This window comes from Streptomyces sp. NPDC058274 (assembly GCF_042881375.1).
Lineage (GTDB): Bacteria > Actinomycetota > Actinomycetes > Streptomycetales > Streptomycetaceae > Streptomyces.
Genome location: NZ_JBHVXW010000002.1, coordinates 232,404 through 347,398 on the forward strand (window position 1 = coordinate 232,404; position 114,995 = coordinate 347,398).

Annotated in this window: 98 protein-coding genes, 3 tRNA genes and 3 pseudogenes (1 of these 104 only partly in view); 58 read left to right on the plus strand and 46 right to left on the minus strand. The window is 69.4% G+C overall.

Annotation, left to right across the window (positions count from 1 at the left end; all coding sequences use genetic code 11):
* Positions 1-95: 95 nt before the first annotated feature.
* Complete coding sequence (locus ACFVYF_RS05520) at positions 96-1,481, minus strand: serine hydrolase domain-containing protein (protein ID WP_389451177.1); 1,386 nt, start codon at positions 1,479-1,481, stop codon at positions 96-98.
* Positions 1,482-1,765: 284 nt separating this feature from the next.
* Entirely contained in the window at positions 1,766-2,362 is a 597-nt protein-coding gene (locus ACFVYF_RS05525; RefSeq protein ID WP_389451180.1) for a hypothetical protein, read from the minus strand.
* A gap of 284 nt (positions 2,363-2,646) precedes the next feature.
* On the opposite strand from ACFVYF_RS05525, the gene ACFVYF_RS05530 reads away from it, so the two are divergent.
* Together ACFVYF_RS05530 and ACFVYF_RS05535 are read left to right on the plus strand one after the other, a co-directional pair.
* Complete coding sequence (locus ACFVYF_RS05530; RefSeq protein WP_389451183.1) at positions 2,647-3,897, plus strand: hypothetical protein; 1,251 nt, start codon at positions 2,647-2,649, stop codon at positions 3,895-3,897.
* Between the two features lie 325 nt (positions 3,898-4,222).
* Complete coding sequence (locus ACFVYF_RS05535; protein ID WP_389451186.1) at positions 4,223-4,621, plus strand: hypothetical protein; 399 nt, start codon at positions 4,223-4,225, stop codon at positions 4,619-4,621.
* Positions 4,622-4,846: 225 nt separating this feature from the next.
* On the opposite strand, the pseudogene ACFVYF_RS05540 reads toward ACFVYF_RS05535, so the two are convergent.
* Together ACFVYF_RS05540 and dnaB are read right to left on the minus strand one after the other, a co-directional pair.
* Positions 4,847-5,035 (minus strand): annotated as a pseudogene (locus tag ACFVYF_RS05540) (hypothetical protein); the annotation flags it as partial.
* 386 nt (positions 5,036-5,421) lie between these two features.
* On the minus strand, positions 5,422-6,900 hold the full coding sequence (dnaB, locus tag ACFVYF_RS05545) for a replicative DNA helicase (RefSeq protein ID WP_389451189.1): 1,479 nt from the start codon (positions 6,898-6,900) through the stop codon (positions 5,422-5,424).
* Positions 6,901-7,359: 459 nt separating this feature from the next.
* On the opposite strand from dnaB, the gene ACFVYF_RS05550 reads away from it, so the two are divergent.
* Positions 7,360-8,697 (plus strand): MATE family efflux transporter, encoded by a 1,338-nt coding sequence (locus ACFVYF_RS05550; protein WP_389451192.1) that lies wholly within the window; start codon positions 7,360-7,362, stop codon positions 8,695-8,697.
* Between the two features lie 247 nt (positions 8,698-8,944).
* Here the strand turns inward: ACFVYF_RS05550 and rplI are convergent, their stop codons facing one another.
* From rplI to rpsF, 4 genes are all read right to left on the minus strand, one after another.
* Positions 8,945-9,391, minus strand: coding sequence for a 50S ribosomal protein L9 (gene rplI, locus ACFVYF_RS05555; RefSeq protein WP_383290606.1), 447 nt, complete (start codon positions 9,389-9,391; stop codon positions 8,945-8,947).
* A gap of 18 nt (positions 9,392-9,409) precedes the next feature.
* Positions 9,410-9,646, minus strand: a complete 237-nt coding sequence (gene rpsR, locus ACFVYF_RS05560; protein ID WP_003949403.1) for a 30S ribosomal protein S18 — start codon at positions 9,644-9,646, stop codon at positions 9,410-9,412.
* Between the two features lie 46 nt (positions 9,647-9,692).
* Entirely contained in the window at positions 9,693-10,298 is a 606-nt protein-coding gene (locus ACFVYF_RS05565; RefSeq protein ID WP_389451195.1) for a single-stranded DNA-binding protein, read from the minus strand.
* Between the two features lie 80 nt (positions 10,299-10,378).
* A complete protein-coding gene (rpsF, locus tag ACFVYF_RS05570) occupies positions 10,379-10,669 on the minus strand; it encodes a 30S ribosomal protein S6 (protein WP_016644628.1) in 291 nt (96 codons plus the stop codon).
* Positions 10,670-10,979: 310 nt separating this feature from the next.
* Here rpsF and ACFVYF_RS05575 point away from each other — a divergent pair, with 310 nt between their 5' ends.
* The 3 genes from ACFVYF_RS05575 to ACFVYF_RS05585 all read left to right on the plus strand — a co-directional run bounded on the left by ACFVYF_RS05575 (position 10,980) and on the right by ACFVYF_RS05585 (position 13,755).
* Complete coding sequence (locus ACFVYF_RS05575) at positions 10,980-11,294, plus strand: hypothetical protein (RefSeq protein WP_389451198.1); 315 nt, start codon at positions 10,980-10,982, stop codon at positions 11,292-11,294.
* Positions 11,295-11,473: 179 nt separating this feature from the next.
* Positions 11,474-12,595: a peptidoglycan bridge formation glycyltransferase FemX gene (femX, locus tag ACFVYF_RS05580; RefSeq protein ID WP_389451201.1), complete on the plus strand. Its 1,122-nt coding sequence runs from the start codon at positions 11,474-11,476 to the stop codon at positions 12,593-12,595.
* A 128-nt stretch (positions 12,596-12,723) separates the two neighbouring features.
* The gene (locus ACFVYF_RS05585) at positions 12,724-13,755 is read left to right on the plus strand and encodes an alanine racemase (protein WP_383290593.1); all 1,032 of its coding nucleotides are present in this window, start codon (positions 12,724-12,726) and stop codon (positions 13,753-13,755) included.
* 101 nt (positions 13,756-13,856) lie between these two features.
* On the opposite strand, the gene ACFVYF_RS05590 is transcribed toward ACFVYF_RS05585, so the two are convergent.
* Positions 13,857-15,365 carry a glycosyltransferase family 87 protein gene (locus ACFVYF_RS05590; RefSeq protein WP_389451204.1) on the minus strand — a complete coding sequence of 503 codons (1,509 nt, stop codon included), beginning with the start codon at positions 15,363-15,365 and terminating at the stop codon, positions 13,857-13,859.
* A 108-nt stretch (positions 15,366-15,473) separates the two neighbouring features.
* Positions 15,474-18,161, minus strand: a complete 2,688-nt coding sequence (locus ACFVYF_RS05595; RefSeq protein ID WP_389451207.1) for a transglycosylase domain-containing protein — start codon at positions 18,159-18,161, stop codon at positions 15,474-15,476.
* Positions 18,162-18,535: 374 nt separating this feature from the next.
* Between ACFVYF_RS05595 and ACFVYF_RS05600 the strand changes: the two genes are divergently transcribed.
* The 4 genes from ACFVYF_RS05600 to ACFVYF_RS05615 all read left to right on the plus strand — a co-directional run bounded on the left by ACFVYF_RS05600 (position 18,536) and on the right by ACFVYF_RS05615 (position 22,303).
* Positions 18,536-19,219, plus strand: coding sequence for a PadR family transcriptional regulator (locus ACFVYF_RS05600; protein WP_389451210.1), 684 nt, complete (start codon positions 18,536-18,538; stop codon positions 19,217-19,219).
* A 43-nt stretch (positions 19,220-19,262) separates the two neighbouring features.
* Positions 19,263-20,345, plus strand: coding sequence for an inositol-3-phosphate synthase (locus ACFVYF_RS05605; RefSeq protein ID WP_389451213.1), 1,083 nt, complete (start codon positions 19,263-19,265; stop codon positions 20,343-20,345).
* A gap of 101 nt (positions 20,346-20,446) precedes the next feature.
* Positions 20,447-21,709 carry an MFS transporter gene (locus ACFVYF_RS05610; RefSeq protein WP_389451215.1) on the plus strand — a complete coding sequence of 421 codons (1,263 nt, stop codon included), beginning with the start codon at positions 20,447-20,449 and terminating at the stop codon, positions 21,707-21,709.
* A gap of 114 nt (positions 21,710-21,823) precedes the next feature.
* Positions 21,824-22,303 (plus strand): hypothetical protein, encoded by a 480-nt coding sequence (locus ACFVYF_RS05615; protein WP_389451218.1) that lies wholly within the window; start codon positions 21,824-21,826, stop codon positions 22,301-22,303.
* A gap of 130 nt (positions 22,304-22,433) precedes the next feature.
* Here ACFVYF_RS05615 and ACFVYF_RS05620 read toward each other — a convergent pair whose 3' ends face one another.
* Positions 22,434-23,900 carry a CCA tRNA nucleotidyltransferase gene (locus ACFVYF_RS05620; protein WP_389451221.1) on the minus strand — a complete coding sequence of 489 codons (1,467 nt, stop codon included), beginning with the start codon at positions 23,898-23,900 and terminating at the stop codon, positions 22,434-22,436.
* A 233-nt stretch (positions 23,901-24,133) separates the two neighbouring features.
* Between ACFVYF_RS05620 and ACFVYF_RS05625 the strand changes: the two genes are divergently transcribed.
* The 7 genes from ACFVYF_RS05625 to trxA all read left to right on the plus strand — a co-directional run bounded on the left by ACFVYF_RS05625 (position 24,134) and on the right by trxA (position 34,056).
* Positions 24,134-26,557, plus strand: coding sequence for a DUF6049 family protein (locus ACFVYF_RS05625; RefSeq protein WP_389451224.1), 2,424 nt, complete (start codon positions 24,134-24,136; stop codon positions 26,555-26,557).
* Between the two features lie 46 nt (positions 26,558-26,603).
* Positions 26,604-28,820 carry a murein biosynthesis integral membrane protein MurJ gene (gene murJ, locus ACFVYF_RS05630; RefSeq protein ID WP_389451227.1) on the plus strand — a complete coding sequence of 739 codons (2,217 nt, stop codon included), beginning with the start codon at positions 26,604-26,606 and terminating at the stop codon, positions 28,818-28,820.
* Between the two features lie 118 nt (positions 28,821-28,938).
* Positions 28,939-30,627: a protein kinase family protein gene (locus tag ACFVYF_RS05635; RefSeq protein WP_389451230.1), complete on the plus strand. Its 1,689-nt coding sequence runs from the start codon at positions 28,939-28,941 to the stop codon at positions 30,625-30,627.
* Positions 30,628-30,748: 121 nt separating this feature from the next.
* Positions 30,749-31,474 (plus strand): RNA polymerase sigma factor SigM, encoded by a 726-nt coding sequence (gene sigM, locus ACFVYF_RS05640; RefSeq protein WP_389451232.1) that lies wholly within the window; start codon positions 30,749-30,751, stop codon positions 31,472-31,474.
* Complete coding sequence (locus ACFVYF_RS05645; protein WP_389451235.1) at positions 31,471-32,454, plus strand: anti-sigma factor family protein; 984 nt, start codon at positions 31,471-31,473, stop codon at positions 32,452-32,454. The genes sigM and ACFVYF_RS05645 overlap by 4 nt, the downstream gene beginning before the upstream one ends.
* Before the next feature lie 255 nt (positions 32,455-32,709).
* On the plus strand, positions 32,710-33,681 hold the full coding sequence (gene trxB / locus ACFVYF_RS05650) for a thioredoxin-disulfide reductase (protein WP_389451238.1): 972 nt from the start codon (positions 32,710-32,712) through the stop codon (positions 33,679-33,681).
* Positions 33,682-33,723: 42 nt separating this feature from the next.
* Entirely contained in the window at positions 33,724-34,056 is a 333-nt protein-coding gene (trxA, locus tag ACFVYF_RS05655; protein ID WP_389451241.1) for a thioredoxin, read from the plus strand.
* A 145-nt stretch (positions 34,057-34,201) separates the two neighbouring features.
* Here the strand turns inward: trxA and ACFVYF_RS05660 are convergent, their stop codons facing one another.
* The 9 genes from ACFVYF_RS05660 to rpmH form a co-directional block, all read right to left on the minus strand.
* Positions 34,202-34,819, minus strand: coding sequence for a GNAT family N-acetyltransferase (locus ACFVYF_RS05660; RefSeq protein WP_389451244.1), 618 nt, complete (start codon positions 34,817-34,819; stop codon positions 34,202-34,204).
* 327 nt (positions 34,820-35,146) lie between these two features.
* On the minus strand, positions 35,147-36,238 hold the full coding sequence (locus tag ACFVYF_RS05665) for a ParB/RepB/Spo0J family partition protein (protein ID WP_389451247.1): 1,092 nt from the start codon (positions 36,236-36,238) through the stop codon (positions 35,147-35,149).
* Positions 36,235-37,308: a ParA family protein gene (locus tag ACFVYF_RS05670; protein WP_389452088.1), complete on the minus strand. Its 1,074-nt coding sequence runs from the start codon at positions 37,306-37,308 to the stop codon at positions 36,235-36,237. The genes ACFVYF_RS05665 and ACFVYF_RS05670 overlap by 4 nt, the downstream gene beginning before the upstream one ends.
* A gap of 342 nt (positions 37,309-37,650) precedes the next feature.
* Positions 37,651-38,367 (minus strand): 16S rRNA (guanine(527)-N(7))-methyltransferase RsmG, encoded by a 717-nt coding sequence (gene rsmG, locus ACFVYF_RS05675; protein ID WP_383290541.1) that lies wholly within the window; start codon positions 38,365-38,367, stop codon positions 37,651-37,653.
* A 158-nt stretch (positions 38,368-38,525) separates the two neighbouring features.
* Positions 38,526-39,035, minus strand: coding sequence for a protein jag (locus tag ACFVYF_RS05680; RefSeq protein ID WP_389451250.1), 510 nt, complete (start codon positions 39,033-39,035; stop codon positions 38,526-38,528).
* Between the two features lie 15 nt (positions 39,036-39,050).
* Entirely contained in the window at positions 39,051-40,334 is a 1,284-nt protein-coding gene (gene yidC / locus ACFVYF_RS05685; RefSeq protein WP_389451253.1) for a membrane protein insertase YidC, read from the minus strand.
* A 3-nt stretch (positions 40,335-40,337) separates the two neighbouring features.
* Entirely contained in the window at positions 40,338-40,703 is a 366-nt protein-coding gene (gene yidD, locus ACFVYF_RS05690) for a membrane protein insertion efficiency factor YidD (protein WP_389451256.1), read from the minus strand.
* On the minus strand, positions 40,700-41,071 hold the full coding sequence (rnpA, locus tag ACFVYF_RS05695; RefSeq protein ID WP_389451259.1) for a ribonuclease P protein component: 372 nt from the start codon (positions 41,069-41,071) through the stop codon (positions 40,700-40,702). The genes yidD and rnpA overlap by 4 nt, the downstream gene beginning before the upstream one ends.
* 21 nt (positions 41,072-41,092) lie before the next feature.
* On the minus strand, positions 41,093-41,230 hold the full coding sequence (rpmH, locus tag ACFVYF_RS05700) for a 50S ribosomal protein L34 (RefSeq protein WP_006381191.1): 138 nt from the start codon (positions 41,228-41,230) through the stop codon (positions 41,093-41,095).
* Between the two features lie 397 nt (positions 41,231-41,627).
* On the opposite strand from rpmH, the gene dnaA reads away from it, so the two are divergent.
* From dnaA to ACFVYF_RS05745, 9 genes are all read left to right on the plus strand, one after another.
* A complete protein-coding gene (dnaA, locus tag ACFVYF_RS05705; RefSeq protein WP_389451262.1) occupies positions 41,628-43,724 on the plus strand; it encodes a chromosomal replication initiator protein DnaA in 2,097 nt (698 codons plus the stop codon).
* Positions 43,725-44,827: 1,103 nt separating this feature from the next.
* Entirely contained in the window at positions 44,828-45,958 is a 1,131-nt protein-coding gene (gene dnaN / locus ACFVYF_RS05710; protein ID WP_389451265.1) for a DNA polymerase III subunit beta, read from the plus strand.
* A 125-nt stretch (positions 45,959-46,083) separates the two neighbouring features.
* Complete coding sequence (gnd, locus tag ACFVYF_RS05715; protein WP_389451268.1) at positions 46,084-46,959, plus strand: phosphogluconate dehydrogenase (NAD(+)-dependent, decarboxylating); 876 nt, start codon at positions 46,084-46,086, stop codon at positions 46,957-46,959.
* Between the two features lie 128 nt (positions 46,960-47,087).
* The gene (gene recF / locus ACFVYF_RS05720; RefSeq protein ID WP_389451270.1) at positions 47,088-48,212 is read left to right on the plus strand and encodes a DNA replication/repair protein RecF; all 1,125 of its coding nucleotides are present in this window, start codon (positions 47,088-47,090) and stop codon (positions 48,210-48,212) included.
* Positions 48,209-48,784: a DUF721 domain-containing protein gene (locus ACFVYF_RS05725; protein ID WP_389451273.1), complete on the plus strand. Its 576-nt coding sequence runs from the start codon at positions 48,209-48,211 to the stop codon at positions 48,782-48,784. The genes recF and ACFVYF_RS05725 overlap by 4 nt, the downstream gene beginning before the upstream one ends.
* Positions 48,785-49,091: 307 nt before the next feature.
* On the plus strand, positions 49,092-51,155 hold the full coding sequence (gene gyrB, locus ACFVYF_RS05730; protein ID WP_389451276.1) for a DNA topoisomerase (ATP-hydrolyzing) subunit B: 2,064 nt from the start codon (positions 49,092-49,094) through the stop codon (positions 51,153-51,155).
* A 42-nt stretch (positions 51,156-51,197) separates the two neighbouring features.
* Positions 51,198-53,792 carry a DNA gyrase subunit A gene (gene gyrA / locus ACFVYF_RS05735; RefSeq protein WP_389451279.1) on the plus strand — a complete coding sequence of 865 codons (2,595 nt, stop codon included), beginning with the start codon at positions 51,198-51,200 and terminating at the stop codon, positions 53,790-53,792.
* Between the two features lie 18 nt (positions 53,793-53,810).
* Positions 53,811-54,536: a DUF3566 domain-containing protein gene (locus ACFVYF_RS05740; RefSeq protein ID WP_389451281.1), complete on the plus strand. Its 726-nt coding sequence runs from the start codon at positions 53,811-53,813 to the stop codon at positions 54,534-54,536.
* Between the two features lie 112 nt (positions 54,537-54,648).
* A tRNA-Ile gene (locus ACFVYF_RS05745) sits at positions 54,649-54,722 on the plus strand.
* Positions 54,723-55,119: 397 nt separating this feature from the next.
* Here the strand turns inward: ACFVYF_RS05745 and ACFVYF_RS05750 are convergent.
* Positions 55,120-55,494, minus strand: coding sequence for a DUF6344 domain-containing protein (locus tag ACFVYF_RS05750; RefSeq protein ID WP_389451284.1), 375 nt, complete (start codon positions 55,492-55,494; stop codon positions 55,120-55,122).
* A gap of 327 nt (positions 55,495-55,821) precedes the next feature.
* Here ACFVYF_RS05750 and ACFVYF_RS05755 point away from each other — a divergent pair, with 327 nt between their 5' ends.
* The gene (locus tag ACFVYF_RS05755; RefSeq protein WP_003999697.1) at positions 55,822-55,950 is read left to right on the plus strand and encodes a DLW-39 family protein; all 129 of its coding nucleotides are present in this window, start codon (positions 55,822-55,824) and stop codon (positions 55,948-55,950) included.
* Between the two features lie 322 nt (positions 55,951-56,272).
* The gene (locus ACFVYF_RS05760) at positions 56,273-57,760 is read left to right on the plus strand and encodes a hypothetical protein (protein WP_389451287.1); all 1,488 of its coding nucleotides are present in this window, start codon (positions 56,273-56,275) and stop codon (positions 57,758-57,760) included.
* A 218-nt stretch (positions 57,761-57,978) separates the two neighbouring features.
* Here ACFVYF_RS05760 and ACFVYF_RS05765 read toward each other — a convergent pair whose 3' ends face one another.
* Both ACFVYF_RS05765 and ACFVYF_RS05770 read right to left on the minus strand, forming a co-directional pair.
* Positions 57,979-59,766 carry a protein kinase gene (locus tag ACFVYF_RS05765; protein WP_389451290.1) on the minus strand — a complete coding sequence of 596 codons (1,788 nt, stop codon included), beginning with the start codon at positions 59,764-59,766 and terminating at the stop codon, positions 57,979-57,981.
* Between the two features lie 131 nt (positions 59,767-59,897).
* Positions 59,898-60,446, minus strand: a complete 549-nt coding sequence (locus ACFVYF_RS05770) for a helix-turn-helix domain-containing protein (RefSeq protein ID WP_389451293.1) — start codon at positions 60,444-60,446, stop codon at positions 59,898-59,900.
* 181 nt (positions 60,447-60,627) lie between these two features.
* Between ACFVYF_RS05770 and ACFVYF_RS05775 the strand changes: the two genes are divergently transcribed.
* Positions 60,628-60,700: transfer RNA gene (locus ACFVYF_RS05775), tRNA-Ala, on the plus strand.
* A 460-nt stretch (positions 60,701-61,160) separates the two neighbouring features.
* Here the strand turns inward: ACFVYF_RS05775 and ACFVYF_RS05780 are convergent.
* Positions 61,161-61,853, minus strand: a complete 693-nt coding sequence (locus ACFVYF_RS05780) for a DUF5324 family protein (protein ID WP_389451296.1) — start codon at positions 61,851-61,853, stop codon at positions 61,161-61,163.
* 438 nt (positions 61,854-62,291) lie between these two features.
* On the opposite strand from ACFVYF_RS05780, the gene ACFVYF_RS05785 reads away from it, so the two are divergent.
* On the plus strand, positions 62,292-62,825 hold the full coding sequence (locus tag ACFVYF_RS05785) for a peptidylprolyl isomerase (RefSeq protein ID WP_389451298.1): 534 nt from the start codon (positions 62,292-62,294) through the stop codon (positions 62,823-62,825).
* A 151-nt stretch (positions 62,826-62,976) separates the two neighbouring features.
* Positions 62,977-63,888: a rhomboid family intramembrane serine protease gene (locus tag ACFVYF_RS05790; RefSeq protein ID WP_389451300.1), complete on the plus strand. Its 912-nt coding sequence runs from the start codon at positions 62,977-62,979 to the stop codon at positions 63,886-63,888.
* Between the two features lie 282 nt (positions 63,889-64,170).
* Here the strand turns inward: ACFVYF_RS05790 and crgA are convergent, their stop codons facing one another.
* Positions 64,171-64,425, minus strand: a complete 255-nt coding sequence (crgA, locus tag ACFVYF_RS05795) for a cell division protein CrgA (protein ID WP_383290484.1) — start codon at positions 64,423-64,425, stop codon at positions 64,171-64,173.
* 142 nt (positions 64,426-64,567) lie between these two features.
* Here crgA and ACFVYF_RS05800 point away from each other — a divergent pair, with 142 nt between their 5' ends.
* From ACFVYF_RS05800 to ACFVYF_RS05825, 6 genes are all read left to right on the plus strand, one after another.
* The gene (locus ACFVYF_RS05800; protein ID WP_389451303.1) at positions 64,568-65,347 is read left to right on the plus strand and encodes a DUF881 domain-containing protein; all 780 of its coding nucleotides are present in this window, start codon (positions 64,568-64,570) and stop codon (positions 65,345-65,347) included.
* A 32-nt stretch (positions 65,348-65,379) separates the two neighbouring features.
* Positions 65,380-66,117 carry a class E sortase gene (locus ACFVYF_RS05805; RefSeq protein WP_389451306.1) on the plus strand — a complete coding sequence of 246 codons (738 nt, stop codon included), beginning with the start codon at positions 65,380-65,382 and terminating at the stop codon, positions 66,115-66,117.
* A gap of 37 nt (positions 66,118-66,154) precedes the next feature.
* A complete protein-coding gene (locus ACFVYF_RS05810) occupies positions 66,155-66,352 on the plus strand; it encodes a hypothetical protein (protein ID WP_383290475.1) in 198 nt (65 codons plus the stop codon).
* Positions 66,349-66,987, plus strand: coding sequence for an aminodeoxychorismate/anthranilate synthase component II (locus ACFVYF_RS05815; RefSeq protein WP_389451309.1), 639 nt, complete (start codon positions 66,349-66,351; stop codon positions 66,985-66,987). The genes ACFVYF_RS05810 and ACFVYF_RS05815 overlap by 4 nt, the downstream gene beginning before the upstream one ends.
* Positions 66,984-68,381 carry a class E sortase gene (locus ACFVYF_RS05820; RefSeq protein WP_389451312.1) on the plus strand — a complete coding sequence of 466 codons (1,398 nt, stop codon included), beginning with the start codon at positions 66,984-66,986 and terminating at the stop codon, positions 68,379-68,381. The genes ACFVYF_RS05815 and ACFVYF_RS05820 overlap by 4 nt, the downstream gene beginning before the upstream one ends.
* Before the next feature lie 69 nt (positions 68,382-68,450).
* Positions 68,451-69,194 carry a class E sortase gene (locus ACFVYF_RS05825; protein ID WP_389451315.1) on the plus strand — a complete coding sequence of 248 codons (744 nt, stop codon included), beginning with the start codon at positions 68,451-68,453 and terminating at the stop codon, positions 69,192-69,194.
* A gap of 91 nt (positions 69,195-69,285) precedes the next feature.
* Here ACFVYF_RS05825 and ACFVYF_RS05830 read toward each other — a convergent pair whose 3' ends face one another.
* The 7 genes from ACFVYF_RS05830 to ACFVYF_RS05860 all read right to left on the minus strand — a co-directional run bounded on the left by ACFVYF_RS05830 (position 69,286) and on the right by ACFVYF_RS05860 (position 78,772).
* A complete protein-coding gene (locus tag ACFVYF_RS05830; protein WP_389451318.1) occupies positions 69,286-70,356 on the minus strand; it encodes a restriction endonuclease in 1,071 nt (356 codons plus the stop codon).
* Between the two features lie 239 nt (positions 70,357-70,595).
* On the minus strand, positions 70,596-72,602 hold the full coding sequence (pknB, locus tag ACFVYF_RS05835; RefSeq protein WP_389451321.1) for a Stk1 family PASTA domain-containing Ser/Thr kinase: 2,007 nt from the start codon (positions 72,600-72,602) through the stop codon (positions 70,596-70,598).
* Between the two features lie 170 nt (positions 72,603-72,772).
* On the minus strand, positions 72,773-74,248 hold the full coding sequence (locus ACFVYF_RS05840; protein ID WP_389451324.1) for a peptidoglycan D,D-transpeptidase FtsI family protein: 1,476 nt from the start codon (positions 74,246-74,248) through the stop codon (positions 72,773-72,775).
* Complete coding sequence (locus ACFVYF_RS05845) at positions 74,245-75,681, minus strand: FtsW/RodA/SpoVE family cell cycle protein (RefSeq protein WP_389451327.1); 1,437 nt, start codon at positions 75,679-75,681, stop codon at positions 74,245-74,247. Before ACFVYF_RS05845 ends, ACFVYF_RS05840 begins: the two co-directional genes overlap by 4 nt.
* Before the next feature lie 26 nt (positions 75,682-75,707).
* Positions 75,708-77,282 carry a Stp1/IreP family PP2C-type Ser/Thr phosphatase gene (locus ACFVYF_RS05850; protein ID WP_389452091.1) on the minus strand — a complete coding sequence of 525 codons (1,575 nt, stop codon included), beginning with the start codon at positions 77,280-77,282 and terminating at the stop codon, positions 75,708-75,710.
* A 97-nt stretch (positions 77,283-77,379) separates the two neighbouring features.
* The gene (locus tag ACFVYF_RS05855; RefSeq protein ID WP_389451330.1) at positions 77,380-77,910 is read right to left on the minus strand and encodes an FHA domain-containing protein; all 531 of its coding nucleotides are present in this window, start codon (positions 77,908-77,910) and stop codon (positions 77,380-77,382) included.
* A 10-nt stretch (positions 77,911-77,920) separates the two neighbouring features.
* Complete coding sequence (locus ACFVYF_RS05860) at positions 77,921-78,772, minus strand: FhaA domain-containing protein (protein ID WP_389451333.1); 852 nt, start codon at positions 78,770-78,772, stop codon at positions 77,921-77,923.
* Positions 78,773-79,261: 489 nt separating this feature from the next.
* Between ACFVYF_RS05860 and ACFVYF_RS05865 the strand changes: the two genes are divergently transcribed.
* The 3 genes from ACFVYF_RS05865 to ACFVYF_RS05875 all read left to right on the plus strand — a co-directional run bounded on the left by ACFVYF_RS05865 (position 79,262) and on the right by ACFVYF_RS05875 (position 82,601).
* A tRNA-Leu gene (locus ACFVYF_RS05865) sits at positions 79,262-79,345 on the plus strand.
* A gap of 374 nt (positions 79,346-79,719) precedes the next feature.
* The gene (pknB, locus tag ACFVYF_RS05870) at positions 79,720-81,864 is read left to right on the plus strand and encodes a Stk1 family PASTA domain-containing Ser/Thr kinase (protein WP_389451336.1); all 2,145 of its coding nucleotides are present in this window, start codon (positions 79,720-79,722) and stop codon (positions 81,862-81,864) included.
* Entirely contained in the window at positions 81,861-82,601 is a 741-nt protein-coding gene (locus ACFVYF_RS05875; RefSeq protein WP_389451338.1) for a DUF2993 domain-containing protein, read from the plus strand. Before pknB (ACFVYF_RS05870) ends, ACFVYF_RS05875 begins: the two co-directional genes overlap by 4 nt.
* A 223-nt stretch (positions 82,602-82,824) precedes the next feature.
* Here the strand turns inward: ACFVYF_RS05875 and ACFVYF_RS05880 are convergent, their stop codons facing one another.
* Together ACFVYF_RS05880 and ACFVYF_RS05885 are read right to left on the minus strand one after the other, a co-directional pair.
* Complete coding sequence (locus tag ACFVYF_RS05880) at positions 82,825-83,463, minus strand: TetR/AcrR family transcriptional regulator (RefSeq protein WP_389451341.1); 639 nt, start codon at positions 83,461-83,463, stop codon at positions 82,825-82,827.
* A gap of 379 nt (positions 83,464-83,842) precedes the next feature.
* On the minus strand, positions 83,843-84,496 hold the full coding sequence (locus ACFVYF_RS05885) for an FMN-dependent NADH-azoreductase (protein ID WP_389451344.1): 654 nt from the start codon (positions 84,494-84,496) through the stop codon (positions 83,843-83,845).
* A gap of 133 nt (positions 84,497-84,629) precedes the next feature.
* Here ACFVYF_RS05885 and ACFVYF_RS05890 point away from each other — a divergent pair, with 133 nt between their 5' ends.
* The 4 genes from ACFVYF_RS05890 (at position 84,630) to ACFVYF_RS05905 (ending at position 88,635) form a co-directional block, all read left to right on the plus strand.
* A complete protein-coding gene (locus ACFVYF_RS05890) occupies positions 84,630-85,001 on the plus strand; it encodes a winged helix-turn-helix transcriptional regulator (RefSeq protein WP_389451347.1) in 372 nt (123 codons plus the stop codon).
* Positions 85,002-85,134: 133 nt separating this feature from the next.
* Positions 85,135-86,625: a DUF2252 domain-containing protein gene (locus tag ACFVYF_RS05895; protein WP_389451349.1), complete on the plus strand. Its 1,491-nt coding sequence runs from the start codon at positions 85,135-85,137 to the stop codon at positions 86,623-86,625.
* A gap of 677 nt (positions 86,626-87,302) precedes the next feature.
* Entirely contained in the window at positions 87,303-88,058 is a 756-nt protein-coding gene (locus ACFVYF_RS05900; RefSeq protein WP_389452094.1) for a hypothetical protein, read from the plus strand.
* Between the two features lie 247 nt (positions 88,059-88,305).
* The gene (locus ACFVYF_RS05905) at positions 88,306-88,635 is read left to right on the plus strand and encodes a rhodanese-like domain-containing protein (RefSeq protein WP_389452097.1); all 330 of its coding nucleotides are present in this window, start codon (positions 88,306-88,308) and stop codon (positions 88,633-88,635) included.
* A 233-nt stretch (positions 88,636-88,868) separates the two neighbouring features.
* Here the strand turns inward: ACFVYF_RS05905 and ACFVYF_RS05910 are convergent, their stop codons facing one another.
* From ACFVYF_RS05910 to paaA, 6 genes are all read right to left on the minus strand, one after another.
* The gene (locus tag ACFVYF_RS05910; protein ID WP_389451352.1) at positions 88,869-90,002 is read right to left on the minus strand and encodes an acyl-CoA dehydrogenase family protein; all 1,134 of its coding nucleotides are present in this window, start codon (positions 90,000-90,002) and stop codon (positions 88,869-88,871) included.
* A gap of 226 nt (positions 90,003-90,228) precedes the next feature.
* Complete coding sequence (locus ACFVYF_RS05915; RefSeq protein ID WP_389451355.1) at positions 90,229-91,293, minus strand: 2Fe-2S iron-sulfur cluster-binding protein; 1,065 nt, start codon at positions 91,291-91,293, stop codon at positions 90,229-90,231.
* Complete coding sequence (paaD, locus tag ACFVYF_RS05920; RefSeq protein WP_389451359.1) at positions 91,293-91,982, minus strand: 1,2-phenylacetyl-CoA epoxidase subunit PaaD; 690 nt, start codon at positions 91,980-91,982, stop codon at positions 91,293-91,295. Before paaD ends, ACFVYF_RS05915 begins: the two co-directional genes overlap by 1 nt.
* Positions 91,976-92,710 carry a 1,2-phenylacetyl-CoA epoxidase subunit PaaC gene (gene paaC, locus ACFVYF_RS05925; RefSeq protein WP_389451362.1) on the minus strand — a complete coding sequence of 245 codons (735 nt, stop codon included), beginning with the start codon at positions 92,708-92,710 and terminating at the stop codon, positions 91,976-91,978. The genes paaD and paaC overlap by 7 nt, the downstream gene beginning before the upstream one ends.
* The gene (paaB, locus tag ACFVYF_RS05930) at positions 92,707-92,994 is read right to left on the minus strand and encodes a 1,2-phenylacetyl-CoA epoxidase subunit PaaB (protein ID WP_389451365.1); all 288 of its coding nucleotides are present in this window, start codon (positions 92,992-92,994) and stop codon (positions 92,707-92,709) included. Before paaB ends, paaC begins: the two co-directional genes overlap by 4 nt.
* Complete coding sequence (paaA, locus tag ACFVYF_RS05935) at positions 92,991-94,031, minus strand: 1,2-phenylacetyl-CoA epoxidase subunit PaaA (RefSeq protein ID WP_389451368.1); 1,041 nt, start codon at positions 94,029-94,031, stop codon at positions 92,991-92,993. The genes paaB and paaA overlap by 4 nt, the downstream gene beginning before the upstream one ends.
* Positions 94,032-94,324: 293 nt before the next feature.
* On the opposite strand from paaA, the gene ACFVYF_RS05940 reads away from it, so the two are divergent.
* The 3 genes from ACFVYF_RS05940 to ACFVYF_RS05950 are packed head-to-tail and all read left to right on the plus strand — an operon-like array spanning position 94,325 to position 97,388.
* Positions 94,325-95,359 carry a DUF5819 family protein gene (locus tag ACFVYF_RS05940; protein ID WP_389451371.1) on the plus strand — a complete coding sequence of 345 codons (1,035 nt, stop codon included), beginning with the start codon at positions 94,325-94,327 and terminating at the stop codon, positions 95,357-95,359.
* Positions 95,359-96,591, plus strand: coding sequence for an HTTM domain-containing protein (locus ACFVYF_RS05945; RefSeq protein WP_389451374.1), 1,233 nt, complete (start codon positions 95,359-95,361; stop codon positions 96,589-96,591). The genes ACFVYF_RS05940 and ACFVYF_RS05945 overlap by 1 nt, the downstream gene beginning before the upstream one ends.
* Positions 96,588-97,388 carry a TrmH family RNA methyltransferase gene (locus tag ACFVYF_RS05950; RefSeq protein ID WP_389451376.1) on the plus strand — a complete coding sequence of 267 codons (801 nt, stop codon included), beginning with the start codon at positions 96,588-96,590 and terminating at the stop codon, positions 97,386-97,388. Before ACFVYF_RS05945 ends, ACFVYF_RS05950 begins: the two co-directional genes overlap by 4 nt.
* 28 nt (positions 97,389-97,416) lie before the next feature.
* Here the strand turns inward: ACFVYF_RS05950 and paaN are convergent, their stop codons facing one another.
* Entirely contained in the window at positions 97,417-99,123 is a 1,707-nt protein-coding gene (gene paaN / locus ACFVYF_RS05955) for a phenylacetic acid degradation protein PaaN (protein ID WP_389451379.1), read from the minus strand.
* A gap of 148 nt (positions 99,124-99,271) precedes the next feature.
* Here paaN and ACFVYF_RS05960 point away from each other — a divergent pair, with 148 nt between their 5' ends.
* Both ACFVYF_RS05960 and ACFVYF_RS05965 read left to right on the plus strand, forming a co-directional pair.
* Positions 99,272-100,786: a 3-hydroxyacyl-CoA dehydrogenase gene (locus tag ACFVYF_RS05960; RefSeq protein ID WP_389451382.1), complete on the plus strand. Its 1,515-nt coding sequence runs from the start codon at positions 99,272-99,274 to the stop codon at positions 100,784-100,786.
* A complete protein-coding gene (locus tag ACFVYF_RS05965; protein ID WP_389451385.1) occupies positions 100,783-101,373 on the plus strand; it encodes a TetR/AcrR family transcriptional regulator in 591 nt (196 codons plus the stop codon). Before ACFVYF_RS05960 ends, ACFVYF_RS05965 begins: the two co-directional genes overlap by 4 nt.
* 31 nt (positions 101,374-101,404) lie before the next feature.
* Here ACFVYF_RS05965 and ACFVYF_RS05970 read toward each other — a convergent pair whose 3' ends face one another.
* On the minus strand, positions 101,405-101,905 hold the full coding sequence (locus ACFVYF_RS05970; RefSeq protein WP_389451387.1) for an Lrp/AsnC family transcriptional regulator: 501 nt from the start codon (positions 101,903-101,905) through the stop codon (positions 101,405-101,407).
* A gap of 175 nt (positions 101,906-102,080) precedes the next feature.
* Here ACFVYF_RS05970 and pdhA point away from each other — a divergent pair, with 175 nt between their 5' ends.
* The 6 genes and pseudogenes from pdhA (at position 102,081) to ACFVYF_RS06000 (ending at position 108,664) form a co-directional block, all read left to right on the plus strand.
* Entirely contained in the window at positions 102,081-103,235 is a 1,155-nt protein-coding gene (gene pdhA / locus ACFVYF_RS05975) for a pyruvate dehydrogenase (acetyl-transferring) E1 component subunit alpha (protein WP_389451390.1), read from the plus strand.
* Entirely contained in the window at positions 103,232-104,236 is a 1,005-nt protein-coding gene (locus ACFVYF_RS05980; RefSeq protein ID WP_389451393.1) for an alpha-ketoacid dehydrogenase subunit beta, read from the plus strand. Before pdhA ends, ACFVYF_RS05980 begins: the two co-directional genes overlap by 4 nt.
* Complete coding sequence (locus ACFVYF_RS05985) at positions 104,236-105,834, plus strand: dihydrolipoamide acetyltransferase family protein (protein WP_389451396.1); 1,599 nt, start codon at positions 104,236-104,238, stop codon at positions 105,832-105,834. The genes ACFVYF_RS05980 and ACFVYF_RS05985 overlap by 1 nt, the downstream gene beginning before the upstream one ends.
* Before the next feature lie 71 nt (positions 105,835-105,905).
* Positions 105,906-106,304 (plus strand): annotated as a pseudogene (locus ACFVYF_RS05990) (molybdenum cofactor guanylyltransferase); the annotation flags it as partial.
* The gene (locus ACFVYF_RS05995; protein ID WP_389452100.1) at positions 106,290-107,303 is read left to right on the plus strand and encodes a DUF6457 domain-containing protein; all 1,014 of its coding nucleotides are present in this window, start codon (positions 106,290-106,292) and stop codon (positions 107,301-107,303) included. The pseudogene ACFVYF_RS05990 and the gene ACFVYF_RS05995, both read left to right, overlap by 15 nt.
* Positions 107,300-108,664 (plus strand): molybdopterin molybdotransferase MoeA, encoded by a 1,365-nt coding sequence (locus ACFVYF_RS06000; RefSeq protein WP_389451399.1) that lies wholly within the window; start codon positions 107,300-107,302, stop codon positions 108,662-108,664. Before ACFVYF_RS05995 ends, ACFVYF_RS06000 begins: the two co-directional genes overlap by 4 nt.
* 94 nt (positions 108,665-108,758) lie before the next feature.
* Here the strand turns inward: ACFVYF_RS06000 and ACFVYF_RS06005 are convergent, their stop codons facing one another.
* The gene (locus ACFVYF_RS06005; protein WP_389452103.1) at positions 108,759-109,823 is read right to left on the minus strand and encodes a potassium channel family protein; all 1,065 of its coding nucleotides are present in this window, start codon (positions 109,821-109,823) and stop codon (positions 108,759-108,761) included.
* Positions 109,824-110,062: 239 nt separating this feature from the next.
* Between ACFVYF_RS06005 and ACFVYF_RS06010 the strand changes: the two are divergent.
* Positions 110,063-110,791: pseudogene (locus ACFVYF_RS06010) on the plus strand (potassium channel family protein); the annotation flags it as partial.
* A 38-nt stretch (positions 110,792-110,829) separates the two neighbouring features.
* Here the strand turns inward: ACFVYF_RS06010 and ACFVYF_RS06015 are convergent.
* Together ACFVYF_RS06015 and ACFVYF_RS06020 are read right to left on the minus strand one after the other, a co-directional pair.
* The gene (locus ACFVYF_RS06015) at positions 110,830-111,675 is read right to left on the minus strand and encodes an ABC transporter permease (protein ID WP_389451402.1); all 846 of its coding nucleotides are present in this window, start codon (positions 111,673-111,675) and stop codon (positions 110,830-110,832) included.
* The gene (locus ACFVYF_RS06020; RefSeq protein ID WP_389451405.1) at positions 111,672-112,676 is read right to left on the minus strand and encodes an ATP-binding cassette domain-containing protein; all 1,005 of its coding nucleotides are present in this window, start codon (positions 112,674-112,676) and stop codon (positions 111,672-111,674) included. Before ACFVYF_RS06020 ends, ACFVYF_RS06015 begins: the two co-directional genes overlap by 4 nt.
* Positions 112,677-112,809: 133 nt before the next feature.
* Between ACFVYF_RS06020 and ACFVYF_RS06025 the strand changes: the two genes are divergently transcribed.
* Positions 112,810-113,790, plus strand: a complete 981-nt coding sequence (locus ACFVYF_RS06025; RefSeq protein WP_389451408.1) for an NAD(P)H-quinone oxidoreductase — start codon at positions 112,810-112,812, stop codon at positions 113,788-113,790.
* Between the two features lie 200 nt (positions 113,791-113,990).
* Here ACFVYF_RS06025 and ACFVYF_RS06030 read toward each other — a convergent pair whose 3' ends face one another.
* On the minus strand, positions 113,991-114,638 hold the full coding sequence (locus tag ACFVYF_RS06030) for a hypothetical protein (protein ID WP_389451411.1): 648 nt from the start codon (positions 114,636-114,638) through the stop codon (positions 113,991-113,993).
* A 243-nt stretch (positions 114,639-114,881) separates the two neighbouring features.
* Here ACFVYF_RS06030 and ACFVYF_RS06035 point away from each other — a divergent pair, with 243 nt between their 5' ends.
* A protein-coding gene (locus tag ACFVYF_RS06035) for a bacterial proteasome activator family protein (RefSeq protein WP_389451414.1) crosses the window boundary here: on the plus strand, positions 114,882-114,995 show its start. It continues 429 nt past the right edge of the window; 114 of the gene's 543 nt are visible here — the first part of the coding sequence; it begins with the start codon at positions 114,882-114,884; its stop codon lies off the right edge, out of view.

The following is a 114,995-nucleotide window of genomic DNA, read 5'->3' on the forward strand; positions in this document are numbered from 1 at the left end:
TCCTCTATACCTCGGGGGTGCGGCGGCCTTTTCGGTGGGGGGCGGCGGGGCCTTTTTTCCCTCCCCACCCCCCCCCCCCGGCTCCGTGACCGCTCCTACTTGATCCCTCGCCACCCCTCGGGATCGACTCCACCCGGCACCGGAGCGCCCTGGTCGTACGGCTCACGCGTGAACACGAACGACCCGAGGTCGAGATGGCTCAGGGACCCGTCAGCCCGCCGTACGGGACGCAGCAGCTCGCCCGCGTAGTAACCCTCCAGCCCCGTCCACGTCCCGTCACCATTGGCCCGGAACCGCGAACGTCGGCCGGTGCCGGAGAGCGGCCCGAGCGACAAGCCCTCGTCAGCCGTCAGCCGCAATGCGAAGACCTGAGTCCCCCAGTACCACTGGCCCGCCAGCTCCAGTACGTCCGTATCGATCTCGCGCAGCGGCCGCCACGCCTCAGGGATCCGGGGCTCGGCCTCCGCCACCACGCGTACGAGGTCGGCGCCGACGGCCGCCACCAGGGGACCGGACGTGCAGTTGGACAGCACCACGGCCGCCAGGTCGTCCTCCACGCTGATCGTGAGGTTCGCCAGGAAGCCCGGCAGAGAGCCGGAATGGCCGACGAGGATCCGGCCGTCACGGTGCTGGATCTGCAGCCCCAGGCCATAGGCGGAGCCGGCCGCCACGTCCTCCGCCTCGGCAGGCGCAGCGGGCGTACGCATCTCCCGCACGGATTCCGCGCTCAGCACCCGGTCGTCACCCCGGGCGAGGAAGACGGCGAACCGGGCCAAGTCCTTTGCGGTGGACCAGAGTTGTCCGGCCGGAGCCATCCGGCCCAGATCCTCGGACGGTTCGGGAAGCATCACGTCCGCCCAGGGATGCACGGCCCAGCCGCCTGCATGCGGTGCCTGGGGCTGTCCGCTCGTGCGGTCCAGGCCCAGCGGTTCGAGCACCTCGCGCCGCAGCACCTGTTCCCAGGGCGCTCCCCGCAACTCCTCGACCAGTGCGCCCAGCAACGTGTATCCGGGGTTCGAGTAGTGGTGCCGCCGCCCGACCGGATGCCGGAACGGCTGATCCCCCAGTACATCCGCGAGCTCCGGCCGGAGTGAGCCCGGCGTGCGCTCCCACCAGGGAGCGGGCGACTCAGCCGCCAACCCGCCGGTGTGCGCGAGCAGTTCGGCGATCGTGACCTCCCCCGCGCCGGTCCCCGGCAGATGCTTCTCCAGTGGGTCGCCCAGGTCCAGCACACCTTCGTCCCGCAGCCGCAGGACGAGTACGGCGGTGAATGTCTTGGTGATCGAACCGATCCGGTACTGCACGTTCTCGTCCGGCCCGTGCCCCTCGACCGAGGTGCGCGACCCCGTCCACACCACCTCCCGCCCCCGGACGACCGCGGCAACCAGCGAAGGCGCCCGTCCCTCGGCCTGACCAGTGGCGATACGGTGCAGCAAGGCCCGGCGCGTAGCCGGAAGCAGCTCTTCCTGAGGTGTCGTCATGACCCCAGTCCACCCGGCCGGGCCCCACGCGTCGAGCGCATTTCGCCGGACACCTCGACCATGTCCCCCAGGCCGCCGCACACCGCGTGTAGGTGCTCACTTTCGGTGTCATGCGCCGACGCTATGACCTGGACGTTCCCCTCCAGTCTCGCGACGTGTCGGCAGGCGGCTGTCTCAGATCGGTGTCATTTCCTCAGACTGCCCAGCCGGCTGCACCGCTTGTCCGCGTCCCGTCTGAGTGCACCACCACGTACGGAGATACGTGCACCGGCAAGCAGTTCATGTCATCGCGCGGGCATGACGGTGGCAGGGAGGCAAACCTCCAGGATGACTGCGGTGCCAGCCACGGCTCGGTCCTCGTGCATGGTGATCTGCTGGCCGGGCTGGACGTGCGTCCAGTGGGAGGGAGTGAGGGGCACAAGGCGAACCGTGGCTCGCCCGCCGGGCTCCAGCATGGGCATGTTCTCAACCCAGAGCCCAGCGATGCTGACCGCACGTCCGCCGGTGGGTGAGAGGAGACCGATGTCCCACATGGGCCGCAGAACACCCGCGCCGGAGATTGGCGTCGTGCGTCGCGCCTCGGCGGCAGGGCGGAGCGTCAAATCCGCCCTGATCACGCCGTTGCGGAGCTCGGAGCATCGCCAATGGCACCAAGCCGCACTCCGCTCCAGCTGGAGCTGATCAGCCGCTTCGGCGAGCTTCTCCCAGAAAGCCAAAGGGAGCGAGTGAGCCTCCCCAAACTCCTCCAGCAGACCCAGGGCGATCTCCCACTCGTCGTGAACGAGGTAGTCCCAGACGTCTCCCACCGTGATGTCATTCTCGGTGGCGGTCTCTTCCGGAACCAACAGGAAAGCTGCTTCGAGCAACTCAGGGACGTCCATGCGCTCATTGTTGACCGCATGAACCTGCTGCCCGGTCCGGATGTCAGACCCTGCGCTTAGAGTGCGGCGAGATCGGGCCGGTCCCGAGGCCGCCAGCACCGGAAAACGGCAGCCTCCCTGGCCTGCTCGGGGGTGGTTTCGGCCCAACCAGCGTCCAGGCATCGTTGAGGGCCACGAGTGCAGCCTGTCAGCCCGGCCCCTTTGAGTACCTAATCGGAGTCAGTATCGAGCGACCCGGTGCATCGCACCTGCCCCGGGTACGTTCACCGCGATCGGAGAGCATCGTGAAGAACAGCCCGTTGTTGCGAGTGGTTGACAACCAGAGTGGTACCCAGTCCATCGTCAGCACGCCCTCCGAGGCGGTCGCGTTCGTCAACAGCCGGTTCGACACCGATGACGACGACGAGCCGTTCAGCATCACCGAGGTCGGCCCTCTCCTTCCGAAGCCGCTCGGGATCATCACCGCATGGGCCGCCAAGAAGGACGGCGAGCGAACCGACGGGCGTACTGCCCCGATCACCATCAGGCCGGTTGTGACGGACAACGCCAGCGAGTGCGATGACGTCGTGCTCTGGGGCGACGTGTACGTCTCCTGGGACCACGACATGTACACCGTCGAGGAGCCGGACAGCTCCGAGTACAGCGAGGCTTACAGCGCAGCCGAGTTGAGCGCGATCCTCGACGAGTACGCCGACGACTACGAGTACGCGCCTGAAGGGCCTGAAGGGCCCGACAGCCACAGGTGGCCGAAACCGGAAGAGTTGATCACCTACGGCGCCCAGGAGTGTGCCAAGCGGTTCGGGCACCTCGACGACGACGCCCTGCTGTGGCTCGCTGCCACCCGCATCACGCTCGCCGTGTGGCGCAACACACCCGTCGAGAACTGGCATGCCGGGAAGAGTCCGCTCCACGACGGCACAATGATGCGGATCAACACGGCAACCACCCGACTCGTGCGCTCGATGCTGTCGTTCGACCATGTCGACTGGATCGGTCTCGGTCTCGCGATCGTCAACCCGTCCCGGGTTCTACCGACAGGGCAGTCCGTACTCGAGCTCGGGCTGGCCTGCCACAACCCTGACGACCCGGCGCACGGGGTTGATCCGCGAGAAGAACTCGCAGAGATGGCACAGGTCGCGATCTCATGGGGGCGAAGGTACTGCCTTCGCGAGAAGGAGTTCGGCCTGCGAACCCTGATCGAATCCTTCTGTGCGTCCGACAACGGCTGGTTCGGAGCACCGAGTTGGGGGCGCATCGTCGATCGGTTCCTTACGGCTGTCGACGACCGGGAGAATGCGCACTGGCGCATACACCAGGACAAGCCTTGGTTCGACGAGTGGTTCACCAACCGGCCGGCCGACATTGCGGACACCACGGAATTTCGTCGGCTGCTCCTTGCCGGGCCCGACCTGCTGTCCGAGGAGGCCGCCGAATGGTGCGTGGATGGTGCCATCGGCTACGTCTGCCAGGACGACCACGCGAACGACTGCTGGCGGTGCGGTATCCCACCGGCAACGGAGTCCCCCAACGAGTGAACGTGGGCACCAGCATAGAAAGCATCAAATCCACTGACCGCGCTCTCTCCCACCTGCTCGGCGGCCTCCCCTGCTTGGGGAGCCAGTCGCGGCTCCACTGACTGGAGATGTGCGGGTGCTTCTGACGGATCCGTGGCAGCAACGCTGGCCCGGCTGCCCGCCGGTCGTTTACAAGCTTCGTGAGCCCTACAGGAATGTCTGGGTCCGCTTCCACAGTCCGTCGGGTCTTTGTCATCAGCATCACCGGCCTGCCGGTTTCTTGATAACCACGGCTTCCACGACACGGAGGTCGAGCAGGTCGCCGGACCTCCGGGCTCATGACGCCATGCAACTCCGATACTTCACTCAGACCGGATGGACCACCATCTTCAATGGCACTGAGACCGAGATCGGTCGCATGGTGCGTGTGGAGGGATGGGATCCCGCAACCGGGGCAGCCTTGGTGGTCGACCCGCAGCGAGGGGCATTGCGCCAGGTCACGGCCTACGTGGACTTCTCCCACTTGGAGCGGGCCGATCAGGTGGTTGCCGCGATACCCGGTGGGGGATGGCGGGCACACTGGACGGATGAAGGGCCGGGTGGATCACCTCTCACGGAGCAGGTGCTGGCCTGGTTGATCACTTCGCAGGGCCGGGCGACTGCCATCACGGTCGATGCTCAGGGGCATGTGGAGGACGCCGACAGCGCCGACGCCTTCATACCGCCGGGTGAGGAGCTTCAGTGACGGCGTCGATGCCGCAACAGGCGGGCCCGGCGTCTGAGGGTCGGGCTTCTGATGCCGGCTGGGAGGCCCCCTATTACCGGGTTCGGGCCGCCGGCTTCCAGGTGCTCTTCCTCGTGGAACCGGACGAGGCGATCGAGGAGGTCTGCAACGTCGATGCCGAGGTTCATCTTGCCGACGGGTCGCGCTGGAGTTCCACGATCTTCACACCAGTGCGGCGCCGAGAGGTCAGCCGGGCCGGGATGCGATCTGCTGACGGGCAGAGCCCCAGACATCCTCGAACTCCTCGAAGGTGAGTTGTTCGGGGTCGTGGCCTTCCCATTCCGAGACGGGCAGCTCGGCAGTGATCCCGAATCTGCTGTCGTAATCACCGAGGCGGCCCGCGTCGCGGGCCCGCTGCCACTCGGCGAGGGAGACGGTGCTCAGCAGTTCCTCGTTCAGTAGTTCGGCGCCGGTGCGTACGGCTTTCTGGCAGCCGCAGTTGATCAGCGTCATCAGGGAGCCGATGTGGCCGGTGCTGCGGGCGAACAGGTAGTCGGACAAGTCGTCGGCGATCATGCCGGGGTGTTTGTCAGCCAGCACCACCCGCTGTTCGATGCCCAGCAGCATGTCCCGCCAGTCGCGGCGCCCCTGCTCGGTGGTGACGGTGAACGGCTCCATGCCGGGCGGGATCACTCGCCCAGGACTTCACCCAAACGAGTGACGACATGACCTGCGAGTCTCAAGACGGTGTCGCATCCGACTCTGACCCGACATCAGCCATGAGATTCCGACATGAAATCTGAGACCCTACAAGCGGCCGATCAGGTCTGCGCCATGTCCACGAAGCGTGAGTAATGGCCCTGGAAGGCGACCGTGATGGTCGCCGTCGGACCGTTACGGTGCTTGGCCACGATCAGGTCGGCTTCGCCCGCGCGCGGCGACTCCTTCTCGTACGCGTCCTCGCGGTGCAGCAGGATGACCATGTCGGCGTCCTGCTCGATGGAACCCGATTCACGCAGGTCCGAGACCATCGGCTTCTTGTCGGTGCGCTGCTCCGGACCACGGTTCAGCTGGGAGAGCGCGATGACCGGGAGTTCCAGCTCCTTGGCCAGCAGCTTGAGGTTTCGGGACATGTCCGAGACCTCCTGCTGGCGGCTTTCCGCGCGCTTGGAGCCGCCGGACTGCATCAGCTGGAGATAGTCGATGACCACGAGCTTGAGGTCGTTGCGCTGCTTGAGGCGGCGGCACTTGGCGCGGATCTCCATCATCGACAGATTCGGGGAGTCGTCGATGTAGAGCGGGGCCGCGGAGACGTCGGGCATCCTTCGGGCCAGGCGCGTCCAGTCCTCGTCGGTCATCGTGCCGGACCGCATGTGGTGCAGGGCGACGCGGGCCTCGGCGGACAGCAGACGCATCGCGATCTCGTTGCGGCCCATTTCGAGCGAGAAGATGACGCTCGGGAGATTGTTCTTGATCGAGCAGGCCCGTGCGAAGTCCAGAGCGAGCGTCGACTTACCCATGGCGGGGCGGGCGGCGATGACGATCATCTGGCCCGGGTGCAGACCGTTCGTGAGCGAGTCGAAATCGGTGAAGCCGGTGGGCACCCCGGTCATCTCTCCGCTGCGCGAGCCGATCGCCTCGATCTCGTCGAGGGCGCCCTCCATGATGTCGCCGAGCGGCAGATAGTCCTCGCTGGTGCGCTGCTCGGTGACCGCGTAGATCTCGGCCTGGGCGCTGTTGACGATCTCGTCGACGTCGCCGTCGGCCGCGTATCCCATCTGCGTGATGCGTGTGCCGGCTTCCACCAGGCGGCGCAGGACCGCTCGCTCGTGGACGATTTCCGCGTAGTACTCGGCGTTGGCCGCCGTGGGGACCGTCTGGACGAGGGTGTGCAGATACGATGCGCCGCCGACCTTGGTGATCTCCCCGCGTTTGGTGAGCTCGGCCGCCACCGTGATCGGGTCGGCCGGCTCGCCCTTCGCGTACAGATCGAGGATCGCGGTGTAGACGGTCTCGTGCGCGGGCCGGTAGAAGTCGTGGCCCTTGATGACCTCGACGACGTCAGCGATGGCGTCCTTCGACAGGAGCATGCCGCCGAGGACGGACTGTTCGGCGTCCAGATCCTGCGGGGGGACGCGCTCGAAGGAGGACCCTCCGCCGTCCCACTCCCCGTTTTCCCGGCCGCGGTCGTGCTGTTCGTCGCGGCCCCGGCCACCGTCGCGGCGCTGACGAGAGGCGGGCAGACGATCACTGGGACCGCTGTCGGCCCACGGGTCGTCCAAGGGCTCGGAAATACTCACCGAGCCACCTCCTCCCGTCCGCCGAGCGGACCTAGCCGTGCCCCTCTGTTCTACGGCACGGCACTGACAAATGAGCGACCCAACTCCGGTTCTGACGCGTCGGTTTTGCCAGGTTCCCGAGGACGGAGGAGAGAGCGGGCGACGCCCCACGTTAGGCCTGCCGGCACCGTCAGCCAATCTGGTTATCCACAGGCCATGTGGACGACGGCCCGGATGCTGTGGAGAACCCCGCAAAACCTGTGCACGACCCGGTGGACAGGCCTGTGAACAAGCACTCAGCCTCCTGAGGCCAACGGGTCTGACCTGCTATTTTCCCGTCCACCGGCTGTGCAGAAGAAAAACTTTCCCAGTCGGGCCAAGTTCGTATCGAACGGTCTGCGACCGCCTGCGCGACCGGAGGGAAAGTAAGGGTCATTTAGGCATTGCATCTCTTACCTGTGGAAGATTAGATTGGTGCTCATGACACAGGCTCCCGCGACCCCCAAGGCCGTCCGACGCCGGCACGACCGAGAGATCGTCGCGCTCGCCGTCCCGGCCTTCGGCGCGCTGGTCGCCGAGCCCCTCTTCGTCATGGCCGACAGTGCGATCGTCGGCCATCTGGGCACCGCCCAACTCGCCGGCCTCGGCATCGCCTCGGCCCTTCTCATGACAGCCGTCGGCGTCTTCGTCTTCCTCGCGTATGCCACCACCGCAGCGGTCGCCCGCCGGGTGGGCGCGGGTGATCTGCGGGCCGCCATCCGTCAGGGCATGGACGGCATCTGGCTCGCCCTCCTGATCGGCGCGGCCGTCATCGCCGTCACCCTGCCCACCGCGCCGGCCCTGGTGGAACTCTTCGGCGCCTCGGAAACCGCCGCGCCCTATGCCACCACGTATCTCCGGATCTCCGTCCTGGGCATCCCCGCCATGCTCGTCGTGCTCGCCGCCACCGGTGTCCTGCGCGGGCTGCAGGACACAAAGACCCCTCTGTACGTCGCTGTCGCCGGCTTCGTGGCCAACGCGGCCCTCAATGTCGGCCTCGTCTACGGCGCGGATCTCGGCATCGCGGGCTCGGCATGGGGCACGGTCATCGCCCAGGTCGGCATGGCCGCCATCTATCTGTACGTCGTCATCCGAGGAGCCCGGAAGCACGGCGCCTCGCTGCGGCCGGACGCCGTCGGCATCCGGGCTTGCGCCCAGGCCGGCGCACCCCTGCTGATCCGCACCCTCTCGCTGCGGGCCATCCTCATGATCGCCACGGCAGTCGCCGCCCGGCTGGGCGACGCGGACATCGCCGCGCACCAGATCGTGCTGTCCCTGTGGAGCCTGCTCGCCTTCGCCCTCGACGCCATCGCCATCGCCGGCCAGGCCATCATCGGCCGGTACCTCGGCGCGGACGACGCGGCGGGCGCTCGTGCCGCCTGTCGACGGATGGTGCAGTGGGGCGTCGCCGTCGGAGTCGTACTCGGCCTGCTGGTGGTGGCGGCACGACCGCTGTTCCTGCCACTGTTCACCAGTGACCCCATGGTCCAGGACACCGCCCTGCCCGCTCTCCTGGTCGTGGCCATCTCCCAGCCGATCTGCGGCATCGTCTTCGTGCTGGACGGAGTACTGATGGGTGCCGGCGACGGACCGTATCTGGCGTGGGCCATGATCCTCACGCTGGCGGTCTTCACTCCGGCCGCGCTACTCGTTCCCACCTTCGGCGGTGGGCTGACCGCTCTCTGGGCGGCGATGACGCTGATGATGATCATGCGGATGCTGACCCTGTGGCTGCGCTCCCGTTCCGGACGATGGATCGTCACGGGCGCGACGCGCTGAGCGGCACGCTCGACCTGCCCAGCGGCCCGCTCGCCTCGCTCGCCCCGCCCCCACCGGCACCGGCACCGGCACCGGCACCGGCACCGGCCCCTCAACGACGTGTTTCACGTGAAACCGAGCGTTTCACGTGAAACACCGCCAGCGGAATGCCGGTCAGCCGCGCGAAGAGCAGCGAGACAGCGACCATGCAGAAGGGCCGCACCCCAGGGGATGCGGCCCTTCTTCTCAGCTATGCCGAGAGCTGCACTCAGGCAGCGACAACCTCGATGTTGACCTTGGCGGCAACCTCGGGGTGCAGACGCACGGACGTCTGGTGGGCGCCCAGGGTCTTGATCGGCGCGCCCAGCTCGATGCGGCGCTTGTCGACCTCGGGGCCACCGGAAGCCTTGATCGCCGAGGCGATGTCGGCCGGGGTGACGGAACCGAAGAGACGACCGGCGTCGCCGGAGCGAACGGCCAGACGGACCTTGACGCCCTCGAGGCGGCCCTTGATCTCGTTGGCCTGCTCGATCGTCGCGATCTCGTGGATCTTGCGAGCACGACGGATCTGCTCGACGTCCTTCTCGCCACCCTTGGTCCAGCGGATCGCAAAGTTCCGCGGGATCAGGTAGTTGCGAGCGTAACCGTCCTTGACGTCGACGACGTCGCCCGCGGCACCGAGGCCGGAGACCTCGTGGGTGAGGATGATCTTCATTTGTCGGTCACCCTTCCCTTATCGCGCGGTGGAGGTGTAGGGCAGCAGCGCCATCTCACGGCTGTTCTTCACAGCCGTGGCGACGTCACGCTGGTGCTGCGTGCAGTTGCCGGTCACGCGGCGGGCACGGATCTTGCCGCGGTCGGAAATGAACTTCCGCAGCATGTTCGTGTCCTTGTAGTCCACGTACGTGACCTTGTCCTTGCAGAATGCGCAGACCTTCTTCTTCGGCTTGCGCACAGGCGGCTTCGCCATGGTGTATCTCCTGTGTGATCAAGAAGTGGGGGTACGAACCCCTCCCCTAGAAGGGGGGCTCGTCCGAGTAGCCGCCGCCGGAACCAGCGGCGCCGCCGGAGCTTCCGCCCCAGCCGCCACCGCCGCCGCCGCTCTGGTTGCCACCGGCAGGAGCGCTGGTCGCCCAGGGGTCGTCGGCGGGAGCACCGCCGCCACCCTGCTGACCGCCGCCGGAGCTTCCGCCCCAGCTACCGCCCTGCTGGCCGCCACCGCCGCCACCGCCGCTGTAACCACCCTGGCCGCCGCGACCCGTGGTCTTGGTGACCTTGGCCGTGGCGTTCTTCAGGCTGGCGCCGACTTCCTCGACGTCCAGCTCGTAGACCGTGCGCTTGACGCCCTCACGGTCCTCGTAGGACCGCTGCTTCAGCCGGCCCTGCACGATGACGCGCATGCCTCGCTGGAGCGACTCTGCGACGTTCTCCGCCGCCTGACGCCAGACCGAGCAGGTCAGGAACAGGCTCTCGCCGTCCTTCCACTCATTGGTCTGACGGTCGAAGGTGCGGGGAGTGGACGCGACACGGAACTTCGCGACCGCCGCACCGGAAGGGGTGAAGCGCAGCTCGGGGTCGTCGACAAGATTGCCGACAACCGTGATGACGGTCTCGCCTGCCATGGGGGAACCTCTCGGCGGGTTTGCTGCTGGCTGCTAGTGCTGCTGCTACTCGATGCCCGAGATCAGCTGAGCTGGAGAGCTCAGTGCATCTCGGGACGGAGGACCTTGGTCCGGAGGACCGACTCGTTCAGGTTCATCTGTCGGTCGAGCTCCTTGACGACCGCAGGCTCAGCCTGGAGGTCGATGACCGAGTAGATGCCCTCGGGCTTCTTCTTGATCTCGTAGGACAGACGACGACGGCCCCAGGTGTCGACCTTCTCGACCTTTCCGTTGCCCTCACGGACGACGGAGAGGAAGTTCTCGATCAGCGGAGAGACAGCGCGCTCTTCGAGATCGGGGTCGAGGATGACCATCACTTCGTAGTGACGCATGTGGAACCCACCTCCTTTGGACTCAGCGGCCACGGTCGTTCCGTGGCAGGAGGGTTGTGATGCGTTCGCAACGGTATCGGCCGCCACTGACAATCGGGCTTCCCGATCGGCGAACCGAACGGGCTACCTGTCGTGATCAGGGCCGTGACCTGGGTCCAGACCCGGCCGCAACCTGGGCAGACACCGGTGCAGAGGGTACAGACTACCCGCACAGCGGCTTCGGGTTGAAATCCGACCGGGGTGACCGTCAGTCTGTACACATCGGGTGTGTATGGCGCTACGATGCGCCGCCTTCCGCAGGAGGTGCCTTATGGCACAGACATTGCGACCCAATTCCGTCGGATCCCTGCTCGCCACCGACCACAAGCCCCACCCCCTCCAGGACACGCTGCTCGCGGTGACCCTGGTCCTCGGGGCGACGGCGATCATCAGCTCGTACTTCGACAATCTCCATCTGCTCAGCTCCTGGACCGGGCTGGTGGGGATCTTCACCGGCGCGGGCGGGCAGTTCATCTCGGAGACGACCCGGGAGCGCTTCGGGCTGATCCTGGGTCTCGGTGCCTCTGCCGTGGGCTTCTTCATCGGCATGGCGCACGGCGGTCTCTTCGGCGGGGTCATCGGCTGATCCCCTCGGGAACCGCCGGCCGAGCGGCCGGACAACACCTCGGGACGACCTGACCCCGCACTGGCCGGGGTCCAGGTTGCATACGGCCAGACGAGGCGCTCGCAGGGCGCAGTAGGCTTCGGCGCGAGAGCCGGAGCCCCTGTACCCATGGGGACACACCAGCCCGAGGAGCGCCCGGAATGAGCCTGACCCTGAGGACCATCAGCCGAGAGCAGCATCTGGCATACATCCAGAGCTTGCCCGCGGCCAGCCACATGCAGGTCCCCGCCTGGGCAGACGTCAAAGCAGAGTGGCGCTCGGAGAACCTGGGCTGGTTCGACGACAAGAGCGGCGAGATGGTCGGCGCGGGCCTCGTGCTGTACCGCCAGCTGCCCAAAATCAAGCGGTACCTCGCTTATCTGCCCGAGGGTCCGGTCATCAACTGGTTCGCGCCGAACCTCGACGACTGGCTGCAGCCGATGCTCGCGCATCTCAAGCAGCAGGGCGCCTTCTCCGTGAAGATGGGCCCGCCGGTGATCATCCGGCGCTGGGAGGCCACCTCCATCAAGGGCGGCATCCAGAACCCCGACGTGAAGCGCCTGCGCGACATCGAGGCCGACTTCATCGAACCCCGGGCCTTCGAGGTCGCCGACAAGCTGCGCCGCATGGGCTGGCAGCAGGGTGAGGACGGCGGCGCCGGCTTCGGCGACGTACAGCCCCGCTACGTATTCCAGGTGCCGTTGGCCAACCGCTCCCTGGAAGAGGTCCACAAGAACTTCAACCAGCTGTGGCGCCGCAACATCAAGAAGGCCGAGAAGGCCGGCGTCGAGGTCGTCCAGGGCGGTTACCAGGACCTGGAGGAGTGGCAGCGGCTGTACGAGATCACGGCTGTCCGTGACCACTTCCGGCCCCGCCCGCTCTCGTACTTCCAGCGCATGTGGACGGCCCTCAACAGCGAGGACCCCAACCGCATGAGGCTGTACTTCGCCCAGCACAACGGCGTGAACCTGTCCGCCGCGACGATGCTGGTCGTCGGCGGTCACGTCTGGTACTCCTACGGCGCCTCGGACAACATCGGCCGGGAGGTCAGGCCCTCGAACGCGATGCAGTGGCGGATGCTGCGCGACTCGTACGCCCTGGGGGCGACGGTCTATGACCTGCGCGGCATCTCCGACTCGCTGGACGAGTCCGATCACCTCTTCGGCCTCATCCAGTTCAAGGTGGGCACGGGCGGACAGGCCGCGGAGTACCTCGGCGAGTGGGACTTCCCGCTCAACAAGCTGCTCCACAAGGCCCTCGACATCTACATGTCGCGCCGCTGACACGGCCCGATCCGGGGGCCGCACCACCGAGACCACCCGGCATCGCCCCGCCGGCCCGGCGGATCCGCCACAATTCCTTTTCATACCTCTGATACACCGCAGCCACGAGAAAGGTTCCGGGACCGGCCATGGCGCTCACGCTCTACGTCGACACCGCGCGCTGGCGGGCACACCACAAGCACGTGCAGGAGCAGTTTCCGGGGCTCGTCCCCGTCTGCAAGGGCAACGGCTACGGCTTCGGCCACGAGCGGCTCGCGGACGAGGCCACCCGCCTCGGCTCGGACGTCCTCGCCGTCGGCACCACCTACGAAGCCGCCCGGATCAAGGACTGGTTCGGCGGCGATCTGCTGGTGCTGACGCCCTTCAGGCGGGGCGAGGAGCCCGTGCCGCTGCCTGACCGCGTCATCCGCTCCGTGTCGTCCATAGACGGCGTGTACGGCCTCGTGGGGGCCCGTGTCGTGATCGAGGTCATGTCCTCGATGAAGCGGCACGGTGTCAGCGAGCAGGACCTGCCGCACTTGCACGCCGCCATCGAGAACGTGCGGCTGGAAGGCTTCGCCATCCATCTGCCGCTGGACCGCACCGACGGCTCGGATGCCGTCGAGGAGGTCATCGGCTGGATGGACCGGCTGCGCGCTGCCCGCCTGCCCCTGCACACCATGTTCGTCAGCCACCTGAAGGCCGAGGAACTCGCCCGTCTCCAGCAGCAGTTCCCGCAGACCCACTTCCGCGCCCGCATCGGTACGCGGCTGTGGCTGGGGGACCACGAGGCGACCGAGTACCGCGGGGCCGTGCTGGACGTCACCCGGGTGTCCAAGGGCGACCGCTTCGGCTACCGGCAGCAGAAGGCGGCCTCGGACGGCTATCTGGTCGTCGTGGCGGGCGGTACGTCGCACGGTGTGGGTCTGGAGGCCCCCAAGGCGCTCCACGGCGTCATGCCGCGCGCCAAGGGCGTCGCCCGGGCCGGCCTCGCGACGGTCAACCGGAACCTCTCCCCGTTCGTCTGGGGCGGCAAGCAGCGCTGGTTCGCGGAGCCCCCGCACATGCAGGTCTCGATCCTCTTCGTGCCCTCGGACGCCCCGGAGCCGAAGGTCGGCGAGGAGCTGGTGGCCCATCTGCGGCACACCACCACGCAGTTCGACCGGGTCGTCGAGCGCTGATCCGCTGACAGCCCGGGAGCCATCGCCGGGCACGCAAACCGAAAAGGCCGTACACGGACTCCGTGTACGGCCTTTTGCGTAGCTTCCCAGAGCCTGTTCGCTCAGAGCGAACTGTCGCCCGCGGCCTGGCTCCTGCTGCCCCATTCGACCTGTGGCGCGTCGAAGTGCGCCGCATGACGCGGTGGATGAGCCGCGGCGCCGAGTACGAAGACGTCCTCCGCGCCATCGAGTACGCCCCCGGACGGATCGTCGTCGCCGGCTCGGCGCACCACGTCCCGCTCCGGCATGAGGATGTCGCGCACAATCACCGCGCACAGGTACAGCGTCCCCAGCAGGTGCACGGCGATCGCCGCCTGGTACCCCTCGGTGGGAAGGCCCTTGTGGGCGTCTCCGCTCGTCGTGTACGCGAGGTACATCCAGATGCCCAGGAAGTACGCGACCTCGCACGCCTGCCAGATCAGGAAGTCCCGCCAGCGCGGCCGGGCCAGCACGGCGAGCGGGACCAGCCACAGCACGTACTGGGGCGAGTAGACCTTGTTGGTGAGGATGAAGGCCGCGACGATCAGAAAGGCCAGCTGCGCGAAGCGCGGGCGGCGGGGAGCCGTCATCGTGAGCGCCGCGATGCCCACGCACGCGAGCAGCATCAGGATCGTGGCGAACGTGTTGACGTTGTCCGTGGTGAGCAGGGAGCTCTGCCAGCGCTGGGAGAGGATCAACCACACGGAACCGAAGTCGACGCCCCGCTCCTGGCTGAACGTGTAGAACTTCGACCAGCCGTCGAAGGCGAAGACCATCACCGGCAGGTTCACGGCCAGCCAGGCCACGAGTGCGCCCCCGACGGCTGTCCAGAACTCCCGCCACTTGCCCGCGCGCCAGCACAGCATCAGCAGCGGCCCCAGCAGCAGGACGGGATAGAGCTTGGCGGCCGTAGCAAGCCCCAGGAGGACGCCGAAGGCGAGGGAGCGGCCCCGAGACCACATCAGCATCGCAACGGCCGTCAGAGCGACGGCCAGCAGGTCCCAGTTGATGGTCGCGGTCAGTGCGAAGGCGGGCGCCAGAGCGACCAGCAGGCCGTCCCACGGCCGCCGAGCGTGCGTACGCGAGACGCATACGGCGATGATCGCCGCGCACACCATCAGCATCCCGGCGTTGACCATCCAGTAGATCTGCTCCTGGTCCTGGATGCTGCCGCTGCTCGGGGTGAGCCAGGAGGCGACCTCCATGAACACACCGGTGAGCACCGGGTACTCGAGGTAGTCCATGTCGCCGGAGAGCTTGTCGAAGTACGGCACGAGCCCGTCGGCGAAGCCACGCCCCTGATAGAGGTGGGGGATGTCCGAGTAGCACGCGTGCGTGTACTGGGAGCTGGCTCCGAAGAACCAGGCACCGTCGTAGCACGGCAGCTTCTGCACCATGCCGAGCGCGAACATGCCGATCGCGATGAGGGCAACGACCCGCACAGGGGTCCACCAGGTCGTCCCGAGCAGGGCTCGTCGTCCCAGGGGGCCACCGATCAGCTCACTGCCGGTCTCGGCGACCTCGTCTTCCCTGGTCGGCTGGACCGGTTCCGGCTCGCGCACGCTTGCTCGCGTCGTCTCTGCACTGGGCATGCCGCACATCCTGCCGTACGCACCTGGGGATACGCCGAGGGCCGCCGCACCTGGTCGGTGCGACGGCCCATGTTTCACGTGAAACACACCTCGGTCGGGTAGCCGCGGCTACCCGTTGGGTCCTCCGAAGAGGCCTCCGTTGCCGGTGCCTCTGGTGTTCCCGTTACCGGTGCTCTCCGTAGGCGACGCGGTCACACCGCCGTCCGTACCACCGTTGCCGGTACCGCCCGTGTCCGTTCCACCGGTGCTGCAGTTCCAGGAGAAGTCGCCGCAGGTTTCGCTCGCCGTCGGGCTGGGCGAGGTCGCGGTCTCGCTGGGCGTCACACTCGGCGTCGGGCTCGACGTCTCGCTCTCCGTGGGCGACGGGGTCACACTCGGACTCGGAACATCGTTGACGACCGTGCCGATGTCCTCGGGCGTCGGGAAGTCGATCACCTTCGTGCCCTTGAGCGCCTGTTCCATGTAGTCGTGCCAGATCTCGGCCGGGAACGAGGCACCGTGGATCTTCTCCTCGCCACCCGTCCCGTACATCTCCAGGAACTCGCGCTTCTTGCTGCTCTCGTTGTCGTCCATCCGGTACATCGTGATCGCGGTCGAGAGCTGCGGGGTGTATCCGACGAACCAGGCGGACTTGTTGCCGTCGGTGGTACCGGTCTTACCTGCCACGTCACGGCCGGGCAGCTGGGCCTTGGTTCCGGTGCCCTTGTCGACCACGGTCTTCAGGACGTCGGTGACGTTGTCGGCCACAGGCGGGGTGAAGGCCCGCTTCGACTTGTCCTCGTGCTGAAAGACTGTGCCCGTTTCGTTGGTGACCTGGTCGACCGAGTAGGGGTCGTGCTGCTTGCCGCTGTCCGCGAACGTGCTGTACGCGCCGGCCATACGGATCGCGCTCGGGTCGGAGGTGCCGAGTGAGAACGAGGGGTAGTTGGCGCTTGCCAGGCTGCTCTTGAGGATGCCCGCGTCGAGGGCGGCCTGCTGGACCTTGTCCAGGCCGACATCCATGCCGAGCTGCACGTAGGCGGAGTTCACCGACTCCCGCATCGCCTCCCGCAGATCAATCCGATAGCTGGGCGCGTTGTACGACGCGCCGCCGTCGTTGGTCTGATTCCACTGCTTCCCGTTCTTGTCCGTCCAGATTGTCCCGTCGTAGTTCTTGATCTTGAGCTTGTTCTTACCGCTGTAGAAGCTGTCCGGGGAGACGATGGTGCGCTCGTCCTGGGCCTGGGAATCCCCGAGTTTGGGATTCTTCTTGCCCCACGACATGGCGGCCGCCAGCACGAACGGCTTGAACGTGGAACCCACCTGAGCGCCGGTCTGGTCGGCGTTGTTGGTGAAGTGCTTGGTCGCGTCCTCACCACCGTAGATGGCCTCGATCGCGCCGGTGTCCGGGTTCACGGACGCCCCACCGAACTGGACGTACTTGTCCGTCTTCGGACGCTCGTCCGGCTTGATGCTCTCCTTGCGGACCTTCTTCACAGCATTCTCGAGCTGCTTGACCTTGTTCTTGTCGAAGGTCGTGTGGATCGAGTAGCCACCCTGCTGAAGCTGGTTCGCGGTGATGCTGTCGCTGTTGTTGATGATGTACGCCTTGGCGAGATCGACGAGATAGCCGATCTGACCGCTGAGCTGCGTGTTCGAGCGCGGATTCTGAACCTCGGGAAGCTTGGTGTACTTGCTGCGCACAGAGGCACTCAGGTGGCCGTACTCGACCTCCTTGTTGAGCGTGTCCTGCATCTGAAGCTCGGCCCGCCTGCTGTTGGCCTCAGCGGTGGCAGCCGGGTCGATGGACTCGGCACCCGCGGGGTCGTAGTACGTGGCGCCCTTCAGCACCGCCGCCAGGAAGGCGCACTGTCCCGGGTTCAGCTTCTTCGCGTCCTTGTCGAAGTACGCGTGTGCCGCCGCCTGGATCCCGTAGGCGTTTCGCCCGTAGTACGCGGAGTTCAGGTAGCCGGCCATGATCTCCTTCTTGTCGACCGTGGCACCCACCTTTATCGCGACGAAGATCTCCTTGAACTTGCGAGAGATCGTCTGCGACTGGTCATCCAGCCTCGCGTTCTTGACGTACTGCTGGGTGATGGTGGAGCCACCCTGCGTCTCGCCGCCCTTGGCCATGTTGAGGAAGGCACGGGCGATGCCCTTGGGGTCGATGCCGCTGTCGGTCTCGAACGTCTTGTTCTCCTGCGAGATGACGGCGTACCGCATCGCCGCAGGGATTTCCGCGTAGCCGATGTTCTGGCGGTTCGTCTCACCACCGGTGGCCACCATCTGGCTGCCGTCGGACCAGTAGTAGACGTTGTTCTGCGCCGTGGCGGTCTTGGCCACGTCCGGGACGCCCACCAAGGCGTACGCCACGCCCGCGATCGCCACCAGGCTCCCGGCGAACCCGATGAAGAGCCCCGTCACCAGCTTCCAGGACGGCACCCAGCGCGCGGCTCCGTACTTGCCGGCGCGCGGGTAGTCGATAATGCGCTTCTTGGCCGGGCCCGAACGGCCCCTGCCTCGCCCGGGCCCGTTCGGGCCTCCGGGGCCGCCGCGGCGGCCGCCGCCACCGCCCGGCCCCGCGCCGTCGGCGGCTCTGCGCCGGCCACCGCTGTTACTCCTCTGTCCTGCCCGCCGGGCCTCGGCGCGCCCACTGTACGGGCGCTCCTCGTCTCCCGAGCCGTAGGCATCGGAAGGTGACCCGGTGGCGCTGCGCGGTGCGGCACGGCGGCCGGCGGACGGGCTGGACTGGCCGCGTCGGGCCGCGGCACGTCCGCCGCCCTGCGACTGCGGCGGTTTGCGACGGTGCTCGCTCATCGAACGATTACTCCTCGGGCAGGCGCACCGTTGCGCGCCTGGAAACGGCAGCTGGTTTCCGGTCCCCCCGAAGTACGGATGCGGGCGTTACCGCATTCACCCGTACTACACCGAGGACGATGACGTCCTCAGCCGTCACTCGGTTCCCGGTGGTGTGCATGGCGCACAGACTACGCACCGTCAAAACCCACCTAGGGCCGAAGTTCACCCCAAATCAGGCAACTTGCTTCGTATGAATCGGTGATGTGACGCCGTTCACCGTTCTCCCTCTTGTCGCATCCGTAGCGGCGTTCTATCGTGCTGATGTATCGAGTCGATACATCAGCTCGGCATAAAGACCGTGCCGACGAGACAGCGACAGGGAGGAGGCGACGATGAGCCGGCGTTCCGGGATCCTCGAGTTCGCCGTCCTCGGCCTGCTCCGCGAGTCCCCGATGCACGGCTATGAGCTGCGCAAACGTCTCAATACGTCACTGGGTGTGTTCCGTGCCTTCAGCTACGGGACGCTCTACCCCTGCCTCAAGACGCTGGTCGCCAACGGCTGGTTGATCGAGGAGCCGGGGGCCACACCCGAGGACGCCCTCGCCGCTCCACTCGCAGGGCGTCGCGCCAAGATCGTCTATCGATTGACGGCGGAAGGTAAGGAACACTTCGAGGAGCTGCTCTCCCAGACGGGTCCCGACGCATACGAGGACGAGCACTTCGCCGCTCGCTTCGCCTTCTTCGGGCAGACGTCACGTGACGTACGCATGCGCGTACTGGAGGGCCGCCGCAGCCGCCTCGAGGAGCGCCTGGAGAAGATGAGCGCCTCTCTGGCGCGGACCCGGGAGCGCCTCGACGACTACACGCTTGAGCTCCAGCGCCACGGAATGGAGTCCGTGGAGCGCGAAGTGCGCTGGCTGAACGAGCTCATCGAGAGCGAGCGGGCCGGGCGGGACCAGAAGCGTCCCGCCTCCGAAGGCTCCGCGCAGCAGGACAGCACATCTGGCGAGACGGGCGGCCTGCCCCGGCACCGGGACAGCTCCCGGCCGGATCCGTCCGACGACACCACCACGTGAGACCCGTTCGGGGTTTCACCAGTACATACAGGGAGCAATCGGAATGGGTTCGGTTCGCGTAGCCATTGTCGGCGTGGGCAACTGCGCCGCCTCGCTGGTGCAGGGCGTCGAGTACTACAAGGACGCCGACCCGGCGGCCAAGGTGCCCGGCCTGATGCACGTCCAGTTCGGCGAGTACCACGTCGGTGACGTCGAGTTCGTCGCCGCCTTCGACGTCGACGCGAAGAAGGTCGGCCTCGACCTCTCCGACGCCATCGGTGCCAGCGAGAACAACACCATCAAGATCTGCGACGTCCCGAACAAGGGCGTCACGGTCCAGCGCGGCCACACCCTGGACGGTCTCGGCAAGTACTACCGCCAGACCATCGAGGAGTCCGACGAGACCCCGGTCGACATCGTCCAGATCCTCAAGGACAAGCAGGTCGACGTCCTCGTCTGCTACCTGCCCGTCGGTTCCGAGGACGCGGCGAAGTTCTACGCCCAGTGCGCCATCGACGCCAAGGTCGCCTTCGTCAACGCTCTCCCGGTCTTCATCGCCGGCACCAAGGAGTGGGCGGACAAGTTCACCGAGGCCGGCGTCCCGATCGTCGGCGACGACATCAAGTCGCAGGTCGGTGCCACGATCACGCACCGTGTGATGGCGAAGCTGTTCGAGGACCGCGGTGTCCGTCTTGAGCGCACCATGCAGCTCAACGTCGGCGGCAACATGGACTTCAAGAACATGCTGGAGCGCGACCGCCTCGAGTCCAAGAAGATCTCGAAGACGCAGGCCGTCACCTCGCAGATCCGCGACCGCGAGCTCGGCGAGAACAACGTCCACATCGGCCCGTCGGACTACGTCGCCTGGCTGGACGACCGCAAGTGGGCGTACGTGCGCCTCGAGGGCCGCGCCTTCGGCGATGTCCCGCTGAACCTGGAGTACAAGCTCGAGGTCTGGGACTCCCCGAACTCCGCGGGTGTCATCATCGACGCGCTGCGCGCCGCGAAGATCGCCAAGGACCGCGGCATCGGCGGTCCGATCCTCTCCGCGTCGAGCTACTTCATGAAGTCCCCGCCGGTCCAGTACTTCGACGACGAGGCGTACGCGAACGTCGAGAAGTTCATCAAGGGCGAGGTCGAGCGCTGACCCGAAAGGGAGCACGCGCCGAGGCGCACCCCCTTTGAGAGCCGTCGAGGGTCCCCGGGCACACCGCCCGGGGGCCCTCCTCGTATGTGAGGCTGTGCCCCATGGCTGTCGTGCGTGATCTGCGCGTCCTGCTGCGCTTCCAAGGCTTCAGACGACTGCTCGGCGTACGACTGCTGTCCCAGGGCGCCGACGGCGTCTATCAGGTCGCGCTCGCGACGTACGTCGTCTTCTCGCCGGAGAAGCAGACCTCGGCAGCCGCGATCGCCTCGGCCATGGCGGTACTGCTGCTCCCGTACTCACTCGTGGGCCCTTTCGCGGGCGTGCTCCTGGACCGCTGGCGCCGCCGCCAGGTCCTTCTGTACGGCAACCTGCTGCGTGCCCTCCTGGCGGGCGTCACGGCCGTCCTGGTGCTCAGCCACCTCCCCGACTGGCTCTTCTACGTCTCCGCGCTCTGTGTCACAGCGGTCAACCGCTTCGTCCTCGCGGGCCTTTCCGCCGCGCTGCCACGGGTCGTCGACTCCGAGCGCCTGGTGCTGGCCAACTCCGTGTCCCCGACCGCCGGGACGCTGGGCGCGACCGCGGGCGGCGGTCTCGCCTTCGCCGTACGGCTGGTGGCCGTGGACTCCAACGCCGCGGTGGTGCTTCTGGGAGCCGCCCTGTATCTGTGCGCGGCGCTCGCCTCACTGCGCATCGCACCTGAACTCCTCGGCCCGGAGCAGACGTTGGTACGGCCGGGCCTTGCAGCGGCGCTCGCCGGCACCGCGCGCGGGCTGGCAGCGGGTGTACGTCATCTCGCCGAGCCCCGGCGCCGGGAGGCCGCCTGGGCGCTCGGGGCGATGACGCTGATGCGCTTCTGCTACGGCGCCCTGACGGTCATGGTGCTCATGCTCTGCCGGTACGCCTGGTCGTCCGACTCGGATGACGGACTGGCGCTGCTGGGGCTGGCCTTGGGGATCTCCGGCGCCGGTTTCTTCGCGGCCGCCGTCGTGACCCCGTGGGCTGCCGGGAGACTAGGCCCGGGCCGGTGGATCGCCGCCTGCGCCGCTTCCGCCGCGGTACTGGAACCCGCGCTCGGCCTGCCGTTCGCCGTGGCTCCGATGCTCGCCGCGGCCTTCGTCCTGGGACTGACCACGCAGGGCGCGAAGATCGCTACGGACACGATCGTCCAGTTCTCCGTGGAAGACGGCTACCGTGGCCGGATTTTCTCCGTTTACGACGTGTTGTTCAATGCCGCCTTCGTCGGCGCCGCCGCAGTCGCCGCGCTGATGCTGCCGCCTGACGGCCGATCGGTTCCACTAGTGATCATGGTGGCGGTGGTCTACGCAGCAATTGCTGCGACTATGACCCGCTTTGAGCGACGGTAACTGTCACATCAAGGCCACAGAGCCGCTCTGGACTACAGAGTTGTCAGTGTGGCCCGGTAGCTTACGTGCGTCTTATTTCGCGCCATGCGCTCATCGTTCGAGGGGGACCCCCAAGTGACCGTTCCGCCGCCGCCCCAGGGCCAGAATCCGTTCGCCCAGCAGCCCACCGCGCCCATGGGACAGCAGCCCGGCCAGCCGGGGGTTCCCCCGCAGCAGCCCTACGCGCCTTTCCCCAACCAGGGTGGCGCTCCCGTTCCGCCGCCGGCCCCGGCTCGCCGTGGCGGCAAGAAGGCGCTGCGCATCGTCGTCCTGATCCTGGTCGCGATAGGCCTGTACGGGGCCAAGTGGTACTTCGGCCAGAGCGACGCGGAGACCACGTCGGTGGGCGCCTGCATGCACAACGACGGTACGCAGTCAGATCCCAAGCTCAAGACGGTCGACTGCTCGTCCTCCGACTCCGAATTCAAGGTCGTCGAGAAGTTCGACAACTCCAGCGACGACACCAAGTGCGAGAGCGTCTCGGCCGCGACGATCTACTACATCCAGACCGGCGGCAGCCACGACGTGGTGCTGTGCCTCAAGGAGACCAAGTAACAGCTAGGTCGGCATAAGCCGAGGGGCGGTGTTTCACGTGAAACACCGCCCCTCGGCAGATCCGGGGTCATGTTTCACGTGAAACATGACCCCGTCCCCATGAGCCTCAGCTGTGCGTGCTCATGAACACTCAGCTCTGCGCGGCCCACCACTCCTTGAGGGCGGCCATCGCGGCGTCGTGCTCCATCGGACCGTTCTCCAGCCGCAGCTCCAGCAGGAACTTGTAGGCCTGGCCGATGACCGGCCCGGGGCCGACACCGAGGATCTCCATGATCTGGTTGCCGTCGAGATCCGGGCGGATGGAGTCCAGCTCCTCCTGCTCCTGGAGCTGCGCGATGCGCTCCTCCAGACCGTCGTACGCGCGCGAAAGGGCAGTCGCCCTGCGCTTGTTGCGCGTCGTGCAGTCGGAGCGGGTCAGCTTGTGCAGGCGGTCGAGGAGCGGCCCCGCGTCCCGCACGTACCGACGGACCGCCGAGTCGGTCCACTCCCCGGTGCCGTACCCGTGGAAGCGCAGGTGGAGTTCCACCAAGCGCGAGACGTCCTTCACAAGGTCGTTGGAGTATTTGAGCTCCAGCATCCGCTTCTTGGTCATCTTGGCCCCCACCACCTCGTGGTGGTGGAAGGAGACCCGCCCGTCCTTCTCGAAACGGCGCGTCCGCGGCTTACCGATGTCATGCAGCAGCGCGGCCAGCCGGAGCGTCAGGTCGGGACCGTCCTCCTCCAGTGCCATCGCCTGCTCCAGGACGATCAGCGTGTGCTCGTAGACGTCCTTGTGCCGGTGGTGCTCGTCACGCTCCAGACGCAGCGCCGGAAGCTCCGGCAGCACGTGGTCCGCCAGCCCCGTGTCGACGAGCAGGGTCAGCCCCTTGCGCGGCTGCGCCGCCAGGATGAGCTTGTTCAGCTCGTCCCGGACACGCTCCGCCGACACGATCTCGATGCGCTCCGCCATGTCCGTCATCGCGGCGACGACCTCGGGGGCGACCGCGAAGTCGAGCTGCGCGGCGAACCGCGCGGCCCGCATCATCCGCAGCGGGTCGTCCGAGAACGACTCCTCCGGAGTGCCAGGGGTGCGCAGAACATGCGCGGCGAGGTCGTCCAGCCCCCCGTGCGGGTCGATGAACTCCTTCTCCGGCAGTGCCACAGCCATTGCGTTCACAGTGAAGTCGCGACGGACGAGGTCTTGCTCGATCGAGTCGCCGTACGACACCTCAGGCTTGCGCGAGGTCCGGTCGTACGCCTCCGAGCGGTATGTCGTGATCTCGATCTGGAAGGACTGCTGCGCGTCTCCGACACGGGCGTCCTTCTGCGCGCCGACGGTGCCGAACGCGATCCCGACCTCCCAGACGGCATCGGCCCAGGGACGCACGATCTTCAGTACGTCCTCGGGGCGGGCGTCGGTCGTGAAGTCCAGGTCGTTGCCGAGCCGGCCAAGGAGCGCGTCCCGGACCGAGCCGCCGACCAGGGCGAGTGAGAACCCGGCCTCCTGGAAACGGCGGGCGAGGTCGTCGGCGACAGGCGACACCCGCAGCAGTTCACTCACCGCGCGGAGCTGCACCTGACTCAGGGCACTGGGGTTGTCTTCGTTGGCGTTCGGCACAACAGAAAAGGGTACGTGGCCCACGCGGCCCGGGGCGCCTCCATTAAAAGTGCGCATCGACCCGCCTTCCATACGCGGGGACGCTGTCCTTGATACGCACACATACGGGACAGCCCGGCATCGTCCGCGGATCTTGTGGGGCGGACCGCGGCACTTCCCCTCGGCGAGCATCGTTACCATGCGTGGACGCACATTGCGACGACCACTGACGACGACGAGGGACGGGCGAGCGCGTGGCCGAGGCGGCAGACTTCCAGGGGATGAGTCCCTCACCTGCCCGCCGGTGGCTGCGGCGCACCGGTGCACTGCTCGCCGGCGCGCCCCTGCTGGCCGGCCTGCTCCAGCTGCCCGGTTCCTCGGCCGCCTACGCGGCCCCCGTGACATCCCTGGCGGACGCCACTGGGTCCGGCACGGTCGGCGTCTCCCTGGACTCCCTGAGCCCCAGCGCGCCCACGGACGGCGACACGCTCACCGTGTCGGGCACGGTGACCAACAGGAGCAAGCAGACCGTCACGAACGCCCATGTGGACCTCCGCCTGGGCCCGTCCCTGAGCGGTCGCTCGACGCTGGACGCCGTGGCCAAGCGGGGCGCCTATCAGCCCGGCATCGACGGGACGCCGGTCGGCGGCAAGTACGTCACGGAGTTCTCCAAACTCACCGCCGGCGTCTCGCAGCCCTTCACCATCTCGGTACCGGTCAAGGAGCTGGACCTCGGCTCCGACGGCGTCTATCAACTCGGCGTCTCGCTCTCCGGCCAGTCCGCGGCCCAGCCGTACGAGCAGGTCCTCGGCATCCAGCGCACCTTCCTGCCCTGGCAGCCCGAGGCCGCGGACACCAAGACGAAGACGACGTACCTGTGGCCGCTCATCTCGACCACCCACCTCACGGCCGAGACCGGGTCGAACGAGGTGCAGACACCCGTCTTCCGCAATGACGACCTGGCCAAGGAGATCGCCCCCGGCGGCCGGCTCGACCAGATGCTGTCGCTGGGCAGCAAGCTCGACGTCGCCTGGGTCGTGGACCCGGACCTGCTGGCCTCCGTCGACGCGATGCGGGACAGCTACCGGGTGCAGGGCGAGGGCGATACGACCACGGCCGGAAGGAACCAGAAGGTCGCCCAGGCCTGGCTCGACAAGCTGGAGAAGACGGTCCAGGACAAGGAGATCGTCGCGCTCCCCTTCGCCGACCCCGATCTGGCGTCGCTCGCCCACAACGGCAAGAACGTCACCGGTTCTCTGAGCCACCTCAAGGCCGCCACCGATGTGGCGTCCGACACCGTCGAGAGCATCGTTCATGTGAAGCCGAGCACCGACTTCGCCTGGCCCGCTGACGGGGCGATCGATCCGTCGATCGTCAAGGTGGCCACCTCGGCGGGTGCCGACAAGGTGATCGCCCGCAGCGACAGCCTCCGGGAGAACGGTGGCCTGCCGTACACGCCCAGCGCGGCCCGGCCCATCGGCGGCGGCACGACCGCGGTGGTCGCCGACGCCGGGCTGTCGACGGCCTTCCAGGGCGACATGACCAGGGCGGGCAGCTCCACGCTCGCCGTGCAGGAGTTCCTGGCCCAGAGCCTGATGACCAACCTCCAGGAGCCGGACAACCAGCGCAGCATCGTGGTCGCTCCGCAGCGCATGCCCTCGGCGAGCCAGGCCCAGACGATGGCCCAGGCGCTGACGGCCCTCCAGGACGGGAACTGGTCCCAGTCCCAGGAGCTCGCCGCGGCCGCCAAGGCCAAGCCTGACCCGGACGCCACCACACGCGTCCCGTCGGCCTCCTCGTACCCCTCCTCGCTGCGCAGGCAGGAGCTGCCGCAGTCGGCCTTCGAGGAGATCGAGAACATCCAGCGGAAGCTCGACAGCTTCAAGGTGATCCTCACCAACTCCTCGCGCGTGGTCACCCCCTTCGGGCGGGCCATAGACCGTGGGATGTCCGTCTCCTGGCGCGGCCACGCCGCCGAGGCGTCGATCTTCCGCGACGGCGTGGAGCGGTACCTTCAGGTGCTCACCAGTCAGGTCAGGCTGATCGAGAAGTCCGAGACGAAGCTTTCGGGCCGCAGTGCCACGATCCCGGTGACCGTGCAGAACAACCTGGTACAGGGCGTCGACAACCTCGTGCTGCGCCTGACGTCGAAGCAGCCGAACCGTCTCAAGATCGGTGACGGGCCCTACGACGAGCAGCCGATCAAGGTCTCCGGCGGGCACAGCCAGTCGGTGAAGTTCATCACCAACGCCAACGCCAACGGCCCGGTCACCGTCGTCGCGCAGCTCTACACGGAGGACGGCCAGGCCTACGGCACCCCGGTCACCTTCGACGTGGACGTCAACGAGATCACGCCCACGGTGATGCTGGTCATCGCCGGCGGAGTCCTGCTCCTCGTACTCGCCGGATTCCGGATGTACACGCAGCGCAAGCGCGCGGCCGCCCGGCAGGCCGAGGAGGACCCGGGGACCGGCCCCGAAGCCGGGAACCCGGACGAGGACACCGACGGCGCCGTGGACGCTGAGGACACCGACGCCACGGACTCCCGCGACGGCCCCGCAGGGGAATCGGGTGCGGAGTCCGGGGCAGGCGACCCGGAGCACCCGAGTGACCCGACACCGGACACCGCACCGGAAAGCACCGACCCGTCCGGCACGGGTGAGAGAGTGGACCGTTGAGCGATGTCGTGGCCGGTGGGCCCGGGGACGATGAGGTGGGGTAACCATGAACGCGCCGTACGACGGTGACCGCGGTCAGGGCGCGGGCAGCTCGGGCTACCCCGAAGGCCCGCCGCCCGAGCCCGGCCAGACGCCGCCTGGGCCCCCCGCGGACATGTACTTCCAGGACGCCTACGACCAGGACCCCTACCGGGGGCAGGACCTCTCCGCCCAGGACCCGGTCACCGAGGCGCTCTACGACCGCGCCTCGCACCCTCCGCCGCCCCCAGGCACGTACCAGCCGCAGCCTCCGCTCTACGCCCAGCCGCCCACCTCGCAGTACACCCCCGACCCGCGCGTGTGGGCCCAGACACCCCCGCCGGAGCCCGCGGGCCCCACCCGGCACCTGCCGTACGGCGAGGACGCCCGTACGACCCAGTTCGTGGGAGTGGACGACCTGGTGACGCAGGCCGGCGAGGAGCGCCACGAGCCGGACGCCTTCGCGCACCTCTTCCGTGACCAGCAGCAGGGCGGCAACCCGTCACCGACGGAATCCGCGGCGGTGCCGAACCCGTCGCCCGCGCCCTCCGCGTACCGAGGTCCTGACGGGCCCGCCCCGGCGCCCGCGCCCGCCGCTGCCGCGCCGAAGAAGAACGGCCGCGCCTCGGGCCTGCTCAAGTCCAGCGCGGTGATGGCGGCGGGCACGATGGTCTCCCGCCTCACCGGCTTCATCCGCTCCGCACTGATCGTCTCCGCCCTGGGCCTCGGCTTCCTGGGCGACTCCTTCCAGGTCGCCTACCAACTGCCCACGATGATCTACATCCTGACCGTCGGCGGTGGGCTGAACTCCGTCTTCGTGCCGCAGCTCGTGCGTGCCATGAAGGACGACGAGGACGGCGGCGAGGCCTTCGCCAACCGCCTGCTCACCCTCGTCATGGTGGCGCTCGGCGTACTCACCGCCCTCGCGATGTTCGCTGCGCCGCTCCTGGTCCGCCTGCTGTCGGTATCGGTCGCCGACAACCCCGCGGCCAACGACGTCGCCGTCACCTTCACCCGTTACTTCCTGCCCTCGATCTTCTTCATGGGCATCCACGTGGTGATGGGCCAGATCCTCAACGCCCGCGGCAAGTTCGGCGCGATGATGTGGACCCCGGTCCTCAACAACATCGTCATCATCGTGACGCTCGGCGCGTTCATCTGGGTCTACGGCAGCGCGGCGAACTCCCACATGACGGTCAACAACATCCCGCCGGAGGGCCAACGGCTCCTCGGCATCGGTGTCCTGCTGGGCCTCGTCGTCCAGGCACTCGCGATGATCCCGTACCTGCGGGAGACCGGCTTCCGGCTGCGCCTTCGCTTCGACTGGAAGGGCCACGGCCTCGGCAAGGCCGCCATGCTGGCCAAGTGGACGGTGCTGTTCGTCCTCGCGAACCAGGCGGGCGCGATGGTCGTCACGCAGCTGTCCACCGCCGCCGGCGAGGACTCGCCGGTCAAGGGCACCGGCTTCGCCGCGTACGCCAATGCCCAGCTCATCTGGGGCCTGCCGCAGGCGATCATCACGGTCTCCCTGATGGCCGCCCTGCTGCCGCGTATCTCCCGCTCCGCCCACGAGGGCGACGGCGGTGCCGTCCGCGACGACATCTCCCAGGGGCTGCGGACTACGGCCGTCGCCATCGTGCCGATCGCCTTCGGGTTCCTCTCGCTCGGCATCCCGATGTGCACGCTGATCTTCGGCTCCTCCGGCACCGGCCCGGCCACCAACATGGGCTACATGCTGATGGCCTTCGGCCTGGGCCTGATCCCGTACTCCGTGCAGTACGTCGTGCTGCGCGCCTTCTACGCGTACGAGGACACCCGGACGCCCTTCTACAACACGGTCATCGTCGCCGTCGTCAACGCGGGCGCCTCGGCCGTGTGCTTCTTCGTGCTCCCGGTCCGCTGGGCGGTCGTCGGCATGGCCGCCTCGTACGGTCTCGCCTACGCGATCGGTGTCGGTGTCGCCTGGAGCCGGCTGCGCAAGCGGCTGGGCGGCGACCTGGACGGCGCCCGCGTGCTGCGCACATACGCGCGGCTCGGTATCGCCGCGGTGCCGGCCGCGCTGCTCAGCGGCGCGGCCTGCTACGGCATCGGTCACACACTCGGGCAGGGTGTCGGCGGCTCGTTCGCCGCACTGATCGGCGGCGGCGCCGTCCTGGTCGGGGTCTTCTACATCGCCGCACGCAAGATGCGTATCGAGGAGCTCAACTCCATGGTCGGCATGGTGCGTGGGCGCCTGGGGCGTTGAGGCGGGGGTAAACGCACAACCATCGTCCGCTGCCGTGTGTCGTGCATAGCGCCGGACTGTGGGCACAATTGGTTTCGGCGTCGGACAGCGCGCAACGGATGGGGAGGCAGGGACGACGGTGGCGGAACGGAGCACGGCTGCCGTCGACGTGGCAGACAACAGCGGTGACGAGCCGCTGACCGCGAAGGCGGACCAGTCCACGGCCGACGGGGAGGCCCAGAACCGGGAGCAGGACACGGAGAGCGACGAGGCACAGGGGAGCGGCGGGACCGAGAGTCCCGGGAAGGCCTCACCACCTGAACTGCACAGCGGACACAAGCTCGCCAGACGCTACCGCCTCGAGGAGTGCGTCACCCGTCTGGACGGTTTCAGCAGTTGGCGTGCGGTGGACGAGAAGCTCCGCCGCGCCGTGGGCGTGCATTTGCTGCCCGCCGACCATCCGCGAGCCCGCTCGGTGCTGGCCGCGGCCCGCTCCTCCGCGCTGCTCGGGGACCCCCGCTTCGTCCAGGTCCTGGACGCGGTCGAGGAGAACGACCTCGTCTATGTGGTCCACGAGTGGCTGCCGGACGCCACGGAGCTGACGGCACTCCTGGCCGCGGGCCCGCTGGAGGTGCACGACGCCTACCAGATGGTCACGCAGGTCTCCCAGGCCATGGCCGCCGCGCACCGCGAAGGTCTCGCGCATCTGCGGCTGACGCCGGGCGCCGTGCTGCGCGCCTCGTCGGGCCAGTGGCGCATCCGCGGTCTCGCGGTCAACGCCGCGCTGCGCGGCATCAAGTCCGACACCCCGCAACGCACCGACACGGAAGCCGTCGGCGCACTGCTGTACGCCGCGCTCACCCAGCGGTGGCCGTACGAGGAAGACGCCTACGGCCTGTCCGGGCTGCCCAAGGACGTCGGCCCCATCGCCCCCGACCAGGTGCGGGCCGGTGTCCACCGCGGCCTGTCGGAGCTCGCCATGCGCGCGCTCGTCAACGACGGTGCGACGGCCTCGCGCCAGGATCCTCCGTGCACCACGCCGGAGGAGCTGGTGAAGGCGATCAGCGAGATGCCCCGCATCCGCCCGCCGGAGCCCGCGTTCACCGCACCGCCCGACTACCAGCGCACGACCTATCAGCAGGGCACGTACGGCCGTCAGTCACCGCGTCCGGGCGTCACCCAGCCCGTGCCGACGCCGCTCCCTCCGCTGCAGAGCCGTACCGGCAAGGCACTCAAGTGGGCGGTCTCCGCACTGCTCATCGCCGCGCTGGGTCTCGGCAGCTGGCAGCTGGCGGACGCGCTGATGGACCGCGGCAAGTCCGACAGCACCGACAACACCCGGACGACAGACGGCAACGACAAGAACCCCAAGAGGACGCTGGGCACGCCGGTCGCCATCAGCAATGCCCGTGACTTCGACCCCTTCGGCGACGGGTCCGAGAAGCCATCCGACATAGGCAAGGTCTACGACACCACTCCTGGCACGTATTGGCAGACGGACTTCTACAAGAGTGCCGACTTTGGACGACTGAAGCAGGGCCTTGGAGTCATCCTCGATCTTGGCAAGGTCCAGCAGGTGGAGAAGGTGACCGTCTCCTTCGTGGGGGACACGTCCGTGGAACTTCGCGCCGCCTCGGGTGACGCAGGTTCGGAGCCGCTGTCCTTCAACAGCTACAGCAAGGTCGCCGAGGGCTCCGGTACGAGCGTGACGCTCAAGCCCGGCGGATCGCTCAAGGCCCGCTACCTCCTGGTCTGGCTGACCAAGTTGCCGCCGACGGGCGACGGTACGTACCGCGGCAGGGTGGTGGACGTGAAGGTGACCAGCTGAGGGTTCCCTGTCCGTCAATGGATGATGGAGCGGGCTTCAGCAAGGACCTTTCGATGCGCTTTGGAGAGGAGGTCCAATTTCTCGCGGCAAAATCCGTAAGGTTGCCCCGAGGGAGGGGCCGATGGCAGAAGGCGCCGTGTACGCCGAAGCAAGGGATGAAGACCTGCTCGCCCGCCATGTCGAAGGCGACCCCGAGGCCTTCGGTGAGCTCGTACGGCGCCATCGCGACCGCCTGTGGGCGGTGGCCCTGCGGACGCTGGGAGACCGCGAGGAGGCCGCTGACGCGGTCCAGGACGCTCTCGTCTCCGCCTACCGGGCCGCCCACACCTTCCGCGGCCAGTCGGCCGTCACGACGTGGCTGCACCGCATCACGGTGAACGCGTGTCTGGACCGCGCCCGCAAGGCCGCATCCAGAAAGACATCCCCCGTCGATGACACCGAACGTCTTGAGCAGCTTCTGGAGCCGCACGAGTCGGCGTCCGCGCCCGCGGAGCGCAACGATCTGCACCGGGAACTCCTGGAGGCCCTGGGCACCCTGCCTCCCGACCAGCGGGCCGCGATCGTCCTCGTGGACATGCAGGGCTACCCGGTGGCGGAGGCCGCCCGCGTCCTGGATGTGCCCACCGGGACGGTGAAGAGCCGTTGTGCCCGAGGCAGAGCCAGACTGCTGCCCCTCCTCAGCCACCTCCGACCGGAGAGCGCAAGCGGCCGGGCCGGCAAGGACGGCGAGAAGGCGGGCGGCGGAAGGAACCGGACGCAGGGGCCATCCGTCCCACCCGCAGCGGGACCACATGATGCAGGGCCAAGCGATTCAGCTGCTGTGAAGGGCGGAGGTGGGCGAGCGTGACATCCACGACCGACACGGCCGGGCACCCGGAAGTCACGGAGATCTCCGACCTCACCGAGGGTCTGCTCCCCCCTTCCCGTACCGCGGACGTGCGCCGGCATCTGGACGGCTGCCCGCTCTGCGCCGACGTGTACGCCTCTCTTGAGGAGATCCGGGGGCTTCTCGGCACACTCCCGGGCCCGTCCCGCATGCCCGCCGATGTGGCAGGGCGGATCGATGCCGCCCTGGCCGCGGAAGCCTTGCTGAGCGCGACGACAACGGATCTCCAGGACGCCGATGTGCGCGCCGCCACGTCAGCTGATGGTTCCCCCGCAGTGCCCGACGACGGCGACGCAGACACCGAACAAGGCGCGAGCGAAGACGGACATGTTTCACGTGAAACATCCACCTCTGCCGCTGGTGGCCGCCCAACCGGACATTCCCGTGCCGCCACCGGTCCGGGACGCACGCCTCGCACGCGCCGGAGCCGCCGCGGAACCATCGCACTCGGCGCCTTCTTCACCGTTGCCGCCCTGGGACTGGGCACCTTCCTCGTCCAGTCGGTGACGGAGGACAACCCCGGCGACACCCCCTCGACAGCAGAGCAGCAGCACACCGACGCGGCCCACACCTTCTCCAAGGGCAAACTGCAGCAGCAGGTCGCCGACCTCCTCGCTGCGCGCAAGGGCCCGGACAGCGGCAACAAAAGGTCCGCGGAACCTGATTTCGGCGCGACGGGATCCAGCGACGGGGGACCGCACATCCTGAAGGTGCCCGTGGTCCCGGTTCCGGACTGCATTCAGAAGGGCATCAACCGCACCGAGGAAGCGCTCGCGACGTCCAAGGGCGTCTACAACGGCACGAAGGTCTACCTGGTCGTCCTGCCCGACCCTTCCGACAGCACCCAGGTCACGGCGTACATCGTCGACGCCACGTGCGTGGGCCAAGCCAAGGGCTCCTCGGGCAAGGTTCTCCTGGAGCAGTCATACGCTTCGTCCTGACCGGGATGACCGGGAGTACGACTGCTCCCGACCGGCAAGATGCTCGGTAGGACGGCACTGAGGCCCCACTCTTGCGAGCCCAGCACGACCGGATGACGCCGACTCCAGAATTCCGTCCCCGTACGCTGTGGCGTCCCCGTGTGCCCGGACACACTGGGAATGCCGGGCCCTTAGGATCCGTTGGGTGGGGTGAGAGTTCTGAGAGAGGCTCCCACCGGCAGTACGCAGCAGTCTCCAGAGACGAGGAATCAAGCCGTGAGCGACGTCCGAAACGTGATCATTATCGGCTCCGGGCCCGCCGGCTACACGGCGGCCCTGTACACCGCGCGCGCGTCGCTGAAGCCGCTGGTGTTCGAGGGGGCCGTCACCGCGGGCGGCGCCCTGATGAACACCACCGAGGTGGAGAACTTCCCCGGCTTCCAGGACGGCGTCATGGGCCCCGAGCTCATGGACAACATGCGCGCCCAGGCCGAGCGCTTCGGCGCCGAGCTGATCCCGGACGACGTCGTGGCTGTCGACCTGACGGGAGACATCAAGACCGTCACCGACACCGCGGGCACCGTCCACCAGGCGAGGGCCGTCATCGTCACGACGGGCTCGCAGCACCGCAAGCTCGGTCTGCCCAACGAAGACGCCCTCTCCGGACGCGGCGTCTCCTGGTGCGCCACTTGTGATGGCTTCTTCTTCAAGGACCAGGACATCGCCGTCATCGGTGGCGGCGACACCGCGATGGAGGAGGCCACCTTCCTCTCCCGCTTCGCCAAGTCCGTGACGATCGTCCACCGCCGGGACACCCTGCGCGCGTCCAAGGCGATGCAGGAGCGGGCGTTCGCCGACCCCAAGATCAAGTTCATCTGGGACAGCGAAGTCGCCGAGATCGAGGGCGACCCGAAGCTCTCCGGTCTGAAGCTGCGCAACCTGCAGACGGGCGAGATCTCCGACCTGGCAGTGACGGGTCTGTTCATCGCGATCGGCCACGACCCGCGCACCGAGCTGTTCAAGGGACAGCTCGAGCTGGACGGCGAGGGCTACCTGAAGGTCGAGGCGCCTTCGACCCGCACCAACCTCACCGGCGTCTTCGGCGCCGGTGACGTCGTCGACCACACGTACCGCCAGGCGATCACCGCCGCCGGCACCGGCTGCTCCGCCGCCCTCGATGCGGAGCGCTTCCTCGCCGCCCTGGCGGACGGAGAGGCGACTGCCGAGCCCGAGAAGACCGCTGTCTGACTCCCGTCCGCCCCACCGCACCACCAAGTTAAGGAGCCCGCCGTGGCCGGCACCCTGAAGAATGTGACCGACGACTCCTTCGAGCAGGACGTCCTGAGGAGCGACAAGCCCGTCCTGGTGGACTTCTGGGCCGCATGGTGCGGACCCTGCCGCCAGATCGCGCCGTCGCTCGAGGCGATCGCCGCCGAGTACGGGGACAAGATCGAGATCGTCAAGCTCAACATCGACGAGAACCCGGGTACGGCCGCCAAGTACGGCGTCATGTCCATCCCGACCCTGAACGTCTACCAGGGTGGCGAGGTCGCCAAGACCATCGTCGGTGCGAAGCCGAAGGCCGCGATTGTGCGGGACCTCGAGGACTTCATCACCGAGTAGTCGATGACGCCGTCACACGGACGGCGATGTTTCACGTGAAACACGAATGGGCCAGCCCGAAAGGGCTGGCCCATTCGCATAGGAGGCGCGAGACGAGAGGCGAGTCGCAGCGGCAGCGGCAGCGGCAGCGGCAGGGGTCAGGGAGTTACAGCGGCCGCAGCGCCGGCTCCTTCTGCACCGCCCCCAGCAGCCGGTCCAACGCCAGCTCCACGTCTTCCTTCCAGGACAAGGTCGTCCGCAGTTCCAGCCGCAGCCGCGGGTGCGTGAGATGGTGCCGGACCGTCTTGAAGCCCACGGCCAGCAGATGATCGGCGGGCAGCACGCAAGCCGGTTCCTTCCACCGGGCATCCCCAAAGGCCTCGATCGCCTTGAAGTCCCGGCGCAGCAGATCCTTCGCGACTGTCTGTACCATCACTCTGCCGAGCCCCTGCCCTCGGTACCCCGGCAAGATGAACGCGGTCATCAACTGGACCGCGTCAGGGGAGACCGGGCTCGTGGGGAAAGCTGTGGACCGAGGGACATACGCCGGGGGCGCATACAGCACGTAGCCGACTGGTACGTCGTCCACGTAGACGACCCTGCCGCATGATCCCCAGTCCAGCAGAACAGCCGAGATCCAGGATTCCTTCTCCAGGGCGGGGGTGCCCGCTTTTACCGCAGCTTCGCCGCTGACGGGGTCCAGTTCCCAGAAGACACACGAGCGACAGCGCTGGGGAAGGTCCTGAAGGTTGTCCAGCGTGAGCGGTACGAGCCGACGCCCCATGAAGGCAGTTCCTCGCTTCCTTCGCCCGCTGCGTCACGGGCGGCTGTCAGAGCGCTTCGCTCCCGGAGCAGGCTGCCGACGAACCCGCCGACCGCCCCTAGCCCCAGGCCTGCCGTCACCATTCCGGAACGACTCACGGTTCGCACGGCCCCCGCCTCCCCAATGAAGGTGTCGCCAGGTGGATGCGCCATACCCGTACGCATCGTATCCACGAAGCGATTCCCTCGATACCGCCTGAAAGCAAAGAGCGGGCCGTGTTCCGGTACACACCGGACACAGCCCGCTCCTGGTGGCGGAACGGTCATAAACCGTCCCGCCACCTGCGCCTCAGATCTCCGTGTCGTCGACGTCGTCGTCCAGAAGGCTCTTCTGCAGGACCGGCCCCTCGCCCGGAGCGAGGCTGCCCAGGATCCGCTCGAGGTCGTCCATCGAGGCGAACTCGACGGTGATCTTGCCCTTCTTCTGACCGAGGTCGACCTTCACCCGCGTCTCGAAGCGATCCGAGAGCCGCGTCGCGAGGTCACTCAGCGCCGGAGAGAGCCGGGTGCCGGCTCGCGGCCCCTTGGCCCGTGTGGCCGTCTGCGGCCGGGACCCCATGAGGGTCACGATCTCCTCGACGGCCCGCACCGAGAGCCCCTCGGCCACGATCCGGTGAGCCAGCCGGTCCTGCTCCTCCGAGTCGTCGACGGAGAGCAGGGCCCGTGCGTGCCCCGCGGACAGCACTCCGGCGGCCACGCGGCGCTGGACCGACGGAGAGAGCTTCAGCAGACGCAGCGTGTTGGAGACCTGCGGGCGGGACCGACCGATGCGGTCCGCCAGCTGGTCGTGCGTGCAGTTGAAGTCCTTGAGCAGCTGGTCGTAGGCGGCTGCCTCTTCCAGCGGGTTCAGCTGTGCGCGGTGCAGGTTCTCCAGGAGTGCGTCCAGGAGGAGCTTCTCGTCGTCCGTGGCTCGCACGATCGACGGGATGGCCTCAAGTCCCGCCTCACGGCAGGCACGCCAGCGCCGCTCGCCCATGATGAGCTCGTAGCGCTCCGGGCCCAGCTGCCGCACGACGACAGGCTGGAGAAGCCCGACCTCCTTGATGGAGGTGACCAACTCCGCGAGGGCATCCTCGTCGAACACCTCACGAGGCTGCCGGGAGTTGGGCGTGATGAAGTCGAGCGGCAGCTCGGCGAAGTGCGCGCCGACGGGCTCCGGCGGCACCTCCACCGCTCCGTACGACAGCGAATCCTCGGTTTCATGTGAAACAGGGGGGAGTGAGGCCACCTTGGCCGCTGCCACCCCGCGCTCGGCGGTGAGTACGGGGACGGACGTCGGTGAGGTGGATCCTCCATTCACCGCCGGCCCCCTCTCGCCTGTCGGGGCAGCAGGGATCAGTGCGCCGAGACCACGGCCCAGCCCCCTTCGTCGCTCGCTCACTGAATCCCCTCCACCATGCTCTGTTCGTTCGGTGCGCCCACGTGGGCGTGTTGCGCGTCGTACGCCACACCGGCGCCGCGCAATGCGATTTCCCGTGCCGCCTCAAGATAGGAGAGGGCACCGCTCGATCCTGGATCGTAGGTCAGAACCGTCTGCCCGTAGCTCGGGGCTTCGGAGATACGGACTGAGCGCGGAATGCTCGTCCGTAGTACCTCGTCGCCGAAGTGGCTGCGCACCTCGTCCGCGACCTGGGACGCCAGTCGCGTCCGGCCGTCGTACATGGTGAGCAGGATGGTCGACACATGCAGGTTCGGGTTGAGGTGCCCCCGGACCAGATCGACGTTGCGCAACAGCTGGCCCAGGCCCTCCAGCGCGTAGTACTCGCACTGGATCGGGATCAGGACCTCGGCGCCGGCGACCAACGCGTTGACTGTCAGGAGACCGAGCGACGGCGGGCAGTCGATGAGGATGTAGTCCAGCGGCTGCTCGTATGCCTGGATCGCTCGCTCCAGCCGGCTCTCCCGTGCCACCAGGGACACCAGCTCGATCTCCGCACCGGCGAGATCGATCGTGGCAGGAGCGCAGAAGAGGCCCTCGACATCGGGGACCGCCTGAACGACTTCGGAGAGCGGCCTGCTGTCGATCAACACGTCATAGATCGAAGGAACTTCGGCGTGATGATCGATGCCCAGCGCGGTGGAGGCATTGCCCTGAGGGTCGAGGTCGACCACCAGGACGCGGCCGCCGTGCAAGGCGAGTGACGCGGCCAGGTTGACCGTGGTTGTGGTCTTGCCGACCCCACCCTTCTGGTTGGCGACCACCATGACGCGTGTCTGCTCCGGCCGTGGCAGGCCTTCGCCGGCACGGCCCAGAGCCTCCACTGCCAGTTGGGCAGCACGACCGATGGGAGTGTCGTCCATCGGGGGCGGTGTTTCACGTGAAACATCCTCCCCCATCGACTCGGTACGGGGACCGGGGACCGGATCGGTCATCGGTCCCGCGATGTTGGCGTCGGACCGCAAGGATTCACTCTCCTCGACTTCAGGCTCGCAATGAACAGAGCCTCCCATGTCTTCGGGGTCATGAACCAGCGAGGCCCGTTCTTCTGTGGAGAAATCCACCTCTGTGGACAACTCCGCACCCTCTGCGAGTGAACCGAGAGGTTTCCGGTCGCGGGGTTCGGCCGCGGCGCGGCCGCGACTGATGATGCCGTGCAGCAGTGAGCGACGTTTCACGTGAAACACGATGCATAGCGGTCGGCCTCATTTCGGCGCGACACTCCGAGATGCGTAGGTTTGGCAGCTTGTGTGGAGTACGGCTCGTCGTCAGGACGGATCAACGGGAGTGACGAAAAACTCCCGGCTCCGCCACAGCGGAGCCGGGAGTTCGAGGTTCGTTGTGAGCCTTCGGGCTCAGCGACGACGCCGTGTTCGGCTCGTCCGGGCTGCCTTGGCGCGCTTCGCAGCGAAGCGGACCCCGCCCGGACTCTCCCCGACCTCGACGCGCACCACGGTGGAAAGCGGATCCACGATCCCCTCGCCGACATGCAGGATGGATGTGTCCACCGCTCCGAGCTTGCTGAGCGCCGTGGCAGCGCTCTTCAGCTCCTCCTCCGCGGTGTCGCCCTTGAGCGCGAGCATCTCGCCGTACGGCCGCAGAAGGGGGATGCCCCACGTCGCGAGCCGGTCCAACGGCGCGACCGCGCGAGCGGTCACCACGTGGACCGGAGTCAGCTTCCCCATGACCTCCTCGGCGCGGCCGCGGACGACGGTCACATGATCGAGGCCCAGCAGCTCGACGACCTCGGTGAGGAAGGTGGTCCGGCGCAGCAACGGCTCAAGCAGCGTGATCTTGATGTCTTCACGGACCAGGGCAAGCGGAATGCCGGGCAGACCGGCGCCGGAACCCACATCGCAGACGGTCACACCCTCGGGTACGACCTCCGAGAGCACCGCGCAGTTCAGCAGATGCCGCTCCCACAGGCGGGGCACTTCACGGGGGCCGATCAGACCGCGCTGCACTCCCGCCTCGGCCAGCAGCTCCGCGTACCGGACCGCGTCCGCGAAGCGATCGCCGAATACCTCGCGCGCCTGCTCGGGCGCAGGGGGGAGCTCCGCTGCCTCCGTCACGGGGACCGTCCTTCCGTACCGCATAAGCGCACTGAGCGCTGGCTTCCAGGACTATCAGGGACTACAGCTGTCGGGTCCGCAGCTGCCGGGGACTATCAGGCTGACAAAGTTCGGCCCCGTCTGCGCAACAGACGGGGCCGGAGGAACGTACGTACCGATCAGGCAGGAAGCACGACGACGAAGCGCTGCGGCTCCTCGCCCTCGGACTCGCTGCGCAGCCCGGCGGCCTTGACCGCGTCGTGCACGACCTTGCGCTCGAAGGGCGTCATCGGCTTCATCTTCACGGGCTCGCCGGAGCTCTTGACCTCGGCCGCGGCCTTGGCGCCCAGCTCGGAGAGCTCCTCGCGCTTCTTCGCGCGATAGCCACCGATGTCCAGCATCAGCCGGCTGCGGTCGCCGGTCTCCCTGTGCACGGCCAGGCGCGTGAGCTCCTGAAGGGCCTCGAGCACCTCGCCGTCACGGCCGACCAGCTTCTGCAGGTCGCGGCCGCCGGCGTCGCTGATAATCGAGACAGCGGCTCGGTCGGCCTCGACGTCCATGTCGATGTCGCCGTCGAGATCAGCGATGTCGAGCAGACCCTCGAGGTAGTCCGCCGCGATCTCGCCCTCCTGCTCCAAGCGGGACAGGGTGTCGCCCTCGGCGGCAGCGGAGATGGTGCCTTCCGTCACGGGATGGACTCCTTCTTACTTCTTGGACGGGGACTTGGGCCGCTGAGGGCCCTTGCGCTGTCCTGACTGGGCTTTGCTGCGGGTACCGGAGCCGGGCTTGGCGCCACCGCCCGCCGGCTTGGCGGCGTCGGGCTTGGCGTCCTGCGGCTCGTCGGACTTGGTCAGCGAGGTCTTCGGCTCGGCTTCGGCTGCTGCCTTGGCCACAGCGGCCTGACGCTGGGACTTGGACTGCCGCTTCGGCTGCTGGCGCTTGGGCGGGCCGCCCGCGGTCGTCGAGGTGCCGTCCTCGGCCTCGGTGACGGCATCGCTCACGCCCTTCACCACGGTGCCGTCGGCCTGGGCCGCCAGGCCCGCCTTCGTCAGAGCGTTGATGAATTTGCGCTCGTGCTCGTTGCGTTCACGGCCCTTGGCGACGATCGCCTTGACAATCGCCTTCTGACCACGGCCGCGCGTCTTCTCGTGATGCGTGACGTGCTTCTCCAGGCGCTCCAGGTAAGCGGCCTGGGCCTTGCTGCCCGGCGTCGGGTTGTTGCGGATGACGTACATCTGCTGACCCATGGTCCACACGTTGGTGGTCAGCCAGTAGACGAGGACACCGACCGGGAAGTTGATGCCGAAGATGGCGAACATGACCGGGAAGACGTACATCAGCATCTTCTGCTGCTGCATGAAGGGCGTCTTGACGGACATGTCGACGTTCTTCGTCATCAGCTGGCGCTGCGTGTAGAACTGCGACCCCGACATCAGCACGATCATGATCGCTGTGATGACACGGACATCCATCACCGTGGCACCGAGCGAGGCGACCTTGTCGGCACCGTCGGTGAACTTCGCCGCGAGCGGGGCGCCGAAGATGTGTGCCTTACGCGCGCTGGCCAGCAGCGAATCGTCGATGACGCCGATCGTCTTGCCGGTCGCGATGCCGTTCAGCACGTGATACAGGGCGAAGAAGAACGGCGACTGGGCCAGGATGGGAAGGCACGAGGAGAGCGGGTTGGTACCCGACTCCTTGTACAGCTTCATCATCTCTTCGGACTGGCGCTGCTTGTCGGTCTTGTAGCGCTCCTGGATCTTCTTCATCTCGGGCTGCAGCGTCTGCATCGCCCGAGTGGCCTTGATCTGCTTCACGAAGAGCGGGATCAGGCAGATACGGATCAGGATCACCAGGGACACGATGGACAGGCCCCAGGCCCATCCCGAGTCGGCACCGAAAACCTTGCCGTACACGGAGTGGAACTGGACGATGACCCAAGATACGGGTGTCGTGATGAAGCTGAAGAGACTGGCAATCGTGTCCACTAATCAGGCTCCTTGAGCATGGGACGGGGTCTCGGCGGCCGGGCTCGAGGGGTGGTCGGACATACCGTGCCCCTCGGTGGCCGGTTCGGCGGCGGAGTTCCCGCCCTTGCGTGCACGCCAGGCGTTGCGCAGCGATTCGTGCCACCGCGGGCGCTTGCGCGGCGGAACATGGTCCACACCACCCAGCGACCACGGATTGCACCGGAGGATGCGCCAGGCGGTGAGTGCCGTTCCCTTGACCGCACCGTGCCGGTCGATGGCCTGGTAGCCGTAGTGGGAGCACGACGGGTAGTACTTGCACACCGGCCCGAGCAACGGGCTGATGGTCCACTGGTAGAGCTTGATGAGAGCCAGCAGCGGGTACTTCATCGCGCGCCCCCTCCCAGCAGCCGCTCCAGGGCGGCGTCCAGGTCTCGGGCCAGCTGTACATGGTCGGCGTCGCCCGCACCGGGCAGCGCTCGTACGACTACCAGGCTACCGGGGGGCAGCAGGGCCACTCGGTCGCGCATCAGATGGCGAAGCCGGCGCTTCACCTTGTTGCGTACGACAGCTCCACCCACGGCTTTGCTCACGACGAAACCCGCACGCGTCGGGGGAGCGCTCTCCCCAGGCGCGTGCGGGTCCGTTGCACCGCTACGTAGATGGACGACGAGAAGCGGGCGTCCGGCCCGGCGTCCTCGGCGTACCGCGGTCGCGAAGTCCTCGCGCCGCCTCAGCCGATGCTCGGTAGGCAGCACGACATCATGACCTGTAAGTAATCAGGCGGACAGGCTCGCGCGACCCTTGCCACGGCGGTTCGCGAGAATCGCGCGGCCGGCACGGGTACGCATCCGCAGGCGGAAGCCGTGGGTCTTCGCGCGACGACGGTTGTTCGGCTGGAAGGTGCGCTTGCTCACTCGGGGGCTCCAGAAAGAATCAGTAGTGGCGGGGTGCCGTCTTGGCTGTCACCGTGCGCCCACGAGTAGCTCGTATTACGCCCGAGTGCACCGCTTCCCGATCACTTGACGCGATCTGTGCCCATCGGAGGCAGGCGGCAGCAGCCATCGACAACTCGACCTGGTTACGGTACGCGCGGCTACGCCATCCGGTCAAACCAGTGCCCTCCGGGAGACACTATCCACAGGCTGGGGACAACAACTTGAACCGCAGCGGTCGCCCTGACTACCGTGGCTGAACTCCGATTCGTTCCCTTCTCCCCGCCCCATCTGTTTCGTTCCCCCTGCTTCACCCGAGTTACATCCCGACCTGCTCCCAGAACCACACGTTCGTGGGACCCGTGAGAGAGCGTGCCCTGTGGCTGATGTACCTGCCGATCTTGCCGCAGTGTGGCCACGAGTACTGGAACAACTCCTCGGTGAGGGCCGTGGGCAGGGCGTGGAGACCAAGGACGAGCACTGGATCAAGCGCTGCCAGCCGCTGGCCCTGGTCGCGGACACGGCTCTGCTCGCAGTACCGAACGAATTTGCGAAGGGCGTACTGGAGGGCCGTCTCGCGCCGATCGTCAGCGAATCGCTGAGCCGTGAGTGCGGCCGGCCGATCCGCATCGCGATCACCGTCGACGACTCCGCGGGGGAGCCCCAGTCCCCGGCGCCGCCCGCCCAGCCCCGGTACGAGGAGCCCGAGCTCCCCTCCGGTCCGGCACAGAGCCGGGACCCGTACGACGGCCAGACCCGCGACGAGCGTGACGCACGGGACGGACGGGATGGATACGACGGCCAGGACCGTGGTGGCCGCGACGGACGGGACGGGCGTGACAGTCGTGGCGGTCGTGACGGCTACGACGGCCAGGGCCGCGACGAGCGCAATCCCTACGACAGCCAGAACCGGGACGGATACGAGCGGTACGGCCGGCACCGCGCGGACGACCACCGGCCGGGCCGTGGCGAGCAGCTGCCCGGCGGCCCCGGCGATCACCTGCCGTCCGCCCGCTCCGACCAGCTGCCCAACGCCCGTCCCGCCTACCCGGACTACCAGCGCCCCGAGCCGGGCGCCTGGCCCCGGCCGTCGCAGGACGACTACGGCTGGCAGCAGCAGCGCCTCGGCTTCCCGGACCGCGACCCGTACGCGACGCCGTCACAGGACTACCGTCCGCAGTCGATGGACCGGCCGTCCTACGAGCAGCAGCGCCAGGACTACGACCAGGCCCGGTCCGACTACGAGCAGCAGCGGTCGGACTACGAGCAGCGCGACGGCCGGCGTGACCTGGACTCCCGCCGGGACCACCAGGCCCCCCCGTCCCCGTCCGGCAACGGCCATGTGCACCGCGGCGGCCCGGTCGGCTCCTCGCTGCCCGCATCGAGCGGCGCACCGGGCCCCCTGGCCGCGCAGCCCGCGCCGGCGGCCGGTCCCGGCGAACCCACCGCGCGACTGAACCCGAAGTACCTCTTCGACACCTTCGTCATCGGCGCCTCGAACCGATTCGCGCACGCGGCCGCGGTCGCCGTCGCCGAGGCGCCGGCGAAGGCGTACAACCCCCTCTTCATCTACGGGGAGTCGGGGCTCGGCAAGACGCACCTGCTGCACGCGATCGGGCACTACGCGCGCAGCCTCTACCCGGGCACGCGCGTGCGGTACGTGAGCTCGGAGGAGTTCACCAACGAGTTCATCAACTCCATCCGCGACGGCAAGGGCGACAGCTTCCGCAAGCGGTACCGCGAGATGGACATCCTTCTTGTCGACGACATCCAGTTCCTGGCGGACAAGGAGTCGACGCAGGAGGAGTTCTTCCACACCTTCAACACGCTCCACAACGCGAACAAGCAGATCGTGCTGTCCAGTGACCGGCCGCCCAAGCAGCTGGTGACCCTGGAGGACCGGCTGCGGAACCGTTTCGAGTGGGGTCTGATCACGGACGTCCAGCCGCCCGAGCTGGAGACCCGTATCGCCATCCTTCGTAAGAAGGCGGTGCAGGAGCAGCTCAACGCTCCGCCGGAGGTCCTGGAGTTCATCGCGTCCCGTATCTCGCGGAACATCCGCGAGCTGGAGGGCGCGCTGATCCGGGTGACGGCGTTCGCGTCGCTCAACCGGCAGCCGGTGGACCTCGGACTGACCGAGATCGTCCTCAAGGACCTGATCCCCGGCGGCGAGGACTCGTCCCCGGAGATCACCGCGCCGGCCATCATGGCGGCCACCGCCGACTACTTCGGCCTCACCGTGGACGACCTGTGCGGCTCCTCGCGCAGCCGCGTCCTGGTCACCGCGCGGCAGATCGCCATGTACCTGTGCCGTGAGCTGACCGACCTGTCGCTGCCGAAGATCGGCGCGCAGTTCGGCGGCCGCGACCACACGACCGTCATGCACGCCGACCGCAAGATCCGCGCGCTGATGGCCGAGCGCCGCTCCATCTACAACCAGGTCACGGAGCTCACGAACCGCATCAAGAACGGCTGACAGCCACGACGGTACGCCGTCGGAGGGGACAGGGCGGTACGGCGTCCGATGAGACGTCGGTACGCCGCCGAAGGCGCCCCGGGACACGCTCCCGAGGGCGCCTTTCGCTGCTCCCGAGGCTCCCCGACACGCCGTTCAAGCCGCCCCGAGGCGCCCTCCTATACGCGTCCCGCGGCGTCCTCAAACTCGTCCCGAGGCGCCCTCACAGGCGCTCCGGAGCATCCTCGCGTGCGTCCCAAGAGGCTCTCGGACGCCTCCGGAGGGCCTCCCGCGCCGTTTCGGCACCCGTTTCGGGCCCCGCGCCGTGGCCCACTCGTCATCCACTGTTCGAATAGGGGCCCGGTTACGGCCGCCCTCCACAGATTCGGGTACTTTCTCGCGTCCACACCCTGGGGACCGGGAAGTTGTCCAGATCGTGTCCACAGGGCGGACTGTTGAAAGACCATCAGACCAGGTCAGGTGCTTGTGGATTGGTGGACGAACGATCTCCACAGACTGTGGACGAAGAAAAGATCCACAGGGTGTGCAAGAAGTTGTCCACCGGCAACCCACAGGCCACAGCCGGTTGTCCCCAGCAATCCCCAGCTTCTCCACACGCCTGTCCACTGTTCGGCAACGCAACGCGCCGAATCACCGTGTCGAGTGAAAGGCGTCACACGAAGGTGCCGGGTTGGCCTGTGGGGAACGTGGGTAAAGCTGGGGACGGCGCTGGGGAGAAGTGCCCCGAGGCTGTGCATCGAGTGTGCAGAACTTTTCCCCGTCCACAGCGGGCCCCGGTTGTCCACCGGCTCCACCCACAGGCCCGGTGGACAAAATTTGCCGTCTGAGCTGCGAAAACGGGGTTATCCACGGTTTCCACAGCCCCTACTACTACTCCCAACTAGAGAGAGCTGGGAATCCGTTTCGAAGTGGGGGCTGTGCACAACTCGCGGTTCGGCGCTCCGGTGCCGCTCGGAACGACTTGACCCAGGGGGGCACCGACTGTCAGTGCGGTGCGTCAGACTGGTCCCCGGTGTCCTTCCCCTCACAGGGTCCGACGACACCGAGTCAGACAGCGAAGGCCAGCAGGGCGAGAGCGCCGGCAACAGACGGAGGCGGCAACGGTGAAGATCCGGGTGGAACGCGACGTACTCGCGGAGGCAGTGGCCTGGGCGGCACGCAGCCTCCCGGCCCGTCCGCCGGCGCCTGTCCTCGCCGGCCTCCTGCTGAAGGCCGAGGGCGGCGCGCTGAGCCTGTCGAGCTTCGACTACGAGGTCTCGGCGCGGGTCTCGGTGGACGCCGAGATCGACGAAGAGGGCACGGTGCTCGTGTCGGGCCGGCTCCTCGCCGACATCTGCCGCGCCCTGCCCAACCGGCCGGTGGAGATTTCCACAGACGGTGTACGGGCGACCGTGGTCTGCGGCTCCTCGCGGTTCACACTCCACACCCTGCCTGTGGAGGAGTACCCGGCCCTGCCGCAGATGCCGTCGGCGACCGGCACCGTCCCGGGCGAGGTCTTCGCCTCGGCTGCCGCGCAGGTGGCCATCGCGGCCGGCCGTGACGACACGCTGCCGGTGCTGACCGGTGTCCGCATCGAGATCGAGGGCGACACGGTCACCCTGGCCTCCACCGACCGCTACCGCTTCGCGGTCCGTGAGTTCCTGTGGAAGCCGGAGAACCCGGAGGCGTCCGCGGTCGCCCTGGTGCCCGCCAAGACGCTCCTGGACACCGCCAAGGCCCTCACGAGCGGCGACAGCGTGACCCTGGCGCTGTCCAGCTCCGGCGCCGGCGAGGGCCTGATCGGCTTCGAGGGCGCCGGACGGCGTACGACCACCCGTCTGCTCGAAGGCGACCTGCCGAAGTACCGCTCGCTGTTCCCGACGGAGTTCAACTCCGTGGCCGTGATCGAGACCGCCCCCTTCGTGGAGGCCGTCAAGCGCGTGGCCCTGGTGGCGGAGCGGAACACCCCGGTGCGGCTCAGCTTCGAGCAGGGCGTGCTGATCCTGGAGGCCGGCTCCAGCGACGACGCACAGGCTGTGGAGAGGGTCGACGCCCAGCTGGAGGGCGACGACGTCTCGATCGCCTTCAACCCGACCTTCCTGCTCGACGGCCTGAGCGCCATCGACTCGCCGGCCGCCCAGCTCTCCTTCACGACGTCCACGAAGCCCGCGCTGCTCAGCGGCAAGCCGGCGGTGGACGCCGAGGCGGACGAGGCCTACAAGTACCTGATCATGCCGGTCCGCCTCAGCGGCTGACGAAATCGGCAGGTGGGCGTACGCCTGAGCGCGTATGCCCACAGGTGTGCGTGGACGTCCGGGTTTAGGCTCGGTCGCAGGTACGAAAGTGCCCTCACGCCACGTCGCAACCTAAGGAACAACTGATGGAGCTCGGTCTCGTCGGCCTCGGCAAGATGGGCGGCAACATGCGCGAGCGGATCCGCCGCGCAGGCCACACCGTCCTCGGATACGACCGCAACCCGGACCTCGCCGATGTCCACAGCCTGGAAGAGCTTGTGGGCAAGCTCAAGAGCCCGCGCGTGGTGTGGGTGATGGTCCCGGCGGGTGCCGCGACCCAGTCCACGATCGACGAGCTGGCCGCGCTCCTTCAGCCCGGTGACGTCGTCGTGGACGGCGGCAATTCGCGTTGGACGGACGACGAGAAGCACGCTGTCGAGCTGGGCATCAAGGGCATCGGTTTCGTCGACTGCGGCGTCTCCGGCGGCGTCTGGGGCCTGGAGAACGGCTATGCGCTGATGTACGGCGGTGACGTCCAGAACGTCGCCAAGGTGCAGCCGGTCTTCGACGCGCTGAAGCCGGAGGGCGACTTCGGGTCGGTGCACGCGGGCAAGGTCGGCGCCGGCCACTTCGCGAAGATGGTCCACAACGGCATCGAGTACGCCATGATGCAGGCCTATGCCGAGGGCTGGGAGCTGCTGGAGAAGGTCGACTCCGTCACCGACGTGCGCGAGGTCTTCCGCTCCTGGCAGGAGGGCACGGTCATCCGCTCCTGGCTGCTCGACCTGGCGGTGAACGCCCTGGACGAGGACGAGCACCTGGAGCAGCTCAAGGGGTACGCGGAGGACTCCGGCGAGGGCCGGTGGACGGTGGAGGCGGCCATCAACCACGCGGTCCCCCTGCCCGCGATCACCGCGTCGCTCTTCGCGCGGTTCGCCTCCCGACAGGACGACTCGCCGCAGATGAAGATGGTCGCGGCGCTGCGCAACCAGTTCGGCGGCCACGCCGTCGAGAAGAACTGATCCACACCCTGGGGGTCTCGCTCCCAGGGTCTCCCCGGTTGTCCACAGCCGGGGACAACCCGAAGGCCGGGCGTCCCGGACCTCGGGGAAGCCCGAAGCACCACGTTGGGGGAGGTCGGCGAACGACCATGCACGTCACGCATCTGTCGCTGGCCGACTTCCGCTCGTACGCCCGGGTCGAGGTTCCGCTCGACCCGGGCGTCACCGCGTTCGTGGGACCCAACGGGCAGGGCAAGACGAACCTCGTCGAGGCGGTCGGCTATCTCGCCACCCTCGGCAGCCACCGCGTCTCCTCCGACGCGCCCTTGGTGCGCATGGGCGCCGACCGCGCGATCGTCCGGGCCACCGTGAAGCAGGGCGAGCGCCAGCAGCTCATCGAGCTTGAGCTGAACCCCGGCCGGGCCAACCGTGCCCGCATCAACAGATCGTCGCAGGTCAGGCCGCGTGATGTGCTCGGCATCGTGCGGACGGTGCTGTTCGCGCCCGAGGATCTCGCGCTGGTCAAGGGCGACCCCGGCGAGCGGCGCCGCTTCCTCGACGAGCTGATCACGGCCCGCTCCCCGCGCATGGCGGGCGTCCGCTCCGACTACGACCGGGTGCTCAAGCAGCGCAACACGCTCCTCAAATCGGCCGCGCTCGCCCGCCGCCACGGCGGCCGCACCATGGACCTGTCCACGCTCGACGTCTGGGACCAGCACCTCGCGCGCGTGGGCGCCGAGCTGCTCGCCCAGCGGCTCGACCTGGTCTCCGCGATCCAGCCCCTGGCGGACAAGGCGTACGAGCAGCTGGCCCCCGGCGGTGGCCCGGTCGCGCTGGAATACCGTCCGTCGTCGCCCGAAATCGTCGGCCACGCGCGCGAGGAGCTGTACGAGCAGCTGATGGCCGCGCTCGTGGAGACCCGCAAGCAGGAGATCGAGCGGGGCGTGACCTTGGTCGGCCCCCACCGGGACGAACTGCTCCTCAAGCTCGGCCAGCTCCCCGCGAAGGGGTACGCCTCGCACGGGGAGTCCTGGTCGTACGCGCTGGCGCTGCGTCTCGCCTCGTACGACCTGCTCAGGGCCGAGGGCAATGAGCCGGTGCTGGTCCTGGACGACGTGTTCGCCGAGCTGGACACCCGGCGCCGTGAGCGGCTCGCCGAGCTGGTCGCGCCCGGGGAGCAGGTGCTGGTGACCGCCGCGGTGGACGACGACGTGCCCGGCGTCCTGGCCGGGACGCGGTTCACCGTGTCCGAGGGCACGGTGGAGCGCGTATGACGGAAAACACACCGCGAGCGTCGGCAGGCGCCACCGGAGGCGCGTCCGGTGAGGTGCCCAAGAAGATCCCCGAGCCGTCCGGCGTGGACCTCGCGCGCGTGGCCCTGCGCGCCGCGAAAGAACAGGCACGCGCGCGTGGGGACGCGGCGCAGCAGAAGAAGCAGGCGCGGCGCGGCGGCGGCCTGCGCTCCGGCGCGCGCGCCGACGGCCGTGACCCGATGGCGCTCGGCGCGGCCATCAACCGGCTGATCACGGAGCGCGGCTGGGAGGCGCCGGCGGCGGTGGGCGGTGTGATGGGCCGCTGGCCGGAGATCGTCGGCGACGACCTGGCCAAGCACTGCGTTCCCCAGAAGTACGACGAGGACGAGCACGTCCTGACGGTGCAGTGCGACTCGACGGCCTGGGCGACCCAGCTGCGGCTGCTGGCCCCGCAGTTGGTGGCGCGGCTGAACGAGGACCTGGGCCACGGCACGGTGCGGTTGATCAAGGTGCTCGGCCCCGGGGGTCCCCCCCGCCGCTTCGGCCCCCTGCGCGCCCCTGGCAGCACCGGGCCCGGCGATACGTACGGGTGACCCGACGCGGTTGCGAACACCGACCTGACTCCGCAGTAGCTGGGGGTTGACACCCGGAAGCGCTGAGTGCCTCTGTGAGCCTCTTGGAGCCCCGTTCCGCATATGGGGAGTCGGGAGAGACCGGTTGAGGGCGGCACATGAGGACTCAGGTACCGGCAAACCCCCATCACTGTCGGCGCTACCGGTAGACTGGGAGCTAATCCCGCCCCGTTCGTGGGGACCGTCGGGAAATGGTGTGCAACGCTGACCAAGGCTTACCAACGCAACACGCCGCAACCGCTCCGGCCACCCGCCGGGAGCTTGGATTGTGCTGTGCCAGAAAGGGCGCTTCGTGGCCGATTCCGGCAACCCCAACGAGAACATCCCGTCCACTGCCGCCGGCAAGAACGGCGAGGTCACAGCCTCGTACGACGCCAGCGCCATCACAGTCCTCGAGGGTCTGGACGCGGTCCGCAAGCGACCCGGTATGTACATCGGCTCGACCGGTGAGCGCGGACTGCACCACCTCGTGTACGAGGTCGTCGACAACTCGGTCGACGAGGCGCTGGCCGGCCACGCGGACACGATCGAGGTCACGATCCTCGCCGACGGCGGCGTGCGCGTCATCGACAACGGCCGCGGCATCCCGGTGGGCATCGTCCCCTCCGAGGGCAAGCCGGCGCTCGAGGTCGTGCTGACCGTGCTGCACGCGGGCGGCAAGTTCGGCGGCGGCGGCTACGCGGTCTCCGGTGGTCTGCACGGCGTGGGTGTCTCCGTCGTGAACGCACTGTCCTCGCGGGTGGCCGTCGAGGTCAGGACCGAGGGCTTCCGCTGGACGCAGGACTACAAGCTGGGCGTCCCGACGGCCCCGCTGGCCAAGCACGAGGCGACCGACGTGACCGGTACGTCGGTCACCTTCTGGGCCGACGGCGACATCTTCGAGACCACCGACTACTCCTTCGAGACGCTCTCGCGGCGCTTCCAGGAGATGGCGTTCCTCAACAAGGGTTTGACGATCAAACTCACTGATGAGCGCGAGTCGGCGAAGGCCACGGCGGGCGCCGACGAGGCCGGAGCGGACGAAAAGGCCGAGGTCAAGACCGTCACGTACCACTACGAAGGCGGCATCGTCGACTTCGTGAAGTACCTCAACTCCCGCAAGGGCGACGTGGTGCACCCGACGGTGATCGACATCGAGGCCGAGGACAAGGAGCGCATGCTCTCCCTCGAGGTCGCGATGCAGTGGAACGGCGGCTACAGCGAGGGTGTGTACTCCTTCGCCAACACCATCCACACCCACGAGGGCGGTACGCACGAAGAGGGCTTCCGCGCGGCGCTCACCGGACTCATCAACCGGTACGCGCGCGACAAGAAGCTGCTGCGCGAGAAGGACGACAACCTCACCGGTGACGACATCCGCGAGGGTCTGACCGCGATCATCTCCGTCAAGCTCGGTGAGCCGCAGTTCGAGGGCCAGACGAAGACCAAGCTGGGCAACACGGAAGCGAAGACCTTCGTACAGAAGGTCGTGCACGAGCACCTCACGGACTGGCTGGACCGCAATCCGAACGAGGCCTCGGACATCATCCGCAAGTCCATCCAGGCGGCCACCGCGCGCGTGGCGGCCCGCAAGGCGCGTGACCTCACCCGCCGCAAGGGTCTGCTGGAGTCGGCGTCGCTGCCGGGCAAGCTGTCCGACTGCCAGTCGAACGACCCCACCAAGTGCGAGATCTTCATCGTCGAGGGTGACTCCGCCGGCGGCTCGGCCAAGTCCGGCCGAAACCCGCAGTACCAGGCGATCCTCCCGATCCGAGGCAAGATCCTCAACGTCGAGAAGGCGCGGATCGACAAGATCCTGCAGAACCAGGAGATCCAGGCGCTGATCTCGGCCTTCGGCACCGGAGTCCACGAGGACTTCGACATCGCGAAGCTCCGCTATCACAAGATCATTTTGATGGCGGATGCCGACGTCGACGGCCAGCACATCAACACCCTGCTGCTGACCTTCCTGTTCCGCTTCATGCGGCCGCTGGTCGAGGCCGGCCACGTGTTCCTCTCCCGTCCGCCGCTCTACAAGATCAAGTGGGGCCGGGACGACTTCGAGTACGCGTACTCGGACCGTGAGCGGGACGCGCTGATCGAGCTCGGCCGCCAGAACGGCAAGCGCATCCGCGACGACTCCGTCCAGCGCTTCAAGGGTCTCGGTGAGATGAACGCCGAAGAGCTGCGCATCACGACGATGGACCAGGAGCACCGCGTCCTCGGCCAGGTCACGCTCGACGACGCCGCCCAGGCCGACGACCTGTTCTCGGTCCTGATGGGCGAGGACGTCGAGGCGCGGCGCGCGTTCATCCAGCGCAACGCCAAGGACGTCCGCTTCCTCGACATCTGAGTCGGTCTCAGCTGACCGCACCAGAAAGGATCTGCACCAGCAATGACCGACGAGAACACTCCGATCACGCCTGAAGAAGACGGCGCGTTCACCCTGCGTGTCGAGCCCGTCGGGCTCGAGACCGAGATGCAGCGCTCGTACCTCGACTACGCGATGTCCGTCATCGTCTCGCGTGCGCTGCCGGACGTGCGGGACGGGCTCAAGCCCGTCCACCGCCGCGTCCTGTACGCCATGTACGACGGCGGCTACCGGCCCGAGAAGGGCTTCTACAAGTGCGCCCGTGTCGTCGGCGACGTCATGGGCAACTACCACCCGCACGGTGACTCCTCGATCTACGACGCGCTGGTCCGCCTCGCGCAGCCGTGGTCGATGCGGATGCCGCTGGTGGACTCCAACGGCAACTTCGGTTCCCCGGGCAACGACCCGGCCGCCGCCATGCGGTACACCGAGTGCAAGTTGATGCCGCAGTCCATGGAGATGGTCCGCGACATCGACGAGGAGACCGTCGACTTCACGGACAACTACGACGGCCGCTCCCAGGAGCCGACGGTCCTGCCCGCCCGCTTCCCGAACCTGCTGATCAACGGCTCAGCCGGCATCGCGGTCGGCATGGCCACCAACATCCCGCCGCACAACCTGCGCGAGGTCGCGGCCGGCGCCCAGTGGTACCTGGAGAACCCGGAGGCCTCCCACGAGGAGCTCCTGGACGCGCTGATCGAGCGCATCAAGGGCCCCGATTTCCCGAGCGGCGCCCTCGTAGTGGGCCGCAAGGGCATCGAGGAGGCGTACCGCACGGGCCGTGGCTCCATCACGATGCGCGCGGTCGTCGAGGTCGAGGAGATCCAGAACCGCCAGTGCCTGGTGGTCACCGAGCTCCCCTACCAGGTCAACCCCGACAACCTCGCGCAGAAGATCGCCGACCTGGTGAAGGACGGCAAGATCGGCGGCATCGCGGATGTCCGCGACGAGACGTCGTCCCGTACGGGCCAGCGGCTGGTCATCGTCCTGAAGCGGGACGCGGTCGCCAAGGTCGTACTGAACAACCTCTACAAGCACACCGATCTGCAGTCGAACTTCAGCGCCAACATGCTGGCGCTGGTCGACGGCGTCCCGCGCACGCTGTCGCTCGACGCGTTCATCCGCCACTGGGTGACGCACCAGATCGAGGTCATCGTCCGCCGTACGAAGTTCCGGCTGCGCAAGGCCGAGGAGCGCGCGCACATCCTGCGTGGCCTCCTGAAGGCCCTGGACGCCATCGACGAGGTCATCGCGCTGATCCGGCGCAGTGACACCGTCGAGATCGCGCGCGAGGGCCTGATGGGCCTCCTGGAGATCGACGAGATCCAGGCGAACGCCATCCTCGAGATGCAGCTGCGCCGACTGGCCGCCCTGGAGCGCCAGAAGATCGTCCAGGAGCACGACGAACTCCAGGCGAAGATCACCGAGTACAACGCGATCCTCGCCTCGCCGGTGCGCCAGCGGCAGATCATCAGCGAGGAACTCACCGCGATCGTCGACAAGTTCGGTGACGACCGCCGCTCCAAGCTGATTCCCTTCGACGGCGACATGTCCATGGAGGACCTGATCGCCGAAGAGGACATCGTCGTCACCATCACGCGCGGCGGCTACATCAAGCGGACCAAGACCGAGGACTACCGCTCGCAGAAGCGCGGCGGCAAGGGCGTCCGCGGCACGAAGCTGAAGCAGGACGACATCGTCGACCACTTCTTCGTGTCGACGACCCACCACTGGCTGCTGTTCTTCACCAACAAGGGCCGCGTCTACCGCGCCAAGGCGTACGAGCTCCCGGACGCAGGCCGGGACGCGCGCGGTCAGCACGTCGCGAACCTGCTGGCCTTCCAGCCGGACGAGGCGATCGCCGAGATCCTCGCGATCCGCGACTACGACGCCGCGCCCTACCTGGTCCTCGCCACCAAGGGCGGCCTGGTCAAGAAGACATCTCTGAAGGACTACGATTCCCCGCGCGCCGGCGGCGTCATCGCGATCAATCTCCGGGAGACAGAGAGCGGATCCGACGACGAACTGATCGGCGCCGAGCTGGTTTCGGCAGAAGACGATCTGCTGCTGATCAGCAAGAAGGCGCAATCGATCAGGTTCACGGCCACGGATGACGCGCTGCGTCCGATGGGCCGCGCCACCTCGGGCGTCAAGGGAATGAGTTTCCGCGAGGGCGACGAGCTGCTCTCGATGAATGTTGTTCGACCCGGTACGTTCGTGTTCACTGCTACGGACGGCGGGTACGCGAAGCGAACTGCCGTGGACGAGTACCGCGTCCAGGGTCGCGGTGGCCTCGGCATCAAGGCCGCCAAGATCGTCGAGGACCGCGGATCGCTCGTCGGCGCGCTGGTGACCGAGGAGACCGACGAGATCCTCGCCATCACGCTGTCCGGCGGTGTGATTCGTACGCGAGTCAACGAGGTCAGGGAGACGGGCCGTGACACCATGGGCGTCCAACTGATCAACCTGGGCAAGCGCGATGCCGTGGTCGGTATCGCTCGTAACGCCGAGGCCGGTCGTGAGGCGGAAGAAGTCGAAGGCGTCATCGCCGGTGACGAGACCGCCGAGGACATCGAGGTCGTCGGTACGGAAGAGGGCGAGCCGTCCTCGGCCGAGTAGCGCGAGGAGTGAGTCATCGTGAGCGGAGCCACGGGCGCCGGATCGACCGGTACGGAAACGGACGGCGGCCGTGGCACCGCCACGGAGACGGCTGACTCCCATGACTCTCATGGATCCCAGGGGGGAACTGTGACGGACACCCGAGGCCCGCAGGCCCAGCAGTACGCGGCCGGTTCGGGCCCGGCGGCTCCGGGCGGACCGGCCGCGGCGGCAGCTCCGGCCGCTCCGCAGGCCGGCTCCACGCTGCCTGGCGAACGCCAGCCGCAGCAGCCCGCCGGGCCGTACCACCCGCCGCAGGCCTACCAGCCAACCCCCGCTCCGGCCCCGGCCGGTGCCGTACGGCGTCCGCGGACGGGTGCGCGTACCACGCCCCGCACCCGCAAGGCGCGCCTCCGGGTGGCCAAGGCCGACCCGTGGTCGGTGATGAAGGTCAGCTTCCTGCTCTCCATCGCCCTCGGCGTCTGCACGATCGTGGCGTCCGCGGTGCTGTGGATGGTCATGGACGCGATGGGCGTCTTCTCGACCGTCGGCGGCACGATCTCCGAGGCCACCGGCTCGAACGAGTCCAACGGCTTCGACCTGCAGTCATTCCTGTCGCTGCCCCACGTCCTGATGTTCACCACCATCATCGCGGTCATCGACGTCGTCCTCGCCACGGCGCTCGCGACGCTCGGCGCGTTCATCTACAACCTCTCCGCGGGCTTCGTCGGTGGCGTCGAGCTGACCCTCGCCGAGGACGAGTAACAGCAGGTCCTCGGGGGCGCTCCCAGAGCCCGGGATACCGATTTTGGGACTGGCCGCGTCGTGCGCTAATCTTCAGAGGTCAGCGCGCGGGACATACACCGCACAGCGCGGCGGGGCTATAGCTCAGTTGGTTAGAGCGCATCCCTGATAAGGATGAGGCCACAGGTTCAAATCCTGTTAGCCCCACAGCAGAAGCTCAAGAGGAGCGGGTGTTTCCCCTGACGGGGAGCACCCGCTCTTTGTTTTGCGTCGAGTGAGGGCGTTGGTCTCTGGTGGTTGGACGTCGTCACCGGGGCCGCGGCCTCACCTGCTCGTCTCCCCGACTTCTCCCGGCGTCCACGCGCTGAGGCTCTGGACGGAGGCATGCGGGCCGTCCGGTCGCCGTGCAGCCGAACAGTGCGGCGGACATCTACTACCTGGCCCTCGTGGGCGCTCTGGACAGCTATGCATGAAGGCCCGGCAACTCGTCCGAGTTGCCGGGCCATCGCCCTGTGTGGCTTTGTACGCAAGTTCGCCGCTACGTCAGGGGGTGCCGGGGGGTGCTACCGCGCGCTCGTGCTGGAGGGGCGGTGCGGTCGGGCGGTCAGCGCTGAAGGGGCTGGACGGCCTCAGCCGCTGCCTCTGCAGCCGCCTCCGCGCCTGTCTCCATGCCGATCCCGGTCGCGTCCGCGTCCGTGTCGTCCTCGTCCGTCGTCGGGCGGTGGCGACAGCTCGGTGAGGAGCCGTGGGCCTCGGCGCGGATGCGTTGCTTCATGGTGGGGGGCAGGGCCCGGTTGTTGGACGCTGCCCAGGGGGCCGGCGCCGTCGGCGCCGTCGAGTGGGCGCTGGTGTTGCGCACCGACTCGGCCTGCGGTACCGCCGCGGCCGCGGTGGTCGTGATGAGTCCCAGCGCCGTGCACAGCGCGAGGAACGCGGTGACGACGGTGCTCCACAACTTCATGACCTTGTTCTGGGCCACGGCCCCTCACTTTCGGGTTGGGCGATTTGCGTACTTTCCTCATGATGTGTATGGAGGCCGTGAAGTGGGGGACCGACGCCCGTGGCGCGTCGATGTTCAGATGAACACCACCCGGATGGGTGCAAGAGACAGGAAAAGGCAGGAAGAGTGCCGAAAAGTCACGTTGTGTGAGGAGTGGTGACCCTCTGAACGGGGTGCCGTCCTCCCGTGCTATTGGGTTGCGCCGGGCGGGAGTTGGGGGCCGACGCAGGTCACCGATCGGTCTCGGTCGGTGTGTATAGTCGGGCGCCAGAGGTCCCCTACGTCAAGGAAAGACGAGGTAGCGCGGTGAAGAAGCTTCTCCTGGTCGCACTGGCCGCCATCGGCGGGCTCCTCGTGTACCGCCAGATCCAGGCGGATCGCGCCGAGCAGGATCTGTGGACGGAGGCGACTGACTCCGTGCCCACGGGTTCGTGAGGATCGACAACAGTCGAGACATCAGTCTCAGAGCAGACCCCGGCCGCCCTCGCGGTCGGGGTTTTGTGTTGCCGGCGAGGCTTCCGAGGGACTGTTCGTATGTCCATCCGCGCGCCCGCCCCCGCGCCTGTTCGCGCTAGCAAGCGAATCACTTGCAACGGCAAAGTCGGGGGCCTCGGCTTACCGCCGGTGCGATCCACAAGCGCCGGCCCAGGGGGCGTGAGGGGCGCGTTTCAGCCGCGCGTACGCGGAGCGTGGTGGCGCGGAGGCGGCCGGGGCAGGATGGGCCACGATCCGGGGCTACGACGAGGGGTGGCGCGTGATGGGGCGGGGCACGGTGAAGTGGCGCACGGCGTCGCGACGCGGCCGGGCACCGACACCGACGGCGGTGCTCGCGGTGGTGACGGTGGCGGCGGCACTGTGCACAGCAGGAGCGGCGAGTACGGCAGCGGCCGCACCCGGGAGTGAGCAGGGCAGCCGGACGGGTGCGGTGCCCCGGGGCACGACCCTCGGCCAGCGGTCCTGGGCGAGCAGCACGCCGGATCCGTACGCCTTCGCCAAGGACGCCAAGACAGTTGAGGGTGCCGACGGCACCACGGACGCCGTACGCCTGGAGCCCGGTGGGACGTACCGCAGCTCCATCAAGAAGGACGGCAAGCTCTACTACCGCCTCGAACTCGACGCCACCTCCAGTGCGTACGTCTCCGCCACGGCCGTCCCCAGGCTGGGGACGACGGTCTCGTCCGCGGACGGCGTCAAGGTGACCGTGCAGGACGCCGACGGCTCCACCTGCTCCGCCGAGTCCGCACATCTCGGGCCCACGCAGAGCCCGCATCCCGTCACCGCCTGGGCGGCCCGCGAGATCGGAAGCCGCAGCAAGTACGCATGCCAGGAGGCAGGCACGTACTACGCGGTCGTCGAGCGCAGCGGACCGCCCGGTTCCGCTCCGGACGACTGGGACCTGGAGCTCGACTACGCGTCGGAACCCCGTCTGCGGGAGGCCGGTTCGACCGCCGCGCCCGACACCTGGAACTCCGCGCCGCCCGACACCCTCCTGGGCGACGCCGGCCGCCGCACGGGCGGCATGGGCTTCAGCACGGCCGTCGCCCTGCGGCAGGGCGTCTGGCAGACGGGGATCCGGGCCGGTCAGACACTCTTCTACCGCGTCCCCGTCGACTGGGGGCAGCAGCTCTACGCGACCGCCGAGCTCGGCAGTTCACCCGGCGGCGACGGCTATGTGGGCACCGCCCTGTCCGTGTCGCTCTACAACCCCGCACACGGCCACGTCGACGACGTGGGCTGTGGATACGACGGCAGCCAGCGGTCGGCCGTACTGCGGCCCCTGCCTCCCGTCCAGTACGACAATCGCTACGCGATCACTGACCGGGTGAGCGCGATGCGGTTCGCCGGCTCCTATTACCTCGTGGTGCATCTCGGTGCCCAGGTCGCCGAGAAGTTCGGCGACGGACCGCTCGGGCTGACGCTGCGCGTGCGTGTGAACGGGACGGCGGAGGCCGGTCCGGCATACGCGGGGCAGTCGCAACCCCGTGGCGCCTTCGACGTCAGCGCGCAGGACCGGGCGGAGGCGGACGCCGGTACGGCCGGCAGCGGACGCGCCGGCGGTGGTGATGGCGGTGGCGGTGGCGGTGACAGTCGTGCGGACGGCTCGGGTGGCGGGGACCGGATGATGAAGCTGGTGGCCGCGGCCGGAATCGGTTCGGGATGCGTGCTGGTGCTCACGCTCGCCCTGTGGAGGGTCGTCGCCCGCCGGCGCGCGGACGGTGGGTGGGGGGAGCGGACGAGAGCCTAGGGTGGTCGCCCGCCGGCGCGCGGCCGGTGGGTGGGGGGAGCGGACGAGAGCCTAGGGTGGTCGCCCGCCGGCGCGCGGCCGGTGGGTGGGGGGAGCGGAGGCGAGCCTGAGGAGTTCGGCTGCCTCGGTTCCTCGGTTCTTCGGTTCTTCGGCTTCTCGAATGCTTGGCCTCTCGGCTCCTCGGCGCCTTGGCTTTGGGCTTCTCAGCCCGAGGCTCCTCAGATTTGGGCCAGCGCCCAGAAACCCACCGCGAAACAGATGACCGCGAGGAACAGGACCGGCACGGCCACGCTCGCGGGCGGCCCGGGGCGCCTCGTGCGATGCCGTGAGACTGCCCTTCGCTGGGGCGGAACCTGCGAGGGCCGAGCGGTGTATGAACCAGTAGAGGCAAACGCGTGCTGCTGCACCGCGATGCCGGAAGCCGCAGTCTGGCGGGGGGAGGACTCATGGGAGGACGCGTGGGGGGACGCGAGCGGGGGGCCGAAGACAGGTGTGTGGACGGGAGTCGGCGTCGGATGCTCCAGGGACGCAGGGGGAGCGGAGGGGACCGTAGGAGCAGCCGGCTGCGGAGCCTGCGTCACCGACTGGGCCTGGGGCGGCGGCAGATGGAAGCTTCCGGTGTCTGACATCGGGGACGGCATCGGGGACGGCATCGGGGACGGCATCGGGGACGACATCGGGGACGGCTGCGGGGGCGTGCCGTCGGGGGCGGATCGAGAGGCCGTGGTGCCGGTGTCCAGGTATGGGGGTGCAGTACCGGCGGCGTGCCAGTGCGCCGTGTCGGGGGTCGCGTTGCCGGCCCCGGGCTCTGGAACCGCGCTGCCGGTTGGGTACGGCGTCGGTGGGCTGCTGGGAGGCGGCGGTGGCGGAGTCGCGGCGGCACTGGGATGTGGGGGCAAGGTGCCGTCGTCGGAACGCGGGATCGGCGGGGCGGTGCGGGGGCGCGGAGGTATGGTGCCGCGGCTGGTCCCGGTCTGGGGAACTGCAGCGCCGCCGCTGGTCCAGGTCTCAGGAACCGCAGCGCCGCCGCTGGCCCCGGTGTCCCCGAGATGGGGTGTGCTGTCACCACCGGATGGCGATACGGCGCCTACGCGCGAGCGCGACGCACTCACCCCCGGAGCCTGAATGAGCGGCCCCTCCGGCCCGAACCCCGTTGGCAGCGGCCCGACTTGGTCGAAGACCTCGACCAGCTCGTCGTCGACCAACGGCTCGGGCAGCAGCTCGGCCGCCGAGGCGAGCGCCTTGCGCGCACCCGTGGCCGTCCGGAAGCGCGCGTCCGGGTCCGGTTGCAGAAGGGTGGCCACGACCTGCCACAGCGGCTTGGGAATGCTCTGGGGCGCCCCCGGCGTGCCATGCGCCGCGAAGTACTCGATGAGGGCCTTGGCGTCGGGTTTGGCACCCTCCAGCAGATAGAGAGCGACCAGTCCCACGGCGAACAGATCGGCGGGGAAGTCCGGTTCGGCGCCCATCATCTGCTCAGGGGCGAAGTAGCCGGGTGTCCCGACCACGTAGTTCGTCTCCGTCAGCCGGGGTTCGCCCAGACGCATGGCGATCCCGAAGTCGGACAGCCGCAGCCGGGGCCGCGCCGTACCGGTGGCCTCGAGGAGCACGTTCGCCGGCTTGATGTCGCGGTGCACCACCCCCTCCGCGTGTACGGCGGCGAGCCCCGCGAGGAGCTGATCGAGCAACGTACAGACGAAGGGAGCGGGCAACGGGCCGTAATCGCCGACGAGATGGACCAGCGAGCCCCCGGCGACCAGATCCATGGTGAACAGGACCTTGTCGTCGTCGGCCGCCCAGCTGGCCGGCGCCAGCACATGAGGATGATCGATCCGCAACGCCTGCTCGCGCACAAAACGCAGCAGCGAGTGAGCGTCGCTCTGCTGCAGGACCTTGGCGGCCACATACCGGCGCCGCCGGTGGTCCCAGGCGCGCCAGACCGCACCCACTCCCCCACGCCCGACCGGGTCGACCAGTTCGTACCGGCCGGCGAAGACCTCACCCATGCTCGTGCCTCGCTCCCCCTTCGGCGGTCGGCCCGGCAGCCTCGTGCGAGGTGCCCGGCTGCCTGTCTCCCGGTGACCGGAAGGCGTAACGCGCCTCCGGCGGCGGGGCGTTCGGCGGCCGGGCTGTCCGCTCAGCTCTGGTGCGACTGGTAGTGCGCCACGGCGTCGGAGGTGCGGCCCGCGCCGTACACCCGGAGGAACTCTGCCAGTTCCGGGTGGGTCGGGGCGAGAGTGTCAGCGGCTTCGATGATGTCGCCGGCGGCCGCCACGGACCGCAGCAGCGACTGGATCTCGCGGACCACCCGCTTCACCGTCGGCGCCCCCGAAGTGGTCGTCGACTGCGTGGTGTTGCTCAGCACCGAGCCCCCCTGCGACTTCTTGATCTCGTCCATCCGCTCGGTCGCCTCCGCCGCGCTGACGCTGCCGTCCGCGACCTGCCCCGCCAGGTCCTGAAGCAGCTGCACGCGCTGGACCACCGCGGGATTGCCGATCTTGGCACGCTGGCCGCTCATCAGCTGCGACAGCATGGGCGCCGACAGCCCCAGCACCCCGGCAAGCCGCGCCTGGTTGAGACCCAGATCGTCGATGAGCCTGCGGAAAAGCGCCCCCAGCGGCTCCCCGTACCAGTTCCGCTGCAGCTCCCGGGCTCTTGCGGTTGCTTCCTGCTGTGCGGCGTCCATTGCGTCTCCCCATCGCTTTCCCCAAAACGGCGGTTCGCTGTCGCGAACCACGTCGAGCATCTTACGGAGAGTGGTCGTCCACGGGGACCCCCAATCTTTTTGCGGAATCCGGGGGGTGACCCGGTACTCTGGTCCCCGGCGCCCGCCGGTGCGACATCCTTCCGGCCGGACGCCCCCTTCCGGGGCCTTAGCTCAGTTGGTAGAGCGCTGTCTTTGCATGGCAGATGTCAGGGGTTCGACTCCCCTAGGCTCCACACCTCGGACCGGCCGGCCGCCCTTCAGGGCGACCGGCCGGTCTTGCGTTCCGGTGAGGTGGGACACACCAATTGGTTTGCTGTCGTTGCACTTCTTTGCGCAAAGAGAAGCAGAGAAGGCTGTCCCGGTGCCCGCCGCGAAGCCCGGTGGCGGACAGTGAGCGCGCTCGACCCCCGTCCACCGGCCTTGTGCGATCCGGCCATGGCGGAAACGGGTGACGACGGCAATGCGCACCGTGAAGAGAAATGTGAGGATCTCGTGCCGTCCGGGCGTTGCAAACGTCACCGTGTGGACGTGCTGTAAATGCGAGCGCTTTCCTCCGGAAACGAAGCCGCCGGCCCCGCTGGTTCCACGTGAAACAACGCCCCCGCGCAACAGCCCAACACAAACGCCGTGGGGCAGAAGACCCTCAAGTCTTCTGCCCCACGGCGTCGTTGATGCCCGGTTCGGCGGCCGGGATCAGCGGTGTTCGTCGTGATCCGCCGCCTCGTCCTCGGCGGCCTTCGCCTGCACCTCAGGGTCCAGGCCAGTGCCGTCCACCGACGTCAGACGACCGCTGTCCGGAACCTCGGTAGCGGCAGGAGGCTCGACCAGCCAGTCCGGGTTGGCCTGCTTGTCCCACCACTTCCAAGCGGCATAAGCGCCACCCGCCACGATGCCCAGCACAGCCAGACCCTTGGCGATACGGCCGGCCTTCGCCCGCCGCTGCTGCTTGCGCACCAGCTTCTGGATCTGCTTGGGCGAGACCTGGCCACGCAGCGCGGCCAACGCGGCCACCCCACGCGCCGCAGCCTCTTCCCTCACAGGCTGAGCCGCGGCCACCGCCTGGTCGAGACGCGGCTTGGAATAGTCGGCGGCCTGACGAGCGGCCTGACGAGTACGGACGGCCGCGTCATGAGCGGCCTGGTCGACCTTCGGCGGGACATGCGAAAGAGCCTGTTCCAGCCGCGGCGCGAGATGAGCGTCGTACTGAACGCGGGCCTGATCGGCGGCCAGCGACACTTTCGGCGCGAGCCGTACGCGTGCCTCGTGTGCGTAGTGTGCAGCCCTGTCCTTGGCCGTGTCGGCATAGGGCGCCACCACTTCCGCGGCGTGCAGCACGCTGTCCTTTGCCGAGCCGGTCGCGGCGCGCACGCTGTCGATGCGGGTCACGGGTTTCCTCCTCCTCGGTGGCGTACGGTATTCACCTTTCCGCCCTTAACGGGATCATGCCCGTCAGCGGTCTCCGGGGCATGCGAGGGCGGGCATCCGGGTCACGGGTACCGGCACCGGGTGAGCTCGGAGCCGGAGCCGGTCAAAGGGGCGATCGCGGACGATCAAGCAACTGACAAGCAACGATCAAGTCCAATAGCGGATTAATACAGGGCAACAGGAGCTTGTCGTCGACAATGCCACGGATCGTCGCGACGCGCCCCCATCCGAACCGAGTCGACCGGATTTCTGCCGACACCGCCCCGGACTTCATTCCGAAGACCACAACCGAGTGCCCTGAAGAAGAGGTACTAAGCCCGCACCACAGTGGCGACGGGAGACGCACGACCCCGTCCGTGCGAGGATCGGGACGTCAGAGAAGGCAACGGAAGGCAGATCGTGGCTGAGCAGCTTTACGCCACCTTGAAGACCAACCAAGGCGACATCGAAGTCCGGCTCCTGCCGAACCACGCGCCCAAGACGGTCCGGAACTTCGTCGAACTCGCCAAGGGCGAGCGTGAGTGGACCAACCCCAAGACGGGTGCCAAGTCCACCGACAAGCTCTACGACGGCACGGTCTTCCACCGGGTGATCAGCGGCTTCATGATCCAGGGCGGCGACCCCCTGGGCAACGGCACCGGCGGCCCCGGCTACGAGTTCGAGGACGAATTCCACCCCGACCTCGCCTTCGACAAGCCCTACCTGCTGGCCATGGCGAACGCCGGCCCGGGCACCAACGGCTCCCAGTTCTTCATCACCGTCTCCCCGACGGCCTGGCTCACCCGCAAGCACACCATCTTCGGCGAGATCACCGACGCGGCCAGCCAGAAGATCGTGGACGCCATCGTCAACACCCAGACCAACCCGCGCACCGACCGCCCCGTCAACGACGTCATCATCGAGTCCGTCGTCGTCGAGACCCGCGAAGGCTGAGCCCACCGGATCCCACAGGGAACCAAACGCCCCGCCCATCCGTAAGGATGAGCGGGGCGACGCGTTGCGCACACCAGGCCCGCACACCGCCCGGCCGGAGCAGGCACCCGCCCGACGCGCAGCCGACGCACGGACACACGAGGGGACCCCCATGGACCAGGCACCAGGCAGCCCGCAGGGCCCGCACGAACAGGGACCGCAGGACGCCCAGAGCCTGCCCACCTGCTACCGCCACCCCGACCGAGAGACCGGCATCCGCTGCACCCGCTGCGAACGCCCCATCTGCCCCGAATGCATGGTCAGCGCCTCCGTCGGCTTCCAGTGCCCCACCTGCGTACGCGAAGGCTCCGGCACCGGCCACCCCCCCACCGCCACCCAGCCCCGCACCCTCGCCGGCGGCACCGTCACCACCGACCCCCGCCTCGTCACCAAAATCCTCATCGGCCTCTGCATCGCCGCCTACGTCGTCCAGCAGACAGCCGGCGACCGCTTCACCGAACGCTTCGAACTCCTCGGCCGCGCCTACGTCCCACTCCTCGGCTCCGTCGAAGGAGTCGCCGAAGGCCAGTGGTACCGACTGCTCACCGCGATGTTCCTGCACGGCAGCGTCATGCACATCATCTTCAACATGCTCAGCCTCTGGTGGATCGGCGGCCCCCTCGAAGCCGCCCTCGGCCGCGCCCGCTACCTGGCCCTCTACTTCGCCTCGGGCCTCGCCGGCAGCGCCCTCACCTATCTGATCGCCGAGCCGAACAAACCCTCGCTCGGCGCCTCCGGCGCGATCTTCGGCCTCTTCGGCGCCACCGCCATCCTCATGCGGCGCCTCAACTACGACATGCGCCCGGTCATCGCCCTGCTGGTGATCAACCTGATCTTCACCTTCGGCTGGCCCAACATCGCCTGGCAGGCGCACATCGGCGGCCTCGTCGGCGGTCTCGTCGTCGGCTACGCGATGGTGCACGCGCCGCGGGAGCGACGGGCTCTGATCCAGTACGGAGCGTGCGGCGTCATCCTGGTCGCGGTCGTCGTCATGACGCTGGTCAGGACCGTTCAGCTGACCTGAGCGGCCGTGTTGTCCACAGACTGTGCCGGATCTTGTGCACGCTGTGTGGGAACAACTGTGCCCCCTGTCGCTGACCCGAGTTTTCCCAGGTAGGACAGGGGGCGAACAGACTTGCGGATCCCGGTAGGTCAGTCACACCGGCGTCAACACCGGATGAGTTATCCACAGATCGTCGTTCTTTTTCCCCACTGTGGAAAACTGCTGTGGATAACTCAGTGGATAGCTTGGGGCAGAAGTGTGTCCACCGGCCCGTCGGCTTCCGTTACCCGACCGGGAAAGCGGCTACTTCCACTGGGTGGAGACGCCGAATCCCGCCGCGATGAAGCCGAAGCCGACCACGATGTTCCAGTTGTTCAGTGCGTCGAGCGGCAAGGAGCCGTCGGTCACGTAGAAGACGACGATCCAGGCCAGGCCAATGAGGAACATGGCCAGCATGACGGGGGCTACCCAGCCGCGGCTGTTCAGTTTGATGGCCGTCGCCTGCTTGGACGGCGGCGGCGTGTAGTCGGCCTTCTTGCGGATACGTGACTTCGGCACGAGGGTCTCTCCTGTCGATGCGCTGCGTGGCCGCGCAGGGAACTGGGGCGGGCTCCGGGGCAGCGTACAAGGGGACACTGAGTGCTCCCCCGGGCGTCCGTTAGCGTAGTGCTTCCGCGGCGCCGAAGGAGATAAGGGTACGTTGAGCAATTCTGCCGACTCTCCAGGGATGGGGTCCACCCCTGGCCGCGCACGCCGTTTCCGGCCTGTGCGAGTGCTCACCGTAGCGGTGTTTGCCCTGGCCGGGCTGATTTTCTTCACCAGCTTCAATACGGCCAAGGGCACCAATATCCGTACGGATGCGTCCTTGCTGAAGCTGTCCGACCTGATTCAGGAGCGCAGCCACAAGAACGGTCAGCTCGACGAGTCCAATGGTGCGCTGCGTGACGATGTCGAGTCGCTCGCCGAGCGTGATGACGGCCGTACGAAGGCGGAGGACGCGAAGCTCGCTGCGCTGGAGAAGAACGCGGGCACCCAGAAGCTCAAGGGCAAGGCCGTCACCGTCACGCTCAATGACGCTCCGCCGAACGCGACGGCCAAGCTGCCGGGCTATCCGGAGCCGCAGCCTGACTACCTGGTCATCCACCAGCAGGACCTGCAGGCCGTGGTGAACGCGTTGTGGCAGGGCGGGGCCCAGGGCATCAAGGTGATGGACCAGCGGCTGATCTCCACCAGTGCCGTGCGCTGTGTCGGCAACACTCTGATCCTTCAGGGGCGGGTCTACTCGCCGCCGTACAAGATCACCGCGGTGGGGAATCCGGAGAAGCTGCAGAAGGCGCTGGCGGCGTCGCCGGCGATCCAGAACTACATGGTGTACGTCAACGTGTACGGGCTCGGCTGGAAAGTCGAGGAGAACGGGACGGTGACTCTTCCCGGCTACTCGGGCACAGTGGATCTCCAGTACGCGAAGCCTGTGGAGTAGTGGAGTAACTGCCGCTGGGGGACCGTGTGTCGGTGCGAGTGGTCGTCAGGACGATCAGCGAGCTGTGCATCACCGTGGGCTCCGTGATCGTGCTCTTCGTGGTCTACGTCCTGTTCTGGACCGGTGTGAAGGCCGACTCGGTGATGGACCACCAGATCGACAAGCTGCAGGACCGCTGGTCGCAGGGGTCGGTGCGGCCGGTTCCCTCGCCGTCGGGAGGGTCCACGTCCTCGCCGGCGGCCGGAAGCGGAAGCTCCGGTGCGCCGGTCGCGGGGAGCCCTGCGAAACCGGCGCCGTATGTGAACGGCGAGCCTTTCGCGATCATGTACATCCCGCGGCTTGGTTTCACGTGGAACAAGCCGGTGCTCGACGGGACGGGTGTCGGCACCCTCAAGAAGGGCCTCGGCCACTACGCGCGCACCGCGCAGCTGGGTCAGCGGGGGAATTTCGCGGTCGCTGGCCACCGTCGCACCTATGGGGACCCCTTCAAGGATTTCCCCAGTCTGCGTCCGGGTGATGCGGTGGTGCTGACCGATGGCACGTCGTGGTTCACGTATCGGATCGATACGAAGCCGTACAAGACGTTGCCCAGTGATGTCGCGGTCATCGATCCGGTGCCGAAGCGGTCGGGGTACACGCGTGCGGGCCGTTATCTGACCCTGACCACGTGTGAACCGGAGTGGGGGCACAGCCATCGGCTGATCGTCTGGGCGCACCTTGATTCCACCCAGCCTGTGGAGGCCGGGAAACCGGAGGCTCTGCGCCGTTAGTCTGGTGGCGTACGGCGTGAGTCCTGTGGTGTATGGCGTGACTCAAGTGCCGTGGTGCTACGGAAGGGACGGCATGTACGGCTGGATCTGGCGGCATCTGCCGGGGAACGCGTGGGTGAGGGCGTTGACCTCGCTCGTTCTGGTCCTTGCGGTGGTCTATGTGCTCTTCCAGTACGTCTTCCCGTGGGCCGAGCCGCTGTTGCCCTTCAACGATGTGACGGTGAACGACCAGTGAGCGCCCGGATTCTCGTCGTGGACAACTACGACAGCTTCGTCTTCAACCTCGTCCAGTACCTGTATCAGCTGGGTGCCGAGTGTGAGGTGCTGCGCAACGACGAGGTGTCGACGGCGCATGCGCAGGACGGTTTCGACGGTGTGCTGCTGTCGCCGGGGCCTGGTGCTCCGGAGCAGGCGGGTGTCTGTATCGACATGGTCCGGCACTGTGCCGCGACGGACGTTCCGGTCTTCGGTGTCTGCCTGGGCATGCAGTCGATGCAGGTGGCGTACGGCGGTGTGGTGGACCGGGCGCCGGAGCTGCTGCACGGCAAGACGTCGCTGGTCGAGCACCATGGTGCGGGTGTTTTCGCGGGGCTGCCGTCGCCTTTCACGGCGACTCGTTATCACTCGCTGGCCGCTGAGCCTGCGACCGTTCCGGCTGAGCTGGAGATCACGGCCCGGACCCATGACGGGATTGTGATGGGGCTGCGGCATCGTGAGTCGCGGGTCGAGGGCGTGCAGTTCCATCCGGAGTCGGTGCTGACGGAGCATGGGCACCGGATGCTGGCCAACTGGCTGGTGGAGTGCGGGGATCAGGAGGCGGTGGCGAGGTCGGTGGGGCTGGCCCCGGTGGTGGGCAGGGCCACGGCGTGACCGCGCTGCGCCCTGAGCGCGAGAGTTCCCCCTACGGCGGCGAGGCCGCCTATGGGGGCGCTGACGCGTTCGAGGGTGCGGAGGCGTTCGAGGCGGCGGTCGAGCAGCTGGCCGATCCGTTGACGGATCCGCTCCCGGCGCAGCAGCGGCCTGTGGCGCAGGAGGAGTGGTACGACTCCGACGGGTCTCCGCGGGACTGGTACGGGGCGGCTGAGCGGCCGTATGAGCCTGTGCCGTTGTACGAGGGGGCGGTGCCGCAGTCGCCTTACGAGGAGACGTACGCGGGGCCGTCGTACGAGGAGCCGGTGCAGGCGTCGTACGAGATGCCGGCGGCCCCTGTGTACGGGGAGCCGGCGGCTCCGTCTTACGGGGAGCCCGCGAGCCCGTCTCTCACGGAATCTGCCGGCTCGTCGTACGGAGGGGCGGCCGTGCCCGGGTACGAGGTGGGGCAGCCGGTCGTGGCGCCGCGGGTACCGGACGACGAGACGGTGGCGTTGCGGGTCCCGGAGATGCCGGGGGTGTCGCGCAGGGGCACGGGCGCCGTGAGCGTGGCTGAGAGCGAGTCCATACCTGCTCCTGGGGGTCGTGCGGCGCGCCGGAAGGCCGCGGGGCGCCGGGGGCGGCACGGGGGCGCGCAGACGGCCGTGGAGGCGCCCGCTGAGGGTTCTTCGGCGGTGCCTCGCTCTCGTCTTGAGGCGCGGCGTGCGGCGCGGGCGCAGAAGCCGGGTGCGGCGGTCATCGTGAGCCGGGTGATCGGTGAGGCGTTCATCACCACTGGTGTGTTGATGCTGTTGTTCGTGACCTACCAGCTGTGGTGGTCGAACGTCCGGGCGCATCAGCAGGCGGGCAGTGCCGCGCATCATCTCCAGGAGGACTGGGCGAACGGGAAGCGGACGCCGGGTGCGTTCGAGCCGGGGCAGGGTTTCGCCATCCTGCACATCCCGAAGCTGGATGTGGTGGCGCCGATCGCCGAGGGCATCAGCAAGTCGGAGGTTCTCGACCGGGGGATGGTCGGGCACTACGGCCCGGACAGCGTGAAGACGGCGATGCCGGACGCGAAGACGGGCAATTTCGGGATCGCGGGGCACCGCAATACGCACGGTGAGCCGTTCCGGTACATCAACCGCCTCAAGCCGGGCGACGCGATCGTGGTGGAGACGCAGGACAAGTACTTCGTCTACAAGATGAGTTCGATCCTGCCGGTGACGTCGCCGTCGAACACCAGCGTGCTGGACGCGATCCCCAAGGGGTCGGGTTTCACCAAGGCGGGGCGCTACATCACACTGACCACGTGTACGCCGGAATTCACCAGCAAGTACCGGATGATCGTCTGGGGCAAGATGGTCGAGGAACGGCCGCGCAGCGAGGGCAAGCCGGACGCGCTCGTCCAGTAGGCGCACGGGGCCTGTTGGTGTCGGGCCGGCCGAGACAGTACGAGACGGACCAGACGGGGCGGATGCACAGTGGCAGCGAGTACGGACCACGACGAGCGGGCCGGAGCCGATGCCGCGGCCGGCGAGCCCGCGTCCCGGCGTCGTGGCACCGGGCGCATCGCGCTGGCCGTCAGTGTCTTCGGTGAACTGCTCATCACCGCGGGCCTGGTGCTCGGTCTGTTCGTCGTCTATTCGCTGTGGTGGACGAACGTCGTCGCGGACCGTGCGGCGGACAAGCAGTCCGACAAGGTCCGCGACCACTGGCTGGACCGCGGCCCCGGTTCGCTGGACACCAAGAACGGCATCGGTTTCCTGCATGTGCCGGCGATGAAGAACGGCGAGGTCCTGGTCAAGAAGGGCACGTCGACCAAGGTCCTGAACGGCGGTGTCGCCGGCTACTACACCGACCCCGTGAAGTCGGCCCTTCCGCAGGACAAGAAGGGCAACTTCGCGCTGGCCGCCCACCGGGACGGTCACGGCGCCAAGTTCCACAACATCGACAAGATCAAGAAGGGCGATTCGGTCGTCTTCGAGACGAAGGACGACTGGTACGTCTACAAGGTCTTCTCGGTCCTTCCGGAGACCTCGAAGTACAACGTCAAGGTGCTGGGCGCGGTCCCGAAGCAGTCGGGCGCGAAGAAGGCGGGCCGCTACATCACGCTGACGACCTGCACGCCCGTCTACACGTCCCGGTACCGCTATGTGGTCTGGGGCGAGCTGGAGCGCGTCGAAAAGGTCGACAGCGACCGCACACCGCCGGCGGAGCTGCGCTGACCGAGGCCCTTCGGGGGCCACGGTCGTGGGCATGACGGAGGCCCGGAGCCGCAACTTGTTCTTGCGACTTCGGGCCTTTTCCGGACGGGCCCTAGGCCGACGGCGTCGGCCCAGCCCTGCCGGAAGTACGCGAACCGCCGCTCAGCGCCTTGAGACGCACCCCGGCGCTCCAGGCCTCCAGCTCGTCCCGAGCGATGGTGATGATCCCGGTCAGGTCGGCGATGGCCTGTGCTTCGCTGCTGAACTGAGACGTGGCGACGAACAGCGCCACGTCCGCGGGCTGGAGGGTTCGTGCGGCGCCGGCGAACTTCTGCATGTCGGCACTCGGTACGGACCAGCGGCCGTCGCGGTTCTTGCACTGGACGGCCACGGAGCGCCCGTCCGCGGTGTGTCCGGTGATGTCGATACCGCGGTCGCTTCGGGCCTGTCGTACGACGACCTGTGTGCAGCCGTCGCGGCGCAGCAGGTCGGCGACGTGTCGCTCGAAGGCCTGCCAGGTCATGGCCTTGATGGACGTTCCGACGGCGTCTGCCGGGGTTCCCGCTTCCAGGACGCGCATCCGCTGGTGGTGCCAGCACAGCCTGCGCTCCACGTTCTCGACGTCCTCGCGCAGCGCGACGAGTTCGCGGCTGTGCTCGCCGGAGGTTTCGATGAGGGTGTTGAAGAGGGGGACGACGGTTTTGCCGAGGATGTGGGTGATACGGCGGTCGATGTGTTCGTTCAGATCTTCCACGGGGCTGTGGACAGCGTTGTTGTCCACAGGCTGCGTGCGGGCCATGTACTCCATGTCGAGGAGGTACACACGCACCTGACGTGCGACTTCGCTGTCCCGGAGCAGCATGGCGACGTTGAGGACGGCGCGGCGGGGATACAGCGCGAGCGCTCGGGTGCGTGACTGGATTCCACAGACCTCCTTGAAGGAGGTCAGTTCTGTACCTGCCAACACGCGGTAGCCGTTGGCCTCAAGCTCCTCCCGGTGGTCGATCACGAGGGATTCGATCGCCTTGACGCCGACGTGGAAATACGCCGCCACCATCGCCGTAGTCACATGCATCCCGTCCGGCAGCAGGGACAGGGCCTTGACTCTGTCGAGTACGTCCGTGCGTTCCAGCACACCGCTGCGCAGGGCCTTCGATTCCAGCAGCGCCGCTTCGTTGATCACGCTCTGCCCCTTCCCCTCGTGTCGTGGCCAGGTGGCCGCCCGGCCGGGGCAGAGCTCTGGCCCCACCCCCTCCGTTCAACGAGTCGGAAAGTACGAAGGTGTGGTCGAAGGTCGTACGAGGTTGCGGTTCGAGGCCGGCGGGACGCGCGGTGGGACCTGGGCGGCGGGACCCGGGCGGGCATGACGGAGCCCCGGCATCCGCGAGGGGTGCCGGGGCTCGGTCGTGGCCGGAGAGGCGGTCAGTCCTCCGTGCGGGCCGCGGTTCCGGTGACGCCTCCGAAGATGCCGCCGTTGCCGTTGCCGCCGCCGTTGTCGCCGGACTGGCCCGTGGTCTGCAGGTTGACCGCGCTGCCCTGGTCGACCTGGGTGCCACCCGCGGGATCGGAGACGATGACGAACGCGTTGTCGTCCTGGGAGCCGTTGATGTTGCCGACCTGCAGTCCCGCGTCCTGGAGGGCCTTCTTGGCATCCTTGAGCCGCTGACCGGCCAGGTTCGGAACGGAGACCTTCTGCTTCTCGGCGGCCTTGCCGATCTGGATGGTCACCGTGGAGTTCGGGTCGGCGGTGGAGTTGGCCGCCGGGGTGGTCTGGATGACCTTGCCGACCTTCGACTGGTCGCCGGTCTCCACCTCGGTGCAGGAGCCGACCAGATCGTTGTCCTGCATCTGCTGCTTGGCCTCGTCACAGGTCTTGCCGGTGACGTCGGGGACGGTGGACTGCTTCTTCTCCTTGGCGATGGTGAGGGTGATCGTCGATCCCTTCTCCACCTCCTTGCCCGGATCCGGGTCCTGTGCGAGGACGGTGCCGGGCTCCTGGCTGGACTCCTTGGTCTGCGTTTCGACCTGGAACTGGTACTTGTCGGCCTCGAGCGTGTCCTTCGCATCGGCGAGGGGATCGTCGATGACGTTCGGTACCGCCACCTTCGGCGCGCCCGTCGACACCACCAGATTGACCGTGTCGCCCTTGTTCACCTGGGCCTTGGGCTGCGGGTTCTGGCTGCAGATGTTGCCTGTCTTCTGGTTCTCGCAGGCCTTCGAGCTGAAGGTCACCTTCAGCTCGACGTTCTCGGCCATCTGCCGGGCGTCGTCCTTCGGCTGACCCACGAAGTTCGGCGCGGCGAAGGACGAGTCGTTTGCCCCGTTGCCTCCGAAGGCCCACTTGCCGATCAGGATGGCGCCGACGAGGACGAGGATGCCGGCCACGACCAGCAGGATCGTCGAGGTGTTCGACTTCTTCTGGCGGCGGCGGTCGGGGCGGTCGTCGTAGCCGTAGCTGCCGTCGTCCGGGTTCATCGGGGGCAGCATCGACGTGGCGCCGGCGTCTGTGGAGCGCAGGGCCGTCGTGGGCTGGTCGTCGGGGTAGCCGCCGTAGCCGACGGAGCCCATGGCGGCGGTGGCCGCGACGGGCTGGCCGTCGAGGCAGGCCTCGATGTCGATCCGCATCTCGTCGGCGGACTGGTAGCGGTAGTCGGGGTCCTTGGTCAGCGCCTTCAGGACGATGGCGTCCATCTCGGGCGTGATCTCGGGGTCGAAGACGCTCGGCGGCTGTGGTTCCTCGCGCACGTGCTGGTAGGCGACCGCGACCGGGGAGTCGCCGATGAAGGGCGGCCGTACGGTCAGCAGCTCGTAGAGCAGGCAGCCGGTCGAGTACAGGTCGGATCGGGCGTCGACCTGTTCGCCCTTCGCCTGCTCGGGCGAGAGGTACTGGGCCGTGCCGATGACCGCGGCGGTCTGCGTCATCGTCATGCCGGAGTCGCCCATGGCGCGGGCGATGCCGAAGTCCATGACCTTGACCTGGCCGTTGCGCGTCAGCATGACGTTGGCGGGCTTGATGTCGCGGTGGACGATGCCGGCGCGGTGCGAGTACTCGAGGGCCTGGAGGATGCCGATGGTCATCTCCAGGGTGCGCTCGGGCAGCAGCTTGCGCCCGGAGTGCAGCAGCTCGCGCAGCGTGGACCCGTCGACGTACTCCATCACGATGTACGGGATGGAGGTGCCGTCGATGTAGTCCTCACCCGTGTCGTACACGGCGACGATCGCGGGATGGTTGAGCGAGGCGGCCGACTGGGCCTCCCGGCGGAACCGGGCCTGGAACGACGGATCGCGCGCGAGGTCGGCTCGCAGCGTCTTCACCGCCACCGTGCGGCCGAGCCGGGTGTCATGCGCGAGGTAGACCTCCGCCATGCCACCACGGCCGAGCACGTGGCCCAGCTCGTACCGGCCGCCGAGGCGACGCGGCTCTTCCATAGCTACCTACCAGCCCTCTCCGTCGGTCCCGACCGCACCTTTGTGTGGTCCGGCGGTGTGCCGTCCGGGCATACCGTACCCGGCTCGCCTTGTGTGACCTGGCCAAGCCCGTCACCCGATACAGGACCGGTATCGCTACGTGCACCGATGTGAAGGGGACGTGACAGGGGTCACTTCTTGCTGTCGATGACCGCCTTCATCACGTTCCTCGCGATGGGCGCCGCGAGACCACCACCCGAGATGTCGTCACGGTTGGCGCTCTCGTCCTCGACCACCACGGCCACGGCGACCGGCGAGCTGCCGTCGCTCTGCTTGGCGTAGGAGATGAACCAGGCGTACGGGTTCTCGCTGTTGTCGACACCGTGCTGGGCGGTACCCGTCTTGCCGCCCACGGTGACGCCGCTGATCTGGGCGTTCGTGCCGGTGCCCTCCTTGACGACCGTCTCCATCATCGACTGGAGGATCTGGGCGTTCTCCTCGGTGAGCGGCTCGCTCATCTTCTCGGGCTCGGTCTGCGAGATGACGTCGAGGCTCGGGGCCTGCAGCTTGTCGACCATGTACGGCTTCATCAGGGTGCCGTTGTTGGCGACGGCGGAGGCCACCATGGCCATCTGCAGGGGGGTCGCGGCGGTCTCGAACTGGCCGATCGAGCTGAGCGCGGTCTGCGGCTGGTCCATCTTCGTGGGGAAGTTGGAGGCGCTGGAGCGGACCGGGGTGAACTGCTCGGAGTTGAAGCCGAACTTCTCGGCCTCCGCCACCATCTTGTCCTTGCCGAGGTCGGCGCCGATCTTGCCGAAGACGGTGTTGCAGGAGTACCTGAGCGCCACGCGCATCGTGGCGTTCTTGCAGGGAATGTTCCCCTCGTTCTTCAGCTCGGTCGTTGTGTTCGGCAGGGTGTAGGGCAGCGGCGAGTCGGTCTTGTCGTCGGCGCTGGTGTAGAGCTTGTCCTGCAGTGCCGCGGCGGCGGTGACGACCTTGAAGGTGGAGCCGGGCGGGTAGGTCTCGCGCAGTGCCCGGTTGAGCATCGGGTCGTCCGGGTCGTTCTTCTTCTGGATCTTCTGCCAGGCCTTGGTGTCCGTCGTCGTGGAGTTCCCGGCGAAGGTCGACGGGTCGTACGACGGGGTGGAGGCCAGCGCCAGGATCGCGCCGGTCTCCGGGTCGATCGCGGCGACGGCGCCCTTGCCCTGCTTCAGCAGTCCGTCGTACGCGGCCTTCTGCGCGGCCGAGTTGAGGGTGGTGACGACGTTGCCGCCCTGCTCCTTCTTGCCCGTGATCATGTCGAGCGTGTTGCGGAAGAAGAGCCGGTCGTCGTTGCCGGTGAGGATGCCGTCGTCGATGGACTCCAGCTGGGTGGCCCCGAAGGCCTGTGAGGCGTACCCGGTGACGGGCGCCCACATCGCGCCGTCCTTGTAGGTGCGCTTGTACTCGAAGTCGCTGCCTTCGGTCTTCTTGGAGCCGGTGATCGACTCGCCGTCGACGATGATGTTGCCGCGCGGTTTGGCGTAGCGCTCGATGGCGACGCGGCGGTTCTTGGGGTCGTCCTTGAGGGAGTCGGCCTGGACGTACTGGAGCCAGTTGTCCCGGGCGAGCAGGGCGAGGACGAGCAACCCGCAGAAGATCGCGATCCGGCGCAGGGGCTTGTTCACGGGCGGACCACCTGGGTCATCTCGGCGTCGGGGTTCGGGGCGGGGGCGGGCGCGGGCCGGCGGGCGGTGTCGCTGATGCGGATCAGGATGCCGATCAGCGCCCAGTTGGCGATGACGGAGGATCCGCCGTACGCCACGAACGGCATCGTCATGCCGGTGAGCGGGATCAGGCCCATGACGCCGCCGGCGACCACGAAGACCTGGAGTGCGAAGCCGCCGGAGAGGCCGACGGCGAGCAGCTTGCCGAACGGGTCGCGGGCGGCGAGCGCGGTGCGCACGCCCCGCTCCACGATCAGGCCGTAGATCAGCAGGATCGCCATGATGCCGGCGAGGCCCAGCTCCTCGCCGAAGGTGGCGAGGATGAAGTCGGAGTTGGCGGCGAACTTGATCAGGTCGGAGTTGCCCTGGCCGAGGCCGGTGCCGAGGGTGCCGCCGGAGCCGAAGGCCCAGAGGGCTTCCATGGACTGCTCGGAGTGGCCTGCGATGTTCTGCTGGCTGAGCGTGTATTCCTTCATCGGGTCGAGCCAGGCCTGGACGCGCTGCTGGACGTGCGTCTCGAAGGAGGCGACGCCGACGGCGCCGGCCGCGGACATCAGCAGACCGAAGACGATCCAGCTGGTCCGCTCGGTGGCGACGTACAGCATGATCACGAACATGCCGAAGAACAGCAGCGACGTACCGAGGTCGGTCTCGAAGACCAGGATGATGATGGAGACGAACCAGACGACGAGGATCGGGCCGAGGTCGCGGCCGCGCGGCAGGTAGAGCCCCATGAAGCGGCGGCTGGCGAGGGCCAGCGCGTCGCGCTTCACCATGAGGTAGCCGGCGAAGAAGACGACGAGGACGATCTTCGCGAACTCGCCGGGCTGGATGGTGAATCCGGCGATGGAGATCCAGATCTTGGCGCCGAAGACGTTCAGGCCGAGGCCGGGGACCAGCGGCAGGAGCAGCAGGACGAGGGCGCCGACCATGGAGATGTACGTGTAGCGCTGCAGGACGCGGTGGTCCTTGAGGAAGATCAGCACGACGACGAACAGGGCGATGCCGAGCGCGGTGTACAGCAGCTGGCGGGGCGCGGCCTCGACGAAGTTGGGCAGGCCCTGCAGCCGCTTCGACTGGTCGAGCCGCCAGATGACGACGAGTCCGAGGCCGTTGAGCAGCGTTGCCAGCGGCAGCAGCAGCGGGTCGGCGTACGGCGCGAACTTGCGGACGACGAGGTGGCCGACGCCGGCGAGCAGGCCGAGGCCGAGGCCGTAGCTCAGCAGGCCGGGCGGCACCGAGTCGTTGATGGCGAGGCCCACGTTGGCGTAGGCGAACACCGGGATGACCACGGCGAACACCAGTAGTGCCAGCTCGGTGTTGCGGCGGCTCGGTGTACCGATCGAGCCGATCGTGGACGTCTGGTGCGTCGACGAGTTCGTACTACTGCTCATGGTGTGACAGGGCCCCTCACGGCTGCTTACTGCTTACCGCACAGCGAGACCAGCTTCTGCTCTTCGTCCGAGAGGCTGGGGCCGGGTGTGGGAGTGGGTGCGGTCTTGGACTTGGAGGACGACGGCGCCGACGACGACGGGTTGGGTGTCGGCGTCGATGTGGCCTTGGACGTCAGTGAGGTCTTTGTGGTTCCCGTGACGCCACCGGCCTCGCCTTCGCCGGTCTTGGCGTTGTTCTGGCTCTCGGCGGCACGGCGCTCGGAGTCCTTCTTGCACGCGGACGCCTGCACGGCGAGCTCGTCGATCTTCGACTGCGCGTCGCTGAGGCCGCCCTCGGCGATGGTCTCCTTGACCTGCTTCTGCTGATACGGCGGCAGGTACTTGAGTTCGATCTCGGGGTGGTCCTTCTCGACCTTCGAGAGCGAGACCCAGGCCAGGTCCTGGCTGATGCCGCGGTACAGCGCGACGTGTTCGTCCTGGGCGCCGACGTAGTACTGCGTCTGTGTCCAGCGGTAGCCGCCGTAGAGGCCGCCGCCGATGACGGCGAGGACGAGCACGGTGTAGAAGGATCTCTTCAGCCACTTGCGGCCGGTGCGCGGCTTGACGAAGTCCTCGTCCGAGTAGCCGCCGAAGGTGCCGGCGGGGACGAAGCCGGTGGTGTCGCCGGAGCCGGGCGGGCCGAACTCGCCGCCGCCCTGTCCCGGGACCTGCCGGCCGAGGCTGGAGGCACGGCCGGCGGGCGTCTGCATCGCGCCGTTGTCGTGCAGCTGGTGCTGGTGCTGGTTCTCGGCGACGGCGCCCACGACGACCGGGGTGTCGGAGAGCTGGGCGGCGAGGGTGTCACCGCTGTCGATGTCGAGGACGTCGGCCACGATGACGGTGATGTTGTCGGGGCCGCCGCCGCGCAGCGCGAGCTGGATCAGCTCCTGCACGGTCTCCTGCGGGCCCTGGTAGCTGGCGAGGGTGTCCTCCATCGTCTGATGGGAGACGACGCCGCTGAGGCCGTCGGAGCAGATCAAGTACCGGTCGCCGGCGCGGACTTCGCGGATGGACAGGTCCGGTTCGACGTGGTCGCCGCTGCCCAGCGCGCGCATGAGGAGGGACCTCTGCGGGTGGGTGGTGGCTTCCTCTTCGGTGATGCGTCCCTCGTCGACGAGGCGCTGTACCCAGGTGTGGTCCTGCGTGATCTGGGTGAGGACGCCGTCGCGCAGGAGGTAGGCGCGGGAGTCGCCGACGTGGACGAGGCCGAGGCGCTGGCCGGTCCACAGCAGGGCGGTGAGCGTGGTGCCCATGCCCTCCAGTTGGGGGTCCTCCTCGACCATCATCCGCAGCTGGTCGTTGGCCCGCTGCACGGCGGTGCCGAGCGAGGTGAGGATGTCGGAGCCGGGCACGTCGTCGTCGAGCGCGACGATCGTGGAGATCACCTCGGAGCTGGCGACCTCACCGGCGGCCTGGCCGCCCATCCCGTCGGCGATCGCGAGCAGCCGTGGACCGGCGTAACCGGAGTCCTCGTTGCCCTCGCGGATCATGCCTTTGTGCGATCCGGCGGCGAAGCGCAGTGACAGACTCATGCGCACCTCGCCCGTCGGCTCCGGGTACATCCGCACGGTGCCCACCCTCCGGTCGGGAGCGCGCCGGGGTCCGTCGTGTGGACCGTCGTTGCGTGCTCGCTCCGCTCGCGCTCTTTCATGACTGGTACTACTTCCGCAGCTCGATGACGGTCTTGCCGATGCGGATCGGCGCGCCCAGCGGGACCGGTGTGGGGGTCGTGAGCCGGGCCCGGTCGAGATAGGTGCCGTTCGTGGATCCGAGGTCCTCGACGATCCACTGGCCGTCCCGGTCCGGGTAGATCCGGGCGTGCCTGCTGGACGCGTAGTCGTCGTCGAGGACGATCGTGGAGTCGTGCGCGCGGCCCAGGGTGATGGTCTGGCCCTGCAGCGCGACGGTCGTGCCCGTGAGGGTGCCCTCCGAGACGACCAGCTTGGTGGGGGAACCGCGACGCTGCCGGCTGCCGCCACCGCTCGGTGGTGGCGCCTGCTGCTGCCGCTGTTGCGGCGGCGCGGCCTGGCGCGCGGCCTGCTGCGGCCTGTTGGCGTCCCGGCGCGAGCCGCGCTGTGTGACGCGCGTTCCGAACAGGTCGCTGCGGATGACCTGCACGGCCACGATCACGAACAGCCACAGTACGGCCAGGAAACCCAGCCGCATGACCGTGAGGGTCAGCTCTGACATTGCCCCCGCTTCACCCTTCGGCTTGCCGGTAAATGATGGTGGTGCTGCCCACGACGATCCGCGAGCCGTCGCGGAGCGTAGCGCGGGTGGTGTGCTGCCCGTCCACCACGATGCCGTTGGTGGACCCGAGATCCTGGATCGTCGAGGGCGTTCCGGTCCGGATCTCACAGTGCCGGCGGGATACGCCGGGGTCGTCGATCCGCACGTCGGCTTCGGTGCTGCGGCCCAGCACCAGCGTCGGGCGGGAGATCTGATGGCGGGTGCCGTTGATCTCGATCCAGTGCCGTGTCCGGGTGCCCGGCTGCGGGCCCGCTGCGGGCCGCTGGCCCTGGGGGGCCGCGCCGGGACGGCCGCCGGGCGGCGGCGCGGACGGCATCGGAGGTGCGCCCGCGGGCTGGGCGGCCGGCGGATAGCCGTATCCGCCGGGGCGGCCCGCGGCCGGGCTCGCCGGGCCCGCCGGAGCGGACGCGGGAGCCTGCTGGTTCGCGGAGGAGGCGAGCGTACGGCTGCGGACCCGGTACAGACCGGTGTCCAGGTCGTCCGCCTTCTCCAGATGGACCTTGATGGGACCCATGAAGGTGTAGCGCTGCTGCTTCGCGTAGTCGCGCACCATGCCGGCGAGCTCGTCGCCGAGCTGGCCCGAGTACGGGCTGAGGCGCTCGAAGTCCGGAGTGCTCAGCTCCACGATGAAGTCATTGGGTACGACGGTCCGCTCGCGGTTCCAGATCGTCGCGTTGTTGTCGCACTCGCGCTGGAGCGCTCCCGCGATCTCCACGGGCTGGACCTCGGACTTGAACACCTTGGCGAAGGTGCCGTTGACCAGACCTTCGAGACGCTGCTCGAACTTCTTCAGGACTCCCATGGGGCACCTCCTCCTTCGACATCGTCCTGTGTGCCGCCGACGGCGTGCTGCTCATACTGCTCGCCGTCGTCCTGATACTGCTTACTGATCGTATCCACGCGCCGGGAAATCGGCTGGTTCCCCCTGTCGGCCCGGTCGACGGGTGTCGACGCCTTCCGGAGTCCCCTCCCGAAGTTCCCTCCGGAGCACCTCTTCGAACTCCTTCTGCCCAGGATCGTAGAGGCGGCGCACGACCAGTGTCCCGCACCTGACTGTGCACCCTGTCCGGCTCCTGGGGAGATGCGCAGGACCGGTACGAGGTTGATACGTGAACCGCTTCCACTTCGTACGCGGACGGGACGCTTCCCGGTCCGGGGGCCTCGCGCGGGGGCCTGCAGGGGGCACCGGGGCCCGGGAAAGGGATGTGATTCCACCCCATGCAGCGTGCTAATCTTCTGCATGTCGACAGGCGCTCCCACCACGCGGTGAGAGACCGAGGACACACCCAATGCGCGGGTGGCGGAATAGGCAGACGCGCTGGATTCAGGTTCCAGTGCCCGAAAGGGCGTGGGGGTTCAACTCCCCCCTCGCGCACAGCGAAGAACCGAGAAACGGGTCTTCACCAGAGACGCAAGTCCTGGTGGGGCCCGTTTCTTGCGTGTGCGGACGGGCTCCGGCCCGGACGGTGCGGCACGGCAGGGCCCCGACGGTGACGTATCTCACGGTCGGGGCCCTCCTTTTTGTGCATGGCCTGACCGGCCTGCGCGCGCGGGGTGGGTCCGGGGCCGGTCCTCCCGCCGTTCCGTACTTGCTCATTGGTGTGCAAGTATGTGCCCGACGCTCACAGTCGAAAGAGGTAGTGCGGTGTCGAGATCCGTCATGTGCGAAAGCCTGGGGCGTCACGTCCGGCCGGTCCGTCACGTCCGGCCGGTCCGCACCGCCCGCGCGGCCTCGTCCGGGGACGTGCGGTGAACCCTGGCGGGTCGGACGACCTGACCCACCTCTATCCGGAAGCCCGGCCCGGCACCGGCTACGGCTACCCGAGCACGGACTACGGCTATGGCTGCCCGGGGCCCGATCCGTCGGCCGCCGGCTACGGGGCGCCCGGCGCGGCAGGGGCCGGTGACTCCGGCTGGTACCCGGATCCGGCCGCCAGCGGTGCCGTACGGGCCTTCGGCGGGCGCTACGAGCTGGGGCAGGTGCTCGGCCGCGGCGGCATGGCCGAGGTGTACCTCGCCCAGGACACCCGGCTCGGCCGCACCGTCGCCGTGAAGACGCTCCGCGCCGATCTCGCCCAGGACCCGGTCGTCCACGCCCGGTTCCGTCGCGAGGCGCAGTCCACCGCCTCGCTCAACCACCCGGCCATCGCCGCGGTCTACGACACCGGCGAGGACAGGGCGTACGACGCTGCCGCCGGCGCCGGCATGTCCCTGCCGTACATCGTGATGGAGTACGTCGACGGCTTCACCTTGCGGGAACTCCTTTACTCCGGGCGCACTTTGCTGCCCGAACGGATCCTGGAGATCGCCGCCGGCATCCTCCAGGCACTCGCCTACTCGCACCGCGGCGGCATCGTGCACCGGGACATCAAGCCCGCCAACGTCATGCTGACGCGCGCCGGGCAGGTCAAGGTGATGGACTTCGGCATCGCCCGGGACATGGCCGACGCCGGGATGACGATGACGCAGCCGTCGGCCGTCGTCGGCACCGCGCAGTACCTCTCCCCGGAACAGGCACTCGGACAGCAGGTCGATGCCCGGTCCGACCTGTACTCCGTCGGCTGCCTGCTCTACGAACTGCTCACCTTGCGGCCGCCGTTCACCGGTGACTCCCCGATGGCGGTGATGTACCAGCACGTCCAGGAGGTGCCGCAGCCGCCGAGTCTCCACAACCCCGGGGTCACCCCCGAGCTCGACGCCGTCGTCCTGCGGGCCCTCGCCAAGGACCGTGACGTCCGCTACCAGTCCGCCGACGAGATGCGCGCCGACGTCGAGGCCTGCCTCGGGTGGGGCGGGCCGGCCGCCGTCGCCGTACCTCCTCCGGTGCCGGCCGACGCGGGGTGGTACGAGGCGCAGTACGGCGACCACGAAGTCGTGGACGAGGGCGAGGACGAAGGCGAGGACGAGGCGTTTTCGGGCGGCGGTGGGACGAAGTCCACGGCTGTGCTCGCGACGGCCGGTGTCCTCGTGGCCGCCGGCGCGCTGGCGCTCGGCTGGCTCCTGTTCGGCGGGGGACCGCCCGACACGGGCGAGGACGGTAAGGATCAGGCGGTCGCCGCCGCCGTCTCCACCGGCGTCGCGAAGGCCGAGGTGCCGGACGTCACGGGCAAGGACGAGGACGCGGCGGCCCGGATTCTCGACGAGCAGGGCTTCAAGGTGAACACCAGGCACGTCACCTCCGGGGAGGACCCCGGCACGGTGCTCGACCAGGACCCACCGGGCGGCGACCGGGTCGAGAAGGGCACGGAGATCACCCTCACCGTGGCCAGGGCGGCCGCCGAGTCCACGGTCCCGGACCTCACCGGCGCGACCGTCGCCGAGGCCAAGGCCCTGCTCGCCGCGCAGGACCTCACGCTGGGCAGTACGACCGAGGTCGACAGCGGAGCCGAGTCCGGCACCGTCGTCGGGCAGAGCGTCGCGGACGGCCAGGAGGTCGAGCCCGGTACGACCGTGGACGTGAAGGTGGCCGGCGCGGTGGAGACGGTCCAGGTGCCCGCCGACCTCGTCGGCAAGACGCTCGCCGAGGTCCGCAGCGAGCTCGGTGATCTCGGACTCGACGTGAGCGTCGCGTCCGGCTCGTCCGGCGCTTCGGACGCCGTCGTGACCTCCAGCACTCCGGAACCGGGCAGTGAGGTGGCCGGGGGAAGCACGGTGACCGTCGTCACGGAGGCGGCCGAGGGCGAGGATTCGGATTCGGATTCGGATTCGGGTTCTGATTCTGATTCTGATTCGGGGGCCGATACGGATTCCGGGTCGCCCTCGGGGGCGGGGGATTCGGACGCCGGGGCTTCGGCGTCCGATGCGTCGGTCTCGTCGGTCTCGTCGGCCTCGTCGGTCTCGGGTGTTGCGGCTTCCGGTGCCTCGCGGGCCGGATCCTCGGGCGGTGCGTCATGACGAGCCTGCGTGCACGTCCACGCGCGCGTGGAGCGCTGCGCGGCTGGCGGAAGTACGTCGTCGCGGCCGTCGCCCTGGCCGGGATGAGCGCCGCCGCGGACCGCGCCGCGCTCGCCTGGACCGAGCACTCCACTGCCGACGCCTTCCAGGACGCCCAGGGCCTGACGTCCAAGCCCGAGGTGACCGTCCACGGCTTCCCCGTCCTCACCCAGCTGGCCGGCGGCACGCTGGACCGTGTCGACATAGAGGAGTCGGACATACCCGCCGGCCAGGACGGTCGCCGGATGCCCGTCACCCGGCTCAAGGTCCGACTCGACCGGCTGAGGCGCTCGTCGGACGCCTCGGCGGCGCACGCAGCCTCCGCCGAGGCCACGGCGTTCGTGTCGTACCGGGACCTGTCCGAAGCGCTCGGTCTGGACGTCCGCTACAGCGACGACAGCAGGAAGGGCGCACCCCGCATCGAGGCCGGCACCGATCTGCCACTGGTGGGCGAGGCCACCGCGAGCGCCCGGGTGGCGGTCGCGGGCGCCGACACGATCGCCTTCCGGTCCGTACGGGTCGAGGGCGCCCTGCCGGCGAGTCTGAAGGCCGACCTGTCCGGCGTCCTGGAGCGGGAGTTGAAGCTCGACGGCGTCCCGGCGGGCCTGGCCCTGAAGAGCCTCACCACCACTCCCGACGGACTCACCGCCACGCTCTCCGGAAAGGACGTCACTTTTCACACCACCGCCGGCGCCTGAGCGCCGGCCAGGTGCCACAGGACCGGGCCGGACGGGTGCAGACAGCTGCTGTGGGGACGGACGGCTGTCCCCTGTCCGGCCCGCGCGGGCCCGCCTCACCGGCGCCCCGCGCGCAGGGCATCCGGGGCCCGAGGAGCGGCGGGTCCCGGATGCCCGTGCCCGTGCCCGTGCCCGTGCCGGTGCGGTTCAGTCGTCGGTTGCGTCTTCGGTGCCGGTGCGCCGCTCAGTCGTCGGTTGCGTCGCCCGTTTCGGTAGACACCTGGCGCAGTACGGCGTCCGCCTCGGCCGGTGTCCTCCCGGAGGCCAGCAGGATCGCTGTGGTGGCGGCCGAGGCCGACCCCTCCCACGTGCCGTTGTTCACCGACTCCAGCAGCGAGATGACCATGGACTCGTGCGCGTGCGCGAGGACCTCCGCGGGCAGGTGGTCGGCGAACACCCCGTCCCGCTGCCCCTCGGCCAGCAACTCCGTGGCCAGAGCGCGTACGGGCGTCAGCACGCCGTGGATGCCGCCTTTCAGCCCGCGGCGGCCGAGCGCGATGAGCATGCGATAGCGGTCCCCGATGCCCCAGACGGCCAGCGTGAAGCGGGCCAGGGCCACGTCGGGCGCCTCGCCGGGTACCCGGAGTTCGACGAAGGTCTGCCGGACCGTTTCCACGGCGTCGTCGGCCAGGGCGTCGAGGAGTTCCTCACGGCTCGCGAAATGGCCGTAGAGCGTACGGCGGGCGACCCCGGCCGCGCGGGCGATGTCGTCGATGGTGGTGTCGGGATCCACGCTGAGGCTTTCGCGCGCCGCCTCCAGGATGCGCCGCCGGTTCGCCTGGGCGTGCCGCCGCTGGGGCGTCGCCTTCGCGGTCTCAGTCATCGCCTGCTCCTCATGTCGCTCTGGCGAAGACTCGCATACGTCCAGGTCACGTTGCCGGGGGGTGTGGGTGTGCGTCAACACGCACGCGCGCGCCGTGCGGCTGTCCCTGGGCGGGGGCGGCCACGCGGCGCGCGCGTGCGAGGGGCGGCCGGTCCTGACCGTGCCTGGCCGGTGCTGGCCGATGCTGGCCTGACCTGACCGGTGCTGGCCGGTCCCGGCCCGACCTGATCGGTGCTGGTCGGTCTCAGAAGCGGCCGGTTTCGGGGTCGGTCCCGGAGGCGGGTCGGTCCCGGAGATGGGCCGGTCCTGGAGATGGGGCGGGTCCGGAGATGGGCCGGTCCTGGAGATGGGGGGGGGCCGGAGTCGCGCCGGTCCCGGGTTACGCGGCGAAGCGCTCGGCGAGTTCCTTCGCCCGGGTGGTGGCGGCGTCCAGGGCCTGCGTACGGGAGGCCTCGAACAGGGGGATCAGCTCGGCCATCGCCGGGTTCTGGGGCGCCATGGTGAGCTCCGGGACGATGAACGTGACGTCCAGGGCGAGAATGTCCCGCAGGGCCGCCTCCAGGTAGTTCTGCACGTACTCGAAGGGCTCGCGCGGGGTGCCCGGCGCGTAGGAGCCGCCGCGGCTGGCGACGACGGTGACCGGGGTGCCCTTGACCTTCGACTCCTCCGACATGGCGGTGCGGCCCATCAGGATCACGTTGTCCAGCCACGCCTTCAGCGTCGACGGGATCGAGAAGTTGTACATCGGGGCGCCGATCAGTACGGCGTCGGCCTGCTCCAGCTCCTCGATGAACTCCAGACGCGCGGCGAAGGCGGCGGCCTGCTCGGGGGTGTGCGTGTCCGGGGCGGCGAATCCGGCGGTGTGGGCCTCGGCGGTGATGTGCGGCACGGGGTTCGCGGCGAGGTCGCGGTAGATCACCGTGCCCTCGGGGTGCTGCTCCTCCCAGGTCTTGCGGAAGGCGTCGGTGACCGCGCGGGACGTGGACGCGGAAGCGGGGAACACGGACGAATCAATGTGGAGAAGGGTGGCCATGGGGGTCTCCAAGGAAAGAACGGGGGACGCTCCGGCGGTGAGCCGAGAGGGCCTTCTGTTTCGTACCTAACTATAGATAACACAGTCACTTACTTTTTTTCATCCCCTTGTGGGAACGCAGTACTCTGGACCCATGCCAGAGCCGGAAAGCCTCGCCGCAGGGCCGTGTCAGAAAGTCGATGACGGCATGGCACGGGTCTTCGAGCTGTTCGGAAAGCGCTGGACCGGCCTGATCGTGGCCGTGCTGCTCCAGCACCCCGTGCACTTCGCCGACCTGCGCAGGGCGATCCCCGGAATCAGCGAACGGATGCTCTCGGACCGGCTCACGGAACTCGGCGCGGCGGGACTGGTCGTGCGCGAGGTCGACGAGGGTCCCCCGCTGCGGGTGTCGTACCGCCTCACGGAGGCGGGGGCCGCGCTGGAGCCGGCCCTCAAGGAACTCGGCGCCTGGGCGGAGGCCCACCTCCCGGGAAGTGGGCCCTGCCCCGGGCCGCTGGGGAAGTAGTCCGGTGGTGGGGCTGCTCCGGCGCGTGGTTCGCGGCCTCGGCCGCGGAGTTGTCCACAGGGTCTGACGCGCTGTCGCGACCGGCGGTACGGTCATCACGAGTTGATGTTCGTGCGCGGGGGAGGCGGTCGCGATGACCGAGGTCAGTGCAGTGATTCCGGCACAGCAGGCACCCGGGGATTCCGCGGTGTCAGCGGTGTCTGCGGTGTCTGCGGTGTCAGTGTCTGCGGTGTCTGCGGTGTCCGCGGCGGCTGGGGTCCGGGGGTTCGCGGCGTGGCCCGTCGAGGGCTCCCCCAAGAAGGAGGGCAAGGCGCTGCGCCGCCGGGTGCCGCGCGCCGCGCACGCCGGGTTCACGCCGGACGCCGGCCGGCCGGACGCGGTGACCGCGGTCGAGGAGTCCAATCGGGGCCGCCTCCCCGAGCTCACGCCGATACGCGTCGGCAGGATGGCCGCCACGCCCTTCGCCTTCCTGCGCGGTTCGGCCGGCCTCATGGCGTACGACCTCGCGCGCACCCCCATGACCGGCATAGGCGCCCAGATCTGCGGCGACGCCCACGCGGCGAACTTCGGCCTGTACGGCGACGCGCGAGGGAGCCTCGTCATCGATCTGAACGACTTCGACGAGACGGCGCACGGCCCCTGGGAGTGGGACCTCAAGCGGCTCGCCGCCTCCCTCGTGCTCGCCGGCCGCGAGGCGGGAGCGGACGAGGACACCTGCCGCGCGGCAGCGCACGACGCGGTCGGTGCCTACCGACGCACCATGCGCCTGCTCGCGAAGCTGCCGGTCCTCGACGCGTGGAACGCCATCGCGGACGAGGAACTCGTCTCGCACGCCGACGCCCACGATCTGCTCGGCACGCTGGACCGGGTCTCGGAGAAGGCGCGGGCCAACACCAGCGGGCGCTTCGCCGCCAAGTCGACCGAGGTGGTGGACGGCGGCGGACGGCGGTTCGTCGACGCGCCACCCGTGCTGCGCCGCGTGCCGGACGCGGAGGCGGCGGCGGTCGTGTCCGCCCTGGAGACCTACCTGACGACCCTGTCGGAGGACCGTCTCCCCCTCATCGCCCGCTACGCCGTGCACGACGTCGCGTTCCGTGTCGTCGGCACGGGCAGCGTCGGCACCCGCTCGTATGTCGTGCTGCTGCTGGATCACCGTGGAGAACCCCTCGTCCTCCAGGTGAAGGAGGCGCGTCCGTCGGCGCTGCTCCCCCATCTCGCGACCTCTGGCCACACCGTGCCCAATGTGGACCACGAGGGCCGCCGGGTGGTGCTCGGGCAGAAGAGCATGCAGGTCGTCAGCGACTTCCTGCTGGGCTGGACATCGGTCGACGGCCGTCCTTTCCAGGTACGCCAGTTCCGCAACCGCAAGGGCAGCGTCGACCCCGCCGCGCTCGCCGCCGACCAGATCGACGACTACGGCCGGATGACCGGAGCCCTGCTCGCCCGCGCCCACTCGCACAGCGCCGACCCGCGCCTGATAGCCGGCTACTGCGGCAAGAACGAGGAGCTGGACGAGGCGATCGCCTCCTTCGCCCTCCTCTACGCGGACCGCACGGAGGCGGACCACGCTGACCTGGTGGCAGCGGTCAGGGCCGGCCGGACAGCCGCGGAGCTGGGGGTATGACGGGAGCAGCAGGGGCCGGTCGCGAGGACCGGTGACGCGGGCTGCCTCTCCCTCGCTCGGGTCGGGGCGCTGACGCGGGCGAGCGACGCCGGACGGCGACGCCGGGCGTGCGGACGGGCGGTGACGCGGGCGGATCACCGGCGGGGGGCGGACGACGTGGGGCGGTGACGCGGGCCGGGCGTCGTGGGGCGGTGACGCGGGCATGGCGTCGGGGGCGGTGACGCGGGCATGGCGTCGGGTGGCGCGGTGGGGAAGGCCACGAGCCGCCTGCGGCCGTGGCCTAGGCTGGACGAGTGACAACCCCGGAAGCCGAGCACAGCCAGCCCGACCGCACCGAGGCGGACGCCCGCGAGGCCGCGGACGGCCGGCCCCGAGGTGCGGGGGAGCCACAGCCGTCCCCTGGTGCCGGGTCGGAGTCCGAGGCCGGGAGCGCGCCGGCCTCGGTGCCCGAAGCCGAAGCGGTCTCGGTGCCCGAAGCCGAAGCGGTCTCGGGGGCGGCGCCGGGTGCCGAGCAGGAGGCTGGCGCCGAGCAGGAGGCTGGTGCCAAGCAAGAGTCTGGCGCCAAGCAAGAATCTGGTGCTGAGCAGGAGTCCGGCGCCGAGCAGCCGTCCGCCGGGACCGAGGACGGGCAGGCCTCCGGTGAGGCGTCCGGCGAGGACGCGCGGCCCGAGGCGCGGCTGGAGCGGGCCGTACGCGCCGCCGAGCAGGCGTTGATCGAGTACGAGATCGCCGTGGAGACCTTCCGCGTGGAGGTCGAGAACTTCTCGCGGCTGCACCACCAGAAGCTCGGGCCGATGTACGCGCGGCTCGACGAACTGGAGGCGCAGATCGCCGAGGCGCAGGCCGAGCGGACCGGCGACCCGGAGGACGTACGCAAGGCGCACGAGGCGCGGGCGCGGGTCATGCCGATGCCGGGGGTCGAGGAGCTGTTCCACGGCTGGATGGACTCGGAGGGCCTCTTCCCGGAGGCCGCGGCGATGCTGACGGATCAGCCGGTACGGCCCCCGCAGCGGGTGCGCCCCAGTACCGAGGCCCGCAAGCTCTACCGCGAACTGGCCCGCAAGGCCCACCCCGACCTGGCCCAGGACGAGGACGAGCGCAAGCGGCGGGACGAGTTCATCACCCGGGTCAACGCCGCCTACGCGCGCGGTGACGCGGAGCTGCTGCGGGAGCTCGCCGAGGAGTGGGCCGCAGGTCCCGCCCCCGTGGAGTGGAAGCCGAGCCGCAGCGAGGAGCTCTACGCCCGCCTCGAATGGCTCTCCCAGCGCAAGGAGATGCTGACCTTCATCGCCGGCGAGCTGGAGGAGAGCGCGATCGGCGCGATGCTCAAGCTGGCTCCGGACGACCCCGACCGGCTGCTCGAGGAGATCGCCGAACAGCTTCTGACCCAGGTCGGCGAGCGCGAGACACAGCTGGCCGAGCTGATCGGCTAGACCGCGCGGGCCGACCGGTTGTTCGGCGCGGGATGACCTCCTGGATGTCGCCGGGCGGCTGCGTGGATGTCGCTAGGCGGCCGGTTGTACGGCGCGGGGTGACCGCTTGGACGTTGCTAGGCGACCGGTTGGATGGCACGAGGGTGATCGCCTGGATGTCGCGGGGCGACCGGTTGGATCTCCGGGCCTCGCCCCCGGTCCGTCGGTCCGGTCGGGTAGCGTCGGGGCCATGCATTTTGGAGCTGGTGTGCCCACCGTCGAGGTCGCGGACCTCACGGACGGAGACTTTCTGCTGGACGTCCGCGAGGACGACGAGTGGCAGGCAGGTCATGCCGAGGGGGCGCTGCACATCCCGATCAGTGAATTCGTGGCGCGTTACGGCGAGTTGACCGAGGCGGCTCCGCAGGACGGCAAGGTCCACGTGATCTGTCGTTCCGGTGGCCGCTCGGCCCAGGTCGCGATGTACCTCGTCCAGCAGGGCGTCGACGCCGTGAACGTCGACGGCGGTATGCAGGTCTGGGCCGCCGCGGGCCGCCCGGTCGTGAACGACAAGGGCGCGTCGGGGTTCGTGCTCTAGACGCGCGCGGGGGACGCAGCCGGCCCCGGCCCGTCCGCTCTCCCTGTGCTCTCACGGCCCGTCCGCTCTCCCCTGTGCTCTCCCGTCCGCTCCCCCCCGGCTCCCCGTTCGGCTGCGGCGGGTTGGCCCAGGGGTTCTTCGGTTCGGCTGCGGCGGGTTGGCCAAGGGGGTTCTTCCGTTCGGCTGCGGCGGGTCGACCCAGGGGACCCTCGCGTCCGGCTACAAAGCGCCGGTCAGCCCAGGGGATGGGCGGCCAGGAGATCTCCCAGTGCTTCCTCGTGTGCCGCCGCCGGGCCGAGCGACAGTTCGAGTTGCTTGGCCCAGGCGTGGTAGCGGTGGAGGGAGTAGTCCGTGTCGGCGCCGAAGCCGCCGTGCAGATGCTGCGCGGTCTGCACGACCCGCCGTACCCCTTCCGAGGCCCAGATCTTGGCGACGGCCACGTCCCCGGACGCCGGCAGCGCGCCTCCCGCGCCCGTGCTGATCCGCCACGCGGCCTGCCACAGCGTGGCCTCCATCGCGCGCAGGTCGATATAGCGGTCGGCGGCCTGCACGGCGACGGCCTGGAAGGTGGCGACCGGGAACCCGAACTGCTCGCGCTTGCTGGTGTAGGCGCTCGTCATCCCGAGTACGGCCTCCCCGAGCCCGAGCGACAGCGCGCACGTCCCGGTGGCGAGCAGCGCGCGCAGTGACTCCCACGCGCCCTCCGCGTCGATGACGTCCCGCACGGCGATCCGTGCCGACTCCAGGCGCAGCTCGGCCAGCCGCTCGCCGGTGGTGGAGATCTGCTCGGCGAGTACGACCCCTTCGTGGACGCGGGGGACGAGGGCGAGGACGGTCCGGCCGGCCGCGGTGTGCGCGGGGACGAGCGTGAAGTCGGCGTTGTGGGCCCAGGGAACCGCCGTCTGTGCGCCGTCCAGGACCCATGCGTCGCCGTCCTGCCGTGCGGTCACGGCCAGTTCGGCCGGGTCGTGACCGGTCCGGCCGTTCGCTGCGACGGTCAGTACGAGTTCGCCGCGGGCGGCCGGTGCGAGCACGTCCGCCTTCAACTCGGGTCCCCCGTACGCCTGCACGGTCACCCCGGCCGCGGTGCTCTCCAGCAGGGGCACCCGGGCCAGCACCTTCGCGGACTCGCGCAGGACCAGACACAGGGCGATCGCGTCCAGCCCCGCTCCGCCGTACTCCTCGTCCAGCAGCAGGCTCAGCAGGTCCGCGCCGGCGAGCTTCGCCCACAGACCGCGGTCGAAGTCCTCCGCGACGGCGCCCGGTGTGAGGGCGGGGCTGGGCACGCCGTCCGGAGCGACCCCGGCGAACACCGCCTTCGCCGCCTCGGCCGCCGCCTGCTGCTCCTCGGTGAAGGTGAAGTCCACGGTCCTGCCCTCCCACGCCCCGGCCCACCGGAGGGATCTCCGGATCCATTGATCTGACGGAGCGTCAAGATAGAACAGGTTCTATGAGAAGGGAACCGCCCGCGAGCCACGGCCCGCCCGCGAGCCAGGGCCGGTGAGTCACGGCCCGCGAGGGCTGGTGAGCTACGGCCGGTGAGTCACGGCCCGCGAGCTACGGGCCCGCAAGCCGCGGCCCGCGGCCCCCGGCTCACCGGTCGAAGTCCAACTCCACCTGCTCCGTGGCCGGATGGGACTGGCAGGCCAGTACGTATCCCGCGTCCGTCTCCTCCGGTTCCAGCGCGAAGTTGCGGTCCATGCGCACCTCGCCGGAGACGAGGAAGGCGCGGCACGTACCGCACACCCCGCCCTTGCAGGCGTAGGGCGCGTCGGGACGGTTGCGCAGCACCGCGTCCAGGAGTGACTCGCCGTCCTGGACGGCCCAGGTCCCGCCGCGGCCGTCCAGCCGCGCGGTCACCGTGCTGTGCGCGGGAGCCGGCGTCGCGGGGGTCGGTGCGGTGCCCGCGTCCACGTGGAAGATCTCCTCGTGGATGCGGGTCCGCGCCACCCCGAGTTCGCGCAGGGCCCGTTCGGCGCCCTGCACCAGACCGAACGGCCCGCACAGGAACCAGCCCGCGACCCGGTCCACCGGCAGCAGCGCCGGAAGCAGCGCGGCAAGCCGCTCCTGGTCGAGGCGCCCGGACGGCAGCCCGGCCTGCTGCTCCTCGCGGGAGAGCACCGTCACCAGCTGGAACCGGTCGGGAAAACGGTCCTTGAGGTCGGCGACCTCCTCCAGGAACATCGTCGACGCGGACGTGCGGTCGCTGCGCAGGAGGCAGAACCGCGCCTGTGGCTCACGCGTCAGCAGTGTCGTGACGATCGACAGCACCGGGGTGATTCCGCTGCCGCCGACGACCGCCGCGTACAGCCCGGGCGCCGGCTCCAGCGTGAACCGTCCCGCCGGCGTCATCACCTCCAGCTCGTGCCCGACGGCGATCTCCTTGAGCGCGTACGTCGAGAAGGCGCCGCCGTCGACGAGGCGCACACCGACCGTCAGCGTCCGCGGACCCTCGTCCGCCGGGGCGGGGGCCGGGGAGCAGATCGAGTACGTCCGGCGGACCTCCGTACCGTCGACGCTGCGCCGCAGGGCGAGGTGCTGGCCGGCTGCGTGCCGGTACTCCGCGCGCAGGGCCGGGGGCACGGCGAAGGTCAGGGCCACGGAGTCGTCCGTGAGGTGCTCGACCGCGGCCACCGCGAGAGGGTGGAAGCGGGCCATCACAACTCCTTGAAGTGGTCGAACGGTTCACGGCAGGACAGACAGCGCCGCAGCGCCTTGCACGCCGTGGACGAGAAGCGGCTGAGCAGCTCCGTGTCGGCCGCATCGCAGTGCGGGCAGCGGATGGGCTCCGTCTCCGGGGAAGCCGCCGCATCCGGAGTGGCTGCCAATTCCGCGAAAGCCGCCGCATCCGGAGTGGCTGCCCATTCCGCGAAAGCCGCCGCATCCGGGGTGGTGGCCGCTTCCCGGGTGCTCGCGACCGCTTCCGGGCCGGCGGTGTGCGTTCGGGTGGGGCCCAGGCCGACCGTCACCGGTCCCGTCGTACGACCGCCGCGGGGCGGGGCGATCCCGAACTCCCGCAGTTTGCGGCGGCCTTCGTCCGAGATGTCGTCCGTCGACCAGGCCGGACTGAGCACCGTGTGCACGGTGACCTCGCATATGCCGTGTTCGTGCAGCAGGCGCTCGATGTCGGCCGACATCGCCTCGATGGCCGGGCAGCCGGTGTATGTCGGGGTCAGCTCGACGTCGACCGCGCCGCCGTCCTGGATGTGCACCGCGCGCAGGACGCCCAGTTCGTCGAGGGTCAGGACGGGCAGCTCGGGGTCGGGCACGGACCCGGCGAGCCGGCGCAGTTCCTCTTCGAGGGGTGTCGCCGTGGTGGCGTCGGCCGTGGGGGCGCGGGTCACCATGACGCCCCCGGGTGGCTGCGGTGCAGATGCTGCATCTCGGCGAGCATCCGGCCGAAGGACTCCGTGTGCAGTCCCTCACGGCCGGCGCCGGCGGCCCACGCCCCCGACCGCGGCCCCGTCGGCACCTGGAGAGTCGTCCGCTGCAGAACACCGGAGACGGACGCCAGCCAGTCCGTCTGCAGCTCCGCCCAGTCGACGTCGACGCCCTCCACCGGCTGGAAGAGCTCACCCGTGAACCGCCACAGCGCCTCGCAGGCCCGCCGCATCCGCTCGTGGCTCACCTCGGTGCCGTCGCCGAGCCGCAGGGTCCACTGCTCGGCGTGGTCCTGGTGGTAGGCGACCTCCTTGACGGCCTTCGCGGCGAGCGGTGCGAAGGCGCCGTCCCGGGCGGCCAGCCGCGCGTACAGCAGGCGCTGGTAGGTGGAGAAGTAGAGCTGGCGGGCGATCGTGTGGGCGAAGTCGCCGTTCGGCTGCTCCACCAGCTGGACGTTGCGGAAGGCCCGCTCCTCGCGGAGGTAGGCCAGCTCGTCCTCGTCGCCGACCAGGGACAGCAGCACCCGGGCCTGGCCCAGCAGGTCCAGCGCGATATTGCCGAGGGCCACTTCCTCTTCGAGGACGGGCGCGTGCCCCGCCCACTCGCCCAGGCGGTGCGAGAGCACCAGCGCGTCGTCGCCGAGGGCCAGCGCCGCGGCGGCCGTGATGCCGGTCTCGGGCAGTGCGGGCTTCACAGGTGCTCCACCCCCTCCGGGATGTCGTAGAACGTCGGGTGGCGGTACGGCTTGTCCGCGGACGATTCGAAGAAGGGGTCCTTCTCGTCGGGCGAGGAGGCCGTGACGGCCGTGGACGGCACGACCCAGATCGAGATGCCTTCGCCGCGCCGGGTGTACAGATCGCGCGCGTTGCGCAGGGCGAGCTCGGCGTCCGGCGCGTGCAGGCTGCCGGCGTGGGTGTGCGAGAGACCGCGGCGGGAGCGCACGAAGACCTCCCACAGGGGCCAGTCGGGGGTCGTCATGCTCGGGCCTTTCCGTGTGCGTCTGCGTGGCCGGCACCGGCCGGGTCCTGCTTCGCCGTCTGCTTGCCGGCGTACGCGGCGGCCGCGTCCCGCACCCAGGCGCCCTCCTCGTGGGCGCGCCGGCGCTGCGTGATGCGCTGTTCGTTGCACGGGCCGTTGCCCTTGAGGACCTCTCGGAACTCGGTCCAGTCGATCGGGCCGAAGTCGTGCTGTCCCCGCTCCTCGTTCCACCGGAGGTCCGGGTCGGGGAGGGTCAGGCCGAGGGATTCCGCCTGCGGTACGCAGATGTCCACGAAGCGCTGGCGCAGCTCGTCGTTCGAGTGGCGCTTGATCTTCCAGGCCGTCGACTGTGCCGAGTGCGCGGACTCGTCGTCGGGCGGGCCGAACATCATCAGGGACGGCCACCACCAGCGGTTCACCGCGTCCTGCGCCATCTCGTGCTGCTCCGGGGTGCCGCGGCTGAGGGCCAGCAGCAGCTCGTAGCCCTGGCGCTGGTGGAAGGACTCCTCCTTGCAGATGCGGACCATCGCGCGGGCGTACGGCCCGTAGGAGCAGCGGCAGAGGGGGACCTGGTTGGTGATCGCGGCGCCGTCCACCAGCCAGCCGACGGCACCGACGTCCGCCCAGGTCAGCGTCGGGTAGTTGAAGATCGACGAGTACTTCTGGCGGCCGGTGTGCAGCTTGTCGAGCAGCTCGTCGCGGCCGGTGCCGAGGGTCTCGGCCGCGCTGTAGAGATACAGCCCGTGCCCGGCCTCGTCCTGGACCTTGGCCATCAGGATCGCCTTGCGGCGCAGGGACGGCGCGCGCGTGATCCAGTTCGCCTCCGGCTGCATGCCGATGATCTCCGAGTGGGCGTGCTGTGCCATCTGCCGGACGAGCGTGGAGCGGTAGGCGTCGGGCATCCAGTCGCGTGGCTCGATGCGCTCGTCGGCCGCCACCGCGGCGTCGAAGGCGCGCTCGTACGCCTCCTGCGCGGTGCTGTCCGCCGGGCCCGCTTCCGGCGTGCGGACCGTACGGTGCGCGGCTGCTGTCGCCATCCGGATCCCCCTTGACCTCTCGCTCCCACGAACCGACCGATCGTTCGGTTCGCCCACCCCATGGTCGGGTGAGGGTCGTACAGTGTCAACCGCTGTGGATAACCTCGTGGGCCCGGATGTGACCACTGTGCCCACAGGGGCTGTGCCGGGCGGCGGGCCTGAGTACCGTTCCGGTGCGACCGCGGCGCCGGGTGCGCGGGCCCTGCGGCCCCGGACGGGCGGGTGGCGCACAGTCCGGTACGGCGTCGCAGAGCCGGACGGAGGAATCGGACCGGGATCGGGAACGGGGCGGAATGGACGCGTACGACGAGGGCTCGGACGCCCGGCACGGGCCGGGCGGCCCCGACGGCTCCGTACCGGACGACTCGGCCCGCGCCGACAGCAGCCACGGCACCGCTCCCGGCGAGGGTTCCCCCCAGGACGGCCCAGGCGGCGACGGCCCGCGACCCGCACCGCAGGAGCCCGCGACGCCAGTGAGCGCCCTCCCGCGGCCCGCACCGCACGAGCCCACGGCGCCGGCGCGCGCCCACCAAGGGGATGACACCGATGCGGGTCCCGGGCGCGCCCACGAACGCAGGGGCCCCGACGCGGATCCCGGTCACGTCCAGGAAGGCGACGGCCCCGACGCGGGCCCGGAGGGCACCCTTCCCGGAAGCGCCCCGGAATCGCCCGCCCCGCCCCCCACCGGCCTGGCCGCGCTCTCCCTGCCGTACCAGATCGCCGCCGCTCTCGCGCTCGCCGTCGTCATGGTCGGCGCGTGTGCCCATCTCGCCCTGGTGTTCCTGCACGTCGCGCCCTCGAACACGGTCACCAAGCAGCACGGCCGGGCGGTGGACGACTGGGTCTATCCCGAGTTCGAGCAGAACTGGAAGCTCTTCGCGCCCAATCCGCTGCAGCAGAACATCGCGGTCCAGGTCCGCGCCGACGTCCGCACCGCGGACGGCGGACGCAACACGACCGGCTGGTACGACCTCTCCGCGCAGGACGGCGCCGCCATCGACGGCAATCTGCTGCCGAGCCACACCCAGCAGAACGAGCTGCGCCGGGCCTGGGACTTCTACGTCGGCACGCACGACAACCAGAACCGTCCCGCGGGCCTGCGCGGCGACCTCGCCGAGCGCTATCTGCGCCGGGTCGTCGTCCTGCGTCTCGGCCGTGCGGACGCGGGCGGCAAGGGTGCCGCCCTGGAGCGCGTCCAGGTCCGCTCCCGCACCACCAACGTGCCTCCCCCCGACTGGAGCGAGGAGCAGCTGTCCGACAAACCCGTCTACCGCGAGCTGCCCTGGTGGACGGTGCCGGCGGCCGAGCGGACGGGGGCGGACACGTGATGAACCGGTTCTCCCAGTGGATCTCGCGCGGGATCGCGCGGGTCACCGACGCGGCCCTCGGCCCGTACCAGTCCGCCGTGATCCGCATCGGTTTCTCGGCCACCTGGCTGCTGTTCCTGCTGCGCGAGTTCCCGCACCGGCAGGAGATGTACGGGCCCGAAGGTCCGTGGAGCTGGAGCCTGGCGCAGCAACTCATCGCGGGCAACCACGCCTTCACGGTCCTGATGTGGTCCGACAGCGGGCTGTGGTTCGAGAGCGTCTACGCGCTGGCCCTGCTGTCGAGTGTTCTGCTGCTGCTCGGCCTGCGCACGCGCACGATGTCCGTGCTCTTCATGGTCGGCGTGCTCTCCCTGCAGAACCGCAGCATCTTCATGGGGGACGGCGGCGACAACGTCATCCACCTGATGGCGATCTACCTGGTGTTCACGCGCTGCGGTGAGGTGTGGTCGCTGGACGCGCGGCGGGCCCGGCGCGCGCGTGAGGCACGCGCGCGTGGCGAGCGGGAGGCAGCCGACTGGTCCGGGCCCGCCCTGTGGGCGGTGCTGGGCCTCGCGCTGGCCGCGGCGACCCTGGCGGGGAAGCTCGACGGGGGCCTGCTGGGCGGCTGGCTCACGGTCTTCTGGGGACTGTGGACCGTGCAGGCGCTGTGGTGGGCCGCCGGCCGCCACACGCGCGGGAGGGAGCCGCGGATCCTGCTGGACGTCGTCGCCAACCTCGCGCACAACGCGGCCCTGTTCGTGATCATGGCCGAGGCGTGTCTGATCTACTCGACGGCCGGCTGGTACAAGATCCAGGGGTCGCGCTGGCAGGACGGCACCGCGGTCTACTACCCGCTCCACCTGGACTACTTCTCGCCCTGGCCCGCGCTGTCCGACCTGCTCTCCGCGCACGGCACGCTCGTGATGCTGGTGACCTACGGGACGGTCGCCGTGCAGGTCGCCTTTCCCTTCACCCTGTTCAACCGACGGGTCAAAAACGTCCTGCTGGCAGCCATGATCACCGAGCACGCCGTGATCGCCGTGGTGCTGGGGCTGCCGTTCTTCTCGCTCGCGATGATCGCGGCCGACGCCGTGTTCCTGCCGACGACCTTCCTGCGGCGCCTCGGGGACTGGGCGGCACGCGCGCGTGGAGGGCTCTTCCCGGGCCGCGGCCGTACGCTGCCGGGCCCGCGCAGGCAGCAGGAGCGCACCCCGGAACCGGCCGGGGAGACGCACGTAGGCTTCGGAGCATGAACGACCCGGACAGCAGGCAGGGCCCGCACGGTGGCACCGACGCACAGGACGCCGTACGGGCCTGGCACCGGCTCGCCGACACCGCCGTCCTGCTCGACGGGTTCCACGCCCTCAAGCACGCCGTGCGCTTCCAGGCCCGTATCCCGGTGGCCGTGAGCGCCGGCCGGCGGGCGACGCTCGCGCTGGCCGACGAACTCGCCCCGGACGTACGGGAGGCGATCGACGGGCTGCTGGCCGAGGTACCGGAGGCGACGCTGCGGGCCCTCGTGCCGCGCGTCCACCCCACCGCGGTCGCCGCACTCGCCGAACGCCCCTCCCGGGAGGCCAATCTCGCGGCGCTGGCGCACCCGGCCCGGACGGCGCCCGTCATCGTGCTCGACAATCCCCGCAACCTGGGCAACGCGGGCGCCGTGATCCGGCTCGCCGCCGGCTTCGGCGTCACCGGAGTCGTCACGACGGGCACGCTCGACCCCTGGCATCCGACGGTCGTCCGCGCCGGGGCGGGCCTGCACTTCGCGACCGCCGTGGAGCGGCTGACGGTGGCCGAGCTGCCGCCGGGGCCGGTGTTCGCCCTCGATCCGGAGGGTGAGGACATCCGGGGGCTGAAGCTCCCGGACGACGCCGTGCTCGCCTTCGGCTCGGAGCGCAGCGGGCTCTCCGCCGAACTGCGCGCCCGCACCGACCACTTGGTGTCACTGCCGATGCGCCCCCAGGTCTCCAGCTACAACCTGGCGACCAGTGTGGCGATGACGCTGTTCCACTGGAGCACGACCGGGGGCGCGGGCGCGACCGCTTAGCGCCCCCGGTGCTCCTGGACGATCCGGCTCAGGCCTGGCGGCGGACCTCCACCACACGGAAGCGGTTCGCCACGAACGCCCCGTCGCACAGCGCCGCGTTGGCCGCCGGGTTGCCGCCCGAGCCGTGGAAGTCGGAGAACGCCGCGGTCTGATTGACGTAGACCCCGCCCGTGAGGTTCAGCGAGAGCTGGGCGGCCTCCTCCAGGCAGGCCTCCTGCACGGCTTGCTCGACCTCCTCGGAGGTGGTGTACGCGCCGACCGTCATCGCGCCCTTCTCCCGGACCGTGCGACGCAGCAGCGCCACCGCGTCCGCGGCCGAGTCGACGGCGACGGCGAAGGAGACCGGGCCGAAGCACTCGTTCATGTAGGCGGCCTCGTCGTCCGTCCCCTCCCAGTACTTCCGCGCGCCGTCGAGCTTCACGATCACCGGCGTACGCACCACGGCGTCCGGGAAGTCGGGGTTGGCGATCTCCCTTGAGGGGAGCGCGACTTCGCCGAGACCGGCGGCGGCCTCCAGGCGGGCCTTCACGTCCGGGTTGACGATGGCTCCGAGCAGCGCGTTCGCCCGGGCGTCGTCGCCGAGGAGTCCGCCGACCGACCGGGCGAGGTCGGCGACCACCTCGTCGTACGACTTGGGGCCCTCGTCCGTACGGATGCCGTCGCGGGGGATCAGGAGGTTCTGCGGGGTCGTGCACATCTGGCCGCTGTACAGGGACAGGGAGAAGGCCAGGTTGGAGAGCATGCCCTTGTAGTCGTCGGTCGACTCGACGATCACCGAGTTGACGCCGGCCTTCTCCGTGTAGACCTGGGCCTGGCGGGCGTTGGCCTCCAGCCAGTCGCCGAAGGCCGTCGAGCCCGTGTAGTCGATGATCCGGATCTCGGGCCGCACGGCGAGGGTCTTGGCGATGCCCTCTCCGGGGCGTTCGGCGGCCAGCGCCACCACGTTCGGATCGAAGCCGGCCTCGGTGAGGACCTCGCGGGCGATCTGGACGGTGAGCGCCAGCGGCAGCACCGCGCGCGGGTGGGGCTTGACCAGCACCGCGTTACCGGTGGCGAGGGAGGCGAACAGGCCCGGGTATCCGTTCCACGTCGGGAAGGTGTTGCAGCCGATGAGGAGTGAAATGCCGCGCGGCACGGGCGTGAACTGCTTGCTCAGCGCGAGCGGGTCGCGCTTGCCCTGGGGCTTGGACCAGTCGACGCTGTCCGGGGTGCGGACCTGCTCCGCGTACGCGTACGCCACCGCTTCCATGCCTCGGTCCTGCGCGTGCGGGCCGCCCGCCTGGAACGCCATCATGAAGGCCTGGCCGCTGGTGTGCATGACCGCGTGCGCGAACTCGTGCGTGCGGTCGCTGATCCGCTTGAGGATCTCCAGACAGACCGCGGCACGCGTCTGTGCGCCCGCGTCGCGCCATGCGCGCAGGCCGGCCTGCATGGCGGGCAGCAGCTCGTCCACGTCCGCGTGCGGATAGGTGACGCCCAGCTCGATTCCGTACGGCGAGATCTCGCCGCCCACCCAGTCGTCGGTGCCGGGCTGGCCGAGGTCGAGACGGGTGCCCAGGAGGGCGTCGAAGGCGGCCTTGCCCTCGGCCATGCCCAGGCTGCCGTGCTCTCCGTACGCCTTGGGGTGTTCGGGGTGCGGGGACCAGTACGCGCGCGTGCGGATCGCTTCCAGCGCCTGGTCAAGGGTGGGCCGATGCTGGGCGATCAGCTGGTGCGCGGTCGGTTCGGCGGCCATCAGGGACCAACTCCTCGTCTCAAGAGCTCTTCTTTGAGCTCATGACCTGGGCGGAAACAGCCGGACAGAGCTAGAGTAACCGAACGATCGGTCGGGACAAGGGGGTCCGCCGCATCTGTGGAAAACCATGTGCGGGAGGATCGCGAGCATGACAGCACTCGACCTCAGCAGCCCCGTGGCCGTCGTCGGTACCGGCACCATGGGCCAGGGCATCGCCCAGGTCGCACTCGTCGCGGGCCACCCCGTGCGGCTCTACGACGCCGTACCGGGGCGCGCGGACGCGGCGGCCGAAGCGATCGGCGCCCGCCTCGACCGGCTGGTCGAGAAGGACCGGCTCGCCGGTACGGAGCGGGACGCGGCACGCGCGCGGCTGCGGCCGGCGCAGAGTCTCGCCGAGCTCGCGGACTGTGTCCTCGTCATCGAGGCGGTGCTCGAACAACTCGATGCGAAGCAGCAGCTGTTCCGCGACCTCGAGGACGTCGTCGACGAGAACTGCCTGCTCGCCACCAACACCTCCTCCCTGTCCGTCACGGCCATCGGCGGCGCGCTGCGCAACCCGGGGCGCCTCGTCGGACTGCACTTCTTCAATCCCGCGCCGCTGCTGCCCCTGGTGGAGGTCGTCTCCGGGTTCTCGACCGACGTCACGTCGGCCACGCGCGCGTACGAGACGGCACGCGCCTGGGGGAAGACCCCGGTGGCCTGCGCCGACACCCCCGGCTTCATCGTCAATCGCATCGCCCGGCCCTACTACGCGGAGGCCTTCGCGGTGTACGAGGCGCAGGCGGCCGACCCGGCGACGATCGACGCGATCCTGCGCGAGTCGGGCGGGTTCCGGATGGGCGCCTTCGAGCTGACCGACCTGATCGGCCAGGACGTCAACGAGTCCGTCACGCACTCCGTCTGGCAGGCCTTCTTCCAGGACGTGCGCTTCACGCCCTCCCTCGCCCAGCGGCGGCTGGTGGAGTCGGGCCGGCACGGCCGCAAGACGGGACAGGGCTGGTACGACTACGGGGACGAGACCGAGCGTCCCGAGCCGCACACCGCGGACCGGGCCCAGCCGCCCGCGTACGTGACCGTCGAGGGCGACCTGGGGCCGGCGGCCGAGCTGCTCGCCCTGATCCGCGAGGCGGGCATCCAGGTCCGCGAGGACGAGGAGGACCACGGCACCCGGCTGGTGCTGCCCGGCGGAGGCCAGCTCGCTCTTGCCGACGGCCAGACCTCCGTCGAGTTCCGTGACGTCGTCTACTTCGACCTGGCGCTCGACTACCGCAGGGCGACCCGGATCGCCCTGTCGGCCTCCCAGGACACCGCGTCCCGGACCCTCTCGGAGGCGATCGGCCTCTTCCAGGCGCTCGGCAAGGACGTCAGTGTCATCGGGGACGCGCCCGGCATGATCGTCGCCAGGACCGTGGCGCGGATCGTCGACCTCGCGCACGACGCCGTCGCCAAGGGCGTGGCCACCGAGGAGGACATCGACACGGCGATGCGCCTGGGCGTCAACTACCCCCTGGGCCCCTTCGAATGGAGCCGCCGGCTCGGCAAGAACTGGGCGTACGCGCTGCTGGACGACCTGCACCTGCGCGACCCCTCCGGGCGCTACGCTCCCTCGCTCGCGCTGTACCGCCACGCGTACGCCTCCGACAAGCGGGAGGGCTCCTCATGACCACCGCCAAGCGCGACACGTACACCCCGGAGACACTGCTCTCCGTCGCCGTCCAGGTCTTCATCGAGCGCGGCTACGACGGCACGTCGATGGAGCACCTCTCCAAGGCGGCCGGCATCTCCAAGTCGTCGATCTACCACCACGTCGCCGGCAAGGAGGAACTGCTGCGCCGTGCCGTCAGCCGGGCGCTGGACGGCCTCTTCGAGATCCTCGACGAGGAGCACGCGCGCGAAGGGCGTGCCGTGGAGCGCCTGGAGTACGTCGTACGGCGCATGGTCGAGGTGCTCACGGCCGAGCTGCCGTACGTGACGCTGCTGCTGCGGGTGCGCGGCAACACGGACACCGAGCGCTGGGCCCTGGAGCGGCGCCGCGACTTCGACCACCGGGTGGCCGAGCTGCTGAAGGCGGCGGCCGCCGACGGGGACGTACGTGGCGATGTGGAGGTCCGCCTCGCGACCCGGCTGGTCTTCGGGATGATCAACTCCATCGTGGAGTGGTACCGGCCCGACAGCCGTGGGATGGGCGAACGCGAAGTGACCGAAGCGGTGGCACAGCTGGTCTTCGGGGGACTGCGCAGCGAGGGCTGAACGGGTCACTCCGGTGCCGCCTGGCCGCGGCTCACCCCTCCGGCCCCACGTCCTCCTCCTCGAAGACCAGCAGGGTCCGGGTGCTGAGCACCTCGGGGATGGCCTGGAGACGGGTGAGCACCAGCTCGCGCAGCGCCCTGTTGTGGGGGGTGTGCACCAGGAGCAGTACGTCGAAGTCGCCGCCCACCAGGGAGATGTGCGCCGCCCCCGGCAGCACCCTGAGCTGCTCGCGCACGGTGCGCCAGGAGTTCTGCACGATCTTGAGCGTGATGTACGCCGACGTGCCCTGACCGGCCCGTTCGTGGTTGACGCGGGCCCCGAAGCCGCGGATCACGCCGTCCTCGATGAGGCGGTTGATCCGCGCGTAGGCGTTGGCGCGCGAGACATGGACCCGTTCGGCCACGGAGCGTATCGACGCGCGGCCGTCCGCCTGGAGCATCTGCAGGATGTCCTGATCGATGGCATCGAGAGGGCGGGCGGGTGGCAGGGACGTGCCGGCCTCGGGCCCCTCGGCCATTTGTTCAGGTGCCATGTCCCCCCGCCTCCCTACCATGGACGTACTGCATCCATCTCAGGTTGTGCAGAACCGTTTGTCCACAGCCTGGCGGTGCCTGTAGCCAAAATGCGTCGGCGACCGAACAATCGGTAGGTGAGGCGCATCACACCCGACGCGCCTCTTCCAGCCGCTCCCACGAGGAGGTGCCGTCATGACGGTCATGGAGCAGCGAGGCGCTTACCGGCCCACGCCGCCGCCCGCCTGGCAGCCCCGCACCGACCCCGCGCCGCTGCTGCCCGACGCGCTGCCCCATCGCGTCCTCGGCACCGAAGCCGCCGCCCAGGTCGACCCGGGACTGCTGCGCCGGCTGTACGCGGAGCTGGTCCGCGGCCGCCGCTACAACACGCAGGCCACCGCCCTCACCAAGCAGGGCCGCCTCGCGGTCTACCCCTCCAGCACCGGCCAGGAGGCCTGCGAGGTCGCCGCCGCGCTGGTGCTCGAAGAGCGGGACTGGCTCTTCCCCAGCTATCGCGACACCCTCGCGGCCGTCGCCCGGGGCCTCGACCCCGTCCAGGCGCTCACCCTGCTGCGCGGCGACTGGCACACCGGCTACGACCCCCGCGAGCACCGCGTCGCGCCCCTGAGCACCCCGCTGGCGACGCAGCTCCCGCACGCCGTGGGCCTCGCGCACGCCGCCCGCCTCAAGGGCGACGACGTGGTCGCGCTCGCCCTGGTGGGCGACGGCGGCACCAGCGAGGGCGACTTCCACGAGGCACTGAACTTCGCCGCCGTATGGCAGGCCCCGGTCGTCTTCCTCGTCCAGAACAACGGCTTCGCCATTTCCGTCCCGCTCGCCAAGCAGACCGCCGCCCCGTCACTGGCCCACAAGGCCGTCGGCTACGGGATGCCGGGCCGCCTGGTGGACGGCAACGACGCGGCGGCCGTGCACGAGGTGCTCAGCGACGCCGTACGGCACGCGCGCGAGGGGGGCGGTCCGACGCTCGTCGAGGCCGTGACCTACCGCATGGACGCCCACACGAACGCGGACGACGCCACGCGCTACCGCGGCGACTCCGAGGTCGAGACCTGGCGTGCCCACGACCCGATCGCCCTCCTGGAGCACGAGCTGACCGAGCGCGGCCTCCTCGACGAGGACGGCATGCGGGCCGCCCGCGAGGCCGCCGAGGCGATGGCCGCGGATCTGCGCGAGCGCATGAACCAGGACCCGGTGCTCGACCCCATGGACCTGTTCGCCCATGTGTATGCCGAACCCACCCCGCAACTGCGCGAGCAGGAGGCGCGGTTGCGCGCCGAGCTGGCGGCGGAGGCCGAGGGGTCGCACGGGCCGGAAGGAGCCGGGCGATGACCACCGTGGCCCTCAAGCCCGCCACCATGGCGCAGGCCTTCGGCCGGGCACTGCGCGACGCCCTGGCCGAGGACCCCTCGGTGCACGTCATGGGCGAGGACGTCGGCACGCTCGGCGGCGTCTTCCGGGTCACCGACGGACTGGCCAGGGAGTTCGGCGAGGACCGGTGTACGGACACCCCGCTCGCCGAGGCGGGCATCCTCGGTGCGGCCGTCGGCATGGCGATGTACGGGCTGCGGCCGGTCGTGGAGATGCAGTTCGACGCGTTCGCCTATCCGGCGTTCGAGCAGCTGATCAGCCATGTCGCCAAGATGCGCAACCGCACGCGCGGAGCGATGCCGATGCCCATCACGATCCGCGTCCCCTACGGGGGAGGCATCGGCGGCGTCGAGCACCACAGCGACTCCTCCGAGGCGTACTACATGGCGACCCCGGGGCTCCATGTCGTCACGCCCGCGACGGTCGCCGACGCCTACGGCCTGCTGCGCGCCGCCATCGCCTCCGACGACCCGGTCGTCGTCCTGGAGCCCAAGCGGCTGTACTGGTCGAAGGACTCCTGGAACCCGGACGAGCCGCCGGCCGTTGAGCCGATAGGCCGCGCGGCGGTGCGGCGCTCGGGCCGGAGCGCCACCCTCGTCACGTACGGGCCGTCCGTCCCCGTCTGCCTGGAAGCGGCGGAGGCGGCGCGGGCCGAGGGCTGGGACCTCGAAGTCGTCGACCTGCGCTCCCTGGTGCCGTTCGACGACGAGACGGTGTGCGCGTCGGTCCGGCGGACCGGCCGCGCGGTCATCGTGCACGAATCGGGTGGGTACGGCGGCCCGGGCGGCGAGATCGCCGCCCGGATCACCGAGCGCTGCTTCCACCATCTGGAGGCGCCGGTGCTCCGGGTGGCCGGGTTCGACATCCCGTATCCGCCCCCGATGCTGGAGCGCCACCACCTGCCCGGTGTCGACCGGATTCTGGACGCGGTGGCGCGGTTGCAGTGGGAGGCGCAGAGCTGATGGCCCAGGTGCTGGAGTTCAAACTGCCCGACCTCGGAGAGGGCCTCACCGAGGCGGAGATCGTCCGCTGGCTGGTGGAGGTCGGGGACGTCGTCGCCATCGACCAGCCGGTCGTCGAGGTCGAGACCGCCAAGGCGATGGTCGAGGTCCCCTGCCCCTACGGCGGTGTGGTCACCGCCCGCTTCGGCGAGGCGGGCACCGAACTGCCGGTCGGCTCCCCGCTGCTGACCGTCGCCGTGGGAGCCCCCGCGCCCACCGACGACGAGGGCTCGGGCAACGTGCTGGTGGGATACGGCACGGGGGCGGCGCCCGCCCGGCGCCGGAGGGTGCGGCCGGCGGACGGCCTGGGGACTCCGGCACGGCCCGCGGCCTCGCCCGCGGGGGAGGCGGCCGGAGCGGTCGCTCCGGCCACGGGACAGGAAAGCGGGCTGGAGTCCGGGCAGCAGTCCGGACCGTTCGGCGGCGAGCACGTCGCTTCGGCCGGACCGGCACCGGACGCGGGAGGGGCCCCCGCGCGCGACGGTGAGGACACCCCGTTCTCCGCGCCGCGTGCCGACGGTGCGGCGCCCTGTGCGGACGGTGCCGGGGCTCACGTCGCCGGTGCCGTGGCCCTCGCCGAGGGGCCCGTACCCGTCATCTCCCCGCTCGTACGGCGGCTCGCCCGGGAGAACGGCCTGGATCTGCGGGAGTTGGAGGGCTCCGGCCCCGACGGACTCATTCTGCGGGCCGACGTCGAGTACGCGCTGCGGGCAGCGGGCCGGCCCGGCCGTGCGACCCCGGAGACGCTCCGCACGCCGTCCGTGGCCGACGGGGTGGCTGCCCCGGCCGGTCCCGGGGGCGCACCGTCCGTCGCCGACGGGGCGGTCCCGCGGGCCGCGGCCGGCCTCGCGAACGGGTCGTCCGCCGCGACCGGCACGCGCATCCCCCTGCGCGGGGTGCGCGGCGCCGTCGCCGACAAGCTCTCCCGCAGCCGCCGCGAGATCCCCGACGCCACCTGCTGGGTGGACGCGGACGCGACGGAACTGATGCACGCGCGCGCGGCGATGAACGCGGCGGGCGGTCCCAAGATCTCCCTCCTCGCGCTGCTCGCCCGCATCTGCACGGCCGCGCTGGCTCGTTATCCGGAGCTGAACTCGACGGTCGACATGGAGGCCCGCGAAGTCGTGCGGCTCGACCGGGTGCACCTGGGCTTCGCCGCCCAGACCGAGCGGGGCCTCGTCGTGCCCGTCGTACGGGACGCGCACGCGCGCGCCACGGAATCGCTCGGCGCCGAGTTCGCGCGCCTGACCGAGGCGGCGCGGACCGGGACGCTCACCCCGGGGGAGCTCACGGGCGGCACGTTCACGCTGAACAACTACGGGGTGTTCGGCGTCGACGGTTCCACGCCGATCATCAACCACCCGGAGGCGGCCATGCTGGGCGTCGGCCGCATCATCCCCAAGCCGTGGGTGCACGCGGGCGAGCTGGCGGTGCGGCAGGTCGTGCAGCTTTCGCTCACCTTCGACCACCGGGTGTGCGACGGAGGCACGGCGGGCGGCTTCCTGCGCCATGTCGCGGACTGCGTGGAACAGCCGGCGGTACTGCTGCGGAGCCTGTAGCCGCCGGGAAGATCCCCGTCCACCTGCCGGGCGGGGGTGGCAATGATCCTTCGGGCGCTCATACTCGGGGGATGACCGCGTACGAGCCACCCGGCGAGGCCGGCACCGGCGTCGCTGTCGCCCACGACACCCACGGGGCCCCGGCCGCGTACGACGCCGTCGTGCTCGCCGGGGGCGCCGCGCGGCGGCTCGGCGGCGCGGACAAGCCCGGAGTCCGGGTGGGCGGCCGGGCGCTGCTCGACCGCGTGCTGGCCGCCTGTGCCGGTGCCGCGACCACGGTCGTGGTGGCCGGGCCACGGGCGACCGCGCGGCCCGTGGTGTGGGCCCATGAGGATCCGCCGGGCGCGGGACCCGTCGCCGCGCTGGAGGCCGGGCTGCGCCACACCACCGCCGAGTACGTCGTCGTCCTCTCGGCCGACCTGCCGTTCCTCGACGCGGCGACGGTACGGCGGTTGCTGGCCGCCCTGAGCCCGGTCGCCACGCCTGGTGCGGCGACTGCCGCGCCGGGTGCGGCCGACTCCGCGCCGGGTGCGACGGCTGCCAGGCCCGGCGCGACAGACCACGCACGGGGCGCGACCGCTGCCGCGCCGGATGCCGCGGATGCCGCGGATGCCGCGGACGCCACGGACGCCGCACACCAAACGGTGGCTGACCCCGGCCCCGACACCGCCGGCCCCGGCGGTACAAGGCCCGACACCGCCGGCCCCGGCGGTACAAGCCCCGACAGCGCCCACCCCGGCGGTACAAGCCCCGACAGCCCCGCCCCCCGTGGCACCGGCCTCGGGACGGCCACCACACCCGCCGGACAGCGGCACCCCGCGTACGTCCATCCCGACGGCGTGCTGCTCACCGACCCCGATGGCCGGGATCAGCCGCTCGTCGCCGCGTATCGTGCGAAGTCGTTGCGGCGGGAGCTGGACGCGCTCGCCGCCGGGCACGGTGGTCTGACCGGACTGCCCCTGCGGCGGCTCACCGCCGCACTCGAACTGACCCGCCTTGCCGATCCCGTCGCGTCCTTCGACTGCGACACCTGGGACGACATCGCCGCCGCTCGATCACGCATCAGGGAGCATGGGCACGTGTTGGATGAATGGATTTCCGCAGTCAAGGACGAACTGGGCATCGACCTGGACGTCGACATCAGCGTCCTGCTCGACCTCGCCCGCGACGCCGCGCACGGAGTGGCCCGGCCCGCCGCGCCGCTGACCACGTTCCTCGTGGGGTACGCGGCGGCGCAGGGCGGGCCCGAAGCGGTGGCCGAAGCCGCCCGCAAGGCCGCGGCGCTCGCGCTCCGCTGGGCGGACGAGGACACCCCGGACGCCAAGCCGACCCCGGAGCCCGCGCCCGGCGCCCCGGAGCCCGCGCCCGGCGCCCCGGAGCCCGCGCCCGGCGCCTCCGAGCCCGAACCCGGCGCCTCCGTCTCCGATGCCGAACCCGGCGCCCCCGGATCCCGCCCGGACGCCGGATGACCGCCGCCCGCGGTACCCGGGACAGCCGGCAGGACGAGGACCTCGACGTCGAGGAAGCCCTCGCCCTGGTCAAGGCGGAACCCGCGCCGCAGAGCCGCTCCGTGCCCGCGCCCGCCCCCGAGGGCGAGCAGCAGGTCCGGCAGGCCGCGCACACCGACCACAAGGCGACCGCCTGGCCCGAGGCGCGCGTCGTCGCCGAGCGGGCCGCCCGCCGCGCCCCGCGCCGCGCCCCCGTCTCCGTGCCCCTCGACGCGTCCCTCGGCCTGGTCCTCGCCGCCCCGCTCGCCGCCCTCACGGACCTGCCCTCCTTCGACACCTCCGCCATGGACGGGTGGGCGGTGGCGGGTCCGGGCCCCTGGGACGTGCGCGCGGAAGGGGTGCTCGCCGGGCACACCGGGCCGGAGACGCTCACCGACGGCGAGGCGGTACGGATCGCCACCGGCGCGCGCATCCCGCAGGACGTCACCGCCGTACTGCGCAGTGAGCACGGACGCGTCGACGACAAGGGGCGGCTGCACCCGACCCGCGAGGTCGCGCACGGGCAGGACATCCGCCCGCGCGGCCAGGAGTGCCGCGGTGGCGACCTTCTGCTGCCGGCCGGCGCGCAGGTCACCCCGGCCGTGCTGGGCCTGGCCGCGGCCGCCGGGTACGACACCCTCGCCGTGCTCCCCCGCCCGCGCGTCGAAGTCCTCGTGCTGGGCGACGAGTTGCTCACCGACGGCCTGCCCCAGGACGGGCTGATCCGGGACGCGCTCGGCCCGATGCTGCCGCCGTGGCTGCGGGCACTGGGAGCGGAGGTCCTCGGTGTGCGCCGGCTGGGCGACGACGCCAAGGCCCTGTACAAGGCGATCGACGGCTCCGACGCCGACCTGATCGTCACCACCGGGGGCACCGCCGCGGGCCCCGTCGACCACGTCCACCCCGTCCTGGACCGGCTCGGCGCCGAACTCCTCGTGGACGGCGTCAAAGTGCGCCCCGGGCACCCCATGCTGCTGGCCCGCACCAAGGAGAACCAGCACCTCGTCGGCCTGCCCGGCAACCCCCTCGCCGCCGTCTCCGGTCTGCTCACGCTCGCCGAGCCGCTGGTCCGCACCCTCGCCGGACGCGTGGCCCCGGAGCCGTACGCGATGCCCCTGAAGGAAGCCGTGCACGGGCATCCGTACGACACCCGGCTCATCCCCGTCGCGCTGCGCGACGACCGGGCGGTGCCGCTGCGCTACAACGGCCCGGCGATGCTGCGGGGCATCGCCGCCGCCGACGCCCTGGCGGTCGTGGCACCCGGCGGCGCCCGCGCGGGACAGGAACTGGAACTCCTCGACCTGCCCTGGGCGATGTCCGGCGTCGAGGCCTGCCTGGAGTGACCGTGGCGAACCGGGCGCACTCCGCGCCCGGTTCGTGTCGGGCGGGGAGTGCCGCCCTGCCCCGGGGCCGGGCACAGGACGCCCCGCAGGCGGCCTAACGGTTGCCGTTGGTGGCCTTCCTGATGGTGATCAGACGGTCCCCGGCCCGCAGTGGCGAGAACTCGGGGTCGGCGTAGTCCACCAGCTGCTTTCCCCGTACGACGGCCACGACCAGGTCGGTGCAGTCGCGCGGTGAGGCGCCGATCTCCCGGTCGGTGACCGGCCGTTCGGCGAGGTCGAGGCCGCTGCCGTACGTCATCAGACCCTCCAGCACGTCGGCCGCGTGCGGGCTGGCCATCGAGACGCCCAGCAGCCGGCCGGCCGAACTGGAGCTGGTGACCACCATGTCGGCGCCGCTCTGCTTCAGCAGCGGTACGTTCTCGTCCTCCCGGACCGCCGCGACGATCGTGGCGCGCCGGTTGAGCTGGCGCGCGGTCAGCGTGACGAGCGTCGCGGTGTCGTCGCGCTGCGGAGCGACGATCACCTGGGCGGCGCGCTGCAGTTCGGCCTTGAGGAGGGTGTCGGAGCGGGTGGCGTCGCCGAGCACCGACACGAGCCCGTCGCTGCTCGCCGCGTCCACCGCCTTGCGCTGCGGATCGACGACGACGATCCCGTCCTTGGTGATGCCCTGCCCCAGCAGCGTCTCGACGGCGTGCCGCCCCTTGGTGCCGTACCCGACGACGACCACGTGGTCCCGCATCCGGGAACGCCAGCGGTGGATGCGTACCTGCTGACGGGTGCGCTCGGTGAGGACTTCGAGGGTCGTGCCGACCAGGATGATCAGGAACAGCACGCGCAGCGGAGTGACGACCAGGATGTTGACGAGCCGGGCCGTGTCGCTGACCGGGGTGATGTCGCCGTAGCCGGTGGTGGAGAGGGTGACGGTCGCGTAGTACGCGGCGTCCAGGAGGTCGACCGCGCCGTCGGAGTTGTCGTGGTAGCCCGTCCGGTCCACCCACACCAGGAACGTGGTGAGGGCGAGGACCAGCAGCCCCATGGCCAGCCGGCGCAACACCTGTTGGAGGGGCGGCACCCTGCCCTCCACGGGCAGCACGATCGAGCGGCCCGCCTCCGCGTCGTCCAGGGCCTCGGTGCGCGACCGGTACCAGAGGGAGCGCAGGATCGAGAACCTGCCCGCCCCGGGCAGGTCCTTCCCGGAACCGCCCCCTTCGGGTGTGCCCTTCCCGCGCCCGCGCCGTGCGCGGGCGTCCGCCCTGCGGGTGGCTGTCCTGGGCGGTCGTTGTTGCCCGTCCTGCATCACGCGCTCCCAGCGGCTCGGGGTCCGGTCGGTCGGCACCGGGGTCATGCTCTCGGATCTTCGCGCGCGGTGTGGGTAACGTCGGTGCCGTCGGCCCGGGTGAGGTCCGACAGGACCGCTGGAGGCCCGCCGTGCGAGACCACACCGTCGTTGTCGGCTTCGGGACGAAAGGACGGTCGGCCGTACAGACCGTCTGCGCGACGGGGTTGAAGAAAGGCCAGGTCGTCGTGGTCGACGCCGGCTCCGAGGTGATCGACGCGGCGCTCGCCGAGGGATACGCGGGCGTCGTCGGGGACGCGACGCGCAGTGACGTACTGCTGCGGGCCGAGGTGCAGAAGGCGCGGCAGATCATCATCGCCACGCAACGCGACGACACGGCCGTGCTCGTCACGCTGACCGCCCGGCAGCTCAACGCGGCCGCCACGATCGTCGCGGCGGTGCGCGAGGAGGAGAACGCGCCGCTGCTGCGCCAGTCCGGCGCCGACGCCGTCATCACCAGCGCCGGCGCCGCCGGCCGGCTGCTCGGGCTCTCCGTGCTCAGCCCCAGCGCGGGCCTGGTCATGGAAGACCTCATCCAGCAGGGCAGCGGCCTGGACATCGTCGAACGGCCGGTCATAAAGGCCGAGGCCGGCAAGGGCGTGCGCGGGACCGACGACCTGGTGGTGAGCGTCGTACGAGGTCATCGGGTGCTCGGATACGACGATCCGGCCATCGGGACACTCCAGTTGACGGACCGTCTCATCACCATCGTGCGCATCCCGTCGGATCCGAGGGCGGCACCGGGCCCGCGGCCGCTGCCCCGGGGTCAGGACCAGCGGCACCATGGATAGGGTGCCGGCCCCAGATGCCAGATCCGTTGCCCGTACGGCTACTTGCGGTTGTACAGCCGCATCGTCACCGGTCCGAAGACCAGGACGAACAGGGCCGACCAGCCCACGGACCAGGCGATCTCCGCGCCCGGCCAGTCGCCCGACATCAGTCCGCGCACGGCCGACGACAGGTGCGTGATCGGGCTGTTGTTGACGAAGGCCTGGAGCCAGCCGGGCATGGTCCTCGGGTCGACGAAGACGTTCGACAGGAAGGTGAGCGGGAAGATCACCATCATGCTGACGCCCATCACCGACTTCTCGGTGCGCAGCAGCAGCCCGAACATGGTCCAGATCCACGAGAAGGCGAACGAGAAGACCAGCAGCAGCAGGACTCCGGCGAGCACCCCGAGGACCCCGTCCGGCCGGTAGCCCAGGATCAGGCCGACGGCGAGCATCACCAGCGACGCCATCGTGTAGCGCAGGGCGTCGCCGAGCAGATAGCCGACCATCACCGACGGCCGCCAGATCGGCAGCGTACGGAAGCGGTCGAAGACGCCCTTCTCGATGTCGGTGTTGACCGAGACCCCGGTGTACATGGTGATCATCACGACCGACATCACCAGGATGCCCGGCAGCAGGAACTGGATGTACTCCTTGGGCGATCCGGCCAGCGCACCCCCGAAGAGGTACGTGTACATCAGCACCATCATGATCGGGAACGCGGTGACGTCGAAGAGCTGCTCGGGCACGTGCTTGATCTTGAGGACCGCCCGCCAGCCGAAGGTCAGTGACGTCGACAGGGCGCTGGGCCGCGGCGGCCGCTCCTTGCTGATGAGCAGCTCGGCCAGCGACTCGGCGCTGACCGGGGCGAGTTCGCCGCTCTCGGTGGTCGTCGCGGTGCTCATGCCGCCGCCTCCCCGTCCTTGTGGTCATCGGTCTGGTGTCCGGTCAGGGCGAGGAAGACCTCGTCCAGGCTGGGCTGCCCCAGCGAGAAGTTGTCGACGGTGACGCCGGTGCGGGCCAGCTCGGCGAGCGCGCGGGCGGCCTGCTCCGCCGCACCCCGCCCGTTGGCCGCTCCCGTGCCGACCCGTGCGGTCAGGGCCACCGGGTCGGGCTCCAGCTGGACCTGCGCGTCGAGGGCGAGCCGCAGGATCTGCTCGGCCTGCGGGCGCTGGGCCGGGTCGCGCAGGCGCAGATGGACGGAGCCGGCGCCGACGGAGGCCTTCAGCTCGCCCTTCGTCCCCTCGGCGATCACCTTGCCCTTGTCGATGACGGCGATCCGGGACGCCAGCTGGTCCGCCTCGTCGAGGTACTGCGTGGTGAGCAGCACGGTCGTGCCCTGGGCGACCACCGCGCGCACGATGTCCCACACCTGGTTGCGGCTGCGCGGGTCGAGGCCGGTGGTCGGCTCGTCGAGGAAGAGCAGCTCGGGCGTGTTGAGGATGGACGCGGCGATGTCGATGCGGCGCCGCATGCCCCCCGAGTAGTTCTTGACCTGCCTGCCGGCTGCCTCGCTCAGTCCGAAGGCCGCCAGGAGCTGCGCTGCGCGCAGCCGCGCGGCCCGCTTGCCGTGCCCGAGGAGCCGGCCGAGCAGCACCAGGTTCTCGGCGCCGGTCAGATCCTCGTCCACGGACGCGTACTGGCCGGTGAGGCTGACCAGGCCGCGGACCCGGTCGGCGTCGCGCACGACATCGTGGCCGAACACGTGCGCCTCGCCGCCGTCCGGGCGCAGCAGGGTGGCCAGCATCTTGACGGTGGTCGTCTTGCCGGCGCCGTTGGGTCCGAGGACGCCGTAGACCGTGCCGGCGGGCACGCGGAGGTCGACGCCGTCGACGGCCCGGGTCTCACCGAACGTCTTCACCAGACCCGCGGTCTCGATGGCAAGGCCGGTCGTCTGTCCGCTCATGTCGTGGGTCCTTCCGCGTACCTCGGCTGTGCAAGGGAGACCGCCGCCGCCCCCGGAACTCATCGCTCGCCCGGCAGAAAGTTGGGTGCGGCCCCGCCCCGGGAGAAAGGGGGTGAGGAGTAGCGTCCCCCTCATGTACGCGATCACGATTACCGAACCTGGTGGGCCCGAGGCGCTGGTGTGGGACGAGGTCCCGGATCCGGTGCCGGCGGAGGGCGAAGTCCTGGTCGAGGTGGTGGCCAGCGCCGTCAACCGCGCCGACCTGCTGCAACGGCAGGGCCTCTACAACCCGCCGCCCGGAGCGTCCCCGTACCCCGGTCTCGAATGTTCCGGGCGGATCGCCGACGTCGGCACCGGGGTCTCGGGGTGGGCCGTGGGCGACGAGGTGTGTGCCCTGCTCTCCGGCGGCGGTTACGCGCAGAAGGTCGCCGTTCCGGCCGGGCAGCTGCTGCCCGTGCCCGAAGGCATCGACCTCCGCCAGGCGGCCGCGCTGCCCGAGGTGACCTGCACGGTCTGGTCGAACGTCTTCATGATCTCCCACCTCCGCCCCGGCGAGACGCTGCTCGTGCACGGCGGCTCCAGCGGTATCGGCACCATGGCGATCCAGCTGGCGAAGGCCGTCGGCGCGAAGGTCGCCGTCACCGCCGGCACCGAGGACAAGCTGCGGTTCTGCGCCGGCCTCGGAGCGGACATCCTGATCAACTACCGCGAGCAGGACTTCGTCGAGGAGCTGAAGAAGGCCACCGACGGAGCGGGCGCCGACGTCATCCTCGACAACATGGGCGCCAAGTACCTGGACCGGAACGTGAAGACGCTGGCCGCCAACGGACGGCTCGCGATCATCGGCATGCAGGGCGGCATCAAGGGCGAGCTGAACATCGCCACCCTCCTCAACAAGCGGGCCGCGATCAGCGCGACCTCGCTGCGCGCCCGCCCGCTCGACGAGAAGGCGTCCATCGTCGCCGCCGTACGGGAGCATGTGTGGCCGCTGATCTCCTCCGGGCACGTACGGCCGATCGTGGACCGTGAGCTGCCGATGAGCGACGCGGCCACGGGTCACCGGGTGCTGGAGGAGAGCGGACACATCGGCAAGGTGCTGCTCGTGGTTCCGTAGGCCGTCGTCCGGAGCGGCCCGCGTCGGGAGCGGCCGGCGTCGGGAGCGGCCGGCGCTCGGACCGGCCGGCGTCCGGAGCGGGCCCCGACCGGGAGCGGCCCTCGTCCCTCGTCCGGAGCGGTCCTCGACTGGCACGGCCTCGTTCCCCGTCCGGATCGGTCCCCGACTGATACGGCCCTCGTCCGGAGCCGCCGGGGCCGTCAGCCGCGTCGTACGCGCAGGGCGAGGAACGCGAGGCCCAGGCCGCAGCCGATGAGGATCAGCCCGCTGCCCAGCGGCAGCATCCGCAGGACCGGCTCCTCCTGACTGCTGCGGACGGTGGACCGGCCCGCGACGTCGGCCGAGGGCGACGGGGGCTGCGCGGCCTCGGCCGCCGGCTCGGAGGCGTCGGTGGCCTCCGGGCTGGCCGGCCTCTCCGCGCTGTCCCCGGCGTCGCTGCGGTCGCCGCCGTCCGGTTCGTCCGCGTCCTCTCCGCCGTCCGGGTCACGGTCCGTGTACGACGGGCCCGCGTCCTCGTCCCGCGGTACCGGTTCCTGCCGCCCGGGCCGGGCACGGCCCTCGCCGGCCTGGTTCCCGGCCCGCGACGCCTCGGCCGAAGGGGTCGGGGAGGCGGAGGCGGACGGGGAAGGGGGCCGGGAGGGGAAGCGCCCGATGTCGTCGTACGAGGCAGCGGCCGCGTACGGCAGCCGGGTGGCGTACGCGGCCACCAGCAGGAGCAGCAGCAGCCCCAGCCCGGCGGCGCGCAGTACGGCAGTACGCAGTACGGCAGCCCGCAGTCCGGCGGATCGCAGCCCGCCAGTGCGCAGCCCGCGGCCGTCTGCTCGCTGTCTGCGAAGCCCTGGAGTCACGTCGGTGACCCCCTCCCGGTACGGAGTCGCCAAGATCAACGGCACAAGCCTCACATGACGCCCTGATACCGGCATCTCGGGTGTCCGGCGTTCGGGCGTCCCGGGTCGCGGCGCCGAGCGCTCCGGTCCGTGGCGACCCGGACCGCCCGAAAGCTGACGGCAAAGACCCCTTCGTACACGGTGGATCATGATGCGCAGGGGGCACCACCGTGATGGGGTGCAGGTGTGCGAGACAATGGCGGCATGGAGATGCCGAGGAACGAAAGGTCGCCGGAGAACCCCCAGATCCTGGTTGTCGGCCAGGACGGAATGGCTCTCGGCGGCACCGGAGACGAGGACTCCCGCGAGGTCCCGGTG

Excerpts from the sequence above, each read along its gene's own strand:
- ACFVYF_RS05520 (WP_389451177.1), bottom strand. The coding sequence starts at position 1,481 with ATGACGACACCTCAGGAAGAGCTGCTTCCGGCTACGCGCCGGGCCTTG.
- ACFVYF_RS05525 (WP_389451180.1), bottom strand. The coding sequence starts at position 2,362 with ATGGACGTCCCTGAGTTGCTCGAAGCAGCTTTCCTGTTGGTTCCGGAA.
- ACFVYF_RS05535 (WP_389451186.1), top strand. The coding sequence starts at position 4,223 with ATGCAACTCCGATACTTCACTCAGACCGGATGGACCACCATCTTCAAT.
- ACFVYF_RS05550 (WP_389451192.1), top strand. The coding sequence starts at position 7,360 with ATGACACAGGCTCCCGCGACCCCCAAGGCCGTCCGACGCCGGCACGAC.
- rplI (WP_383290606.1), bottom strand. The coding sequence starts at position 9,391 with ATGAAGATCATCCTCACCCACGAGGTCTCCGGCCTCGGTGCCGCGGGC.
- rpsR (WP_003949403.1), bottom strand. The coding sequence starts at position 9,646 with ATGGCGAAGCCGCCTGTGCGCAAGCCGAAGAAGAAGGTCTGCGCATTC.
- ACFVYF_RS05565 (WP_389451195.1), bottom strand. The coding sequence starts at position 10,298 with ATGGCAGGCGAGACCGTCATCACGGTTGTCGGCAATCTTGTCGACGAC.
- rpsF (WP_016644628.1), bottom strand. The coding sequence starts at position 10,669 with ATGCGTCACTACGAAGTGATGGTCATCCTCGACCCCGATCTCGAAGAG.
- ACFVYF_RS05575 (WP_389451198.1), top strand. The coding sequence starts at position 10,980 with ATGGCACAGACATTGCGACCCAATTCCGTCGGATCCCTGCTCGCCACC.
- femX (WP_389451201.1), top strand. The coding sequence starts at position 11,474 with ATGAGCCTGACCCTGAGGACCATCAGCCGAGAGCAGCATCTGGCATAC.
- ACFVYF_RS05585 (WP_383290593.1), top strand. The coding sequence starts at position 12,724 with ATGGCGCTCACGCTCTACGTCGACACCGCGCGCTGGCGGGCACACCAC.
- ACFVYF_RS05590 (WP_389451204.1), bottom strand. The coding sequence starts at position 15,365 with ATGCCCAGTGCAGAGACGACGCGAGCAAGCGTGCGCGAGCCGGAACCG.
- ACFVYF_RS05595 (WP_389451207.1), bottom strand. The coding sequence starts at position 18,161 with ATGAGCGAGCACCGTCGCAAACCGCCGCAGTCGCAGGGCGGCGGACGT.
- ACFVYF_RS05600 (WP_389451210.1), top strand. The coding sequence starts at position 18,536 with ATGAGCCGGCGTTCCGGGATCCTCGAGTTCGCCGTCCTCGGCCTGCTC.
- ACFVYF_RS05605 (WP_389451213.1), top strand. The coding sequence starts at position 19,263 with ATGGGTTCGGTTCGCGTAGCCATTGTCGGCGTGGGCAACTGCGCCGCC.
- ACFVYF_RS05610 (WP_389451215.1), top strand. The coding sequence starts at position 20,447 with ATGGCTGTCGTGCGTGATCTGCGCGTCCTGCTGCGCTTCCAAGGCTTC.
- murJ (WP_389451227.1), top strand. The coding sequence starts at position 26,604 with ATGAACGCGCCGTACGACGGTGACCGCGGTCAGGGCGCGGGCAGCTCG.
- sigM (WP_389451232.1), top strand. The coding sequence starts at position 30,749 with ATGGCAGAAGGCGCCGTGTACGCCGAAGCAAGGGATGAAGACCTGCTC.
- ACFVYF_RS05660 (WP_389451244.1), bottom strand. The coding sequence starts at position 34,819 with ATGGGGCGTCGGCTCGTACCGCTCACGCTGGACAACCTTCAGGACCTT.
- ACFVYF_RS05670 (WP_389452088.1), bottom strand. The coding sequence starts at position 37,308 with ATGGGAGGCTCTGTTCATTGCGAGCCTGAAGTCGAGGAGAGTGAATCC.
- yidD (WP_389451256.1), bottom strand. The coding sequence starts at position 40,703 with ATGAAGTACCCGCTGCTGGCTCTCATCAAGCTCTACCAGTGGACCATC.
- gnd (WP_389451268.1), top strand. The coding sequence starts at position 46,084 with ATGGAGCTCGGTCTCGTCGGCCTCGGCAAGATGGGCGGCAACATGCGC.
- recF (WP_389451270.1), top strand. The coding sequence starts at position 47,088 with ATGCACGTCACGCATCTGTCGCTGGCCGACTTCCGCTCGTACGCCCGG.
- ACFVYF_RS05725 (WP_389451273.1), top strand. The coding sequence starts at position 48,209 with ATGACGGAAAACACACCGCGAGCGTCGGCAGGCGCCACCGGAGGCGCG.
- gyrA (WP_389451279.1), top strand. The coding sequence starts at position 51,198 with ATGACCGACGAGAACACTCCGATCACGCCTGAAGAAGACGGCGCGTTC.
- ACFVYF_RS05760 (WP_389451287.1), top strand. The coding sequence starts at position 56,273 with ATGGGGCGGGGCACGGTGAAGTGGCGCACGGCGTCGCGACGCGGCCGG.
- ACFVYF_RS05765 (WP_389451290.1), bottom strand. The coding sequence starts at position 59,766 with ATGGGTGAGGTCTTCGCCGGCCGGTACGAACTGGTCGACCCGGTCGGG.
- ACFVYF_RS05770 (WP_389451293.1), bottom strand. The coding sequence starts at position 60,446 with ATGGACGCCGCACAGCAGGAAGCAACCGCAAGAGCCCGGGAGCTGCAG.
- ACFVYF_RS05790 (WP_389451300.1), top strand. The coding sequence starts at position 62,977 with ATGGACCAGGCACCAGGCAGCCCGCAGGGCCCGCACGAACAGGGACCG.
- pknB (WP_389451321.1), bottom strand. The coding sequence starts at position 72,602 with ATGGAAGAGCCGCGTCGCCTCGGCGGCCGGTACGAGCTGGGCCACGTG.
- ACFVYF_RS05845 (WP_389451327.1), bottom strand. The coding sequence starts at position 75,681 with ATGAGCAGTAGTACGAACTCGTCGACGCACCAGACGTCCACGATCGGC.
- ACFVYF_RS05850 (WP_389452091.1), bottom strand. The coding sequence starts at position 77,282 with ATGTACCCGGAGCCGACGGGCGAGGTGCGCATGAGTCTGTCACTGCGC.
- ACFVYF_RS05855 (WP_389451330.1), bottom strand. The coding sequence starts at position 77,910 with ATGTCAGAGCTGACCCTCACGGTCATGCGGCTGGGTTTCCTGGCCGTA.
- ACFVYF_RS05860 (WP_389451333.1), bottom strand. The coding sequence starts at position 78,772 with ATGGGAGTCCTGAAGAAGTTCGAGCAGCGTCTCGAAGGTCTGGTCAAC.
- ACFVYF_RS05875 (WP_389451338.1), top strand. The coding sequence starts at position 81,861 with ATGACGAGCCTGCGTGCACGTCCACGCGCGCGTGGAGCGCTGCGCGGC.
- ACFVYF_RS05880 (WP_389451341.1), bottom strand. The coding sequence starts at position 83,463 with ATGACTGAGACCGCGAAGGCGACGCCCCAGCGGCGGCACGCCCAGGCG.
- ACFVYF_RS05885 (WP_389451344.1), bottom strand. The coding sequence starts at position 84,496 with ATGGCCACCCTTCTCCACATTGATTCGTCCGTGTTCCCCGCTTCCGCG.
- ACFVYF_RS05890 (WP_389451347.1), top strand. The coding sequence starts at position 84,630 with ATGCCAGAGCCGGAAAGCCTCGCCGCAGGGCCGTGTCAGAAAGTCGAT.
- ACFVYF_RS05895 (WP_389451349.1), top strand. The coding sequence starts at position 85,135 with ATGACCGAGGTCAGTGCAGTGATTCCGGCACAGCAGGCACCCGGGGAT.
- ACFVYF_RS05915 (WP_389451355.1), bottom strand. The coding sequence starts at position 91,293 with ATGGCCCGCTTCCACCCTCTCGCGGTGGCCGCGGTCGAGCACCTCACG.
- paaD (WP_389451359.1), bottom strand. The coding sequence starts at position 91,982 with ATGGTGACCCGCGCCCCCACGGCCGACGCCACCACGGCGACACCCCTC.
- paaB (WP_389451365.1), bottom strand. The coding sequence starts at position 92,994 with ATGACGACCCCCGACTGGCCCCTGTGGGAGGTCTTCGTGCGCTCCCGC.
- paaA (WP_389451368.1), bottom strand. The coding sequence starts at position 94,031 with ATGGCGACAGCAGCCGCGCACCGTACGGTCCGCACGCCGGAAGCGGGC.
- ACFVYF_RS05940 (WP_389451371.1), top strand. The coding sequence starts at position 94,325 with ATGGACGCGTACGACGAGGGCTCGGACGCCCGGCACGGGCCGGGCGGC.
- ACFVYF_RS05945 (WP_389451374.1), top strand. The coding sequence starts at position 95,359 with ATGAACCGGTTCTCCCAGTGGATCTCGCGCGGGATCGCGCGGGTCACC.
- ACFVYF_RS05950 (WP_389451376.1), top strand. The coding sequence starts at position 96,588 with ATGAACGACCCGGACAGCAGGCAGGGCCCGCACGGTGGCACCGACGCA.
- paaN (WP_389451379.1), bottom strand. The coding sequence starts at position 99,123 with ATGGCCGCCGAACCGACCGCGCACCAGCTGATCGCCCAGCATCGGCCC.
- ACFVYF_RS05960 (WP_389451382.1), top strand. The coding sequence starts at position 99,272 with ATGACAGCACTCGACCTCAGCAGCCCCGTGGCCGTCGTCGGTACCGGC.
- ACFVYF_RS05965 (WP_389451385.1), top strand. The coding sequence starts at position 100,783 with ATGACCACCGCCAAGCGCGACACGTACACCCCGGAGACACTGCTCTCC.
- ACFVYF_RS05970 (WP_389451387.1), bottom strand. The coding sequence starts at position 101,905 with ATGGCACCTGAACAAATGGCCGAGGGGCCCGAGGCCGGCACGTCCCTG.
- pdhA (WP_389451390.1), top strand. The coding sequence starts at position 102,081 with ATGACGGTCATGGAGCAGCGAGGCGCTTACCGGCCCACGCCGCCGCCC.
- ACFVYF_RS05980 (WP_389451393.1), top strand. The coding sequence starts at position 103,232 with ATGACCACCGTGGCCCTCAAGCCCGCCACCATGGCGCAGGCCTTCGGC.
- ACFVYF_RS05985 (WP_389451396.1), top strand. The coding sequence starts at position 104,236 with ATGGCCCAGGTGCTGGAGTTCAAACTGCCCGACCTCGGAGAGGGCCTC.
- ACFVYF_RS06000 (WP_389451399.1), top strand. The coding sequence starts at position 107,300 with ATGACCGCCGCCCGCGGTACCCGGGACAGCCGGCAGGACGAGGACCTC.
- ACFVYF_RS06015 (WP_389451402.1), bottom strand. The coding sequence starts at position 111,675 with ATGAGCACCGCGACGACCACCGAGAGCGGCGAACTCGCCCCGGTCAGC.
- ACFVYF_RS06020 (WP_389451405.1), bottom strand. The coding sequence starts at position 112,676 with ATGAGCGGACAGACGACCGGCCTTGCCATCGAGACCGCGGGTCTGGTG.
- ACFVYF_RS06025 (WP_389451408.1), top strand. The coding sequence starts at position 112,810 with ATGTACGCGATCACGATTACCGAACCTGGTGGGCCCGAGGCGCTGGTG.